Origin of the sequence: Streptomyces sp. NPDC085460, assembly GCF_044541975.1 — a bacterium.
Lineage (GTDB): Bacteria > Actinomycetota > Actinomycetes > Streptomycetales > Streptomycetaceae > Streptomyces.
In genome coordinates this window covers 225,694-334,986 of record NZ_JBITTO010000003.1, presented here as the reverse complement: position 1 = coordinate 334,986, position 109,293 = coordinate 225,694, and the positions used below count along the sequence as shown (strand labels likewise).

At 72.4% G+C, this 109,293-nt stretch carries 119 protein-coding genes, 1 tRNA gene and 1 riboswitch (2 of these 121 cut by a window edge); of the genes, 73 read left to right on the top strand and 47 right to left on the bottom strand.

Going from position 1 to position 109,293, the window contains the following annotated elements; translation table 11 throughout:
- From ACIGHB_RS09415 to ACIGHB_RS09380, 8 genes are all read right to left on the bottom strand, one after another.
- Positions 1–435 carry the 5' portion of an FUSC family protein gene (locus tag ACIGHB_RS09415; RefSeq protein ID WP_399911045.1) on the bottom strand. It extends 1,518 nt beyond the left edge of the window, so only the first 435 of its 1,953 coding nucleotides appear in the window; its start codon is at positions 433–435; its stop codon lies off the left edge, out of view.
- Between the two features lie 113 nt (positions 436–548).
- Complete coding sequence (locus ACIGHB_RS09410) at positions 549–2,744, bottom strand: ABC transporter permease (protein WP_399911043.1); 2,196 nt, start codon at positions 2,742–2,744, stop codon at positions 549–551.
- An 11-nt stretch (positions 2,745–2,755) separates the two neighbouring features.
- Complete coding sequence (locus ACIGHB_RS09405; RefSeq protein WP_399911636.1) at positions 2,756–3,424, bottom strand: ABC transporter ATP-binding protein; 669 nt, start codon at positions 3,422–3,424, stop codon at positions 2,756–2,758.
- A 139-nt stretch (positions 3,425–3,563) separates the two neighbouring features.
- Positions 3,564–3,914, bottom strand: a complete 351-nt coding sequence (locus tag ACIGHB_RS09400; RefSeq protein WP_399911040.1) for a hypothetical protein — start codon at positions 3,912–3,914, stop codon at positions 3,564–3,566.
- Between the two features lie 365 nt (positions 3,915–4,279).
- Positions 4,280–4,516 carry a DUF2630 family protein gene (locus tag ACIGHB_RS09395; protein ID WP_360318086.1) on the bottom strand — a complete coding sequence of 79 codons (237 nt, stop codon included), beginning with the start codon at positions 4,514–4,516 and terminating at the stop codon, positions 4,280–4,282.
- Between the two features lie 17 nt (positions 4,517–4,533).
- Positions 4,534–5,619 (bottom strand): endonuclease/exonuclease/phosphatase family protein, encoded by a 1,086-nt coding sequence (locus ACIGHB_RS09390; protein WP_399911037.1) that lies wholly within the window; start codon positions 5,617–5,619, stop codon positions 4,534–4,536.
- Positions 5,620–5,623: 4 nt separating this feature from the next.
- Positions 5,624–6,157, bottom strand: a complete 534-nt coding sequence (locus ACIGHB_RS09385; RefSeq protein ID WP_399911034.1) for a hypothetical protein — start codon at positions 6,155–6,157, stop codon at positions 5,624–5,626.
- A gap of 20 nt (positions 6,158–6,177) precedes the next feature.
- Entirely contained in the window at positions 6,178–6,639 is a 462-nt protein-coding gene (locus tag ACIGHB_RS09380) for a hypothetical protein (protein WP_399911031.1), read from the bottom strand.
- A gap of 150 nt (positions 6,640–6,789) precedes the next feature.
- Here ACIGHB_RS09380 and ACIGHB_RS09375 point away from each other — a divergent pair, with 150 nt between their 5' ends.
- The 5 genes from ACIGHB_RS09375 (at position 6,790) to ACIGHB_RS09355 (ending at position 10,441) form a co-directional block, all read left to right on the top strand.
- Positions 6,790–7,266: an Rrf2 family transcriptional regulator gene (locus ACIGHB_RS09375; protein ID WP_360318145.1), complete on the top strand. Its 477-nt coding sequence runs from the start codon at positions 6,790–6,792 to the stop codon at positions 7,264–7,266.
- 118 nt (positions 7,267–7,384) lie between these two features.
- Positions 7,385–7,792 (top strand): RidA family protein, encoded by a 408-nt coding sequence (locus tag ACIGHB_RS09370; RefSeq protein ID WP_360318095.1) that lies wholly within the window; start codon positions 7,385–7,387, stop codon positions 7,790–7,792.
- 112 nt (positions 7,793–7,904) lie between these two features.
- On the top strand, positions 7,905–8,309 hold the full coding sequence (locus ACIGHB_RS09365; RefSeq protein ID WP_360318097.1) for a hypothetical protein: 405 nt from the start codon (positions 7,905–7,907) through the stop codon (positions 8,307–8,309).
- Positions 8,310–8,567: 258 nt separating this feature from the next.
- The gene (locus ACIGHB_RS09360; RefSeq protein WP_360318099.1) at positions 8,568–9,536 is read left to right on the top strand and encodes an ATP-binding cassette domain-containing protein; all 969 of its coding nucleotides are present in this window, start codon (positions 8,568–8,570) and stop codon (positions 9,534–9,536) included.
- Positions 9,533–10,441 carry an ABC transporter permease gene (locus tag ACIGHB_RS09355; protein WP_399911027.1) on the top strand — a complete coding sequence of 303 codons (909 nt, stop codon included), beginning with the start codon at positions 9,533–9,535 and terminating at the stop codon, positions 10,439–10,441. The genes ACIGHB_RS09360 and ACIGHB_RS09355 overlap by 4 nt, the downstream gene beginning before the upstream one ends.
- A gap of 11 nt (positions 10,442–10,452) precedes the next feature.
- Here ACIGHB_RS09355 and ACIGHB_RS09350 read toward each other — a convergent pair whose 3' ends face one another.
- A complete protein-coding gene (locus tag ACIGHB_RS09350; RefSeq protein ID WP_360318148.1) occupies positions 10,453–10,824 on the bottom strand; it encodes a VOC family protein in 372 nt (123 codons plus the stop codon).
- A gap of 172 nt (positions 10,825–10,996) precedes the next feature.
- Here ACIGHB_RS09350 and ACIGHB_RS09345 point away from each other — a divergent pair, with 172 nt between their 5' ends.
- Positions 10,997–12,082: a MerR family transcriptional regulator gene (locus tag ACIGHB_RS09345; RefSeq protein ID WP_399911024.1), complete on the top strand. Its 1,086-nt coding sequence runs from the start codon at positions 10,997–10,999 to the stop codon at positions 12,080–12,082.
- Positions 12,083–12,532: 450 nt separating this feature from the next.
- Here the strand turns inward: ACIGHB_RS09345 and ACIGHB_RS09340 are convergent, their stop codons facing one another.
- Genes ACIGHB_RS09340 through ACIGHB_RS09330 form a run of 3 tightly spaced genes read right to left on the bottom strand, consistent with a single transcriptional unit; the run spans position 12,533 to position 14,757 of the window.
- Positions 12,533–12,967, bottom strand: a complete 435-nt coding sequence (locus tag ACIGHB_RS09340; RefSeq protein WP_399911021.1) for a universal stress protein — start codon at positions 12,965–12,967, stop codon at positions 12,533–12,535.
- Between the two features lie 52 nt (positions 12,968–13,019).
- Entirely contained in the window at positions 13,020–13,661 is a 642-nt protein-coding gene (locus ACIGHB_RS09335) for an FMN reductase (protein ID WP_360318110.1), read from the bottom strand.
- A gap of 4 nt (positions 13,662–13,665) precedes the next feature.
- Entirely contained in the window at positions 13,666–14,757 is a 1,092-nt protein-coding gene (locus ACIGHB_RS09330) for an LLM class flavin-dependent oxidoreductase (RefSeq protein WP_399911017.1), read from the bottom strand.
- Positions 14,758–14,858: 101 nt separating this feature from the next.
- Between ACIGHB_RS09330 and ACIGHB_RS09325 the strand changes: the two genes are divergently transcribed.
- The 3 genes from ACIGHB_RS09325 to cobM all read left to right on the top strand — a co-directional run bounded on the left by ACIGHB_RS09325 (position 14,859) and on the right by cobM (position 17,154).
- Positions 14,859–14,999 (top strand): DUF6126 family protein, encoded by a 141-nt coding sequence (locus tag ACIGHB_RS09325; RefSeq protein ID WP_360318116.1) that lies wholly within the window; start codon positions 14,859–14,861, stop codon positions 14,997–14,999.
- A 152-nt stretch (positions 15,000–15,151) separates the two neighbouring features.
- Positions 15,152–16,408 carry a precorrin-6y C5,15-methyltransferase (decarboxylating) subunit CbiE gene (gene cbiE, locus ACIGHB_RS09320; RefSeq protein ID WP_399911013.1) on the top strand — a complete coding sequence of 419 codons (1,257 nt, stop codon included), beginning with the start codon at positions 15,152–15,154 and terminating at the stop codon, positions 16,406–16,408.
- Entirely contained in the window at positions 16,405–17,154 is a 750-nt protein-coding gene (gene cobM / locus ACIGHB_RS09315) for a precorrin-4 C(11)-methyltransferase (RefSeq protein ID WP_360318123.1), read from the top strand. The genes cbiE and cobM overlap by 4 nt, the downstream gene beginning before the upstream one ends.
- Positions 17,155–17,249: 95 nt before the next feature.
- Here cobM and ACIGHB_RS09310 read toward each other — a convergent pair whose 3' ends face one another.
- Positions 17,250–17,324 (bottom strand): 50S ribosomal protein bL37, encoded by a 75-nt coding sequence (locus tag ACIGHB_RS09310; RefSeq protein ID WP_099895366.1) that lies wholly within the window; start codon positions 17,322–17,324, stop codon positions 17,250–17,252.
- Between the two features lie 91 nt (positions 17,325–17,415).
- Here ACIGHB_RS09310 and ACIGHB_RS09305 point away from each other — a divergent pair, with 91 nt between their 5' ends.
- The 3 genes from ACIGHB_RS09305 to ACIGHB_RS09295 all read left to right on the top strand — a co-directional run bounded on the left by ACIGHB_RS09305 (position 17,416) and on the right by ACIGHB_RS09295 (position 19,198).
- Positions 17,416–18,099 carry a hypothetical protein gene (locus ACIGHB_RS09305; RefSeq protein WP_360318129.1) on the top strand — a complete coding sequence of 228 codons (684 nt, stop codon included), beginning with the start codon at positions 17,416–17,418 and terminating at the stop codon, positions 18,097–18,099.
- Between the two features lie 71 nt (positions 18,100–18,170).
- Positions 18,171–18,530: a transcriptional regulator gene (locus tag ACIGHB_RS09300; RefSeq protein WP_399911008.1), complete on the top strand. Its 360-nt coding sequence runs from the start codon at positions 18,171–18,173 to the stop codon at positions 18,528–18,530.
- Positions 18,527–19,198, top strand: a complete 672-nt coding sequence (locus tag ACIGHB_RS09295; protein ID WP_360318134.1) for a nucleotidyl transferase AbiEii/AbiGii toxin family protein — start codon at positions 18,527–18,529, stop codon at positions 19,196–19,198. The genes ACIGHB_RS09300 and ACIGHB_RS09295 overlap by 4 nt, the downstream gene beginning before the upstream one ends.
- On the opposite strand, the gene ACIGHB_RS09290 is transcribed toward ACIGHB_RS09295, so the two are convergent.
- A complete protein-coding gene (locus tag ACIGHB_RS09290; RefSeq protein WP_399911005.1) occupies positions 19,195–19,746 on the bottom strand; it encodes a GNAT family N-acetyltransferase in 552 nt (183 codons plus the stop codon). The genes ACIGHB_RS09295 and ACIGHB_RS09290 overlap by 4 nt on opposite strands.
- 42 nt (positions 19,747–19,788) lie before the next feature.
- The gene (locus tag ACIGHB_RS09285) at positions 19,789–20,916 is read right to left on the bottom strand and encodes a cobalt-precorrin-5B (C(1))-methyltransferase (protein ID WP_399911002.1); all 1,128 of its coding nucleotides are present in this window, start codon (positions 20,914–20,916) and stop codon (positions 19,789–19,791) included.
- Between the two features lie 12 nt (positions 20,917–20,928).
- Here ACIGHB_RS09285 and ACIGHB_RS09280 point away from each other — a divergent pair, with 12 nt between their 5' ends.
- Positions 20,929–21,660 (top strand): cobalt-precorrin-6A reductase, encoded by a 732-nt coding sequence (locus tag ACIGHB_RS09280; protein ID WP_399911000.1) that lies wholly within the window; start codon positions 20,929–20,931, stop codon positions 21,658–21,660.
- 184 nt (positions 21,661–21,844) lie between these two features.
- Positions 21,845–23,407 carry a serine hydrolase gene (locus tag ACIGHB_RS09275; RefSeq protein WP_399910997.1) on the top strand — a complete coding sequence of 521 codons (1,563 nt, stop codon included), beginning with the start codon at positions 21,845–21,847 and terminating at the stop codon, positions 23,405–23,407.
- 36 nt (positions 23,408–23,443) lie between these two features.
- Here the strand turns inward: ACIGHB_RS09275 and ACIGHB_RS09270 are convergent, their stop codons facing one another.
- Genes ACIGHB_RS09270 through ACIGHB_RS09260 form a run of 3 tightly spaced genes read right to left on the bottom strand, consistent with a single transcriptional unit; the run spans position 23,444 to position 26,897 of the window.
- Entirely contained in the window at positions 23,444–24,928 is a 1,485-nt protein-coding gene (locus ACIGHB_RS09270; RefSeq protein ID WP_360307336.1) for a precorrin-2 C(20)-methyltransferase, read from the bottom strand.
- Positions 24,929–24,933: 5 nt separating this feature from the next.
- Positions 24,934–25,569 (bottom strand): precorrin-8X methylmutase, encoded by a 636-nt coding sequence (locus ACIGHB_RS09265; protein ID WP_399910995.1) that lies wholly within the window; start codon positions 25,567–25,569, stop codon positions 24,934–24,936.
- Between the two features lie 2 nt (positions 25,570–25,571).
- Complete coding sequence (locus ACIGHB_RS09260; protein ID WP_399910992.1) at positions 25,572–26,897, bottom strand: cobalamin biosynthesis protein CobG; 1,326 nt, start codon at positions 26,895–26,897, stop codon at positions 25,572–25,574.
- 79 nt (positions 26,898–26,976) lie between these two features.
- Positions 26,977–27,114: riboswitch (cobalamin riboswitch) on the top strand.
- Positions 27,115–27,150: 36 nt separating this feature from the next.
- On the opposite strand from ACIGHB_RS09260, the gene cobN reads away from it, so the two are divergent.
- A complete protein-coding gene (gene cobN, locus ACIGHB_RS09255; RefSeq protein ID WP_399910989.1) occupies positions 27,151–30,774 on the top strand; it encodes a cobaltochelatase subunit CobN in 3,624 nt (1,207 codons plus the stop codon).
- A 4-nt stretch (positions 30,775–30,778) separates the two neighbouring features.
- Here the strand turns inward: cobN and ACIGHB_RS09250 are convergent, their stop codons facing one another.
- The gene (locus ACIGHB_RS09250; RefSeq protein ID WP_399910986.1) at positions 30,779–32,398 is read right to left on the bottom strand and encodes an ABC-F family ATP-binding cassette domain-containing protein; all 1,620 of its coding nucleotides are present in this window, start codon (positions 32,396–32,398) and stop codon (positions 30,779–30,781) included.
- 142 nt (positions 32,399–32,540) lie between these two features.
- Positions 32,541–32,888 (bottom strand): DoxX family protein, encoded by a 348-nt coding sequence (locus tag ACIGHB_RS09245; protein WP_399910983.1) that lies wholly within the window; start codon positions 32,886–32,888, stop codon positions 32,541–32,543.
- Between the two features lie 92 nt (positions 32,889–32,980).
- Between ACIGHB_RS09245 and ACIGHB_RS09240 the strand changes: the two genes are divergently transcribed.
- Both ACIGHB_RS09240 and ACIGHB_RS09235 read left to right on the top strand, forming a co-directional pair.
- Positions 32,981–33,421 carry a MarR family transcriptional regulator gene (locus tag ACIGHB_RS09240; protein WP_360307293.1) on the top strand — a complete coding sequence of 147 codons (441 nt, stop codon included), beginning with the start codon at positions 32,981–32,983 and terminating at the stop codon, positions 33,419–33,421.
- 149 nt (positions 33,422–33,570) lie between these two features.
- A complete protein-coding gene (locus tag ACIGHB_RS09235) occupies positions 33,571–34,446 on the top strand; it encodes an alpha/beta fold hydrolase (protein ID WP_399910980.1) in 876 nt (291 codons plus the stop codon).
- A 16-nt stretch (positions 34,447–34,462) separates the two neighbouring features.
- On the opposite strand, the gene ACIGHB_RS09230 is transcribed toward ACIGHB_RS09235, so the two are convergent.
- The gene (locus ACIGHB_RS09230; protein WP_360307287.1) at positions 34,463–35,431 is read right to left on the bottom strand and encodes a S8 family peptidase; all 969 of its coding nucleotides are present in this window, start codon (positions 35,429–35,431) and stop codon (positions 34,463–34,465) included.
- 163 nt (positions 35,432–35,594) lie between these two features.
- Between ACIGHB_RS09230 and ACIGHB_RS09225 the strand changes: the two genes are divergently transcribed.
- Both ACIGHB_RS09225 and ACIGHB_RS09220 read left to right on the top strand, forming a co-directional pair.
- Positions 35,595–36,560 (top strand): DUF1648 domain-containing protein, encoded by a 966-nt coding sequence (locus tag ACIGHB_RS09225; protein ID WP_399910977.1) that lies wholly within the window; start codon positions 35,595–35,597, stop codon positions 36,558–36,560.
- Positions 36,561–36,562: 2 nt separating this feature from the next.
- Positions 36,563–36,919: a GntR family transcriptional regulator gene (locus ACIGHB_RS09220; protein WP_388876754.1), complete on the top strand. Its 357-nt coding sequence runs from the start codon at positions 36,563–36,565 to the stop codon at positions 36,917–36,919.
- A gap of 69 nt (positions 36,920–36,988) precedes the next feature.
- On the opposite strand, the gene ACIGHB_RS09215 is transcribed toward ACIGHB_RS09220, so the two are convergent.
- Complete coding sequence (locus ACIGHB_RS09215) at positions 36,989–37,936, bottom strand: D-2-hydroxyacid dehydrogenase family protein (protein ID WP_399911632.1); 948 nt, start codon at positions 37,934–37,936, stop codon at positions 36,989–36,991.
- A gap of 199 nt (positions 37,937–38,135) precedes the next feature.
- On the opposite strand from ACIGHB_RS09215, the gene ACIGHB_RS09210 reads away from it, so the two are divergent.
- The gene (locus ACIGHB_RS09210) at positions 38,136–39,509 is read left to right on the top strand and encodes a hypothetical protein (protein ID WP_399910974.1); all 1,374 of its coding nucleotides are present in this window, start codon (positions 38,136–38,138) and stop codon (positions 39,507–39,509) included.
- Here ACIGHB_RS09210 and ACIGHB_RS09205 read toward each other — a convergent pair.
- The gene (locus ACIGHB_RS09205; RefSeq protein ID WP_399910969.1) at positions 39,506–40,183 is read right to left on the bottom strand and encodes a TetR/AcrR family transcriptional regulator; all 678 of its coding nucleotides are present in this window, start codon (positions 40,181–40,183) and stop codon (positions 39,506–39,508) included. The genes ACIGHB_RS09210 and ACIGHB_RS09205 overlap by 4 nt on opposite strands.
- Positions 40,184–40,379: 196 nt before the next feature.
- Between ACIGHB_RS09205 and ACIGHB_RS09200 the strand changes: the two genes are divergently transcribed.
- The 4 genes from ACIGHB_RS09200 to ACIGHB_RS09185 all read left to right on the top strand — a co-directional run bounded on the left by ACIGHB_RS09200 (position 40,380) and on the right by ACIGHB_RS09185 (position 42,315).
- Entirely contained in the window at positions 40,380–40,907 is a 528-nt protein-coding gene (locus ACIGHB_RS09200; protein WP_360307269.1) for a hypothetical protein, read from the top strand.
- A 105-nt stretch (positions 40,908–41,012) separates the two neighbouring features.
- Positions 41,013–41,423 (top strand): VOC family protein, encoded by a 411-nt coding sequence (locus tag ACIGHB_RS09195; protein WP_360307266.1) that lies wholly within the window; start codon positions 41,013–41,015, stop codon positions 41,421–41,423.
- A gap of 22 nt (positions 41,424–41,445) precedes the next feature.
- On the top strand, positions 41,446–41,715 hold the full coding sequence (locus ACIGHB_RS09190; RefSeq protein WP_399910966.1) for a hypothetical protein: 270 nt from the start codon (positions 41,446–41,448) through the stop codon (positions 41,713–41,715).
- A gap of 90 nt (positions 41,716–41,805) precedes the next feature.
- Complete coding sequence (locus ACIGHB_RS09185; protein WP_399910964.1) at positions 41,806–42,315, top strand: iron chaperone; 510 nt, start codon at positions 41,806–41,808, stop codon at positions 42,313–42,315.
- A gap of 12 nt (positions 42,316–42,327) precedes the next feature.
- Here the strand turns inward: ACIGHB_RS09185 and ACIGHB_RS09180 are convergent, their stop codons facing one another.
- From ACIGHB_RS09180 to ACIGHB_RS09170, 3 genes are all read right to left on the bottom strand, one after another.
- Positions 42,328–43,224: an NAD(P)-dependent oxidoreductase gene (locus ACIGHB_RS09180; protein WP_360307257.1), complete on the bottom strand. Its 897-nt coding sequence runs from the start codon at positions 43,222–43,224 to the stop codon at positions 42,328–42,330.
- A gap of 133 nt (positions 43,225–43,357) precedes the next feature.
- Positions 43,358–43,885: a hypothetical protein gene (locus ACIGHB_RS09175; protein WP_399910960.1), complete on the bottom strand. Its 528-nt coding sequence runs from the start codon at positions 43,883–43,885 to the stop codon at positions 43,358–43,360.
- Positions 43,849–44,613 (bottom strand): hypothetical protein, encoded by a 765-nt coding sequence (locus ACIGHB_RS09170; RefSeq protein WP_399910957.1) that lies wholly within the window; start codon positions 44,611–44,613, stop codon positions 43,849–43,851. The genes ACIGHB_RS09175 and ACIGHB_RS09170 overlap by 37 nt, the downstream gene beginning before the upstream one ends.
- A gap of 235 nt (positions 44,614–44,848) precedes the next feature.
- Between ACIGHB_RS09170 and ACIGHB_RS09165 the strand changes: the two genes are divergently transcribed.
- Entirely contained in the window at positions 44,849–45,964 is a 1,116-nt protein-coding gene (locus tag ACIGHB_RS09165; protein ID WP_399910955.1) for a glutamate--cysteine ligase, read from the top strand.
- A gap of 193 nt (positions 45,965–46,157) precedes the next feature.
- Here the strand turns inward: ACIGHB_RS09165 and ACIGHB_RS09160 are convergent, their stop codons facing one another.
- Positions 46,158–47,192: a LuxR C-terminal-related transcriptional regulator gene (locus tag ACIGHB_RS09160; protein WP_399910952.1), complete on the bottom strand. Its 1,035-nt coding sequence runs from the start codon at positions 47,190–47,192 to the stop codon at positions 46,158–46,160.
- Positions 47,193–47,330: 138 nt separating this feature from the next.
- Between ACIGHB_RS09160 and ACIGHB_RS09155 the strand changes: the two genes are divergently transcribed.
- The 20 genes from ACIGHB_RS09155 to ACIGHB_RS09060 all read left to right on the top strand — a co-directional run bounded on the left by ACIGHB_RS09155 (position 47,331) and on the right by ACIGHB_RS09060 (position 66,566).
- Positions 47,331–47,513, top strand: coding sequence for a hypothetical protein (locus ACIGHB_RS09155; RefSeq protein WP_399910949.1), 183 nt, complete (start codon positions 47,331–47,333; stop codon positions 47,511–47,513).
- Complete coding sequence (locus ACIGHB_RS09150; protein ID WP_399910946.1) at positions 47,485–47,829, top strand: alpha-aminoadipate/glutamate carrier protein LysW; 345 nt, start codon at positions 47,485–47,487, stop codon at positions 47,827–47,829. Before ACIGHB_RS09155 ends, ACIGHB_RS09150 begins: the two co-directional genes overlap by 29 nt.
- On the top strand, positions 47,826–48,710 hold the full coding sequence (locus ACIGHB_RS09145) for a RimK family alpha-L-glutamate ligase (RefSeq protein ID WP_360307239.1): 885 nt from the start codon (positions 47,826–47,828) through the stop codon (positions 48,708–48,710). The genes ACIGHB_RS09150 and ACIGHB_RS09145 overlap by 4 nt, the downstream gene beginning before the upstream one ends.
- A gap of 159 nt (positions 48,711–48,869) precedes the next feature.
- The gene (locus tag ACIGHB_RS09140; RefSeq protein WP_399910943.1) at positions 48,870–49,535 is read left to right on the top strand and encodes a degT/DnrJ/EryC1/StrS aminotransferase; all 666 of its coding nucleotides are present in this window, start codon (positions 48,870–48,872) and stop codon (positions 49,533–49,535) included.
- The gene (locus tag ACIGHB_RS09135; RefSeq protein ID WP_388876784.1) at positions 49,532–50,851 is read left to right on the top strand and encodes an aminotransferase class I/II-fold pyridoxal phosphate-dependent enzyme; all 1,320 of its coding nucleotides are present in this window, start codon (positions 49,532–49,534) and stop codon (positions 50,849–50,851) included. Before ACIGHB_RS09140 ends, ACIGHB_RS09135 begins: the two co-directional genes overlap by 4 nt.
- The gene (gene argC / locus ACIGHB_RS09130) at positions 50,844–51,893 is read left to right on the top strand and encodes an N-acetyl-gamma-glutamyl-phosphate reductase (RefSeq protein WP_399910940.1); all 1,050 of its coding nucleotides are present in this window, start codon (positions 50,844–50,846) and stop codon (positions 51,891–51,893) included. Before ACIGHB_RS09135 ends, argC begins: the two co-directional genes overlap by 8 nt.
- On the top strand, positions 51,890–53,749 hold the full coding sequence (locus ACIGHB_RS09125; RefSeq protein WP_399910937.1) for a M20/M25/M40 family metallo-hydrolase: 1,860 nt from the start codon (positions 51,890–51,892) through the stop codon (positions 53,747–53,749). Before argC ends, ACIGHB_RS09125 begins: the two co-directional genes overlap by 4 nt.
- Positions 53,746–54,663 (top strand): thiamine pyrophosphate-dependent enzyme, encoded by a 918-nt coding sequence (locus tag ACIGHB_RS09120; protein ID WP_399910934.1) that lies wholly within the window; start codon positions 53,746–53,748, stop codon positions 54,661–54,663. Before ACIGHB_RS09125 ends, ACIGHB_RS09120 begins: the two co-directional genes overlap by 4 nt.
- The gene (locus ACIGHB_RS09115; protein WP_399910932.1) at positions 54,660–55,616 is read left to right on the top strand and encodes a transketolase; all 957 of its coding nucleotides are present in this window, start codon (positions 54,660–54,662) and stop codon (positions 55,614–55,616) included. Before ACIGHB_RS09120 ends, ACIGHB_RS09115 begins: the two co-directional genes overlap by 4 nt.
- A gap of 38 nt (positions 55,617–55,654) precedes the next feature.
- Positions 55,655–56,908: an ATP-grasp domain-containing protein gene (locus ACIGHB_RS09110; protein WP_360307218.1), complete on the top strand. Its 1,254-nt coding sequence runs from the start codon at positions 55,655–55,657 to the stop codon at positions 56,906–56,908.
- Positions 56,905–58,230, top strand: coding sequence for a hydrolase (locus ACIGHB_RS09105; protein WP_360307215.1), 1,326 nt, complete (start codon positions 56,905–56,907; stop codon positions 58,228–58,230). The genes ACIGHB_RS09110 and ACIGHB_RS09105 overlap by 4 nt, the downstream gene beginning before the upstream one ends.
- Complete coding sequence (locus ACIGHB_RS09100) at positions 58,227–59,480, top strand: MFS transporter (protein WP_360307213.1); 1,254 nt, start codon at positions 58,227–58,229, stop codon at positions 59,478–59,480. Before ACIGHB_RS09105 ends, ACIGHB_RS09100 begins: the two co-directional genes overlap by 4 nt.
- Before the next feature lie 32 nt (positions 59,481–59,512).
- The gene (locus tag ACIGHB_RS09095) at positions 59,513–60,481 is read left to right on the top strand and encodes an NAD-dependent epimerase/dehydratase family protein (RefSeq protein WP_399910927.1); all 969 of its coding nucleotides are present in this window, start codon (positions 59,513–59,515) and stop codon (positions 60,479–60,481) included.
- Positions 60,481–60,846 (top strand): putative quinol monooxygenase, encoded by a 366-nt coding sequence (locus tag ACIGHB_RS09090; RefSeq protein WP_399910924.1) that lies wholly within the window; start codon positions 60,481–60,483, stop codon positions 60,844–60,846. Before ACIGHB_RS09095 ends, ACIGHB_RS09090 begins: the two co-directional genes overlap by 1 nt.
- Positions 60,843–62,108, top strand: a complete 1,266-nt coding sequence (locus ACIGHB_RS09085; RefSeq protein WP_399910922.1) for an ATP-grasp domain-containing protein — start codon at positions 60,843–60,845, stop codon at positions 62,106–62,108. The genes ACIGHB_RS09090 and ACIGHB_RS09085 overlap by 4 nt, the downstream gene beginning before the upstream one ends.
- 133 nt (positions 62,109–62,241) lie before the next feature.
- Positions 62,242–63,111: an alpha/beta fold hydrolase gene (locus tag ACIGHB_RS09080; RefSeq protein WP_399910919.1), complete on the top strand. Its 870-nt coding sequence runs from the start codon at positions 62,242–62,244 to the stop codon at positions 63,109–63,111.
- Positions 63,112–63,291: 180 nt separating this feature from the next.
- The gene (locus tag ACIGHB_RS09075; protein ID WP_360307199.1) at positions 63,292–63,531 is read left to right on the top strand and encodes an acyl carrier protein; all 240 of its coding nucleotides are present in this window, start codon (positions 63,292–63,294) and stop codon (positions 63,529–63,531) included.
- Positions 63,528–64,550 carry a beta-ketoacyl-ACP synthase III gene (locus ACIGHB_RS09070; RefSeq protein ID WP_399910917.1) on the top strand — a complete coding sequence of 341 codons (1,023 nt, stop codon included), beginning with the start codon at positions 63,528–63,530 and terminating at the stop codon, positions 64,548–64,550. The genes ACIGHB_RS09075 and ACIGHB_RS09070 overlap by 4 nt, the downstream gene beginning before the upstream one ends.
- A 10-nt stretch (positions 64,551–64,560) precedes the next feature.
- Complete coding sequence (locus tag ACIGHB_RS09065; RefSeq protein ID WP_399910914.1) at positions 64,561–65,841, top strand: hypothetical protein; 1,281 nt, start codon at positions 64,561–64,563, stop codon at positions 65,839–65,841.
- Positions 65,838–66,566, top strand: coding sequence for a lysophospholipid acyltransferase family protein (locus ACIGHB_RS09060; protein WP_399910911.1), 729 nt, complete (start codon positions 65,838–65,840; stop codon positions 66,564–66,566). Before ACIGHB_RS09065 ends, ACIGHB_RS09060 begins: the two co-directional genes overlap by 4 nt.
- Here the strand turns inward: ACIGHB_RS09060 and ACIGHB_RS09055 are convergent.
- The 4 genes from ACIGHB_RS09055 to ACIGHB_RS09040 all read right to left on the bottom strand — a co-directional run bounded on the left by ACIGHB_RS09055 (position 66,546) and on the right by ACIGHB_RS09040 (position 69,236).
- Positions 66,546–67,181, bottom strand: coding sequence for a histidine phosphatase family protein (locus ACIGHB_RS09055; RefSeq protein WP_399910908.1), 636 nt, complete (start codon positions 67,179–67,181; stop codon positions 66,546–66,548). The genes ACIGHB_RS09060 and ACIGHB_RS09055 overlap by 21 nt on opposite strands.
- 157 nt (positions 67,182–67,338) lie before the next feature.
- Positions 67,339–68,121 (bottom strand): oxidoreductase, encoded by a 783-nt coding sequence (locus tag ACIGHB_RS09050; protein ID WP_399910905.1) that lies wholly within the window; start codon positions 68,119–68,121, stop codon positions 67,339–67,341.
- 105 nt (positions 68,122–68,226) lie between these two features.
- Entirely contained in the window at positions 68,227–68,805 is a 579-nt protein-coding gene (locus tag ACIGHB_RS09045; RefSeq protein WP_360307182.1) for a TetR/AcrR family transcriptional regulator, read from the bottom strand.
- A 92-nt stretch (positions 68,806–68,897) separates the two neighbouring features.
- On the bottom strand, positions 68,898–69,236 hold the full coding sequence (locus ACIGHB_RS09040) for a MerR family transcriptional regulator (protein WP_399910902.1): 339 nt from the start codon (positions 69,234–69,236) through the stop codon (positions 68,898–68,900).
- A gap of 598 nt (positions 69,237–69,834) precedes the next feature.
- On the opposite strand from ACIGHB_RS09040, the gene ACIGHB_RS09035 reads away from it, so the two are divergent.
- Positions 69,835–70,191 carry a hypothetical protein gene (locus ACIGHB_RS09035; protein ID WP_360307176.1) on the top strand — a complete coding sequence of 119 codons (357 nt, stop codon included), beginning with the start codon at positions 69,835–69,837 and terminating at the stop codon, positions 70,189–70,191.
- A gap of 159 nt (positions 70,192–70,350) precedes the next feature.
- On the opposite strand, the gene ACIGHB_RS09030 is transcribed toward ACIGHB_RS09035, so the two are convergent.
- The 4 genes from ACIGHB_RS09030 to ACIGHB_RS09015 all read right to left on the bottom strand — a co-directional run bounded on the left by ACIGHB_RS09030 (position 70,351) and on the right by ACIGHB_RS09015 (position 72,857).
- Positions 70,351–70,641, bottom strand: a complete 291-nt coding sequence (locus tag ACIGHB_RS09030; RefSeq protein ID WP_399910899.1) for an SCO5918 family protein — start codon at positions 70,639–70,641, stop codon at positions 70,351–70,353.
- A 150-nt stretch (positions 70,642–70,791) separates the two neighbouring features.
- Positions 70,792–71,157 (bottom strand): hypothetical protein, encoded by a 366-nt coding sequence (locus ACIGHB_RS09025; RefSeq protein WP_399910897.1) that lies wholly within the window; start codon positions 71,155–71,157, stop codon positions 70,792–70,794.
- 258 nt (positions 71,158–71,415) lie between these two features.
- Entirely contained in the window at positions 71,416–71,619 is a 204-nt protein-coding gene (locus tag ACIGHB_RS09020) for a cold-shock protein (protein ID WP_030747648.1), read from the bottom strand.
- A gap of 422 nt (positions 71,620–72,041) precedes the next feature.
- The gene (locus tag ACIGHB_RS09015) at positions 72,042–72,857 is read right to left on the bottom strand and encodes an alpha/beta hydrolase (protein WP_360307169.1); all 816 of its coding nucleotides are present in this window, start codon (positions 72,855–72,857) and stop codon (positions 72,042–72,044) included.
- A 151-nt stretch (positions 72,858–73,008) separates the two neighbouring features.
- Here ACIGHB_RS09015 and ACIGHB_RS09010 point away from each other — a divergent pair, with 151 nt between their 5' ends.
- On the top strand, positions 73,009–73,860 hold the full coding sequence (locus ACIGHB_RS09010; RefSeq protein WP_399910892.1) for a helix-turn-helix transcriptional regulator: 852 nt from the start codon (positions 73,009–73,011) through the stop codon (positions 73,858–73,860).
- Positions 73,861–73,863: 3 nt separating this feature from the next.
- Here ACIGHB_RS09010 and ACIGHB_RS09005 read toward each other — a convergent pair whose 3' ends face one another.
- A complete protein-coding gene (locus tag ACIGHB_RS09005; protein ID WP_399910889.1) occupies positions 73,864–74,400 on the bottom strand; it encodes an NADPH-dependent FMN reductase in 537 nt (178 codons plus the stop codon).
- Positions 74,401–74,503: 103 nt separating this feature from the next.
- Here ACIGHB_RS09005 and ACIGHB_RS09000 point away from each other — a divergent pair, with 103 nt between their 5' ends.
- Together ACIGHB_RS09000 and ACIGHB_RS08995 are read left to right on the top strand one after the other, a co-directional pair.
- The gene (locus ACIGHB_RS09000) at positions 74,504–75,385 is read left to right on the top strand and encodes a PhzF family phenazine biosynthesis isomerase (RefSeq protein ID WP_399910886.1); all 882 of its coding nucleotides are present in this window, start codon (positions 74,504–74,506) and stop codon (positions 75,383–75,385) included.
- Between the two features lie 63 nt (positions 75,386–75,448).
- Positions 75,449–75,892: an AsnC family protein gene (locus ACIGHB_RS08995; protein ID WP_399910884.1), complete on the top strand. Its 444-nt coding sequence runs from the start codon at positions 75,449–75,451 to the stop codon at positions 75,890–75,892.
- Positions 75,893–76,433: 541 nt separating this feature from the next.
- On the opposite strand, the gene ACIGHB_RS08990 is transcribed toward ACIGHB_RS08995, so the two are convergent.
- The 4 genes from ACIGHB_RS08990 to ACIGHB_RS08975 form a co-directional block, all read right to left on the bottom strand.
- Complete coding sequence (locus ACIGHB_RS08990; RefSeq protein ID WP_399910881.1) at positions 76,434–79,028, bottom strand: DUF262 domain-containing protein; 2,595 nt, start codon at positions 79,026–79,028, stop codon at positions 76,434–76,436.
- 1,120 nt (positions 79,029–80,148) lie between these two features.
- Positions 80,149–80,511, bottom strand: a complete 363-nt coding sequence (locus ACIGHB_RS08985) for a hypothetical protein (protein WP_399910878.1) — start codon at positions 80,509–80,511, stop codon at positions 80,149–80,151.
- A 449-nt stretch (positions 80,512–80,960) separates the two neighbouring features.
- Entirely contained in the window at positions 80,961–81,767 is an 807-nt protein-coding gene (locus ACIGHB_RS08980) for a hypothetical protein (RefSeq protein WP_399910875.1), read from the bottom strand.
- A 2-nt stretch (positions 81,768–81,769) separates the two neighbouring features.
- Complete coding sequence (locus ACIGHB_RS08975) at positions 81,770–82,615, bottom strand: sigma factor-like helix-turn-helix DNA-binding protein (protein ID WP_399910872.1); 846 nt, start codon at positions 82,613–82,615, stop codon at positions 81,770–81,772.
- Positions 82,616–83,256: 641 nt separating this feature from the next.
- Between ACIGHB_RS08975 and ACIGHB_RS08970 the strand changes: the two genes are divergently transcribed.
- The 15 genes from ACIGHB_RS08970 to ACIGHB_RS08900 all read left to right on the top strand — a co-directional run bounded on the left by ACIGHB_RS08970 (position 83,257) and on the right by ACIGHB_RS08900 (position 94,099).
- Positions 83,257–83,523: a DUF6284 family protein gene (locus tag ACIGHB_RS08970; protein ID WP_399910869.1), complete on the top strand. Its 267-nt coding sequence runs from the start codon at positions 83,257–83,259 to the stop codon at positions 83,521–83,523.
- The gene (locus ACIGHB_RS08965; RefSeq protein ID WP_399910866.1) at positions 83,520–83,684 is read left to right on the top strand and encodes a hypothetical protein; all 165 of its coding nucleotides are present in this window, start codon (positions 83,520–83,522) and stop codon (positions 83,682–83,684) included. Before ACIGHB_RS08970 ends, ACIGHB_RS08965 begins: the two co-directional genes overlap by 4 nt.
- Positions 83,681–83,965: a hypothetical protein gene (locus ACIGHB_RS08960; RefSeq protein WP_399910863.1), complete on the top strand. Its 285-nt coding sequence runs from the start codon at positions 83,681–83,683 to the stop codon at positions 83,963–83,965. Before ACIGHB_RS08965 ends, ACIGHB_RS08960 begins: the two co-directional genes overlap by 4 nt.
- Before the next feature lie 8 nt (positions 83,966–83,973).
- Entirely contained in the window at positions 83,974–84,831 is an 858-nt protein-coding gene (locus tag ACIGHB_RS08955; protein WP_399910860.1) for a protein spdB, read from the top strand.
- Between the two features lie 221 nt (positions 84,832–85,052).
- Positions 85,053–85,445 (top strand): DUF3307 domain-containing protein, encoded by a 393-nt coding sequence (locus ACIGHB_RS08950; RefSeq protein WP_399910857.1) that lies wholly within the window; start codon positions 85,053–85,055, stop codon positions 85,443–85,445.
- Positions 85,446–85,531: 86 nt separating this feature from the next.
- Entirely contained in the window at positions 85,532–85,717 is a 186-nt protein-coding gene (locus ACIGHB_RS08945; RefSeq protein ID WP_399910854.1) for a hypothetical protein, read from the top strand.
- Between the two features lie 45 nt (positions 85,718–85,762).
- Positions 85,763–86,155, top strand: a complete 393-nt coding sequence (locus ACIGHB_RS08940; protein WP_399910851.1) for a DUF6251 family protein — start codon at positions 85,763–85,765, stop codon at positions 86,153–86,155.
- 81 nt (positions 86,156–86,236) lie between these two features.
- Entirely contained in the window at positions 86,237–86,446 is a 210-nt protein-coding gene (locus tag ACIGHB_RS08935) for a DUF6257 family protein (RefSeq protein WP_399910848.1), read from the top strand.
- A gap of 92 nt (positions 86,447–86,538) precedes the next feature.
- Positions 86,539–88,668: an FtsK/SpoIIIE domain-containing protein gene (locus ACIGHB_RS08930; protein WP_399910845.1), complete on the top strand. Its 2,130-nt coding sequence runs from the start codon at positions 86,539–86,541 to the stop codon at positions 88,666–88,668.
- Between the two features lie 267 nt (positions 88,669–88,935).
- Positions 88,936–89,073, top strand: coding sequence for a hypothetical protein (locus tag ACIGHB_RS08925; RefSeq protein ID WP_399910842.1), 138 nt, complete (start codon positions 88,936–88,938; stop codon positions 89,071–89,073).
- An 82-nt stretch (positions 89,074–89,155) separates the two neighbouring features.
- Complete coding sequence (locus ACIGHB_RS08920) at positions 89,156–89,881, top strand: DNA methylase (RefSeq protein ID WP_399910839.1); 726 nt, start codon at positions 89,156–89,158, stop codon at positions 89,879–89,881.
- A 20-nt stretch (positions 89,882–89,901) separates the two neighbouring features.
- Complete coding sequence (locus tag ACIGHB_RS08915; RefSeq protein ID WP_399911629.1) at positions 89,902–90,714, top strand: DNA primase; 813 nt, start codon at positions 89,902–89,904, stop codon at positions 90,712–90,714.
- A gap of 2 nt (positions 90,715–90,716) precedes the next feature.
- Entirely contained in the window at positions 90,717–92,192 is a 1,476-nt protein-coding gene (locus tag ACIGHB_RS08910) for an ATP-binding protein (protein ID WP_399910836.1), read from the top strand.
- Between the two features lie 456 nt (positions 92,193–92,648).
- Positions 92,649–92,924, top strand: a complete 276-nt coding sequence (locus tag ACIGHB_RS08905) for an excisionase family DNA-binding protein (protein ID WP_399910833.1) — start codon at positions 92,649–92,651, stop codon at positions 92,922–92,924.
- Positions 92,924–94,099 (top strand): tyrosine-type recombinase/integrase, encoded by a 1,176-nt coding sequence (locus ACIGHB_RS08900; RefSeq protein WP_399910830.1) that lies wholly within the window; start codon positions 92,924–92,926, stop codon positions 94,097–94,099. Before ACIGHB_RS08905 ends, ACIGHB_RS08900 begins: the two co-directional genes overlap by 1 nt.
- Before the next feature lie 72 nt (positions 94,100–94,171).
- On the opposite strand, the gene ACIGHB_RS08895 is transcribed toward ACIGHB_RS08900, so the two are convergent.
- A tRNA-Gly gene (locus ACIGHB_RS08895) sits at positions 94,172–94,242 on the bottom strand.
- Between the two features lie 410 nt (positions 94,243–94,652).
- Between ACIGHB_RS08895 and dcd the strand changes: the two genes are divergently transcribed.
- Together dcd and ACIGHB_RS08885 are read left to right on the top strand one after the other, a co-directional pair.
- Positions 94,653–95,228, top strand: coding sequence for a dCTP deaminase (gene dcd / locus ACIGHB_RS08890; protein ID WP_046910319.1), 576 nt, complete (start codon positions 94,653–94,655; stop codon positions 95,226–95,228).
- Positions 95,229–95,242: 14 nt separating this feature from the next.
- Positions 95,243–95,740 (top strand): phosphoribosyltransferase, encoded by a 498-nt coding sequence (locus ACIGHB_RS08885; protein ID WP_024755952.1) that lies wholly within the window; start codon positions 95,243–95,245, stop codon positions 95,738–95,740.
- Between the two features lie 93 nt (positions 95,741–95,833).
- On the opposite strand, the gene ACIGHB_RS08880 is transcribed toward ACIGHB_RS08885, so the two are convergent.
- A complete protein-coding gene (locus ACIGHB_RS08880) occupies positions 95,834–96,676 on the bottom strand; it encodes a Yip1 family protein (RefSeq protein WP_360307105.1) in 843 nt (280 codons plus the stop codon).
- Between the two features lie 182 nt (positions 96,677–96,858).
- On the opposite strand from ACIGHB_RS08880, the gene ACIGHB_RS08875 reads away from it, so the two are divergent.
- On the top strand, positions 96,859–97,614 hold the full coding sequence (locus ACIGHB_RS08875) for a hypothetical protein (RefSeq protein ID WP_399910826.1): 756 nt from the start codon (positions 96,859–96,861) through the stop codon (positions 97,612–97,614).
- A gap of 57 nt (positions 97,615–97,671) precedes the next feature.
- On the opposite strand, the gene ACIGHB_RS08870 is transcribed toward ACIGHB_RS08875, so the two are convergent.
- Together ACIGHB_RS08870 and ACIGHB_RS08865 are read right to left on the bottom strand one after the other, a co-directional pair.
- Positions 97,672–99,933, bottom strand: a complete 2,262-nt coding sequence (locus ACIGHB_RS08870; RefSeq protein ID WP_399910823.1) for a (Fe-S)-binding protein — start codon at positions 99,931–99,933, stop codon at positions 97,672–97,674.
- A gap of 162 nt (positions 99,934–100,095) precedes the next feature.
- Positions 100,096–100,677 (bottom strand): sugar transferase, encoded by a 582-nt coding sequence (locus ACIGHB_RS08865; RefSeq protein ID WP_388876860.1) that lies wholly within the window; start codon positions 100,675–100,677, stop codon positions 100,096–100,098.
- A 246-nt stretch (positions 100,678–100,923) separates the two neighbouring features.
- On the opposite strand from ACIGHB_RS08865, the gene dnaK reads away from it, so the two are divergent.
- Genes dnaK through ACIGHB_RS08845 form a run of 4 tightly spaced genes read left to right on the top strand, consistent with a single transcriptional unit; the run spans position 100,924 to position 105,090 of the window.
- Positions 100,924–102,762, top strand: coding sequence for a molecular chaperone DnaK (dnaK, locus tag ACIGHB_RS08860; RefSeq protein ID WP_360307093.1), 1,839 nt, complete (start codon positions 100,924–100,926; stop codon positions 102,760–102,762).
- Positions 102,759–103,421, top strand: coding sequence for a nucleotide exchange factor GrpE (gene grpE, locus ACIGHB_RS08855; protein ID WP_360307090.1), 663 nt, complete (start codon positions 102,759–102,761; stop codon positions 103,419–103,421). The genes dnaK and grpE overlap by 4 nt, the downstream gene beginning before the upstream one ends.
- Positions 103,422–103,454: 33 nt before the next feature.
- Entirely contained in the window at positions 103,455–104,636 is a 1,182-nt protein-coding gene (gene dnaJ, locus ACIGHB_RS08850; protein ID WP_360307087.1) for a molecular chaperone DnaJ, read from the top strand.
- A gap of 4 nt (positions 104,637–104,640) precedes the next feature.
- Positions 104,641–105,090, top strand: coding sequence for a heat shock protein transcriptional repressor HspR (locus ACIGHB_RS08845; RefSeq protein ID WP_360307084.1), 450 nt, complete (start codon positions 104,641–104,643; stop codon positions 105,088–105,090).
- A 95-nt stretch (positions 105,091–105,185) separates the two neighbouring features.
- On the opposite strand, the gene ACIGHB_RS08840 is transcribed toward ACIGHB_RS08845, so the two are convergent.
- Both ACIGHB_RS08840 and ACIGHB_RS08835 read right to left on the bottom strand, forming a co-directional pair.
- Positions 105,186–105,656, bottom strand: a complete 471-nt coding sequence (locus ACIGHB_RS08840) for a hypothetical protein (RefSeq protein ID WP_360307081.1) — start codon at positions 105,654–105,656, stop codon at positions 105,186–105,188.
- A gap of 5 nt (positions 105,657–105,661) precedes the next feature.
- The gene (locus ACIGHB_RS08835) at positions 105,662–106,666 is read right to left on the bottom strand and encodes a helix-turn-helix transcriptional regulator (RefSeq protein ID WP_360307078.1); all 1,005 of its coding nucleotides are present in this window, start codon (positions 106,664–106,666) and stop codon (positions 105,662–105,664) included.
- Positions 106,667–106,986: 320 nt separating this feature from the next.
- Here ACIGHB_RS08835 and ACIGHB_RS08830 point away from each other — a divergent pair, with 320 nt between their 5' ends.
- A complete protein-coding gene (locus tag ACIGHB_RS08830; RefSeq protein WP_360307075.1) occupies positions 106,987–107,307 on the top strand; it encodes a (2Fe-2S)-binding protein in 321 nt (106 codons plus the stop codon).
- A 133-nt stretch (positions 107,308–107,440) separates the two neighbouring features.
- Here ACIGHB_RS08830 and ACIGHB_RS08825 read toward each other — a convergent pair whose 3' ends face one another.
- On the bottom strand, positions 107,441–107,845 hold the full coding sequence (locus ACIGHB_RS08825; RefSeq protein ID WP_399910815.1) for a pyridoxamine 5'-phosphate oxidase family protein: 405 nt from the start codon (positions 107,843–107,845) through the stop codon (positions 107,441–107,443).
- A 129-nt stretch (positions 107,846–107,974) separates the two neighbouring features.
- On the opposite strand from ACIGHB_RS08825, the gene clpB reads away from it, so the two are divergent.
- Positions 107,975–109,293 carry the 5' portion of an ATP-dependent chaperone ClpB gene (gene clpB / locus ACIGHB_RS08820; RefSeq protein ID WP_399910812.1) on the top strand. It continues 1,267 nt past the right edge of the window, so only the first 1,319 of its 2,586 coding nucleotides appear in the window; the start codon lies at positions 107,975–107,977; its stop codon lies beyond the right edge, outside the window.

Sequence of the window (109,293 nt, the reverse complement as noted above, 5' to 3'; positions counted from 1 at the left end):
CGGCAGGCCGACGCCGACCACGGCGTTCAGGAGCAGCAGGAGACCGGCGGCGGAGGCCACCGCGCCGATCGAGGAGATCATCCCCGAGACGAGCGCGACGAGCGTCAGCGTGGCCACCGCGAGCCATCCCTGCCCGAAGACGAGCGTCCCGAGCGTCACCCCGAGCGCGCCGAACAGCTGCGGGACGGCGATGTTGAAGACCCGCATCCGGTAGGCGTCGGCGGTGTCCCCGATGACCCCGGACAGCGCCCCCATCGACACGAGCGCCCCGTACGCCGGCTTCCCCACGGCCAGCCCCACCGCGAGCGGCGCCGACAGCGCGAGCGAGGCCCGCGCGACGGCGGCCCAGGGGATGGGCGCCGGAGCGGGCCGGAGACCTGCGGTCAGCCACGCGGGCGGAGCGAGGCGTACGGATCCTGCTGCGGGGCGTGCCATGCGTCCAAGTTACGTCGCCGTCAGTGTCGGGAGCCTCCGTCTCGCGTGCGTCGCGGTCGCGGCGGTGGGCCCCGCCGCGCGTCGCCACGCGCGGCGGGGGATCTGAGGCGCGGTCACTCGCCGCGCGGCCGCCAGTCGGCGGCCTGGCGGGCCGACACCGTCGTGGCCCATCCCCACGCGACGACTCCCAGGGCCGCGACGACGGCGGCGCAGGCGACGAGCAGACCGCCCGAGATGTACGAGGCCCCGTCCGTCGTCTTGGGGAAGGCCAGCCAGGTTCCGACGGTGATGCCCGCGAGCCCCGCGAGCGCCAGAGGCACGAGAAGACTCCAGGCGGCGGTAACCCCGTACACGCGCCGGTTCCCGGACAGCACGGACAGCGGGGCGAGCGCCCGTCCGTTGCGCAGGAACTCCGCCGTGCCGGTGATCGCCGCGGCGCCGGCGAGCACCATGATGCCGAAGAGCCCGAAGAGGGCGATCCAGCGGCCCTGGTCGGTGTTCACCTGGCTCGAGACGAGCCACTCGCCGCCGATGGGGTGGACCTCGGCCCCACGCGGAAACGCCTCGTAGGCGAGGCGCTTGGCGTCGTTCGCGGGTATGTCCTGCCGGCCGAGCGAGACCAGCACCGTGTGGGAGATGGCGTCGGCTCCCGTGGCGCTGTCGACGGGATCGGCCTGGCGCACGAGCACCGTGGTCTTCCGGCCGACTCCGTACCATCCGACCAGCTCCGCCATGCGCGGGTCCTCAGGGACGCCCCGGAGTCTGGACGGGGCCGTGGAGCAGGGCAGGCTCAGTGCGGTGAGCGACGGGCACGAGCCGAGTACCGTCAGCGAATCCTCCTCCGGAGAGGTGAGGAGGGCAACGGCCTCCACATCCGGCGGCAGTGCCTCCAGGAACCGCGTCATCTGCGGTGCCGTGCTGCCCTTGCCGGGCTGGAGGACGAGCGCGCTGCTCCCGATGCGCTGGACGGTGGCCTGGGCCTCACGGGTGGCTTGCCCGAACTGGCCCTGCCAGGCCACCACCTGGATCAGCAGCCCGAGGGCCACGACGACGCCGGCGGTCATCCGTGCCACCGGGCCGGGGTGGGTGGCCGCCCGTTGCCCGGCGACGAGGAGGCCGGGGCTGCCGAGGCGTCGGCCCGCTCGGGCCATCTGGCGGCCCAGGTGGCCGGTGACGACCGCGACCGCCGCCGGCAGGGTCGCCAGCGTGCCCGCGGCGGCCGCCCAGTTGACCATCAGGTAGGGGGCGGAACCGGGTTCGAAGAGGTCGGGCCCCCGCACCGCCACCAGGAGCAGGACCGGACAGAGCACGGCCCAACGGACCGGCGACCGGCGGGCACCGCTCGGCCGGTTGCCGGTGCCCCGGGCCCGGCCCCACCGGTCCGAGCCGACCGTGCCGAGCAGGACCGCGGCCGCCGCGACGACCACGGAGAGGAGCAGCGCCCACCACCAGGCCCTCATGTCCGCCGCGTTGAGGACATGCCCGGTCCACGGCAGCCGTAGGTCGGTGGTCCAGGAGGCGATGACGGCGACCAGTGCCAGGGCACCACCGACCGCCACCGGCGTCCACGCTTCCCCCAGCACGATCAGCGCCCGGGAGCGGGTGGTGCCGCCGAGCACCTCCACCAGCGCGGTACGCCGGTCCCGGCCGTGCGCGCCGGAGCGCGCGGCCACGACGAGCAGGACGCCGGCGGGGAGCAGGAGCAGGGCTCCGGGCATGGCCTGGAACGTCCATTCGTCCTTCGCGTAACGCGATTGCCCGACGACGCGGGAGACATACCCCTGGTCCGGTCCGTACCCCACGATCGGGGCGGCGTTGGCGGGAGTCAGCCCGGTGCGCGGACGGACGTAGGCCAGCAGCTCGTCAGGGGACTGCAAGCCGTCCCGGGCGACCTCTCCGACCACCCGGCCGTAGCGTTGCCCGATTCCGTCGTCGGCCCCCTTGGCCAGGAGGCCCGGGGAGAGAACCGCTTCGCCGGGACCAGGCCATCGTGAAAGCCCCGGCGGCAGAGGGGCGTCATCGGTCAGGGGCGCGATGAAGATCACCGAGAAGACGCCGCTGCCACGCACGGAGTCGTTGGTGCTTCCCCACAGCGCCCGCGCGGGCCGGTCGGGCCGGTCCTCCTGCAGCACCGGCCCTCGGGCGAGGCCCCGGAGATCCTGGCCCTGGTACGTCGCGTGGGTGGCGACCAAGGATGCGAACCCGATGGCCAGCACGAACGTCGCCGCCACCAGGGCCACGAACCGGATGCGCCCGGCCTCCGCTCGCGAACCGGCCGCCCGCCCGATCCGGATCAGGTGCCGGCTCACCCCGTTCCGGCTCACCGGCTGCCCGTCCCGGCGTCAGTGGCGGACAGGGCGCCGCCGCCCAGCGTCAGCACCCGGTCCGCACGGGCCGCCACCACCGGGTCGTGCGTGACGAGGAGCAGACCGCAGCCGTACCGGCCGGGCATGGCGAAGAGCACGTCCGCGACGCGCTCCCGGGTGGTGGCGTCCAGGGCGCCGGTCGGCTCGTCCGCGAGCAGCAGGGAAGGCGAGTTGATCAGGGCGCGTGCCACGGCCGTCCGTTGGCGCTCCCCGCCTGACAGCTGCTCGCTGGACTCGGCCCGGGGAACGCCGAGTTCGTCCAGGAGGGCGTGGGCCTTGCGGTAGGCGTCCCTCTTCGGCACACCGGCCAGCAGCGCGGCGAGCGCGACGTTGTCGACCGGTGAGAGTTCCGGCAGCAGCTCGCCGAACTGGAACACCATGCCGATGCTGCCGCTGCGGTGTCGGGCGAGAGCCGCCCCGCGCAGCCCCACCACGTCTGTACCCGCCACGACGACCTGCCCGCGCGCCGGCCGCACCAGCCCGAGCACACAGGAGAGCAGCGTGCTCTTGCCGGATCCGCTGGGCCCCATGACGGCGACCGATTCACCGACGTGCACGCCCAGGTCGAGCCCGGACAACAGCTCCCGCCCCCCGATCTCGTACCCCAGCCCTGTCACCCTCAGTACCGCTTCGCGTCCGTCTCCGTGCCTCGGAGTCACCGCCACACACCTTCCCGTTCCAACCCGGCACCGACCTGCCACGCGCGACACGGGGACGGTGCCTGCAGCACCGTCCCCGTCACCCTTCAGAGAGGGTCAGCCGTCAGTGATCGCCAGCCCAGCTCGTGCAGTCGTCAGGGGCGAAGTTGATCGCCACACAGGCCTGCAGGGCCTTGACGTAGTTGGCAGTGTCCATGCCGCTGTACACGGTCGTACCGTTGCCGCTGCTGTTCCTGAGCTCAAGGCCGTCGTTGTAGCGGCGGTCGTAGTTCGCGTACACCTCACGGCTGTCAGCGTCGGTGTCTTTCACGGCGATTGCGCCGTTTGTCCCCTTGCTCCATGCGTGAACACCAGTGCGCGATCGTTCCAGGGTCACGCCGAACGCCGGCGAGATGGCGCCCAGTAGAGCGGCGCCTGTTACGGCGAGAACCGCTACCCTCTTCGCCCTGTTCATGTGCATAGCTCGTCCCTCCCCTTGCCCCGAACACGGGGCTTCGGTAACCGCCCGGTACGAATGCCGGGCTTTGGTGCGTGCAGCTCTCATCCTTCACTTCCAGATCGGCGAGGGACCGGTTACCCGGCTTTGATGGCCGAAAGGTAGGGGAAGCGACGGACCGACGAGCCCTCGGCGACGCGGTGGATGGCTGCAGCAAGTGGATCCCACAACGGCAGAGGCCGTCCCAGCACGCTTCTTGTCTGGCGCCGGGCAAACGGAATGAGGATCGCAGAAGCGAAGAGCGAGCGCGTTCGACGCCTCGCTCGTGGGGGGAACTGTCTGGTTCGCCGTGGCAGTCCGTCAGGTTCTCGCCGGGGTGCGCGTCAGTTGCGGTAGGACTCGACCTCGGTCGCGGGGCGGAGGGCGGCGGTGTCGGGGTCCTCGCCGAACTCGGCCTTGGCGCGGCGCTGGCGGAGCAGGTCCCAGCACTGGTCGAGGCGGACCTCCAGGGCGGCGAGGCGTTCGAGTTCCTCGGGGAGGAGGCCGCCGGTGCGGCCGCGGAGGGCGCGTTCCTCCTCCACGAGCGCTCCGATGTCGTCGAGGATCTGCTCGTTGTCCATGCTCCCAGCGTCGCCGATCAGCGTCCTTCCTGCAGGTCGAGGTCGGCGACGACGGCGCGGTGGTCGCTGCCGGGGAGGGACGGGAAGCGGGTGGCCTCGGCGGCGAGGTCGGGGGTGGTGAGGACGTGGTCGATCTGGACGTAGGGCGGCAGGGGGCCCTCGGCGGGCCAGGTGGGGGTACGGGAGGCGTCGGTGGCGCGGGCGGCGTCGAGGAGGAGGCCGGCGGCGGCGACGGAGCGGAAGGCGGCGTGGTCCTGGGAGGCGTTGAAGTCGCCGGCGACGATCAGCGACTCGTCGTGGGGGCGGGCCGCCACCTCGTCGCGCAGCCGGGCCAGTTCGGTCTTCCAGAGGCCGACCTGGCCGGGGACGGGCGGCATCGGGTGGGCGAGCTGGAGCCGTACCGTCCGCCCGGCGACGGTCGTGGTGGCGCCCGGCATGCCCATGGTGGAGGGCAGGACGGACCGGTCCCGGAGCGGGTAGGCGCTGAGCAGGACGGAGCCGGCGGAGCCCTCCGCGTCGACGGAGACCCGGTGCGGGAGCAGGCCGGGAAGGGCGGAGGCGAGGGCGCGCCCGCAGGCGGGGTCGCACTCGGAGACGTACAGGAGCTGGGGGTGCTCCCTGCGCGCGAGGGCGATGAGGGAGCCGGTGGCCTGTCCGAACTCGACGTTCGCGGCGATGACGCGGATCCGGGCGAGCGAGGGGCCGTAGGGGACGGCGAGCAGCGGTGTGTACGGCAGCGACGCCCAGGCGGTGCCGGTGAGGACGAGTACCGCGGCGAAGGCGAGCACCCGGCGGCGGGCGGTGGCCGCGAGCAGCAGCCCGAGCCCGGCGGGGAGGGTCAGCCAGGGGAGGAAGGAGAGCAGCTGGGGGAAGGGTGTGATGCCGTCCTTGTCCAGGGCCCGGCAGGCGGCGACGGCCGCCGGGACGGACAGGAGCAGCCCGGCGGCCCAGGCGAGCGCGCGATCGCGGTGCCTGGGCCGGAGGGGCGGCGCGGGTGGTGCGGGTGGTGCCGGTGGTGAGGGCGGCGCCGGTGGTGAGGGCGGTGCGGCGGGTGTCGGCGGCGGGGTCGTGCCGGGCGACGCGGTCGGGGCTGCTCGGTCCACGTCCTCAGTGTCGCAGGGCCCGCGTGATCTCCGCGGTCGTCGCCCCGCCGAGCGCCCGATTGCTGCGCGCCGTACCGGACTTGGAGGCTCCGGCTCCGACGCCGTCGATGGTGAGGACGACCGTGTCGAGGAAGCTCCCGCCGTCGTCCCGGAAGGTGACCATGACCGTGTAGTCGGCGGTCTCGTCCTTGGGGTTGGTGGCGGTGACGGTGGCGACCGTGCGGTCGCCGTCGACCGAGGTGGGCCCGGCGCTCACGTCGCCGGAGGCGTTCACGCCGTCCTTGATCTCGTCCATCTTCCGCTGCGCGGCCGAGGCGACGGCGGCGGTCGCCGAGGAGACGAGGTCCCCGGCGGTCTCCTTGGCCGCGTCGCAGCCGGCCGACGCGCCGGTGACGGCGACCGTGAGGGCGAGGGCGAGGACTGCCGCGGCGGTCGGCCGCCGGGGCTGCCGGGGCTGCCGGTGCCGTCGGGGCTGCCGGGGCCGCCGGGGCTGCCGGGGCCGTCCCGGTGTCCGTCGCTCCTCGGGTGGCGGAGTCATCGGCGGTGCCTGCCGGCCGGTCAGTACCGCTCGGTGCGGCCGTAGGCGTCGTCCGTGGCGAGGGCCCAGATCACGAAGATCGAGATCGCCATGGAGAGCAGCGCCCACCACGGCTGGTAGGGCAGGAACAGGAACTGCGAGAGGAGGTTGAGGGAGGCCAGGCAGATACCGGCGACCCGGCCCCACTCGGCGCCCTTGAGGATCCCGTAGCCGGCGATCGCGACGACGATGCCGATGATCAGGTGGATCCAGCCCCAGGTGGTGAGGTTGAACTTGAAGACGTAGTCGCCGACGCGGGTGTAGATGTCGTCCTCGGCGATCCCGGCGATGCCCTGGAAGATGTCCATGATGCCGGTGACCAGCATGAGGACACCGGCGAAGAGCGTGCCGCCGGAGGCCCACGCCTCGGAGGAGCTCGACGTGCCCGACGGGTGCGGGCGGGGGGCGGAGTCCGGGCGCGGAGGGGTGCTGTTCTGGCTCATGGCCCCATTGTGGGAGGAATCGTGTGATTTCGGCCCTCTGGCTGGGCCGGACGGGTGAGACCCCTTCCCGGGGCCCGCCCCCTTGCCTCCCTTATTCTGGATGTGTAGGGTCCAGAATAGAGTCCAGGGCAGGAGGGTGAACGGATGAGGATGAACGAAGGCGTGGAGTGGGCGCTCCACAGCTGCCTCAACCTGGCCTGGATCGGACCCGGCCGGGCGGTCACCGCGGCGCGGCTCGCCGCGTACCACGAGCTGCCCGCCGCCTACCTGAACAAGCAGCTCCAGGCCCTCGTCCGGGCCGGCATCCTCAGCTCCGTCTCCGGCCCCAAGGGCGGCTTCCGGCTCGCGCGCGGGCTCGACCGGATCACCCTCATGGACGTCGTCACCGCCGTCGAGGGCGCCGAGGAGGCTTTTCGCTGCTCGGAGATCCGGCAGCAGGGCCCCGGGGCGAGCCCCCCGGGCGCGTACGCCGCCGAGTGCGCCATCGCCGGCGCGATGGGCCGCGCCGAACTGGCCTGGCGCCGCGAACTCGCCGCCCAGACCCTGGACGCCGTCCGGGAACGCGCCGAGCTCCAGGCACCGGACGCGCCGGAGCGGATCCGGCGGTGGATCGCGAACGTGGGGTAGGGGGCGAGGTCCCGGGGCCCGGGCGTCGCCGCGTACCGCTGCCTCTTCATTCTGGACATTGAACATCGAGGAAGATCGAGAAACAGTCGTCGCTCGTCCACGGAAGGAACGATCCGTCATGACCGATCAGCGCACCCTCACCAACCCGCCCACCCTCCACGACCCCACCCCCTTCGGCTACAGCCACGCCGCCTCCGCCCCCGGCGAGCTCGTCTTCATCGGCGGGCAGTACGCCTCCGACGCCACCGGCGCGCCCGTGCCCGGCGACTTCGCCGACCAGGTCGCGCGCTCCCTCGCCAACCTGCGGCACGCCCTCGAAGGCGTCGGACTCGGCTTCGCGCACGTCGTGCGGCTCGGTTCGTACGTCGTCGACCACGACCTCGGCAAGCTGGAGGTCCTCGGGAAGGCGCTGCACGAGGCGTTCGGTGAGCGGCTGCCGGCGCAGACGCTCAGCGGCGTCGCCTCGCTGGCGCTGCCGGGCATGCTGTTCGAGATCGACGCGGTGGCGGTCCGGCCCGCGTCCTGATCCACGTGCGGCGTCCTGATCCACTCGCGGCGTCCTGATCCACTTGCGGCGGGCGGGCGGCGGGTGTGCCCTGGAGGGTGCAGCGGGGGGACGACACGAAGGAGCGTCCGCCATGGCCGCACACGCAGCGGTACCCGCACGGCGCCACGTGAACCTGCACGGCGCCGTCCTGCCCGCCGTCCTCGGCATCGCCTACGGCCTCTACACCTCGACCGTCTCGCGCCACGGCGGAGCGCTGACCTGGGGCCAGCTGTGGCTCGGGATCGTCTCCGCGGTCCTCCTCGGCGGGGGCGTGTACGCGCTCCGCACCTACGGCCGCGCGCTGCCGCGCGAGGTGCGGGCGCCGGCGTGGGGAGCGCTCGCCGGGGGCGCGATCGGGTTCCTCTTCAGCCTGTCGGGAGCCAGTGTGCTGTCGGCGAGCGTGCTGGGGCTGATCGTCGCGGCGGGCGTGGCGGCGGCGATGTTCTACCTCTACTACACGCACGAGGACGCGTCCGGACGCCCGGCGCCGTACTGACAGACCCCCGGCGCCGTACGGACAGACCCCCGGCGCGCGCACTGACAGACCCCCGGCGCGCGTACTGGCAGACCGCCCGGCGCCGTGCCGGCAGACGCCCGGCGCTGTACGGACAGCCCCCCGGCGCGCGTACTGGCAGACGCCCGGCGCGCGTACTGGCAGACGCCCCGCGCCGTACCGGCGGACGCCCCGCGCCGCACTGACGGTGGCGGTGGGCGCGGTCGCGGGGGAGACTGGGGGAGGGTTTGAGGAGGCGGCATGAGTGGGCCGGCCATCGAGACCGAAGGACTCGTCAAGACGTTCGGACGGAACAGAGCCGTCGACGGCGTCGATCTGCGCGTGCCGGCCGGCACCGTCTACGGGCTGCTCGGACCGAACGGCGCCGGCAAGACCACCGCCGTGAAGATGCTCGCCACGCTGCTGCGCCCCGACGCCGGCCACGCCCGCGTCTTCGGCCACGACGTCGTCGCGGACGCCGACACGGTCCGCGGGCGGGTCAGCCTCACCGGCCAGTACGCCTCGGTCGACGAGGACCTGACCGGCACCGAGAACCTGGTGCTCCTCGCCCGGCTCCTCGGGCACTCCAGGGCCGCCGCCCGCGACCGGTCGGAGCAGCTGCTCGCCGCGTTCGGTCTCGCGGAGGCCGCCGACCGGCAGGTCAAGAACTACTCGGGCGGCATGCGGCGGCGCATCGACATCGCCGCGTCCATCCTCAACACCCCCGACCTGCTCTTCCTCGACGAGCCGACCACCGGCCTCGACCCGCGCAGCCGCAACCAGGTGTGGGACATCGTGCGGGCCGTCGTCGCCCAGGGCACGACCGTCCTCCTCACCACGCAGTACCTCGACGAGGCCGACCAGCTCGCCTCCCGGATCGCCGTCATCGACCACGGCAAGGTCATCGCGGAGGGCACGAAGGGCGAGCTGAAGGCATCGGTGGGCTCCGGCTCCGTCCACGTACGGCTCCGGGACGCGGAGCAGCGGCCGGAAGCCGAACGCGTCCTCACCACCGCCCTGAAGGCCGCCGTCCAGCTCGATCCCGACCCGGTCGCCCTCACCGCCACCGTCAACGGCCACGGCACCGACCTCGGCGCCGCCGAACAGGCCGCCCGCGCCCTCGCCGAACTGGCCCGCGCGGGGATCACCGTCGACAACTTCGCCCTCGGCCAGCCGAGCCTGGACGAGGTCTTCCTCGCCCTCACCGACCGGAAGGGGTCGGCCGCATGAGTACCGGCACCACCTCGACCGACACCCCCTCGACCGGCACCACGCCGACCGGCACCGCCGCGACCGGCACCGGCGCCGGCGAGGCCGACTTCGCCGCGCCGCGCGCCGACGAACTCGCCGCCCTGCTCGTCGGGAAGAGCAGACCGCCCCGGCCCAGCGCGCTCTCCGCGTCGCTGACCTTCGGCTGGCGCGCCATGCTGAAGATCAAGCACGTGCCGGAGCAGCTGTTCGACGTCACCGCGTTCCCGATCATGATGGTGCTGATGTACACGTACCTCTTCGGGGGCGCGCTGGCCGGCTCGGCCTCGGCGTACATCCAGTTCCTGCTGCCCGGCATCCTCGTGATGTCCGTCGTCATGATCACGATGTACACGGGCGTCTCGGTCAACACCGACATCGAGAAGGGTGTCTTCGACCGCTTCCGCACGTTGCCGATCTGGCGTCCCGCGCCGATGGTCGGCTATCTCCTCGGCGACGTCGTGCGCTATCTGATCGCCTCCGCCGTGATGCTGAGCGTCGGCATGATCATCGGCTACCGGCCGGACGGCGGGGTCGTCGGCGTGCTGCTCGGGGTCGCCCTGCTGCTGGTCTTCTCCTTCGCGTTCTCGTGGATCTGGACCATGTTCGGGCTGCTGCTGCGCAGCGAGAAGTCCGTCATGGGCGTCAGCATGATGGTGATCTTCCCGCTGACCTTCCTCTCCAACGTCTTCGTCGACCCGAAGACCATGCCGGGCTGGCTCCAGGCGTTCGTGAACAACAGCCCGGTGACCCATCTGGCGACGGCCGTACGGGAGTTGATGGCCGGCAACTGGCCCGCGGCGGACATCGCCTGGTCGCTGGGGTGGTCGGCGGTCTTCGTGGCCGTGTTCGGCGCGGTGACGATGCGGCTCTACAACCGCAAGTAGCCGGCCGGTCGTCAGTTCGCGCGAGGCGTCTTCTGCTGGACCGCCCAGCGGTTGCCGTCCGGGTCCGTGAAGTACACGAACGAGCCCCACGGCTGGTCGTCGATCGCGCCGACGTCGATGCCCCGCGCGGTCAGTTCGGCGTGGGCGCGCTCGATGTCGTCGACGCAGACCTGCATGTTGTCGAGGGAACCGGGGGCCATCTGCGTGATCCCCTTGCCGAAGGCGATCGAACAGGCCGACCCGGGCGGGGTCATCTGCACGAAGCGGATGTCCTCGCTGACGGTCACGTCGTGGTCCGCGTGGAAGCCGACCCGCTCGTAGAAGGACTTGGCGCGGTCGACGTCGGTGACGGGCACGCCGATCAGTTCGAGGGTGATGTTCATGGTGTTGTCGTCCATGGTGTCGTCCATGAGGGCATCCTCCGCCGGGGCGGTGCCCTTCGCACGGTGGAGCGCGAAACAGGTCACCCTGTTGACCTTCCCCCGCGGGGAAGGACCAGCATCGGCGGTGCCGGGCGAGCACGCCCGGTCCAGGGAGGGAAAGGGGGGCAGGGGCTTGTCCGACACGACGTCCGGTACGGCCTCCGGTACGGCACCGCTCACCATCGGGGACTTCGCCCGCGCCACCGGGCTCTCCGCGAAGGCGCTGCGCCGCTACGACGAACTCGGCCTGCTGCGGCCCGACCGCGTCGACCCGTACACCGGCTACCGGTACTACGCCGAGGCGCAGACCGACGAGGCCCGGCTGATCGCCTGGCTGCGGCGGATCGGGATGCCGCTCGCCGAGGTCGGACGGGTGTGCGCGCTGCACGCCCGGGATCCGGCGGGCGCGGCGCGGGCGATCCGCGCGTACTGGGCCTCCGTCGAGGCGGAGACCGCGGCGCGGCGGGGCCTGGCGGCCTCCCTGGTGGAACGCGTGAAGGGAACCGGCACCGCCATGAACGCACCTTCTTACGTACTGACCGGCACGGCCCTGCTCGACCAGGGCCTCGTCCGCACGGCACAGCAGGACGCGGCGCACGCGTCGCCGCGGCTCGTCGCCGTCGCCGACGGGTACGGCCCCGAGGGCGGGCCCGCGGCGCGGGCGGCCGTCGCGGAGCTCGCGGCCGTGCGGGCGCCCGAGCGGGCCGGGGACGGCCTCAACGTCCTGGAGGACGCCTTCCGTGCCGCCGGCGACGCCGTCGCGGGCCTCGCAGGCTCCGGTACGACGCTCACCGCCGCGCTGCTCGCCGGCACCCGGCTCGTCGTCGCGCACCTCGGGGACTCGCGGGCCTACCTGCTGCGGGACGGGCGGCTGCGGCGGCTCACCCGGGACGACACGGTCGTCCAGGCGCTCGTCGACGCGGGGGAGCTGGCGCCGGAGGAGGCGGCGGGGCGGCCGGACCGGGTCCTGCTGCTCAAGGCGCTGGACGGTGGGGGTGCGGGACCGGCACCGGCGCTCACCGTGCACGACGTGCGGGCGGGGGACCGGGTGCTGCTGTGCACGGACGGGCTCTCGGGCGTGGTGGAGGAGGACGAGCTGGCCCGCGCGGCGGGGGAGGCGGCGGTGGGGGAGGCGGGGCGCGCATTGCTGGCGCTCGCGCGGGCGGAGGGGGCGCCGGACAATGTCGGCCTCGCCCTCGCGACGGTCACGGCGCCGTAGCACTCGGGCGCGGGCTGCGGGGCGGGGCGCTGTGCTGCACCCCCGTGCGGGTCCCCCCGCTGGGCGGCGCTGTGTTGCACTCCCGTGTGGGGCCCGCCGGCTGGGCGGCGCGCTGTGTTGCACCCCCGTGCGGGGCCCCGCCCGCTGGACGGGGCACTGTGTTGCACCCCCGTGTGGGCAGGCGTCCCGCAGGGCGGGACGGGTGGGCACACGGGACGGCGCGCTCAGCCGCGCCCAGGCTTCCGCGCCTGAACCCGCACCGGATGCACGACGCCGTACGGGTGCGGGTCCAGGCTCGGAAGCGGAGGCACCCGCAGAAGGTGCCGTTCCGTTGTGCCCACCCGTTCCGCCCTAGCGGAACGTATGCCCACAACGAAACGGCGGGCGCGGCGGCGCGGAAGGGCGGGCGCCGCCCTACGGAACGGCGGCGCGCGCGCAGGGCAAGGTGGGCTACGGGGTCGTGGTGCGGACCACGACGACCGGGCAGGGGGCGTGTTGGGTGACGTTCGTGGAGACCGAGCCCAGCACCGCCGCCTTGAAGCCGCTGTACCCCCGGTCCCCCACCACCAGCAGCTCCGCCCCCGCCGCCTGGTCCACCAGCGCCTGCGCCGCGTTGCCGCCGACGACCGTGCGGGTGGTCGCGGCCGCCTGTTCGGGGGTGAGCGCCTGTTCCAGGGACTGGTCGAGGATCTGCTTGGCGAGCCGTTCCGGGTCGAACTCCGGCGGTACGCCCGGCATCAGCGTCGCCCAGGACGCCGGGTACTCCCAGCTGATCACCGCGTGGAGCGTGCCCCCGGTGAGGGCGGCTTGGGCGGCCGCCCACTTCAGTGCCCTCAGGGACGGCTCCGATCCGTCCACGCCCACCACGATCCTGCCGTCGGCCATCGCCGACCTCCGTTCGTCGTCGGGAACTACCTCTCACAACCTAACAAATCGGTCAGTCGAGCCGAAGGTCGGCCAGTTGCTTCTCGAACGGGACGAACTCGTCCGCGTCGGCGGCCCCACTCCGCCGGTCGGCCGCCTCGGCCGCCGCCGCGACCAGTTCCGCGAACTCCTCGCCAGCCCGGGTGATCCGGTGCGGCAGCCCCTCGGTGTACGCGTCGCCGCCGCTGCCCCAGTCCTCGGAGGCGGCGTAGACGGCGGTCGGGGCGACCCGGGCCCGCAGGTAGGCGAAGAGGGGGCGCAGCGCGTGGTCGAGGACGAGCGAGTGGCGGGCGGTGCCGCCGGTCGCGCCGAGGAGGACCGGCGTACCGGTGAGGGCGGCCGGGTCGACGAGGTCGAAGAAGGACTTGAACAGGCCGCTGTAGGAGGCGGTGAAGACGGGGGTGACCGTGATGACGCCGTCCGCGCCGGTCACCTTGTCGAGGGCTTCCCGGAGCGCCTCCGACGGGAAGCCCGTCACGAGGTTCTTCGCGATGTCCAGTGCCAGGTCGCGGAGTTCGATCACCTCGGCCTCGACGGCGTACTCCTGCTCGGCGAGCCGGTAGCGGGCGGCCTGGACGAGGCGGTCGGCGAGGAGCCGGGTGGAGGAGGGGCTGCTCAGGCCGGCGGAGACGGCGACGAGCTTCAGGGTCCGCATGGCGTCAGACCTCCTTGGTGGCGAGGGCGGCGGGGTTGACGGCGGGGTGGAGCGGGGCGGTGGCGGGGACGCCGGCCGGGCGGAGGTTCGCGAACTCCTTGCGGAGGACGGGGACGACCTCCTCGCCGAGGATGTCGAGCTGTTCCAGGACGGTCTTCAGGGGCAGTCCGGCGTGGTCGACCAGGAACAGCTGGCGCTGGTAGTCGCCGGCGTACTCGCGGAAGGAGAGGGTGCGCTCGATGACCTCCTGCGGGGAGCCGACGGTCAGCGGGGTCTGGCTGGTGAACTCCTCCAGGGAGGGGCCGTGGCCGTAGACCGGCGCGTTGTCGAAGTACGGGCGGAACTCCCGTACCGCGTCCTGGGAGTTCTTCCGGACGAAGACCTGGCCGCCGAGGCCGACGATCGCCTGCTCCGGCGTGCCGTGGCCGTAGTGGGCGTACCGCTGCCGGTAGAGCCGGACCATCTTCTCGGTGTGCTGCTTGGGCCAGAAGATGTGGTTCGCGAAGAAGCCGTCGCCGTAGTACGCGGCCTGCTCGGCGATCTCGGGGGAGCGGATGGAGCCGTGCCAGACGAACGGCGGGACGCCGTCGAGCGGGCGCGGGGTGGACGTGAAGCCCTGGAGGGCGGTGCGGAACTTCCCCTCCCAGTCGACGACGTCCTCCCTCCACAGCTTGTGGAGGAGCGCGTAGTTCTCGATGGCGAGCGGGATGCCCTGGCGGATGTCCTGCCCGAACCACGGGTAGACCGGGCCGGTGTTGCCGCGGCCCATCATCAGGTCCACGCGTCCGTCGGCGAGGTGCTGGAGGGTGGCGTAGTCCTCGGCGATCTTCACCGGGTCGTTGGTGGTGATCAGGGTGGTGGACGTGGAGAGGACCAGGTTCTCCGTGCGGGCCGCGATGTGGCCGAGGAGGGTGGTCGGGGAGGACGGGACGAACGGCGGGTTGTGGTGCTCGCCGGTCGCGAAGACGTCGAGCCCGACCTCCTCGGCCTTGAGCGCGATGGCGACCGTGTTCTTGATGCGCTCGTGCTCGGTGGGGGTGCGGCCGGTGGTGGGGTCCGTCGTCACGTCGCCGACGGTGAAGATCCCGAACTGCATCGTGGTCACCTCTCGCGTTCCGGATGAGTAGTTGAAGCTTAAATCATCTCGTCCAACGGTGCCACCCTCCCCGCTATTCCGCGGCCCGTACCCTGGACGGCATGACCGGGAAGACGCACGACAGCGAGAGCTGGAAGGAGCGGGGCGTGGCGCTCCGCGTCTTCGTCTACGTCTTCGCCACCCACGCCTTCGCCGGCTTCGTCTGGATCCTCTTCCACGTCGGACAGAACGCCGCCAGGTGAGCGTCTTCCACGGGGGCCAGGACGCCGCCGGGTGAGCGTCTTCCACGGGGCCGGAACGCCGCCGGGTGCGCCTCCTCCACGGGGGCCGGAACGCCGCCGGGTGAGCGTCGCCACACCCCGCCGGCCTGCGGCCCTCACGTAGAGTCCCGGACGTGAACGCCGCCAACGCCCCGATCGACGCCGCGACCGCCCCGATATCGGTCGTCGGCATCGGCGCGGACGGCTGGGACGGGCTCCCCGAGGGCTCCCGCCGCCCCCTGCGCGCCGCCGAGGTGCTGCTCGGCGGCCCCCGCCAGCTCGACCTCCTCCCCGCCGCCGACTGCCCCGGCGAGCGGATCGCCTGGCCTTCCCCGCTCCGCCCCGCCGTCCCCGGCCTGCTCGCCGCCCACGCGGGCCGCGGGATCGCCGTCCTCGCCAGCGGCGACCCGTCCTTCTACGGCATCGCCCGCACCCTCGCCGAGACCGTCGGACCGGACCGCCTCGACGTCCGCCCGCACCCCTCCTCCGTCTCGTACGCCTGCGCGCGCCTCGGCTGGCCCCTCGACGCCGTCGAGACGCTGTCGCTCGTCGCCCGGCCGCTCGACGCGCTCCGCGCCGCCCTCCACCCCGGGCGCCGGCTCCTCCTCCTCGGCGAGGGCCCCGAGACCCCCGCCCGGGTCGCGGAACTGCTCCGCGAGGCCGGGTGGGGCGGCACCCGGATCCGGGTCCTCGAACAGCTCGGCGGCCCCGCCGAGCGGCTCCTCGACGCCACCGCCGCCGACTGGCCGCACCCGCGCACCGACGCCCTCCACGTCCTCGCCCTCGACTGCCTCCGCGACCCCGGCACCCTCCGCCTCGGCGCCACGCCCGGCCTGCCCGACGAGGCGTACGAGCACGACGGGCAGCTCACCAAGCGGTACGTCCGCGCCGCCACCCTCGCCGCGCTCGCCCCCGCCCCCGGAGAACTCCTCTGGGACGTCGGCGGCGGCTCCGGCTCCATCGGCGTCGAATGGATGCGGGCCCACCGCGACTGCCGGGCGATCGCCGTCGAGAAGTCCCCCGAGCGGGCCGCGCGGATCACCCGCAACGCCGCCGCCCTCGGCGTACCCGCCCTCCGCGTGGTCACCGGCCCCGCCCCCGCCGCGCTCGCCGGGCTCCCGGCGCCCGACGCCGTCTTCATCGGCGGCGGCCTCACCGTCCCCGGCCTCCTCGACGCCTGCTGGGACGCGCTGCCCGCCGGCGGCCGGCTCGTCGCCAACACCGTGACGCTCGAATCCGAGGCGCTGCTCGCCGGCCGCCACCGCCGCCACGGCGGCGAACTGGTCCGGCTCGCCGTCTCCGCCGCCGTGCCCGTCGGCGGCTTCACCGGCTGGCGTCCGGCGATGCCCGTGACCCAGTGGTCCGTAACGAAAGGTTCTGCAGAGGGATGACCGTCTACTTCATCGGAGCGGGCCCCGGTGCCGCCGACCTCATCACCGTGCGCGGCGCCCGCACCCTCGCGGCCTGCGGGGTCTGCCTCTACGCCGGCTCCCTCGTCCCGACCGAGCTGCTCGCCGAGTGCCCGCCGGACGCCAGGCTCGTCGACACGGCGAAGCTGGACCTGGACGAGATCGTCGCCGAGATCACCGCCGCCCACGAGGCCGGGCAGGACGTCGCCCGCCTCCACTCCGGCGACCCGTCCGTCTTCAGCGCCATGGCCGAGCAGATGCGCCGCCTCGACGCGGCCGGCATCCCGTACGAGGTCGTCCCCGGCGTCCCGGCCTTCGCCGCCGCCGCGGCCGCCCTCAAGCGGGAACTCACCGTCCCCACGGTCGGCCAGACGGTCATCCTCACCCGCGTCGCCCAGCAGGCCACTCCCATGCCGGAGGGCGAGGACCTCGCCACCCTCGGCCGCAGCGGCGCCCTGCTCGTCCTCCACCTCGGCGCCCGCTACACCGACCGGATCGTCTCCGAGCTCGTCCCCCACTACGGCGCAGACTGCCCCGCCGCCGTCGTCGCCATGGCCAGCCGCCCCGACGAGCTCGTCCTGCGCGGCACCCTCGCGGACATCGCCGGCCAGGTGAAGGAGGCCGGGATCACCAAGACCGCCGTGATCATCGTCGGCCGCACCCTCGCCGCCTCCGCGTTCCGCGACAGCCACCTGTACGACCCGGCCCGCGACCGCCACACCTGCTGACGCACGGCTGACGCACGGCTGACGCACGGCTGACGCGCCCTCCGGCGCGCCGGAGGCCGGGCCCGTACCGGCCCGGCCTCCGTCAGCGCCACGGCTCAGGCGTTGGGCCGCTTGCCGTGGTTCGCCTTCTTCTTCTTGCGGGCCCGCTTCTTGTTGCCGCGCTTCGCCATCGGACTCCCTCTCTCGCGGGGTTGCGTCGTCGCCAGCGTAGGTTCGGGGGCGGTGCCGCGCATGTCGGCGCGACCCCCTTCAATGGGACCCATGACCGTCTACGACACCGCCCGGGCACTGCCGGGCATCGAGGAACTGCGCGACCGGTCCCGGGGCCTCGCGATGCTGGACGCCGTGCTGAGCCCCGCCTGGGAGCGCCGGTTCTACTCCTTCGACGCGCACTGGTCCGACACCGAGCAGCTGGCGTCGATGAAGGACGGCCAGGGCGGCGAGTACACCATCGTCCTCTCCCCGGCGGGGGCCTTCGCCCGCGTCTTCGACCACGAGTCGCCGCTGAGCCCGTACGGACCCCTCGCGGACGGCGCGACCTGGCCCGGCGTCCTCGACGGCGTCCCGGACGCCTTCCGGGAGTACCTGACGGAGCCCGCCTTCCTCGACGAGGACGACGTCCACGTCACCACCGCCTGCCTGTGGCGCGAGCCCGCCGACAGTGCCTGGCACACCGGCCCGGTCGCCTTCCCCGACCTGGACGGCCACCCGGACCCGGACGGCTCCCACGGCCTCCTCCGCCTGCTCCTGGACCGCACCCCCGAGGCGTACGCCGCCTGGGCCTCCGAGTACTACGAGACCGAGGTCCCCCTCGAAGCCGTCCGCCACGTGCTGGCGCTCCGCCCGCTCACCCCGGACGTCGTGGCGGCCCTCAACCCCTCGGTGACCCTCACGGACCTCGCCGAGGACATCGCGGAGATCGGCTTCCCGTCGCCCCGCCCCTGACGGGATCCCGCCCGTGACGGAAGTGCCGCGTGTTCCCCCCGGGACGGCCGGGCGCGGGGATAATCGGGGGCATGGCACATGAGACGGCGACCGTCTCCGAGGTACGGCGCGAACGGTACGCACGAAGGCTCCCCACCGACCTGTCCGCCCTCCGGGGCCCCGACCGGGGGCGGGTCCGGCTCCCCCTGCACCTGGCGTGGTCCGGCCTTACCGAGTACGACCTCGACCGGCCCCGGCTGCGGATGAGCTGCTACCGCGTCGTCCTCGCCGAGGGCGGCCGCGACGACCTCGTCCGCCACCTCAACCGGGACCTGCTCGTCGAGCTGTGGCCGGTGCTCCGCACCCTCGTCAGCAAGGACCTGCGCGTCGTCTGGGAGGACGCCTTCCACGAACTGGCGCCGATGGCCACGGCGGCCGGGCGCCCGGGGTGAAGCTCACCGGCCTCCACCGCCGCCTCCTCGACGACGTCCTCGCGGCGGGCACCGAGTACCCGCTCGTCCTCACCGGCGGCTACGCCGTCCAGGCACACGGCCTGGTCGACCGCCTCAGCCAGGACCTCGACGTCGCCACCGAGAGCCCCCGGCCCATGCCCGAGATCGCCGCCCGCCTGCGGGCCGCGCTGGAGGCGGGCGGCTGGCGGGTGCGGACGCTGGAGACCGACCCGCTCTTCGCCCGCCTGATCGTCACCGACCCGGACAGCGGCGAGGCGTGCGAGGTGGACGTCCTCAAGGAAGTCCTGTGCGGCCCTCCCGAACGCCGCGAGTTCGGCCTCCTCCTCTCCCTCCGCGACGTGGTCGGCACCAAGGTGCGCGCCCTGGCCGACCGGGGCATGGCCCGCGACCTGATCGACGTCCACGCCGCCGCGGACCGCGGCTGGAGCCCCGAGGAACTGGAGGAGCTGGGCCGCCGGCACGCCCGGGACGGCTTCGACCTGGAGGAGCTCCGGACCAAGCTCGCCGGGGCGGAGTGGATCGACGACGACGAGTTCACCGCGCACGGCCTCGACGAGGACCGGATCCGCGACCTGCGCGCCTGGGCCCAGCGCTGGGCCGACGACATCGGCGAACGGCTCCTGGAGGGCACGGACCCCACGGACTAGGGCCGGGGCGCCCACTCCGGCGCCAGGACCGACATCACCGTCGCGTCCACCCGCTGCCCCTCCCACAGCAGCGCCCCGCGCAGCACGCCCTCCGCCGTGAAGCCCGCCTTCTCGTAGGCGCGGCGGGCGCGCGGGTTGAAGGCGTAGACCTCCAGCCAGACGCGGTACAGGCCGAGCGCCTCGAAGGCGTGGCCGACGATCAGACGGGTCGCCTCGGTGCCGAGGCCCCGGCCGACGGCGTCCGGGACGAAGGCGATCCGGAAGGCGCAGCTCTCGTTGCCGGGATCCCACTCGTTGAGCACGGCCTCCCCGACGACCCGCCCCGTCGCCCGCTCCACCACGGCGAGGTCCAGCCGGTCGTCCGTGCCGCCCCGCGACCCGTACCAGTCACGCAACTCGGCCTCGGTGAAAATGCGGTGACTGCCCGTCAGCCGTGCCACCTCCGCGTCCTCGAAGAACGGCAGCAGCGCGGGCACGTCGTCCTCGGTGACGGGGCGGAGGACGACCAGGTCGCCGGTGAGGGTGGGTTTGGACGAGAAAACGGTCATGCCCCGGATTCTCGGGGCCGGTACGGCTGCCTGTCGCCGGGTTTACGGCCCCGCAGGCCCCGCCGGCGCCGACCTGCCCACCACGACCCCCGCGCGGTCGATGGCGACGACGTCGACCGTCACCGGGGCGCCGCGCAGCACGGCGAGGGCCTCGTCGCGGGCCCGGGCGGCGACCAGGTCGCCGAGGGGGACGCCGGCGGCCTCGCAGAGGCGGAGGGCCGCCAGGCCCGTGTTGGCGGCGGCGATCTCCTCCGCCAGGGCGGCGGGCGCGCCGCCGGTGCGGGCCAGGTCGGCGAGGAAGCCCTTGTCGACCTGGGAGCGGGCCGAATGGAGGTCCAGGTGGCCGGCGGCGAGCTTGGAGAGCTTGGCGAAGCCGCCGCAGATCGTCAGCCGGTCGACCGGGTGGCGGCGGACGTACTTGAGCACCGCGCCCGCGAAGTCGCCCATGTCGAGGAGGGCGATGTCCGGCAGGTCGTAGAGCCGGGTGACCGTGCGTTCGGAGGTGGAGCCCGTACAGCCGGCGACGTGGGTGAGGCCGCCGGCGCGGGCCACGTCCACGCCCCGGCGGATGGAGTCGATCCAGGCCGAGCAGGAGTACGGGACGACGACACCGGTCGTGCCGAGGATCGACAGGCCGCCGAGGATGCCGATGCGGGGGTTCCAGGTGGAGCGGGCGATCTCGGCGCCGTGGTCGACGGAGATCGTGACCTCCACGTCGCCGGTGCCGCCGTGCGCCGCCGCCGCCTCCGCCACGTGCTCGCGCATCAGCCGGCGCGGCACCGGGTTGATCGCCGGTTCGCCGACCTCCAGGGGCAGGCCGGGGAGGGTGACCGTGCCGACGCCCTCGCCCGCGCGGAAGACGACGCCGGAGCCGGGCGGCAGGAGCCGTACCGTCGAGCGGATCACCGCGCCGTGGGTGACGTCCGGGTCGTCGCCGGCGTCCTTCACCACGGCGGCCATGGCCGAGTCCCCGGTCAGCGACTCCGCCGTCAGGGCGAACGACGGCGTCTGGCCCTTGGGCAGGGTGATCGTCACCGGGTCGGGGAAATCGCCGGTGAGCAGGGCGGTGTACGCGGCGGTCGTCGCGGCCGTCGCACAGGCACCGGTCGTCCAGCCGGGCCGCAGACCGGTGTGCTTGAGTTGGGCCTCGCGCCCGCCGCCGGTACTCACGAAGGGGCTCCCATGCACGTACTCATTCTCGGAGGGACGACCGAGGCCCGCGCCCTGGCGGGGCTGCTGCACCCCGGCACGCGGGTGACCAGCTCCCTCGCCGGGCGGGTGGCGGAGCCCCGGCTGCCGGCCGGCGAGGTCCGGATCGGCGGGTTCGGCGGGCCGGACGGGCTCGCGGCGTGGGTGCGGGAGCACGCCGTGGACGCGGTCATCGACGCCACCCATCCCTTCGCCGAGCGGATCAGTTTCAACGCGGCCCGGGCGGCCGCCACCGCCCATGTTCCCCTGCTGGCGCTGCGCCGCCCCGGCTGGGTCCCCGGGGTGGGCGACGACTGGCGTGACGTGGGCTCCCTCGGGGAGGCGGCGCGCTCGCTGGACGGCTTCGGGAGGGTGTTCCTGACCACCGGCCGGCTGGGGCTCGCGGCCTTCGCGGACCGCCCGGAGTGGTTCCTGGTGCGGTCGGTGGACGCACCGGACGCGCCGATGCCCGCGCGGACCGAAGTCCTGCTGGACCGGGGGCCGTTCACGCTCGACGGGGAGCGCGAACTGATCGCCCGCCACCGGATCGACGTGCTCGTGACGAAGGACTCCGGCGGAGCCGCCACCGCGCCCAAGCTCACCGCCGCCCGCGAGGCGGGCGTCCCCGTGGTCGTCGTCCGCCGCCCGCCGGTCCCGGAGGGCGTCCCCACGGTGGCGACGGCGGAGGAGGCCGCCAACTGGGCCCACTCCCGGCCCGACGCCTAGCTCCCGCGCGCCCGCCCCCGGGCCCTTGCCCGCGCGTACGCCCCGGGCCCTGCCCGAGCGCCCGCCCCGCGCGCTTCCCGAGCGCCCGCCCCGCGCGTACGCCCCAGCCCCCGCCCCCGCCCCCCCCGTCCGCCCCCCGTCCGCCCCGCGCGACAGCCCCTGCCATCCGGCGTTCAATGGAGGCATGGCTACCGCTCGCTGGCTTGTCGCGACGGGGCTCGCGGCGCTGCTCGGCGCCACCGCGCTCGGGCCGAGCCCCAGCCCCACGCCAGCCCCCACGCCCCCGCCGAACCAGCCCCCGCCCGAGCTCGACGCCGCCGAGGTGCGGCGGGCCGTCGACCGGCTGGACGGGGTGGTCGAGGCGGCCATGAAGCGCACCGGCGTGCCGGGCGTGGCCGTCGCCGTCGTCCACGACGGGAAGGTGCTGCACCTGAAGGGGTACGGCGTGCGGAAGGCGGGCGAGAGCGCCGCCGTCGACGCCGACACCGTCTTCCAACTGGCCTCCGTCTCCAAGCCGATCGCCTCGACCGTCGTCGCCGGAGCCGTGGGCGTCGAGGGCTGGTCGCGGCCGGTCGCGCCGCACGTGCCGGACTTCCGCCTCAAGGACCCGTGGGTCACCGACCACGTCACCGTCGCGGACCTCTTCTCGCACCGCAGCGGGCTGCCGGACCACGCCGGCGACCTGCTCGAAGACCTCGGCTACGACCGCGAGTACATCCTGTCCCACCTGCGGTACGAGCCCCTGGCGCCGTTCCGCGCGAGCTACGCCTACACCAACTTCGGCCTGACGGCGGCCGCGCAGGCCGTCGCCGACGAGAAGGGGGTGCCCTGGGAGAAGCTGTCCGAGGACGTCCTCTACGAACCGGCGGGCATGGACGCGACCAGCTCCCGCTTCGAGGACTTCGAGAAGGCAGACGACCGGGCCTGGGGCCATGTGAAGGCCGGCGGCGAGTGGAAGCCGGAGTTCGTCCGGGACCCGGACGCGCAGTCCCCGGCCGGCGGCGTCAGCTCCACCGCCCGCGACATGTCCGTCTGGCTCCGGCTCCAGCTCGCGAACGGCGAACTCGACGGCGAGCGGATCATCGACGCGGCGGCCCTGGAGCGCACCCACTGGCCCGAGGCCGTCTCCTCCCCGCCCCGCGCCCCCGCCGCCCGCACCGGCTTCTACGGCCTCGGCTGGAACGTGAGTTACGACGACGCCGGCCGGCTCCGCCTCTCCCACACGGGTGCCTTCGCCGAGGGCGCGCACACCAACGTGACGATGCTGCCCGGCGAGAAGCTCGGCATCGTCGTCCTCACCAACACCTCCCCGGTCGGCGTCGCCGACGCCGTCGCGCTCGACTTCTTCGACATCGCCGAGACCGGGAAGGTCAGCCGCGACTGGATCCCGCTGGTCGACGCGGTGTACCAGCAGCAGGAGGAGGCGGGCCGGTCGGAGACCGACTACGCCCGCCCGCCGGCCGGCGCCGCGCCCGCGAAGGACGCGGACGCCTACACGGGCACGTACACGAACGACTACTACGGCCGCGCGCAGGTGGCGGAGGAGGACGGCGGGCTGGTCCTCCGTCTGGGGCCGGAGCCCCAGACGTACCGCCTCACCCCTTACGACGGCGACGTGTTCAGCTTCGAGACGCGCGGCGAGAACGCCGTCGGACGCACCGGCGTCACCTTCGCCGAGGACGGGGAGTCCTTCACCGTCGAGTACCTGGACGGCGAAGGACTCGGGACCTTCACCCGGGCGGGTTAGGGGCCCTCAGCCGTACCGCGGCGGGAGCGGAGCCCCTCAGCCGTACCGCCTCGGCGTCCAGGCGATCGTCCGCCCGTCGCCCCGCTCGACCGCCCTCGTCTGCGAGGAGCCGACGAGCAGCAGGGTCCGCATGTCGACCTCGGAGGGTTCCAGGGTCTTCAGGGTGACCACCCGCACCGACTGCTCGGGGCCGCCGACGTCACGGGCGACGACGACGGGCGTGTCGGGCGAGCGGACCTCCAGGAGGAGGTCGCGGGCCGCGGCGACCTGGTGGGTGCGGGACCTGGAGCCGGGGTTGTAGAGGGCGAGGACGAGGTCGGCCTCGGCGGCGGCGCGCAGGCGGGCCGCGATGACCTCCCAGGGCTTGAGCCGGTCGGACAGCGAGATCGTCGCGTAGTCGTGGCCGAGGGGCGCGCCGGCCGCGGCGGCGGCGGCGTTGGCGGCGGTCACGCCCGGGAGGACCCGTACGGGGACGTCCGCGTACGCCGGCTCGCAGGCGACCTCCAGGACGGCGGTGGCCATGGCGAAGACGCCGGGGTCGCCGCCGGAGACGACCGCGACCTTGTGGCCGCGGCGGGCCAGGTCGAGGGCGAACTCGGCGCGCTCGGACTCGACCTTGTTGTCGGATCCGTGCCGGATCTGGCCGGGGCGCAGGACCGGGACCCGGTCGAGGTAGGTGGTGTAGCCGACGAGCACGTCGGCGTTGACGAGCGCGCCGCGCGACTCGGGGGTCAGCCAGGGCGCGCCGGCCGGGCCGGTGCCGACGACGGTGACCTCGCCCCGTTCCCGTACGGGGGGCGCCTGGTCGATGCGGGAGGGCAGGACGGCGACCGAGAAGTACGGGACCGACCCGGGGTCCACGTCGGCGAGCCGTTCGGTCCGCTCGCCCGCCATGAACGCCCGCTCCACATAGCGGGCGTCGTCCAGGCGGCCCGCCCGCTCCAGGGCGCGCCGGACGGCGGGGAAGGTGCGGCCGAGCTTCATGACGACCGCCGAGTCGGTGCCGGCGAGGCGGGCCGTCAGCTCGTCCTCGGGCAGGGTGCCGGGGACGATCGTGAGGACCTCCTCGGCCTCGCACAGCGGCTCGCCGAGCCGGGCGGCGGCGGCGCTGACGGAGGTGACGCCGGGGATGACGGTGGTGTCGTAGCGGTGGGCGAGCCGCTTGTGCATGTGCTGGTAGGAGCCGTAGAAGAGCGGGTCGCCCTCGGCGAGGACGGCGACCGTGCGGCCCGCGTCGAGGTGGGCGGCGAGCCGGGCCGCGGCCTCCTCGTAGAAGTCGTCGAGGGCGCCCCGGTAGCCGCCGGGGTGGTCGGTGGTCTCGACGGTGAGCGGGTACATGAGCCGCTCCTCGACGTGGTCCTCGCGCAGGTGGGGCGCGGCGATGGAGCGCGCGATCGACCGGCCGTGGCGGGCCGAGTGGTAGGCGATCACGTCGGCCTCGGCGATGGCCTTCACGGCGGCGAGGGTGAGGAGGTCCGGGTCGCCGGGGCCGAGGCCGACCCCGTACAGCTTGCCCTTCATGACGGTCACTGCTGGATCTCCGGTTCGTGCGCGAGGGCGTTGAGGGCGGCGGCGGTGATGGCGCTGCCGCCGCGCCGGCCGCGGACCACCAGGTAGTCCAGGCCGAGGTCGTTGGCGGCGAGGGCGTCCTTGGACTCGGCGGCGCCGATGAAGCCGACGGGGATGCCGAGGACGGCGGCGGGCCTCGGCGCGCCCTTCGCGATCATCTCCAGGAGGTGGAAGAGGGCGGTGGGGGCGTTGCCGATGGCGACGACGGAGCCTTCGAGGCGGTCCCGCCAGAGTTCGAGGGCGGCGGCGGAGCGGGTGGTGCCCAGCTCGGCGGCGAGGGCGGGGACGGCCGGGTCGGAGAGCGCGCAGAGCACCTCGTTGTCCGCGGGCAGCCGCTTGCGGGTGACGCCGGAGGCGACCATCTGGGCGTCGCAGAGGATGGGGGCGCCGGCCTGGAGGGCGGCGCGGGCGCGGGAGACGACCGCGGGGGAGTACGCGATGTCCCGGACGAGGTCGGTCATGCCGCAGGCGTGGATCATGCGGACGGCGACCGTCGCGACGTCGGCGGGCAGGGCGCCCAGGTCCGCCTCGGCGCGGATCGTGGCGAAGGAGCGGCGGTAGATCTCGGCGCCGTCTTTCTCGTACTCGTACATCCTCAGCTCTCATTCGATCTCGTACGGGCCGCCGCGACGGCTTCGGCCAGGGCGGTACGGGGGACGGGGGCGCCGTCCAGGAGGTAGGTGCCGGAGTCCCGGGCGGTGACCTCGATCCGGACGCCGTGCGGGTGTCCGCAGCGGCGCTCGCAGCCGGAGTAGTGCACGGGCAGCGGCCCGCCGGGCGCGCGCGCCGCGTCCGCCCGCACGTCGGCGAGGGACTTGGCGCAGCCGGGGGTGCCGGTGCAGGCGGTGACGCCGGTGCGGGGGTCGGCGGGGCCGGTGATCAGGCCGAGGGCGGCGAGCGCGGGGAGCCGGTCCGCCGTCGCTCCCACGACGACCGCCCCGCGCCACGGGGTGAGCCGCACCTCGTCCCCGCCCTCGCCGAGCGCCCGCAGCCCGCCGGCGGTCAGCCGGCCGAGCGGGGCGAGGACGTGCAGGGCGCGGTCGCCGAGCGTCCCGGGCGCGGGCGGCGGCCCCGAAGGAGAGGAAGACAGGGGTACGGGCTCCGCGGTGATCCCCGCGCGGGCGAGGGCGCCGGCCCACTCCGGGACGTGCCCGGGCGGGAGCTCGCGCGGGCGCCAGGCGCCGGTGCCGGCGGCGTCGGCGGCGTCGAGGAAGGCGAGGGCGCAGGCGAGCGCGGCGGTGGCGGCGCGGGAGGCGGAGGCGGAGGAGGCGTGGCTGGCGGCGGGGACGCCGGAGGCGGCGGGGTCCGTGGTGGGGTTCTGCGCGGCGGGGGCGTCGGCGGGGGTCAGCCGGAAGGCCGTGGAGCCCGCCGTCAGGAGCGTGGCGCCGTGCGGTGCTGCGACCAAGCTCACATCGCCGCCGAGGCCGGTGACGTCGCCGCGCCCGTCGTCGAGGACGAAGAGGAAACGGCCGGAGAGGGCCGCCGCGCGGGGTTCCGCGCAGAGCGCCGCGTCCAGGGCCCGGGCCCACAACTGCGCGTCGGCGTGGCCGAGTCCGTCGAGCCCCGAGGCGGGGGAGGCGACGATGTTCCGGACCCGCTCGTGGGTGCGGGAGGGCAGCAGAACCGCGTCGTCGAGGAGCGCGGCGAGCCGGCCGCCGCAGCCCTCGGCCAGACCGCGCAGCTCGGCGTTGCCGCGCGAGGTGATCGAGAGGCCGCCGTCGCCGAGTTCCTCGGCCGCGTCGGCCAGAGCCATGAGCTGACGTGGCGTCAACCGTCCGGCGGGGAGGCGGAGTCGGGCGAGGAAACCGTCGGCTGCGGCGTGCAGCCGGAGCGCCCCCGGGCACGCGTCGCCTCGGTCCCGTATGCGAGGTTCGCCCGCTTCGGGCGGGCTGGGTGGGGTCGGCGGCATGGCGGCGAGCATACCCACGGGAAACCGGACGGCCACCGAGTGTGATCCGGCCGACTCTCCGGCTCTCTTAGGCCCGCCGACGTCACGATCTACTATGCAGATCGGCATGGGGTCCCAGGACCCCGGGGAGGAAGCCCGGTGAGAATCCGGCGCGGTCCCGCCACTGTGAGCCCGAGCCGGCGACGGCCCCGGGTGAGTCAGGAACTCCCGCCATCCACCATGACCCGGGGCGCGGACAACCCCGAGGAAGGGCCTGAGCCTCGCCATGCTCCTGCTGCTGTCGCACTCCGACACCGACCTGCTCAGTGCCCGCGCGGCGAACGCCGCCGCGCCCGAGGGCCCGGTCCCGTACCGCTTCGCCAACCCCTCCCGGCTCCCGCTCGACGACCTCCCCGGCCTGCTCGACGGCGCCGAACTCGTCGTCGTCCGCCTCCTCGGCGGCGTCCGCTCCTGGCAGGAAGGGCTCGACGCGGTCCTCGCCGCCGGAAAGCCGGTCGTCGTGCTCAGCGGCGAACAGGCGCCCGACGCCCAGCTGATGGCCGCCTCCACCGTGCCCGTCGGCGTCGCCACCGAGGCCCACGCCTACCTCGCCCACGGCGGCCCCGCCAACCTGGCGCAGCTGGCCCGCTTCCTCTCCGACACCGTGCTGCTCACCGGCCACGGCTTCGAGGCCCCGGCCGCCGCCCCCACCTGGGGCCCGCTGGAGCGCCCCGCCCGCTCCGCCGAGGGCCCGACGGTCGCCGTGCTCTACTACCGCGCCCACCACATGAGCGGGAACACCGCCTTCGTCGGCGCCCTCTGCGACGCGATCGAGGACGCGGGCGGCCGCGCCCTCCCGCTGTACGTGGCCTCGCTGCGCGCCCCCGAGGAGGAGCTGCTCGCCGTGCTGCGCGGCGCCGACGCGATCGTCACCACCGTCCTCGCCGCCGGCGGCACCAAGCCCGCCGCCGCGCAGGCCGGCGGAGACGAGGAGGCGTGGGACGCGGGCGCGCTCGCCGCGCTCGACGTGCCGGTGCTCCAGGCCCTGTGCCTGACCGGCTCGCGGGCGAACTGGGAGGAGAACGACGAGGGCCTGTCGCCGCTGGACGCGGCCAGCCAGGTCGCCGTCCCCGAGTTCGACGGCCGGCTCATCACCGTGCCGTTCTCCTTCAAGGAGATCGACGCCGACGGCCTGCCCGCCTACGTCGCCGACGCCGAGCGCGCCGCCCGCGTGGCCGGCATCGCCGTCCGCCACGCCCGCCTGCGGCACATCCCGAACGCCGAGAAGAAGCTGGCGCTCGTCCTCTCCGCGTACCCGACCAAGCACTCCCGCATCGGCAACGCCGTCGGCCTCGACACCCCCGCCTCCGCGATCGCCCTGCTGCGCCGGCTGATCGCCGAGGGGTACGACTTCGGGCCCGAGGCGGAGCTGCCCGGCCTCGTCTCCGGCGACGGCGACGAGCTGATCTACGCCCTGATCGAGGCCGGCGGCCACGACCAGGAGTGGCTCACCGAGGAGCAGCTGGCGAAGAACCCGGTCCGCATCCCGGCCGCCGACTACCAGCGCTGGTACGCCGGACTCCCGGCCGAGCTGCGCGAGCGGGTCGAGGAGCACTGGGGTCCGGCGCCCGGCGAGATGTTCCTCGACCGGTCCCGGAACCCGGAGGGCGACATCGTCCTCGCCGCGCTGCGGCGCGGGAACCTCCTCGTCCTCATCCAGCCGCCGCGCGGCTTCGGCGAGAACCCGATCGCGATCTACCACGATCCGGATCTCCCGCCGTCCCACCACTACCTCGCCGCCTACCGCTGGATCGCGGCCCGCGCCGAGGACGGCGGCTTCGGCGCCGACGCCATGGTCCATCTGGGCAAGCACGGCAACCTGGAGTGGCTGCCCGGCAAGAACGCCGGCCTCTCCGCCGCCTGCGGCCCCGACGCGGCCCTCGGCGACCTGCCGCTGGTCTACCCGTTCCTCGTCAACGACCCCGGCGAGGGCACCCAGGCCAAGCGGCGCGTCCACGCCACCCTCGTCGACCACCTCGTGCCGCCGATGGCCCGCGCCGACTCGTACGGCGACATCGCGCGCCTGGAGCAGCTGCTCGACGAGTACGCGCAGATCTCCTCCATGGACCCGGCGAAGCTGCCCGCGATCCGCGCCCAGATCTGGACCCTGATCCAGGCCGCCAAGCTCGACCACGACCTCGGCATGGAGGAGCGCCCGGAGGACGACGGCTTCGACGACTTCCTGCTGCACGTCGACGGCTGGCTGTGCGAGGTCAAGGACGCCCAGATCCGGGACGGCCTGCACGTCCTCGGCGGCGCCCCGGAGGGCGAGGCCCGGGTCAACCTGGTCCTCTCCATCCTCCGCGCCCGCCAGATCTGGGGCGGTACGCAGGCGCTGCCCGGTCTGCGCGAGGCCCTGGGCCTGGACGAGTCGGCCGCGACCCGCACGACCGCCGACGAGGCGGAGGCGAAGGCCCGCGCGCTGGTCGAGGCGATGGAGGCGGCCGGCTGGTCCGCCGACGCGGTCCCGGCGGTCGCCGGCGACCACGGCCCCGAGGTCCAGGCGGTGCTCCGCTTCGCCTGCGAGCAGGTCGTGCCGCGCCTCGCCGCCACCACCGACGAGCTGGGCCACGCCGTCCACGCCCTGAACGGCGGCTTCGTGCCGGCCGGGCCGTCAGGCTCGCCGCTGCGCGGCCTGGTCAACGTGCTGCCGACCGGCCGGAACTTCTACTCCGTCGACCCGAAGGCCGTGCCGTCCCGGCTCGCCTGGGAGACCGGCCAGGCGCTCGCCGACTCCCTCCTGGAGCGGTACCGCGCCGACAACGGCGAGTGGCCCACCTCGGTCGGTCTCTCCCTGTGGGGCACCAGCGCCATGCGCACCGCGGGCGACGACGTCGCCGAGGCGCTGGCCCTGCTCGGCGTCCGCCCGCTGTGGGACGAGGCGTCCCGCCGCGTCAACGGCCTGGAGCCGATCCCGGTGGCGGAGCTGGGCCGCCCGCGCGTCGACGTCACCCTGCGCATCTCGGGCTTCTTCCGGGACGCGTTCCCGCACGTCATCGGCCTTCTCGACGACGCCGTCCGGCTCGTCGCGGGGCTCGACGAGCCGGCCTCGGACAACTATGTGCGGGCCCACGCCCAGGCCGACCTCGCCGAGCACGGCGACGAACGCCGGGCCACCACCCGCATCTTCGGCTCCCGGCCCGGCACCTACGGCGCCGGCATCCTCCAGCTGATCGACTCGCGGGACTGGCGCACCGACGCCGACCTCGCCGAGGTGTACACGGTGTGGGGCGGGTACGCGTACGGGCGCGGGCTCGAAGGGCGCCCGGCGCGCGCCGAGATGGAGACCGCGTACAAGCGGATCGCGGTGGCGGCGAAGAACACCGACACCCGCGAGCACGACATCGCCGACTCGGACGACTACTTCCAGTACCACGGCGGCATGGTGGCGACCGTCCGCGCGCTGCGCGGCACCGCCCCCGAGGCGTACATCGGTGACTCGACCCGGCCGGAGACCGTCCGCACCCGGACCCTGGTGGAGGAGACCTCCCGGGTCTTCCGCGCCCGGGTGGTCAACCCGCGCTGGATCGAGGCGATGCGCCGCCACGGCTACAAGGGCGCCTTCGAGCTGGCGGCGACCGTCGACTACCTCTTCGGCTACGACGCCACGACCGGTGTCGTCGCCGACTGGATGTACGACAAGCTCACCCAGGAGTACGTCCTCGACGAGACGAACCAGGCGTTCCTCAAGGAGGCCAACCCCTGGGCCCTGCACGGCATCGCGGAGCGCCTCCTGGAGGCCGAGTCGCGCGGCATGTGGGAGAAGCCGGACCCGGAGACCCTGGCCGCCCTGCGCCAGGTGTTCCTGGAGACGGAGGGCGACCTGGAGGGCACCGAGGGCGACGACTAGCCCGTCAGCTCGTCAGGGACGACCGGCTCGTCACGAGGGTGCGGGCCGGGGCCAGTTCGAGGCGCCGGCCCGGGAAGCCCTGCCGGAGCCGGCGGTCGTGGCTGACGATCACCAGGGTGCCCCGGTAGGCGGCGAGCGCGGCCTCGATCTCCTCCACGAGGCCCGGGGCCAGGTGGTTGGTCGGCTCGTCGAGGAGGAGCAGGTCGGCCGGGGCCGTCACCAGCCGGGCCAGTTCCAGCTTGCGGCGCTGGCCCACCGACAGCAGGCGTACCGGGGTGCTCAGGTCCCGGGCGGCGAAGAGCCCGAGGGAGAGCAGTTCGTCCTCGCGGCCCTCGCCGAAGGCTTCGCCGACCGTACGGGGGTCGGTGGGCGAGGCCGTGTCCTGGCGGAGCAGCCCGGTCCGGCGCGGCGCCCTCACGGTGCCCGCGTCCGGGGCGAGCTCGCCCGCCAGGACCCTGAGGAGCGTGGTCTTCCCGGCGCCGTTGGGCCCGGTGACGAGCAGCCGCTCGCCCGGCTCCAGGCGCAGGGTGACGGGCGCGAGGCGCCCGTGGACCCCGGCCCCGGTCAGTTCGACGGCCGCGCCCTCGCCCGCTTCCGCCAGGTCCGCGCGGAAGCGCAGCGGCTCGGGCGGCGGCGGCACCGGGTGCTCGGTGAGCCGGGCGAGCCGCTCGCGGGCGGCGCGGATCCTGCTCATCGCCCCGTGCGCCCGTGAGCGGGCCCGAAAGGCGCCCGCCCCGCTGAAGGCGGCGGGGGCCTTGCGCGGGATGGCCGAGAAGCGGTCGATGTTGCTGTCCGCGAGGGTCCGGTGGCGGGCCAGCTCGTCCTTCCACTCCTCGTGTTCGCGGACCCGGCGGGCCCGTTCGGCGGCGCGCCCGGCGAGGTAGCCGGCGTAGCCGTCGCCGTAGCGGCGCAGCGTGTGCCGGTCCTCGTCGACCTCCAGGACGGAGGTGGCGACCCGGTCGAGGAAGGCGCGGTCGTGGGAGACGGCCACGACGGTGCCCCGGTGGGTGCGCAGCCGCTCCTCCAGCCAGGCCACGGCCTCGTCGTCGAGGTCGTTGGTCGGCTCGTCGAGCAGCAGCAGCTCGGGGTCGGCGGCGAGGACGCCGGCCAGCGCGAGCCGGGCCCGCTGCCCGCCGGAGAGCGTGCCCAGCGGCCGGCGGCGGTCGAGCGGCGCGGTCTCGCCGAGCCTGCGGAGGACGGTCGCCACGCGGCGCTCGGCCCCGGCGCCGCCGCGTGCCTCGTGGGCGGCGAGCAGTGCGGCGTACCGGTCGAGTCCGGCGGGGGTGAGGGCGGCCTCCGCCTCGCGGATCTCGCGCTCCAGCTCCCGGATCTCGGCGAGCGCGTGGTCGACGGCGTCGCCGACGGTCGCGGTCGCGGGGAGGTCGAGGGTCTGGGCGAGATGGCCGAGGCCGCCGGGGGCGTCGACGGCCACGGTGCCGTTGTCGGCGCTTTCGAGGCCGGCGAGGAGCCGGAGCAGGGTGGACTTCCCGGAGCCGTTGTCTCCGACGACGCCGAGGCGCTCGCCGGGTCGGACGGTGAGGGAGACGCGGTCGAGGACGGTCCGGTGGTGGACGTACCGGTCGTCGTAGCGCTTGGTGACCTCGGTGAGTTGGGCACGGAACAAGGGCGGTCTCCTGACCGTAGGGGACGTCGGCACGAGTCGCGAGACGCACCGTCTCGCTTTCGCGATGTGCCCGACGGTACGGCATGCGGAGCGCGATGGCAAGACGGATCGTCTCGTCTCGCTGTGTGGGGTGTCGGAGGGGTCAGACGCTGGCTATGCGCAAGCCCAGCGCGATCGCCGGCAGGACCGTCAGGACCAGCGCCGGCGCCAACTCGTAGTCCTTCGCCCGCAGGTGGGTGACGACCGCGCCGGCGAAGTAGAGGACGAGACCCACGGCCGCGGCCACGCCGAGCGCCGGGACCACGAGCCCGGCGAGCAGGCCGAGCGCGCCCGCCCCCTTCGCCGCGGCGAGCCATGGCAGCCGACTGTCGGGCACCCCGAGCTTCGTCATGCTCCCCGTCACCGCCGGGTTGCGCGTGAAGGTCAGGACGGCGGAGGCCGTCGTGACGAGGGCGAGCAGGACGGCGAGGACGGCGTAACCGATGAACATGGTCGTACTCCAATGGTCGAATCATGAAAACCATTGAAGAGTAACAACGATTGACCTCGCTCCACAATAGACTTGTTGCTACGGTGGACGGCATGGCAGCGCACCCGACCGACCGGCTCGGTTTCCTCCTCTCCTTCCGGGGCGAGCTGACGAGCGCGCGCATCCGCTCCGCCCTCGGTGTCGCCGGGCTGCACCCGCGCAACGCGATGACCCTCATGCGGCTCGCCCCCGCGCCGATGAGCCAGCGCGAGCTCGCCGCCGCGATGGAGGTCGACCCCAGCCAACTGGTCGCGATCCTCAACGAGCTGGAGTCCGAGGGGCTGGCCGAGCGCCGCCGCGACCCGGCCGACCGGCGCCGGCACATCGTCGAGATCACCCCGGCCGGCGCCGCCGCGCTCGACCGCATCGACCAGGCCGTCGGCGAGGCCGAGCGCGAGCTCTTCGCCGATCTGACCGAGACCGAGAAGACCCTGCTCCGCGGCCTCCTGGACCGCGTCGTGGTCGACCCCGCCGCCCACGAGTGCGGCGAGTAGCGAAGAGACGCGAGAACGCCGCCCACGAGTGCGGCGAGCAGCGAAGAGACGCGAGTAGCGAAGAGACACGAGAACGCCGCCCCGCCGGCGATGAGTTCTCCCCCCGGACGCCGTCTACCCCCGTGAGAGCACCCACGGAGGAGAGAACGATGACCGAGCCCACCACCCGCACCCTGGAGACCACCGGCGCGACCCTGCGCTACGACGTCCGCCCCGGCACCGGCGCGGACCCGCGCCCGCTGCTGCTCATCGGCTCCCCCATGGACGCGACCGGATTCACCTCGCTCGCCTCCCGCTTCACCGACCGCACCGTCGTCACCTACGACCCGCGCGGCGTCGGCCGCAGCGAGACCGCCGCGGACACCCCGCTGGAGATCCGGCCGGAGGACCACGCCGACGACCTGGCCCGGCTGATCGAGGACCTGGCCGCGGGCCCGGTCGACGTCTTCGCCAGCAGCGGCGGCGCCGTCAACGCGCTGGCCCTGGTGGCCCGTCGCCCCGAGCTCGTGCACACGCTCGTCGCCCACGAGCCGCCCGTCGCCGGACTCGTCCCCGACGGCGCCGAGGCCCTGGCCGCCTGCGCGGACGTCCACGCCACCTACCAGCGGGACGGCTGGGGCGCCGGCATGGCCAAGTTCATCGCGCTCACCGGCCACCAGGGCCCCGTCCCGGCGGACTGGGCCGGCCTGCCGGTCCCGCCGCCGGAGACCTTCGGCCTGCCCGCCGAGGACGACGGCCGTCGCGACGACCCGCTCCTCGGCCGGAACATGCGCGGCTGCACCTCCTACGTCCCCGACACCGAGGCCCTCAAGGCCGCGGCCGGCACCACCCGGATCGTCGTCGCCGCGGGCGAGGAGTCCCGGCAGGAGCTCGCTGCCCGCGCCGCCGCCGCGCTCGCCGACCGCCTCGGCACCCCGATCGCCGTCTTCCCCAGCCACCACGGAGGCTTCCTGGGCGGCGAGTTCGGACAGCACGGGGCGCCGGAGGAGTTCGCGAAGGCCCTGCGGACGGTCCTGGAGGGCTGACCCCGGCGGGGCGCGGTCACGTGCCGCCGGCCGCCGCCTTCACGGCGGCGGCCGCGTCCACGTTGCCGAGCCCCAGCTTCAGGTTGTTCGCCGGGTTCACCGCCGTGTCCCGGATCGTCCGCATGATCTCGGTCGGGCTCAGGCCCTGCTGGTGCAGGAGGGCGGCCACGGCGGAGACGTACGGCGAGGCCATCGAGGTGCCGGAGAGCTTCCCGTACCCGGTGGTGTTCTTCAGGGTCTCCTTCGCCGTGTAGGTCGGCAGGGTGGAGAGGATGTCCACGCCGGGCGCCGCCACCGCGTTCTGCGCGCCGAAGTTGGTGAACGTCGCCGGCTGCCCGTTCGCGTCGGCGGCGTTGACCACGAGGACCGGGGTGTCCACCTCGTAGGGCTGGAGCACGGTCGCGTCGTTGCCGGCCGCGGCGACCACGACCGCCCCCTTGCTGTTGGCCACCGAGATCGCGTCGTTGAGCACGCCGCCCTTGAGCAGCCGGGCCATCAGGCCGGACTCGCCGAGGGAGAGGTTGATGACGTCGGCGCCGTGCTGGGCGGCCCAGACGATCCCCTTGGTGATGTTCGCGTCGCTGCCGCTGCCGTCGGCGCCCAGCACCCGTACCGGCATGATCTTGGCCCCGCGCGCGCCGCCCGCGATCCCCAGGCCGTTGTCGGTGTGGGCGGCGGCGATCCCGGAGACATGGGTGCCGTGCCCGTTGAGGTCCTTCGGGTCGTCGTCGCCGTCCACGAAGTCGTAGCCGTCCACGAGCCGCCCCTTGAGGTCCGGGTGGCCGGGGTCCACACCGGTGTCGACGACGGCGATGACCGTGTCGTCGCCCTTGGTCGTGTTCCAGGCGTCGGGCAGCTTCAGCGCGTCGAGGGCCCACTGCTGGCTCCGCAGCGGGTCGGGCTCGTCGTCGCTGCCGCAGCCGGTGGCGAGGGCGGCGGTGAGGGCGGCGAGGGCGGTGAAGGCGGCGGCGGACCGACGGCGCATGAAGACTCCCCAATCGACGGCATACGTCAGCATGTGTCGCATGTGTCACTAATATGCCCGATTCAACAACCGGCCGTTCGGGTCCGCATCCGGAGCGGGACCGGGCCCGAGGGCTGTCCGTGAATCGCATTGTTCTAGTAGAGTGCGAACAAGGGAGGTTTTCATGACCACTGCTCCGCTCTCCGCCGCACTCCGCGCCCCGGCCCGGCTCCGCGCCCTCGCCGCGCTCCCGTTCCTGCTCGCCGTCGCTGTCTACCTGCCGCTGCTCGCCGTCTGGTCCGACCGGCTGCCCGACCCGCTCGCCACCCACTTCTCCACCGGAGGCCAGGCCGACGGCTACACCGGCCGGACCGCCTTCGCCCTCGCCGGCACGGCGCTGCTGCTCGCCCTCGGCGCCGGCTGGGCCGCCTTCGTCCACCGGAACGCGCTGTGGGGCGCCTGGCTGACCGCCGGCCTGCTCGGCACGCTGCTCTGCCTCGTCGTCGGCGACAACCTCGACGCGACCGACCCCGCCCGGGTCGTCTCGCCGCTCTCCCGCCTGGCCGTCGCGGCCGGCGCCGGAGCCGTCCTCGCCCTCGCCGGACACGCCCTCTCCCGGCTCGTGCCGGAGGAGCGCCCCGACGGCTCGGGCCGCCCCGACCCGGACGCGCCCCGGCTCGACCTCGGCGCCGGCGAGGTCGCCGGCTGGTCCCGCGCCACCGCCTCCGCCCCGCTCACCGCGCTCGGCCTGCTCCTCCTCGCCGCCGGCGCCGTCGCCGCGCTCCTCGGACCCTGGCCGCTGCTCCCGCTCGGCGTCCTCATCGGCCTCCCCGGCCTGGCCCTCGCCCGCGTCCGCGTCAACGTCGACCGGCACGGCCTCACCGTCCGCTCGACGCTCACCCCCCGCCCCCGCGTCCACCTGCCGCTCGCCGACATCACCGGCGCCGAGTCCCGGGACGTCGCCGCGCTCCGCGAGTTCGGCGGCTGGGGCTACCGGGTCCGCGCGGGCCGCAGCGGGGTGATCCTCCGCTCCGGCGAGGCCCTGGTGGTCCGGCGCGGGAACGGACGCGAGTTCGCCGTCACCGTGCCCGACGCCCGGACCGCCGCCGCCCTCCTCAACACCCTCGTCGAACGCCGTGGAAGGCTCTGACCGTGCTCTTCCGTGTCGACCCCGCCTCCTCCGCCCCGCTCGGCGACCAGATCGCCGCCTGCGTCCGGGGCGCCCTCGCCGACGGCACCGCCGTGCCCGGCGAGCGGCTCCCGGCCGCCCGGGAACTCGCCGACTCCCTCGGCGTCAACGTCCACACCGTCCTCCGCGGCTACCAGCGGCTCCGCGAGGAGGGCCTCATCGAACTCCGGCGCGGCCGCGGCGCCCTCATCGTCCCCGGCGCCACCGCCCCCGACCGCGCCCGCCTCGTCACCCGGCTCCGCGAGGCCGCCGCCGAGGCCCGCGAACTGGGCCTCACCGACGAGGAGTTCCTCGACCTGGCCCGCGCGGGCCTCCAGTAGCCGCAGGAGGGGCCGCGCCGTCAGCGGCCGCTCCTGGGGCCGCTTCAGGAGCCGCCGCTCTGTCGGCCGCTACCCCAACACGCGGACCGGCGCACCCGCCAGGTACGCCTCCACGTCCTCCACCGCCTGCCCGAAGTAGCGGCCGTAGTTCGCCTCGGAGACGTACCCGAGGTGGGGGAGCGCGAGGACGTTCGGGAGGGTACGCAGCGGGTCGCCGGCCGGCAGCGGCTCGGTCTCGTACACGTCGAGCCCGGCCCCCGCGAACCAGCGCTCGCGCAGCGCCCGCAGCAGCGCCGTACCGTCCACGAGCCCGGCCCGCGAGGTGTTCACCAGGTACGCGGAAGGCCGCATCGCCCGCAGCTCCGGCTCGCCGACGATGGCCCGGGTGCGGTCGGAGAGCACCAGGTGCAGCGAGACCACGTCGCTCGCGGCGAACAGCTCGGCCTTGTCCTTCGCCAGCCGGACGCCCCCGCCGTGCGCGGCGACCCGCTCCTCCGTCAGGTTCGGGCTCCAGGCGAGGACGTCCATGCCGAAGGCGCGGCCCACGGCCGCGACCCGGGCGCCGATCTTCCCCAGGCCCAGCAGGCCCAGGGTGCGGCCGGCCAGGTCGCCGCCGACCGTGGACTGCCAGGGGCCGCCCTCGCGCACCGCCCGCGCCTCGGTCGTGACGTGCCGGACGAGCCCCAGGATCAGCGCCCAGGTGAGCTCGGCGGGAGGCTCGGAACCGCTGGCCGTGCCGCAGACGGTGATCCCGCGCTCCCGGCAGGCCGCCAGGTCGATCGAGGCGTTCCGCATCCCCGAGGTGACGACCAGCCGCAGCCGGGGGAGCCGTGCGAGCAGGGCGGCGTCCAGCGGGGTCCGCTCCCGCATGACGACCAGGATCTCGCAGTCGCCGACGGCGGCGACCAGGGCGTCCCGGTCCGTCAGGTGCTCGCGCAGCACCCGTACCTCCACCCGCCCGCGGAGCGGACTCCAGTCGGCGGAGGACAGGGCGGCGCCCTGGTAGTCGTCGAGCACGGCACAGCGCGGCAGAGCGGCCGGGGAAGTCGCCGTGGAAGACGCCGTGGAAGGGGCGGGGGTCTGCGGAGAGGGCGGAACGGACGCGGTCATACGGGCATGATCGCCGATCGTGAGCGCGTACGGCGAGCCCCGGCGCACTCACCCGTCCGGCCCCGCCCGGCGCGCCGACCTCCGGCCCCGCGGCCACATTGGCCCCATGGGAGCACCAGGAGGCGGGACCGACGACGAACTCACCACGCTGCGGGCGCGGGTCGCGGCCCTGGAGGCGTCGTCCGCGGGGGCCGCGCCACGGCGGGAACACCACCGCCTCCGGTCCTTCTTCTCCGGGCTCCTCGTCGTCATCGGCTGCGTCCTCGTGCCGCTGGGCCTGGTCGCCGCCTGGACCGCGGACCTCCTCGGCGACACCGACCGGTACGTGCAGACCGTGACCCCGCTCGCCTCCGACCCGGACGTGCAGGCGGCGGTCGCGAACCGGGTGACCGGCGCCGTGATGGAGCACGTCGACCTCCCGGCGCTCCTCGAAGGAGTGGCCCCCGACCAGCGGCCGCTGGTCGAGAAGGCGCTGGGGAAGCTCGGCGGCTCGCTGGAGAGCGCGCTCTCCAGCTTCGTCCACGACCGGGCGCAGGACGTCGTCGCCTCCCCCGCCTTCGAGACGATCTGGACCGACGCCAACCGCGCCATCCACACCTCCCTCGACCGGGCCCTGACCGGCGACGAGGACGGGGCGGTGAAGATCGAGACGGACAGCGTGACGATCGACCTGGCGCCCGTCATCGAGCGGGTGAAGGAACGTCTCGTCGACGGCGGCCTCACGGTCGCCTCCAACATCCCCGAGATCCACACGGACTTCACGGTGCTGCGCTCCGACGACATCGGGAAGGCCAAGACCGGTTTCGCGCTGCTCCAGTCGCTGGGCCTGTGGCTGCCCGTGATCGCGGTGCTGTGCGTGGCCGGCGGTGTGCTGCTCGCCGTGCGCAGGCGCCGGGCGCTGGTCGCCGCGGCCCTGGGCTTCGCGGTGGCGGCCCTGGTCCTCGGGATCGCCCTGACCGTCTTCCGTACGGTCTACCTCAACGCGTTGCCCGCCTCGGTCTCCCCGGCGGCGGCCGGCACGGTCTACGACACCCTGATCCGCTTCCTCCGCACCTCGGTCCGGGTCTGCGCGGTCCTCGGCGTGCTCGTCGCGCTGGCCGCGTGGCTGTCCGGGCCGAGCCGCCCGGCCGTCCTGGTCCGGGGGCTGTGGCGCTCGGGCATCGCCGCCACCCGCTCGACGGCGGACCGGGCGGGGATGCGGCTGGGCCCCGTCGGCGGCTTCGTCCACCGCTTCCGGCTCTGGATCGTGTGGATCCTGGTGGCGGGCGCCGCGCTCGCCTTCGTCCTGTGGCCGCACCCGACCGGCTGGGTCGTGATCGGCCTGGCCCTGGCCCTCCTCTTCGCCCTGGCGGTGACGGACTTCCTGGCGGCGACGGACGTCGCGGCGGAGGGAGGGGACGGAGAGGGGGGCGGGGGCGGGGACGGAGTCGAGGCCGGGGAGAAGCGGGGCCCGGCCCCGGGCCGGGCCGGGGACGCCTAGGGGAGCCGGGCGGCGAGGCCGTCGAGGAGCGCGGAGAGCCCGAACGCGAAGGTGTCGTCGGGCGCCTCGGCGTACGCGGCGGCGGCCGTGTCCATGGCCTCGATACGGCTCATGAGGCGGGGGAACCCGGCGGCGGCCTCGGCGGCCTCCTTCATGGTCGCGGCGAAGACCTCCTCGGGGTCGCGGCCCTCCCGCTGGATCTTGCGGGTGAGGGCGGCGGTGGCGGAGGCGCCGGCCGCGTTGCCGAGGACGTACGTGAACACGGCGCCTGCCGCCCGGTCGGCCGCGCCGCCGGTGAAGCCCGCCGCCTCGTAGACGGCGAGGGTGTGGTCGTCGTGCCGGGCCTTGGCCTCGCCGTGGAAGAGGTGGGTGGCGAGGGCCTGCACGAGCCACGGGTGGCGGGTGAACACGGCGTACAGGTCGTCGGCCATGGCGGTGGCGGCGGTGCGCCAGTCGACGGCGGCGAGGTCGGGCAGCCGGATCTCCGCCCAGACGCGGTCGCCGGCGAGGGCGACCAGGTCGTCCTTGTTCTTGACGTGCCAGTAGACGGCGGTGGCGGCGGAGTTCAGGCGCTGCCCGAGGGCGCGCATGTTGAGTCCTTCCAGGCCGTCCTCGTCGAGGAGTTCGACGGCGGTGGTGACGATCTGGTCGCGGGTGAGGGCGGGGCGGGGCATGGCTTCACGATAGGTCACCGGGGCGGGGATTGCACTTAGTTCAAGGGGGCGGGACGCAAGCACCCGGCATGTGGTGCCCGTCGCCCTGTACTTAGTTCAAGAACACTCTTGCACTTAGTTCAACTCCGCCCCTATGGTTCTGGTGTCGCCACTTGAACAAAGTGCAAGTGGCCCTGGAGCAGAGACCGAGGACCCCATGAACACGCCCGCCGTCATCGCCGCCGTCGCCCAGATCGCCGTCGCCCTCGCCTTCCTGAGCATCCCCCTCCTGCGTCACCGCTTCGGCCCCGCCGCCAAGGCCGCCGCCGTCACCGAACTGCGGCGGCAGGGCGTCCGCCCCGAGGTCCTGGAGGAGAACGGGCTCCGCTTCGACGCGAGCGGCCACGAGTGGTGGGCCCCCGGCTCCTTCGCCGCCGTCAACCTCGCCGTCGCCGCGCTCAACCTGGCGGGCAACTCCTGGGGCACCACGCTGACCTGGGTCTTCTCCTCGATCGCCTTCCTCGCGAACATCGCGATCCTGCACAGCCAGCTCGGCGCCGCGAAGTCCGTCACCGCCGCCTTCCGCCGCAAGGGCGACCCCGAGCTGGTCCGGATCGACGTCCCCGCCTTCCTCAAGGCCGCCGAGGGCGCCTTCCCGGCCTGGACCCGCACGCTGCAGAACGTGCGGCACGCGTTCGTCTTCGCCGGCTCCGCGCTCGCCGTCACGGCGGTCACCCTCATCTGACCCCGGCCCGCCCGACTCGGCTCGGACTCAGGCCCCCCGGTTCGCGCCCGACTCCGGTCAGGATTCGAGAAGCGGACCCGCACCCCGCCAACTAGCGTGATCCACATGGACATCACCATCCACACCACCGTCCTCCCGCACGAGGACCCCGACGCCTCCCTCGCCTTCTTCCGCGACGTCCTCGGCTTCGAGGTCCGCAGCGACGTCGGCCAGGGGAAGATGCGCTGGATCGCCGTCGGACCCGCGGGACAGCCCGGCACCTCGATCCTCCTCGCCCCGCCGGCCGTCGACCCGGGCATCACCGAGGACGAGCGCCGCACCATCACCGAGATGATGGCCAAGGGCACGTACGGCTGGATCCTCCTCGCCACGCCGGACCTCGACGCCGTCTTCGCGAAGGTCTCCGCCGGAGACACCGAGGTCGTCCAGGAGCCGACCCGCCAGCCGTACGGCGTCCGCGACTGCGCCTTCCGCGACCCGGCCGGCAACCTGATCCGCATCCAGGAACTCGGCTGAACACCAGGACGGGGGGACCGACATGTGCCAGCCCGCATGGGCCGCGGCCCGGACCGAGGCGATACGCCTCCGGGCGCTGAAGGACCTGCGCAGGATCCGTGACCGCATCGGCCGCGAGTACACCCGCCCGCTCGACGTACCGGCCCTGGCCCGGTCGGCGGGCCTCACCGCGGAGACCCTGCACCGCACGTTCACCCGGGCGTACGGCGCCACTCCGCACGCCTACGTCACCGCGCTCCGCGCCGGCCGGGGGATCAGTTTCGGAGAAGCGTCCGGAAACGCCGGAACCTAGCCTGGAAAACACCGCGGGAAGCCACGGCGAGCCGCGAAGAAGCCACGAAGCAGCCGCGAAGAAGCCACGACGAGGGGACGAGTGACGACCATGGCCACCACCAAGACCACCAAGACCACCAAGACCGCCGGAACCACCAAGACCACCAAGCCCGCCACGACCGCCAAGTCCTACGACGGATTCACGGAGGACGAGCGGGAGGCGATGAAGGAGCGCGCGAAGGAGCTGAAGGCCGGCAAGGGCCGCTCACCCCGCGCCAAGGCCGACGGCGAGGCCGACCTCCTCGCCAAGATCGCCGAGATGCCCGACGAGGACCGCGTCCTGGCCGAGGGCGTGCACGCCCTGGTCAAGAAGGTCGCCCCCGGGCTCACCGCCAAGACCTGGTACGGCATGCCCGCCTACGCCAGGGACGGCAAGGTCGTCGTCTTCTTCCAGAGCGCCGCCAAGTTCAAGGCCCGCTACGCCACCCTCGGCTTCAACGACGCCGCCACCCTCGACGACGGCGACATGTGGCCCACCTCCTTCGCGCTCACCACCCTCACCCCCGCCGTCGAGGCCCGCATCGCGGCCCTCGTCGAGAAGGCCGCGGGCGACGCCTGAGCGGCAGGGGCCTCACGCGGCCCGCATCCCGGCGCGGTGGTCCGCGTACCGGGGGGTCCAGGAGAGCTCGCGGGTGGCCTTCGCGTGCGAGACGCGGAGGTGGGTGTCGAGCATGAGGGAGCCGAGGTAGGGGACGGCGAGCCGGAGCAGCCCGCCCGGCAGACGGAGCCGGGAGCCGCGGGCGGCGGCCAGCTCGCCCCAGGTCGACGGCCGGTCGTCGACGATGTTGTACGCCTCGCCCGCCCGGCCCCGCGCGAGGGCCGCGACCGTCGCCTCGGCCGCGTCCTCGACGTGGACCCAGGACATCGTGCCGCCGCCGCCCATCGGGACGGGGAACGGGCGGCTGCCGGGCGTCGGGTCGAACCAGGTGCCGGGACCGTAGAAGACGCCGTACCGCAGCGCCGTACCCGCCACGTGGTCCGCGGCGAACACCCGGCCCTCCGCCTCGACCAGACCCGTGATCACATGGTCCGCGACCGTCCCGGTCCGGACGCCGAACGGGTCCTCCTCGGTGACCGGCCGCGTGCCGTGGTCGCGGTAGCCGTACCCCAGGACCAGCGACTGGGTGACGAACCGGGCCGCCCCGAGCACGCCCGCCGCCTCCAGCAGGTGCGCCGTGCCGCGCTCCCGCAGCACATTGCTCGGATCGTCCGCGGTGAGCCGCAGCTTCGGCGCCTTGAGCGCGGTCAGCTGGTGGACCACCGCGTCGGCGGACAGCCCGTCCAGCGCCCGCAGCAGCCCCTCCCGGTCGAGCGCGTCCGCCCGCACGGGCGCCGCCCCCAGCCCCCGCACCACGCCCGCCGCCCCCTCCGAACGCGCCAGCGCCAGCACCTCGTGCCCGTCCCGCACCAGCGCCCGGGTCAACGGCCGCCCGATGGCACCGGTCGCACCGGCAAGCAGGATCCTCATGATCGACACCCTCCTGATGGCTTTACAGAAAAGGTTGCCGAGCCCCCCGATCCGTGACACCCCACCCCACCCCCACACGGTGACGCCCGTCACACCGTCCTTGTGAGCGTGTGACCGGCCCCTCCGAGAGCCGTCACCTCCTCCGCGGCCGGGTGATCAGCCACGTCCCGCCGATCACAAGGAGCGCGAAGCCCATATGGGCGAGTCCCCACGCCCCGATGAGCAGCAGCCGGTCGCGCAGCGGGAAGTCCCCGGTCAGCGTCACCTGGAGTGAGCCGACGGCGAAGGCGATCACGGAGGCGAAGAGCGCGACGAGCTCCACCGACCGCACGTGGTTGGCCCGGGCGCTCTCCTGGCTCTCCCGCAGCGCCTGCCCCAGCTCCTCCTTGTGGCGCCGCGCCTCCTCCTCCGCACGCGCCCACCGCTCCTGGTACCGCTCCTCCTGCTCCGCCAGCCGTCGTCGGTGGTCGGCGTCGAGCGCGGCACGGAGCCTGCCCTCCGCGATGACCTCGCGCTTGGTGAGGTACTGCTCCTGGAGCAGCCTGTGGCTCCCGCGGCTGCCGATGGCGGGCAGCAGCCGCAGTGCCGTGTCGACCTCTGCGAGCGCCGCGTCGTGGTCGCCGGTCATGTGCAGGCCGGTCGCGAGCCGGAAGTGGAACATGTGGTCGCCGGGGTGGTCGCGTACGGCTTCGGTGGCACGGTCCCGCAGCAGCTCGCCGTGACCGTCGAAGGGGGGCCGTTCAGGCAGATATCGACCACGTGCCGGGTCCGGTCGGCGGAGCGCCATGCCTGGTCGAGCAGGCCGGTGGCGTGCTCGGCAGTGATGGCCGGGCTGCCGAAGGCCGCGAAGGACCGCAGGGCGATGAAGAGCGCCGACTGCCGGTGGGCGCCGGCGGCGAGCGCCAGCAGGGAGGCGTCGAGGAACTGGTGGAGCTCGTCGAAGTGGAAGTCCGAGCGCAGTTTGCCCGCGTGGTAGAGCGTGGCGAAGTAGGCGACGTCGCCCGCGGGTGCGTCCCGGGAGACGATCTCCTCGGTGGCGCGGGAGAGTTCGAGGGGGGACTCGACGTTGTCCTTGGTGATGAACGCGTACCCGAGCGCCCATTTCTCCAGCACCTCGGTCCGCGCCTCGCGTGCCACTCGCGTGCCCAGCCAGGCCGCGCAGGCCGCGGCGGTGAGGATGGTGGGTCGCTCCAGGAAGCGGAGCCGCCAGTAGCGGTCGGCGCAGATCAGATACGGATCGGTGGCGAAGTCCGCGGAGTTGACGTCGAAGGGCGGCTCCACGTCGTCCCGCCGGAGCGTCTCGGCGACCTCCTCGCACACCCGGTCCAGCTCCCGGGAGTCCGACGACACCACCGCGTCCAGCCTCGCCGCGTACGCCCCCGAGTCCATCCCTCTCCCCGCTCCCGTTCGACAGCCGCCCCGCTCGACAGGGGCCCCGACGTGCCTACCACGGCCTGCCGGACCATGGGGTCCATATGAGCGGATCACGTCGGGAGTGGCGGGGGGTGCCTTCTGGTCGGGGGTCACCATGCGTGACAGCATCGTCACCATGACGCGTGAAGGGTACGGGCCGGGTGGTGGGCGCGGGGGTGTCGCGCCGCGGGGGCGGGGTGTCGGGGCGGGGGTGGGGCCGTTGGTCGTCGGGGTCGAGGAGGAGTTCCTCCTGGTCGACCCCGTCAGCCGGGAGCTGAGCCCCGGCGCCGAGAAGGTCGTGGCCGAAGCCGCGCGGGAACTCGGCGACCGGGTGGGGCCGGAGCTCACGCGCTACCAGGTCGAGACCCGTACCGACCCCCACACCCGCCTGACCGACCTCGCCGACCAGCTCCGCTCCACCCGCGAGGCCCTCGCCCGGGCGGCGGTGCGGCAGGGGCTGCGCGCCGTCTCCACCGGGAGCCCCGTCCTCGCCCCGCCGGGCCCGCCGCCCCTGAGCGAGGGGGCACGGTACGCCCGCAGCGCCGCCATGTTCCGGGCGCTGGACGACGAGCAGCTCGTCTGTGCCTGTCACGTCCACATCGGCGTCCCCGACCTGGACACCGCCCTGCGGGTCAGCAACCACCTCCGCCCCTGGATCCCCCTCGTCATCGCCCTCACCGCCAACTCCCCCTACTGGGCCGGGAGGGACACCGGTTTCGCCAGCTGGCGCACCACCACCTGGGGGCGCTGGCCGGTCGCGGGCCCCCCGCCCTACTTCGAGTCGGCCGCCCACTTCGAGGACCTCGTCGCGGGTTTCCTCGCCACCGGCACCGTCATGGACCGCGGCGGTCTGTACTGGGACATCAGGCCCTCCCACCACGTTCCCACCCTGGAGATCCGCGCCGCCGACGCCACCGCCACCACGGACGACACCGTGCTCCTCGCGGGCCTCGTCAGGGCCCTCGCCGCCACCGCCCTCGCCGCCGTCCACGCCGGGGAACCGGCGCCCCGCCCCCAGCCGGAGGCGCTCAGGGCCGCGTGCTGGCACGCGGCCCGCAACGGCCTCGCCGGCGACGCCGTCGACCTGGCCACCGGCCGCCCGGCCCCCGCCCTCGCCCAGGTCGACCGGCTCCTCGCCCACCTCGGGCCCGCGCTCCGCCGGCACGGCGACGCCGAACTCGTCCACACCCTCTGGACGCGCCTGCGCGCCCACGGCAGCCGGTCCGAGGCCCAGCGCGCCGCCCACCGCCGCCGCGGCAGCCTCGGCGACGTCGTCGACCACCTCGTCTCCACCACCACCTCCACCGGAGGGGGAGGACGTCAGTAGCGGTCGGCCGCGACCAGAGGGCCGTAGTAGTGGCCCGGGATCGGGCGGAGCCCCCGCCGTGGACGCCGGACGGGAGGGGGCGCCGCCTACCGGCCGTACCGGCCGTACCGGCCGTACCGGCCGTACCGTCCAGGCCGGGCGGTGACGTCCGTGCGCGGCTGAGGCGCGGTCGAAGGGCCGGGCGTCGGAGCCGTCAGGCGCCCTCCACCGCGCGGCTGCCCGCGGACGACGGGTCCAGGAGGCCCGCACGGGCCGTGAGGTACGCCAGCTGGGCGCGGCTGTTGCTGCCGAGGAGGTCCGACGCCTTCTTGATGTGCGCGGCGACCGTCCGCGAGCTCATGCCCAGCCGGGTCGCGATGGCGGCGTCCGTGTAGCCGTCGACCATCAGCCGCAGCACGTTGAGCCGCGTCGCCTCCGTGAGGAGTTCCGGGCGCTGGTGGTCCGAGCGGTACGTGACCGGCTCGGCGCGCTCCCACGCGTGGTCTAAAACGGACGCCAGGTAGCGCACGACCGCGGTGTCCCGGATCATGACGGCGGACGTGTGGCGGGCGCCCTGGCTGTCGGGGATGAACGCCAGCGAGCGGTCGTAGATGATCAGCCGCTCGAAGACCTCGTCGATGGTGCGCACCTCGACCCCCGCCTGCGTGACGCGCTTGATGTAGTCGAGCGTCGGGCCGTGGGCCCGCACCGTGTGCTGGTACAGCGTGCGCTGGTCCACCCCGCGGTCGCGGGCCTCCAGGGCGCGCGGCAGCGCCTCCTCCAGGATCTCGGCGGGGCGCCCGCCGCCCGGCTGGGCGGTCAGCACCTCCCGCTTGCAGGACTGCGCGGCCTCCTCCAGCGCGGCGCTGATGACGGCGGGGCCGTTCAGCCGCTGGAGGGCGACGGACGTGTCCCGGCGGGTGCTCCGGTAGACGCTCTCCACCTGCGCCATCACGGTCCGCATGGAGCTCAGCGCCTGCTGCTGCTCGATGATGGCCCGCTCCACCGGGTGGGCCAGGGCCGCCGTCGCGACCTCGGGGGGGACGGGTACGAGGGTGTCGGCGGCGTCCGGCGCGGGCATCATCAGCCCCAGCGCCGTCAGACACGCGGGCGCCTCCCCCTGGGCCGAGCCGGCCGTGAGCGCCGCTTCGTAGAACGCCAGACCCTCCGGGCACACGCCGGTGTGGAGCGGCGCGGTCGACGCCTCCCCCTGGCGCGGTTTGCCCGAGTTATCAGGTATGGAGCACATTGCTTCTCCCCCCTTCATGTTTCTGCAATGCCTGATCCTGATGCCTGCGATCCCTTCACGCAACCTCCACCCCGGGGCATGCTCTTCCCAGGGAAACCAGCAAGCAGCTGGGGATTCGGAACACCAGGGGGATCAGAAGTGAAGACGATTGTTATTCCGAACGTCATGAGGGCCCTCGCCGTCGTCGCCCTCACCGCGTTCGCGATGGCCGGGATCTCCGCCGCCGAGGGGGGCGCGGACACCCGTGCCGCGGCCGGCGAGCAGATCACGACCACGGTGCTCACCGGCGCCGATGTCCAGGAGGACCAGGGCTGGGGCTGACCACCCGCCCACCGCGGCACGCCTCCTGCCGCATGTCGCCCCGCCGGGACCCCGGCGGGCGCTCTCTCACCGATCGGCAATTCACCCGGCGGCTCCGCCATGCCGATTTTCACAAGGAGATTCCATAATGACCACCGCAATTGCGGCGCCCAAGTGCCTCGTATGTGACACAGAATTCGAGGTGCAGGCCGACTGGGAAAAGGGCGAGATCACCGAATGCACCGCCTGCGGGCAGGAGCACGAGGTCCTGGAGAAGTCCGGTGACCTGGTCCGCCTGGACCTCGCGCCGGAGGTCGAGGAGGACTGGGGCGAGTGAGCCAGGACGCAGAGGTCCTCGTCTCGGCGACGATGCTGCGGCCGGACGAGAAGCTCCTTCTCCAGGCCCTGCGGGCCGAGGGACTGAAGGCGGCTCCGCTGCTCCGGGAAGACCTCGCGGGGGTGGTGGCGGGCGACACGCGCCCGCCCGGCCTCGCCCTCATCAGGAACCTTTCCCACCAGGACGCCATCGGCGTCTCCCGCCGGCTCGAACACCGCGGCGTCGCCACCCTCAACCGCGCCGCCACCATCGAGACCTGCAACGACAAGGGCCTCCAGGCCCTCACGTTCGCCCGGCACGGCATCCCGCACCCGTTCACCCTCCACGCCTTCAGCTACGACCAGGTGCGCGAGACCGTGGCCCGGATGGGGCTGCCGACCGTCGTCAAGCCCGTCAGCGGCTCCTGGGGCCGGGGCGTCACCCGGATGATCAACCCCGAGTGCGTCGACGCCTGGGTCGGCGGCCGTGAGTCCACCGACGCGGCCGGCAAGCTCTTCCCGGTCGTCGTGCAGCAGTACATCGACAAGCCGGGCCACGATCTGCGCGTGGTCGTCGTCGGCCGCACCCCGGTCGTCGCGATCCAGCGGGTCTCGCCCGACTTCCGCACCAACACCCACCTCGGCGCGGAGGTCCGCCGCACCGAGCTCACCCCGGAGATCGAGAAGCTCTGCGCCCAGGTCGTCGACGCCCTCGGCGACGGCTTCTACGGGGTCGACCTCGTCGAGGACCGCACCACCGGCGAACTGCTGGTGCTCGAAGTCAACGCCAATCCCGAATTCGCCCGCTCCTCCGCCCAGCACGGCGTCGACGTGGCCGGTCATCTCGCCGCGTACGTCATGGAGTTGCTCGGGCGCCGCGCCGTCACGCCGACCGCCGCGTAGGCCGCCGCACCGCCGTGTAGGCCGTACCGCCGCGCAGGCCGTACCGCCTCCGCCGGCTTCGCACGTCAGCCACCAGCGCCGCACCGCCGCACCGCCGCGGGCGTGACGCACCGTCATGCCCGCGGCCCGTCACGCGAGACGGAGACACCGGAGAAGACCATGGAACTGTTCGACACCGCGACCGTGCTCACCCGCGTCCTCACCTCGGGCGTCGTCATGAGCATCGAGAAGAGCGACCGGGAGCTGCCCGGCCTGGAGCGGCTGCTCACCAAGCGCACCGGCCGCGCCAGGGCGGCCCTCTTCAACAGCCGGACCGGCGCCCTCCACGGCGCCCTCGCCGGCCAGGGCCTCGGCCACGGCGACACCGTGTCCGTGCCCCACACCGACCGCGAGTCCCTCGCGTTCCTCGCCTGGCTCGGCCTGACCGCCGAGACCACCGAGACCACCGAGACCGGCGGGACCACCGAACCCGGCGGGACCCCCGCGTACGACTACGTGGAGCTCACCCAGGAGAACGCCGACCGGCTGCCCGAGCTCGCCGCCCGCGCCACCGCCCCCGTCCTGGTGGTGGACCTCACCGGCCTCGGCTTCGGCCCCGCCGCCGCCGTCCTCACCGACTCCGCCGACGTCTGGGCGCGCGCCGAGCGCCTGAAGATCTTCGGCGCCTACGACCTGCGGACCATGTGGACCCAGGAGGAGGCCGACGCGGACCTCGTGCCCGGCGTCCAGTTCAACTACCGCCTCAGCCCGCTGGTGGCCGCCTGCGCCCGCATGGCCCTCACCCACGCGGTCCGGCCGGCCGCCACTTCCGGAGCACACTCGTGATCACTGACTTCCCGGCAGCGCCGCTGCCCCTCCCGTCCGAGGCCGAACTCGACACCGAGCTCGCCGCGCTGGGCGGCGACGCCCTGATCCCCAAGGCCCTGCGCCGCACCCTCTTCCCGGTCATCACCAAGGAAGACGTGTTCAACCTGATGCTGGCCCAGCGTCAGGCCCCCCGGAAGGTCGTCGACGACTTCGCCGAGGCGTACCGCGACTACGTCGGCGCCCGGTACGCGCTGCCGACCGCGAGCGGCACCTCCAGCCTGCACATGGCGCTCGTCGGCGCCGGCGTGCGGCCCGGCGACGAGGTCATCGTCCCCGCGTTCACCTTCATCGCCACCGCCCAGGCGGTCGTCGCCGCGCACGCCGTCCCCGTCTTCGTGGACATCGACCCGGTCACGTACTGCATGGACCCGGAGGCCGCCGCCGCGGCGATCACCGACCGCACCCGCGCCCTGATGCCGGTCCACGTTCACGGCCTCCCGGCCGACGTGCCCGCCCTGCGGGCGCTCGCCGACCGGCACGGCATCGCCCTCGTCGAGGACGCCTCGCACGCCCACTCGGCGAAGATCGGCGACCAGGTCGCCGGCTCCTTCGGCGACGCCGCCGGCCAGAGCCTCATGGCCGACAAGAACTTCCCGCTCGGCGGCGAGGGCGGCATCGCCTTCTTCGCCACCGAGGAGGCATACGACCGCGCCGCCGCCTACCTGGAGCGGCACGGCATCGACTACGGCATGTCCTGGGTCGCCGCCGCGTTCGGCAGCAGCCAGCTCAAGCGGCTCCCGTACTACGACGAGATCCGCGCCCGCAACGCCGCCCTCCTCGGCGAAGCCCTGGACGGCACCGGCCTGTTCACCCCGCCGCACGTCCCGGACGGCCACACCCACGCGTACAACATGTACCGCGTCACCCTGCACCCCGAGGCCGTCGGCCTCGGCGACCTGCCCGTGCACGCCGTCAAGGAGGCCGTGCACGAACTGCTCGTCGCCGAGGGCGTGCCCGCCCGCGAGTGGCAGAACACCCCCATCCCCTGCCACCTGCCGTTCCTGCACCGCGACGGCTTCGGCAACGGCTACCCGTTCACCCTCAACCCGGGCGCCGTGCGCGACCACCGCCCCGAGGACTTCCCGGTGACGCTCGGCATGCTCGACAGCACCCTGGTCCTCTGCCGCGAACTGCGCTCCCCCGTCGAGTACGAGCGCGCCCTGCGGTACGCCGACGCCTTCCGCAAGGTGGCCCGGCGCCCCGACGCCGTCCGCAAGCTCGTCGAGGCCGGCGACTACCGCCGACCGTACGAGAAGGCGGCCCGCCTTGGCTGACAACGACCAGAAGGTACGCGTCGCCGTCATCGGCGCCAGCGGCTACACCGGCGGCGAGGTCATCCGGCTGCTCCTGGAGCACCCCGGCGTCGAACTCGCCTTCCTCTCCGCCGAGCGGAACGCGGGCGCCACCCTCGGCTCCGTCCACCCCTGGCTGCGCAACCACCCGGCCGCGGCCGGCCTCAAGTTCCGGCCGCTGGCCGAACTGGAGGAGGTGGACATCGCGTTCGGCTGCCTCCCCACCGGAGCGCTGCCCGAACGCCTCCCGCTCATCGCCGAGCGCGCCAAGCGGATCCTCAACCTCGGCGGCGACTTCCGGCTGCGCGACCAGGCCGAGGTCGAGTCGTACTACCCGAAGACCGCGAAGAACCCGCCGTTCGAGGACTTCGCCTACTACGTACCGGAGTTGAGCGGCGCCGTCCCGGAGAGCCGGTTCATCAGCCTGCCCGGCTGCATGGCCGTCACCACCATCTACGCGCTCTACCCGCTCTTCGCCGCCGGCCTGATCGACCACCGGGTCGTCGTCGACGCCAAGACCGGCTCCACCGGCGGCGGCCGCGGCAGCGGCGAACCGCCGGCCGAGCGCAGCGGCAACTTCCGGGTGCACAAGCTGTACGGCCACCGGCACGCGCCGGAGATCAGCCAGGCCATCGCCGAGTTCACCGGCGCCACCATGGACCTGCGGTTCTCCACCCACAGCCTCGACGTGGCGCGCGGCATCATGGTCACCGCCTACACCGACCTGCTCCCCGGGGTCTCGCCGCTCGACGTCAAGCGGGCCTACGCCAAGGCGTACGTCGGCAAGCCGTTCGTACGGGTCAGGACCGCGCCGAAGGCGCCGCAGGACTTCCCGATGCTGAAGGCCGTCGTCGGCTCCAACGTCGCCGAGGTCGCCATCGCCGTCCGCGACGGGCAGTGCGTCGCCGTCGCCGCGCTCGACAACCTCGTCAAGGGCGCCGCCGGCCAGGCCATCCAGGCCATGAACCTGATCTGCGGCTTCGCCGAGACCGCGGGCCTGCCCACCACGGCGGTGTCGCCGTGACCAGGCCCCTGTACGTGATCAAGGCCGGCAGCGCCACCCTCGACCTCGGCACCGTCCACCAGGAGCTCGCGCTCCTGGTGGCCCGCGGCGCCCGGGTGCTCCTGGTGGCCGGCGGGGCGACCGGCATCGAGCGGCACTACCGCGCGACCGGCCGCCCGATGCCCCGGCTGCGCCTCGCCAACGGCGACGAGGTCCGCTACTGCCCGCCGGAGGAGATGCGGCACCTGGTCGACGCGTACGAGCAGGTCACCCTGCCCGCCGTCGAGCAGGCCCTGGCCGCCCTCGGCCTGCGGGTCTTCACCTCCGTCGCGGCCCGCAACCGGCTCGTCAGCGGCCGCGCCAACCGGCCCCTGAAGGCCGTCAGCGCCGAGGGCCGGCCGGTGATCGTCCGCGACCACCGGGCCGGCGTCCCCTCGGACGTCGACACCGCCCGGCTGACCACGCTCCTCGACGCCTACGACGTCGTCTGCGTCTCCCCGCCGGTGCACGACGAGGCCGGCGGCGCCCCGCTGAACGTGGACGCCGACGTGCTCGCCGCCGCCCTCAGCAACGCCCTCGACGCCGACCACCTGCGCCTGGTCACCGGCAGCGCCGGACTCCTCACCGACCCCGAGGACCCCGCCTCCACCCTGCCCAACGCCTACCCCGGCGACGGCGCCCGGTACGCCGGCGGCAGGATGCGGCAGAAGGTGCGGGCCGCCGAGATGGCCCTCGCCGGCAGCGCCGACGTCGCCATCACCGGCCCGCACACCATGGCCGCACCGGACAAGTGGACCCGCTTCTGGCGCACCCGCGAGCCGGGCGCCGACCTCGGGCTGCTCACCAAGGTCGTCTCGGTGCCCTCGGTCTCCGGCGACGAGGCCGAACTCGCCGTCTACCTGGCCGACTGGTGCCGGGAGCGGGGCATCGACGCGGAGGTCGACGCCGCCGGCAACCTCGTCGCGACCCGCGGCGACGGCCCCCGCCGGATGCTGCTCCTCGGCCACCTCGACACGGTGCCGCACCGCTGGCCCGCCGAGTGGCGCGGCGAGGAGCTGTGGGGCCGGGGCAGCGTGGACGCCAAGGGCAGCCTCGCCAACTTCCTGGAGGTCCTCGCCCACGCGGACATCCCCGAGGACGGGCAGCTGCGCGTCGTCGGCGCCGTCGAGGAGGAGGTGTCCTCCTCCAAGGGCGCCTTCCACGCCCGCGACCACTACCCCGCCGACGCCGTCGTCATCGGCGAGCCCAGTGGCGCGGAGACCCTGACGCTCGGCTACTTCGGCCTGTTCAAGCTGCGCGTCACCGCCTCGGTGACCAGCGGCCACTCGGCCGGCATGGACGCCGTCTCCGCGCCCGACCTCCTGACGGACGTCCTCGACGACATCCGTACGGCGGTCCTCAAGGAGGCGTCCGACGCGCTCAGCGCCGTCATCGACATCCGCTGCGAGACCGGACGCGCCCGCCACCGGGCCGTCGGGATCCTCAACTTCCGGATCCCGCCCTCGGCCGACCTGGAGGCGCTGCGCGCCGCCGCCCTCGGCGCCGCCGCCGGCCGCGACGGCGTGGAGGCGGAGATCCTGCGGGCCACCCCCGGTCACGCGGGCGGCCGGTCCGGCGCGCTCGTCAAGGTCTTCACCCGCGCCTTCGCGCAGGCCGGCATCCGGCCGCGGTTCGTGGTGAAGAAGGGCACCTCCGACATGAACACCCTGGCCACGACCTGGAAGGACGTCCCCATGGTGGCGTACGGCCCGGGCGACTCGGCCCTCGACCACACCGACGAGGAGCGGATCGGCAGCATGGAGTACCGCACCGCCCGCTCGGTCCTCGCGGACGCCGTGAACCGCTGGTTCGCCCTCGGCGAGGGGAGCGCCCGATGACCACCGTGCACGACGCCCCGACGCACGCGGCCACCGCCACCGGCGCCCCGACGCACGCCGTCGCCCCGGCGCACGCGGCCACCGCCACCGGCGCCCCGGCCACTGCTACCGCCACCCCGGCCGTCGACGACGCCACGCTCGCCCTGCTCGCCGAGCGGGCCAGGGAGGCGCGGCGGCTCGTCGTCGACATGGCCGCGAGCCCGCGCGGCTGCCACCTCGGCGGCAGCCTGTCCGTCCTGGACATCCTGATCGCCGTCCTGCACCGGGCCGCCCGCGGCGACGGCACCGAGGTGGTGCTCAGCAAGGGCCACGCCGCCGCAGGACTGTACGCCGCGCTGCACGTCAGCGGCGTCCTGCCGGAGAACCCGGCCCCGCTGTACGGCCTCGCCGGGCACCCGTACACCGGGCACCCCGGGCCGAAGGTCCCCGGCGTCCGCTTCCCCACCGGCAGCCTCGGCCACGGCGTGCCGTACGCGGCCGGCTGGGCCCTGGCCCGCCGGCTCGACCACCAGGGCGGCCTCGGGATCGCGGTCGCCGGCGACGGCGAACTCCAGGAGGGCCTGGTCTGGGAGACCGTCCAGGTCGCCGCCGCCCAGCGGCTCGGCAACTTCGTCCTCGTCGTGGACCGCAACGGCGGCCAGAACGACGGGCTCGTCGCGGACATCTCCCCGCTGCCCCGGCTGGCCGAGCGCTTCGACGCCTTCGGCTTCGACACGGTCACCGTCGACGGGCACGACCTCGCCGCCCTGACCGAGGTGTTCGCCGGCGACCGCGCGGGCACCGACCGGCCGCTCGCCGTGCTCGCCGACACCGTCAAGGGCAAGGGCGTCCGCGCCGTCGAGGGCAAGGCCGCCTCGCACTACGTGACGATCGACGCGGCCCGCGCCGCGCAGTGGAAGCGAGCCATCCGATGACCCCGACGACGACCCTCGCGCCTCCGCCCGCCGCCCTGAGCGGACGGGACGCCTACCGCGCCGAGCTCACCGAACTCGCCGCCCTCGACCCCCGCATCGTCTGCCTCGAAGCGGACCTCGGCGGCAAGAACCACCCCTTCCAGCTCGCCCACCCTGACCGCTTCTTCAACCTCGGCATCGCCGAGGGCGCCATGATCGACATGGCGACCGGGCTCGCCGCCGCCGGCTACCGCCCCTTCGTCTCCACCTTCGCGCCCTTCGCCGCGCTGCGCGCCGCCGAGAGCCTCAAGCTGACGCTGGGCTACCTGAACGCCGGCGTCACCGTCGTCGCCCCGTACGCGGGAGTGTCCGGCGCCTGGTTCGGCACCACCCACCACTGCCTGGAGGACCTCGCGGTCCTGCGCAGCATCCCCGGCGTCGCCGTCGCCGCCCCGTACGGCGAGGCCGAGACCCGCGCCGTGGTCCGCGAGGCGGCCCTCACCGGCACGCCCACCTACATCCGTACCGGCCGCAACGCCGCCTACACCTCCCTCCCGGGGGCCGGTGAGGACGGCGGCCTCCCGCCCGTCGTGTGGGAGGCCCGGGGCGACGCCGACACGCCCTGCCTGGTCTCCGTCGGCGAGGAGGGCACCCGCCTCGCCCTGGCCGCGCGGCAGCGGCGCCCCGAGCTCGCCCACGCCCACCTGGTCCACCTCGACCACCCGCGGCTCGCCCGCTCCGCCGCCGAACTGGCCGGCCTGCACCGCCGGTTCGTGGTCGTCGAGGAGCACCGCGCCGAGGGCGGCGCCGCCGAGGCGCTGGCGCTGCTGCTGCCCGGCAGCGAGGTCGTCGGCGTCAACGCCGGCCACGACTGGCCCTACGAGGGCGGCGACCACCACGAGGTCCTCGCCCGGCTCGGCCTCGACGCCGACGCCGTCCTCGCGGCGGCCGCACCGCACCGCCCCACCCCCTGAAACGCGCCCACCACCCCACGTAACCCAGGAGTTCCGCCATGCACATCCTGATGATCGAGTGCAACCCGAACGGCGTCCAGGGCATCGCCAACGCCCTGGAGCTGGGCCACGACGTCACCCTCGTCTCCGCCGACCCCGACTTCTACCTGGCCGCCTCGCCGCTCGCGAAGGACGCCTTCGAGCACCCCCGCTGCCAGGTCGTGAAGAGCGCGCAGGCGTTCTCCATCGACGAGCTGGAGCGGCTCGCCAAGGAGATCCACGCGGCCAACCCGGTGCACGGCGTCACCACCTACAGCGAGTACCACACGGTGCACACGGCGACCGTCGCCCGCTCCCTCGGCCTTCCCGGCATGAGCGTCGAAGGCGCCCTCAACGCCCGCCACAAGCACCGCACCCGCCTCACCCTGGACGGCACCGGCGTCCGCCAGCCGCGCTTCGCGCACGTCGACGACCCGGCGAAGGTCGAGGCCGCCGTCCGCGAGGTCGGCTTCCCCTGCGTGGTCAAGCCGTCCGACGGCACCGCCAGCCTCCACGTCCTCCACCTCAAGGACGAGCAGGACCTGCGGGACTACCTCGCCGAGCTGGCGCGGGTCACCGACTACGGGCGCGGCGTCGTCCGGATCCCCGACATCCTCATCGAGGAGTTCGTCGAGGGCGAGCTGATCTCCGTGGAGTCCTGCGTCCTTGCCGGCGGCGAGGTCGTCAACCTGGGCCTCACCGACCGCCCGTTGAGCGGCTTCCCGCACTTCATCGAGATGGGCGCCACCTACTTCCAGGGCCACCCGCTCCAGGACGAGCTGTTCGCCATGACGACGAAGGTCCTCGACGAGCTGGGCGTGGACTTCGGCTTCATCCACACCGAGTTCCTCCTCGGCGCGGACGGCCCGGTGCTCTGCGAGGTCAACGGGCGGCTCATCGGCGGCATCGTCCCGACCCTGATGAAGATCTCCTCCGGCGTCGACGCCTACCTGGAGGTCATCCGGCAGGCCCTCGGCGAGCGCCCCGAGCTCCCCTTCCCCGGCGCCACCACGGCCGGCGGCCACTGGTTCGGCGCCCCCGTCGCCGGCACCGTCGAGTCGATCGGCTTCGACGGCCTCACCGGCCTCCCCGGCTTCCACAGCGCCCAGGCGTACAAGAAGCCCGGCACCGCCGTCGACCGGCTCGCCAAGAGCAACTTCGACTGGATCGGCCACCTGATCTTCACCGGTCAGGACCGCGAGCAGGTCAACGAGCGCTGCGAGGAGGCCCTGGGCCGGATCGAGCTGCGCATGGGCGTCGAGGTCGCCCGGTGAGCCCGGCTCCGATCCGGCGTGAGGCGGGGACCCTCACCGTCCAGGGGGTCGCGGTCCCCCTCCTCGACGACGAGGCGCTGTACGACGTGACGGCCGAGGACGGCGTGTTCACCGCCTTCGTCCCGGCCGGCCGCCGCACCGGCTCGGAGCCCGAGCTGTGGCCCGGCTACACCGAGACCCACGCCCACGTCTCGCTCCCCGCCAACTGGGACGACTCGGTCGACGACCCCCGGATCGTCGCCCTCCAGTACCTCTACCACGGGGTCACCCACGTCGTGGACATGTTCGGCTTCCCGCTGGTGGACGACGCCTGGCGGGCCGGCCGGGAGGCGTCCCCGTGGCCGTACCCGGAGCTCGTCCACTGCGGGTACGCGGTGACGGCGATGACCGACGCGGCCGGGCGCAACGGCCACGGCGTGGAGTTCCCCGCGCCGGTCCACATGCTCGCCGTGGAGGCCGACCTGGAGCACGCGCTCCGCTCCAACGCCGAGCGCGGCGGCACCTTCCTCAAGGTCATGTTCACCGACGGCACCGAGCAGCCGGGCAGCCCGGTCCGCTTCTCCCGCTTCTCCGAGCGGGTGCTGCGGTTCACCGCCCGGATCGCCGCCGAGCGCGGGGTGACCGCCGTCGTCGACTGCAACACCCTGGAGGAGACCCGCTTCGCCTACGAGTGCGGCTTCCGGCTCTTCGCCCACACCGTGCGCGACCGCACCCTCGACGACGCCGACTGGAAGGAACTGGACAGCGCCCGCTTCGTCTCCACGCTCGCCGGACTCCGGTCGATGATCATGACGCGGGAGGAGTTCCTCGCCGAGTACGGCCGGGAGGGCTTCCTCGACACCCAGGACCCCCACAACCTGGAGTTCGTCCACACCGTCGAGCAGCCCTTCGGCATCGAGTACGGCTGCCAGGAGACCCGTACGGCCGCCCTCGCCGACATGCGCCGCAACGCCCTCGCGGCGCTGCGCCGGGGCGAGCTCCTCATCGGCACCGACTCCGGCAACCTCGGCGCCTACCACGGCTACTCGTTCCTCAGCGAGCTCGCCCTGCTCGCCGGGGACGACGAGGGGCTCACCGAGGAGCTGCGCCGGCAGGCCACCGTCACCGGCCGCCGCCACTTCGACGAGCTGAGCGGCGTCGCCCACCGGCCGCCGCTGCGGGCCGGCGCCCCCGCCACCTTCAACCTCCACACCCCCGGCGGCGCGCTGTCGGACCTGCCCCTGGCCACCGTCGTGCACGGCGTGCCGATCGACCGGGCCGCCCTCGCCCGCACCATCTCCGAGCTCCGCTCGGCCCCTTCGAACGGAAAGGCAAGCCTGTGACCAGCGAGCGCAGAAGCGCCCTCTTCGGGCTCAACGCGGGAATCTTCCTCGCCCACATCGGGAACTTCATCTGGTTCCCCATCCTGGTGGCCTCGCTCGGCGACAGCGACAGCGGCTTCTGGGCCGGCGTCGTCATGTGTATGACGTACGTCGGACGACTGGCCGCGACCTTCTCCTACGAGGGCTTCTCCGACCGGCTCGGCATCCGCGGCGCGGTCTTCGTCGGGACCGGTCTCGAGGCGGTCTCGCTGGGCCTGATGGGCTTCACCAGCGGCGTCGCCGTCTACAGCCTGCTGGCGCTGTTCATCGGCTTCGGCTCGGGCACGGCCTTCCCCGGCCTGAAGAACATCCTCGTGTCCTACCCGGAGGACGAGCGCGCCAAGGCGTTCTCCACCTTCCAGATGTCGGCGCAGGTCGGCCTGTTCGGCGGCGCGCTCGCCGGCGGACTGCTCCTCGGCATGGACCTGCGGGTCGTGTTCACCGCCGTCTTCGTGCTCTTCCTCGGCTTCTGCCTGTCGGCCTCCCTCTTCATCCCCCGCGACGGCTTCCAGGCCGACGGCACCGCCGCCCCGCGCAAGGACGCCGGCGCCGAGCGGGCGCCGCTGTTCAGCCTGGCCGGGATCAAGTCCGTCGAGGTCGGCGGCGCCACCCGCTACTTCCTGCTGTCGGCGGCGTTCTGGTTCCTCTCCCTGTGCTTCGTCGTCGGCATCCCGCTCCACATGGGGAAGTTCGTGCCGCAGTGGGCGCCGTCCGCCCCGTTCTGGATCACCGGTCTCAGCCTGCTCGTCCTCCAGTACCCGGTCTTCAAGCTGGCGATCAAGCACCTGCGCCCCGGCGTCGTCATGGGCATCGGCCTGACCGCCATGGCGGCCGCCTTCGTCCTCTTCGGCTCCGCCCCCGCCGCGCTGTGGGCCGTCGCCGCCGGCTGCTTCGTGGTCGTCTTCGGCGAGATCCTCTTCGTGCCGTCCTTCGACATGTGGGTCTCCCGCAAGGTGCCCGAGCAGCAGCTCGCCCGCGCCATGGGCGCCATGCACTTCTTCCGGAGCGCCGGGAACATGGCCGGCGCGCTCCTCGCGGGCGTCATGTTCGACGTGTCGGTCTCCGCCGACCTGCCGGGCGCGAACTGGTACGTCGCCGCCGCGGTGGCCGCGCTCTGCGCCGTGATCTGCTTCGCCGGCCGCGACCAGGACCGCTCCGGCGCGGACGCCGGCGAGGACGCGGAGTCGCCGGCCGAGCCGGTCACGGCCTGACCCCCTCCGGACGGAAGAGAGAGGCGAGACAGATGGCTGAGATCTGCGTCATCGGAGGCACCCGTTTCTTCGGGAAGCTCCTGGTGCGGCGGCTGCTCGACGAGGGCCACCGGGTCACCCTGGTCACCCGGGGCCGGACCGCCGACCCGTTCGGCCCGGCCGTGCGGCGCCTGACCGCCGACGTCGGCCGGCCGGGCGAGCTGGCCGCCGCGGTGGCCGGCGAGCGGTTCGACGCCGTGGTCCACCAGGCGTGCTACACCCCGGCCGCCGCGCTGGACGCCTGTACGGCCTTCGGCGAGCGCGCCGGCCGGTTCGTGCTCACCAGCAGCATGGAGGTGTACAACACCGACACCTTCCGGCACCGGACCCCGGCGCCGCCCCTGAGCGCCTTCGCCCGCGAGGACGAACTCCGGCCGGAGGAGTACGCCTACGACACGGACCTCCCGTGGCACGACCTCGACTTCGTGGGCCGCAACTACGGCGAGGGCAAGCGGCAGGCCGAAGCAGCCCTGGTGCGAAACGCGGAGGTGCCCGTCACCGTCGCCCGGGTCGCCCATGTCCTCGCCGCCACCGACGACTTCACCGGGCGGCTGCGGTTCCACCTCGACCGCGCCCGCGCCGGGGAGCCGGTCACGGCGCACGCCCGGCCGGGCCGTACGTCCCTGGTGCACGCCCCGGACGTCGCCGGGTTCCTCGCCCGCGCCGCCACCACCGGCCTCCCCGGCGTGGTCAACGTGGCCTCCCCGGACACGGCGGACGTCTACGACGTGTGCGCCGCCGTGGAGCGGGCCACCGGGAAGGCGACCACCGTCGTGGAGAAGGACGACCCGGCCGGCGACCCGGCGCTCTCGCCGTACTCCTGCCCGGCCGACTTCGGCATGGACGCGGGACGGGCGCTCGCGCTCGGCGTCGACCTCGCGCCGATCGCCCGCTGGCTCCCGGAGATCGCCAGGATCGCCGCCGAGACGGAGAAGACGGAGAAGACGGAGGAGTCGGCCTGATGCCCACCCCGACCGATCCCCCGACTCCCGCGGAGGAGGCCCCCCGCGTGTTCGACCTGATCGTCATCGTCCGTGTCCCCGACCCGGCCGACGCCGAGCCCGTGGCCGACGCGCTCCGGCGCATGCGCCCGCTGTGCCTCGCCGAGGACGGCTGCGCCGGCTGGGAGGCGTACCGGTCCGACGCCGACCCGCTCCGCTTCGTGCTCGTCGAGCGCTGGGCGAGCCGCGCCCACTGGGAGGCGCACGGCGAGGGAGCGGCCATCCAGGAGATCTACCTCCCCGAGATCCTGCCGCGCGTCGAGCGCGAGGTGCACCCGAGCACCCCCCTGACCACCATCCCCACCACAGGAAAGAGCACACGATGAACGCACGGCCCCGCATCGCCGTCGTCGGAGGCCGTCCCGCCCCCGTCCACGGAGCCAGGGAACTCGGCATCGACGTCACGCTGGTCCACACCGAGGGACAGTTCGACCGCGCCGAGGCGGAAGCGCACTGCGTCTCCATCCTGACCTGCGACATCACCGACACGGCCGCGCTCTTGGAGCTGCTCGGGCCGCTCCACGAGGCCGAGCCGTTCGACCGGATCCTCACCACCACCGAGCTGTCCGCGGTGCCGGTCGGCGAGGTCAACGAGAAGCTCGGCCTGCCCGGCACACCGCCGGAGGTGTCCCGGATCATCCAGGACAAGGCCCTCACCCGGCAGGCGCTGGACCGGCACGGGCTGAGCCCGGTGCGGCACCGGCGCGTCCACAGCGCCGCCGAGGCGGTCGCGTTCCTGGAGGAGGTCGGCGACCGGGTCGTGCTGAAGCCCGGCCAGGGCGCGGGCAGCCTGCACATCAACGTGGTCGGCGACGCGGAGGGTGCCACCCGCGCCTTCCGGGAGATCGAGGAGTTCGGGTACGGCGGCGTCCTGGCCGAGGAGTACCTCCAGGGCCCGGTGGTCAGCGTCGAGGCGTTCTCCCACCAGGGCCGCCATGTGGTGCTGGGCGTCAGCGAGTACCGGGTGAACGAGCACTTCGTCGAGTGGGAGTGCAGCGTCCCCAGCGACGCGGCGCGGCCGGACCTGGCGGAGCTCCACGAGCTCACCGCCGGCGTGCTGGACGCCGTCGGCCTCACCGACGGCCCCTCGCACAGCGAGTTCGTCCTCACCCCGGCGGGCCCGCGTCTCCTGGAGACCCACAACCGCCTGTCGGGCGCCGGCATCCCGGAGATGGTGCACCGGGCCACCGGCTGGGACCCGGCCCGGCTGTTCATGACGGTCCCGCTGGGCATCGACCGGCTGCCCGAGACGGCGCCGGAGCCGCTGCGGGGCGCGGCGATCCGCTTCCTGGACGCGGCCCCCGGCCGGATCACGGCGATCAGCGGCATCGACGACCTGCCCGTCCCCGTCCGCCGGGTCCCGGCCGGCGAACGCGCCCCCCACATGATCCCGTACCTCAAGGACTTCGCCGACGTGGACGCCGGAGCGGTGATCGGCAAGCACGTGGGTGACGAGGTGTCGGCGATGGACTCCCTGCTCTCCTCCGACCGGGGCTATGTCTTCGCCACCGCCCCCACCCGCGAGGCGGCCGTCCAGCGCTGCGCGTCCCTGGCGGACGCCCTCGTGTTTCACGTGAAACCGTCCTGACCGCCGATCAGTCACCCGCCCTTCCCACTGGATAGATCGATCGTTCTAGCTTGCGACGGACGCGAACAGGGTGTTAGCTTCCCGCTTGCTAGAACGTTCTTTTTAGCGACTCCCGTTGGGCAAGGAGCGGACAATGGAACACAAGCGGATCACCGTCAACGGCCTGGACCTGGCCTACGTCGAAGCGGGAGAGGGCCCGCTCGCGCTGATGCTGCACGGCTTCGACACGCCCCACCTGTACCGGTACCTCATGCCCGCGCTGGCCGAGGCGGGCTACCACGCCGTGGTCCCCACCATGCGCGGATTCGCCCCCTCCCAGGTGCCTCCGGACGGCAGCATGCGCCTCCCCGACCTGATCGCCGACGCCAACGCCCTGCACGAGGCGCTCGGCGGCGGCTCCGACGCCATCCTGATCGGACACGACTGGGGCGGCTTCACCACCTGGGGCGCCGCGGCCGCCGCACCCGAGCGCTGGGCCAAGGTCGTCGTCAACGACGTCCCGCCGCTGCGCTTCTACGACCGCGACAGCGCGGACCCCGCCAGGATCGAGCGGTACGTCCACTTCTACTTCTTCCAGATGGCGGTGGCCGACCGGCTCGTCGCGGCCGACGACCTCGCCTACCTCGACTGGCTCTGGGAGCACTGGACCGGCACCGTCCCCGGCTACGACTCCACCGAGGACCGCAAGGCGATGAAGGCGGGCCTCGACACACCCGAGAGGCTCCACCTGGGCCTGGAGCTCTACCGTCAGAACTTCCCGGCCGCCACCTTCGGCACCCCGGACTGGGACATGGCCCGCGTACTGGACGAGCTGCCCACCCAGCCCACCCTCTACCTCCACGGAACCGAGGACCCCGTGGTCGACGCGTCGACCCTCGCCGAGATTATCGCCCTGCTCCCGCCGGGCTCCGACGGAGCGATGATCGAAGGCGCCGGCCACTTCCTCCTCTCCGAAAAGCCGGAGGAGGTGAACCGCCACATCCTCACCTTCCTGTCCCGCTGACCCGTGACCCGGCCGGGAGGAGCGGTCTCCGGGTGCCGTACCCCCTCCCGGGGGAATCATCGGCAGCCGTTCACCCGTGAGAGTGGTCGCCGCGCCCGACCAAGATCGCCGTCTGGAACGTTGGTCGCCGAGGCCGCGCCACCCCGGCGGCGGCACGGGATGCGAGCGACAGGGAGAGCCGTGTACGAGTGGCTGCGGGACACGCTGGTGGAGAAGCTCAGGCTGCCGGAGGACGTCGTGACCCCCGAGGCGACGGTGGACGCCGCGGGTCTCGACTCCCTGGCCGTGACCGAACTCAGCATGATCGTCCAGGAGGAGTTCGGCGTCGCGGTCGACGAGGACGAACTCGCCGCGTGCGCCACGGTCGGCGAGGTGGCGGCCCTGCTCGACCGGCGCTGTCCGCAGTCCGCCGCCCGGTGACCGCCGCGCGGAACGCCGGGGCACCGGCGGCGGTGCTGTGCGGCCTGGGCACCTGGCTGCCCTCCACGGTGGTGCCCAACGACGCCATCGCGGAGCGGCTGGGCGTCACGGACGACTGGATCCACCGGCGCACGGGCGTGCGCGGCAGGCACCGGGTGGACCCCGGGGAGGCGACCGTCGCCATGGCCGTGGAGGCCGGGACGCGGGCCCTGAAGTCACAGGGGCACGGCCAGGCCGACGCCGTATTGCTGGCGACGGCCACGCCCGACCGGCTGATCCCCTCGTGCGCGCCCGAGATCGCCTCCCGCCTCGGCCTGACGGGCGTGGCCGCGCTCGACCTCAACGCGGCGTGCTCCGGGTTCGTGTACGCCCTGTCGGTGGCCGCGGGCCAGATCGCCACCGGAACCGCGGAACGGGTCCTGGTGATCGGGGCGGACACGATGTCCTCCGTCGTCGACCCGGAGGACCGGACCACCGCCGCGATCTTCGGCGACGGCGCGGGAGCGGTCGTGCTCCGGGCGGGGCACGCCGACGAGCCGGGAGCCCTCGGGCCGTTCGTGCTGGGCAGCGACGGAACCGGCGCGGACCTGCTGGCCACCGAGGGAGGAGGCTCGCGGACACGGCACGGCCGTACGGACGAGGAACCGCGCCCGTACCTGCAGATGGAAGGACGGCAGGTGTTCCGGCACGCGGTCGACCGCATGGGAGGGGCGATCCGCGAGGCCGCCGACCGGCGCGGCTGGGGCCTGCCCGCCGTCGACCGCGTGGCGATCCACCAGGCGAACGCCCGCATCGCGCAGGCCCTGTCGACCAGCCTCGCCGTGCCCGGGGACCGGTGGCTGTCGAACATCGAGCACGTCGCCAACACGTCCTCGGCGTCCGTCCCGCTGCTCCTCGACCACTCGGTCCGGAACGGTTCCCTGGCACCGGGCCGGAGCCTGGTGATCGCGGCGTTCGGCGCCGGCCTGACCTGGGGGGCCACCACCGTCGTATGGCCCGAACTGACCCCGGGTGAATGAGAGGGCGGACATGACGCGTACGACCGCCGCCTCCTCCGCCTCTGACTCCGCCCCTGTCTCTTCCTCCTTCTATCCGGCGCTCGACCGGACGATCCGGGCGATGGACGAGTCCGTCCACTACCTCCACATCGGCGCGGTCATGGAGATGGGGGGCGTGCCCCCGCGTGCCGACGCGGTCCTCGACCACGTACGGCGGCGCCTTCCCCTGCTGCCGCCGCTGGCGGACTGCCACGACCACCTCGCCTCCCACGTGCGTGAACTCCCCGTGCCGGGCTGCCGGTCCGGTGACTGGACACGGGCCTACGACGCCCTGGTCAACAGTCCGGCGCCCGCGTGCGCGCAACGGCCGTGGGCGGTATGGCTGGTCCCCGCCGGGGACGGGGACGGGTATCTGCTGTGCTACCGCTCCCATCACGCGCTCCACGACGGGGTCAGCCTGATGCGGCTGATCCGCCTGCTGTTCGCGCGCACAGAGCCCGCCGTACCCTCAGTGCCCGTCCCGCCCGCGCCGGAACGGCACAAGGCGCCCCCCGCGCTCGGCGTGCGCGTCGGCGGGCGGCTGCGTACCGCGGCGGACTCCACCCGTCTGCTGGTGCGCGCGCCACGGCGTCCGCTGCTGCCCGGCGGGCCCGACGGCCGGCGGGTGCTCACGTCGGCCGTCGTGCCCGTCGCACGGCTGCGCGCGGCGGCGCGGGCGCTGGAGTGCTCGGTCCTGGACGTCCACGTCGCCGCCCTGACCCGGGTCGCCGAAGAGGCCGACCCCACGGGCTGGACGGCGGAGGGCCGGCGGACCCGCGGCATCGTGCTCCCCGTCTCCCTGGACGCGGGCGGGGTGACCCCGTACGCCGGAAACCGTTTCGCCCCGGCCCTGGTCGACCTCCCGTGGGACCGGCGCGACCTCGGCGAACGCGCCGGAATCCTCGCCGGCCGCACCAGGCGGCTTCGGGATCCGGGGATCCGCTGGGCCATGGGACAGGCGATGGGGCGGCTCGGCGTCGCCGGTGTCGGGACGTTGTCCGGGCGGGTGTTCGCCCGCGCCGGCATGCAGACCACCGTCCTGGGCTGCACCGCGGACCTCGGCTTCGCGGGCCGGCGGGCCGAGCGTCTCACCAACCTGAACTGCCTTCCGGCGCCGTTCCCGTACCAGCCGGCGCTCACCCTGTGGCGTGACGAGGCGGTCTGCTCGTTCACGGCGGACACCGCGCTGCCCGCCGCCGAGAAACTGGCCGACCTGTGGCTCCGGGCGATCGACGTCCTGGCCCCGCCCGCCCCCTCCGCGAGCCCCGCGTGACGCGCCGGCCACCGCACCTCGTCTACGGCACCGTGCGCGCCGCCATGCGGGTGATCGCCCGCACCCACTGCCGTACGACGGTCACGGGCGCCGAGCACATCCCGGCCACCGGCCCCGTGCTCCTGGCCGGGAACCATCTGGCCGTCTGCGACACGCTCTTCCTCTTCGCCGCCGTCCCCCGCCGCGTCGTCATCCTCGGCAAGGAGGAGTACTTCACGCGGCCCGGCGCCAGGGGCAGGCTGCTGGCGCAGTATTACCGCCGCCTCGGCGTCCTGCCGGTCGACCGGTACGGCGGGCCTGCGGCCGCGCGCGACGTGCTGGACACCGGCCGGCGGGTCCTGGACGGCGGCGGCCTCCTCGCGCTGTACCCCGAGGGCACCCGCTCACCGGACGGCAGGCTCTACCGGGGCCGCCCGGGCGCCGCCGCCCTCGCCCTCGTCAGCGGTGTCCCCCTCGTCCCCTTCGGCATCAGCGGCACGGATCGCGTGCAGCCCGTCGGCACCAGGCGGCTGCGGTCCCACCCCGTCCGGATCCGCTTCGGACCGCCCCTGGCGCCCCCGGCGCCCGAGCGCCGTGCCGACGGCTTCCCGACGACGGCGGCGCTGCGGGAGACCACGCTCCGCCTCATGCGGCGGATCGCCGAGCTGTCCGGGCAGGAGTTCGTGGACCTGCCGGCCCCGCGCAAGGCGCCCCCGGTGTGGAGCTCATCCCACGAGCAGGGCTGACTCCGTCCGTTCCCCGACCTCGGTCCCCGCCCACGACACCACGCGCCAGCCGGCCGCCGGGGTGCCCTCCACCACGACGACACCGGTGTTGGGCACCTCGTTCTCCAGGGCGTATCCGACGCAGACGTTGTCGGTGCGGGCCGCGGCCCAGATCCGGATCGCCGTCCCGTGGGTCACCAGCGCGGCGACGTGGGCCCCGCAGGCCGCCGCCTCGGCCGTCACCGCGTCGAAGCGGCCGAGGAAGTCCCGCCCGTCGGACGCCCCCGGCATGGGTACGTCGGGGCGCCCGCAGGCCCACGCCGAGACGACCGCCGCGTACCTGCTGACGTCGTCGCCGGCCGTGCTCAGCTCCCAGACGCCCGCCTCCAGTTCCCGCAGCCCGGCACGCACGGCCGGTCGCAGGCCGAGGGCCGAGGACAGCGGCCCCGCCGTCTGCCGGGCCCGCGTGAGCGGCGAGACGAACACCGCCCCGATCGGCTCCTCCCGCAGTACGTCCACCAGCGCGTCGGCCTGCCGGTGCCCGAGCTCCGTCAAGGGCGCCCCGGGGGCCGCCGTATCGAGGGCACCCGCCAGGTTCGCGGCCGTCTGGCCATGACGGATCAGCAAGAGACGCATGCGTCCTCCCAGCACCATCGACCCCCATCAGGCCGCTCACCCCACCAACGCCACCCACGACACCCCACGTGGCGCCCCCTCCGGCGAATTCACCCGGAAGGCCCCGACGAACGCCCCGGAGCCGCTGCGGGGGCCACGTACCGGTCGCACCGTCCTGTCACACCGTCTTGATGCCGCCCCCGTCGACGACGTAGTCGGCGCCGGTCACGCTGGCCGCGCGGTCCGAGGCGAGGAACGCGACGACGGCGGCGACTTCGGCGGGCTCGACCATGCGCCCGGTGCTCATGCCCATCGCGGCGGGCACCCCGGCCAGGAAGTCGCGGTGGCCGACACCGCCGGCCTCCGCCAGACGGGCGCCGAAGCCGTCGGCGTCCTCCCACATGCCGGTGCGCGTCGGTCCGGGGGAGACGGTGTTCACGCGGACGCCCTGAGGCCCGAACTCCTCGGAGAGCGCCTTGCCGAACGCGTTGAGAGCCGCCTTCGCGGCGCCGTACTCGATGGGGCCCGTGCCGGGCAGACGCGCGCTCATCGACGAGACGTTCACCACCGAGCCGCGGCGTTCCAGAAGGCTCGGCAGCAGCCTGCGGGTGACCCGGACCGTGCCGAACAGGTTGACCTCGAAGCTGTGCGCCCACTGGGCGTCGCTGGTGGCGAGGAACCCGTTCAGGGTGAAATCGTCGCCGCCGCCGAGGTTGTTGACCAGCAGGTCCACACCGCCCAGCGCGGCGAGCGCCTGTGCCCCCAACTCCTCGGCGCCTTCCGGCGTGCTCAGGTCGGCCGCGACCGGGTGGGCGCCGATCTCCTTCAGCTCCGGCGTGATCGTCCGGGCCGCACCGACCACGCGCACGCCCTCGGCGACGAGCTGCCGGGCGATCGCGAGACCGACACCCCGGCTGGCCCCGGTGACGACCGCGGTCTTGCCGACGAGATCGAGTTCCATGTCCGACTCCCCACATGTTCTTGAATCAGAGGTACAAAACGAGTCCGCAAAAAGGCCCGCAGAAGAATCCGCGGAAAGGAAACAAAAAAAGAAGGCGGGCGCCGCCTACAGCGCCCCCATCGCCGCCTCCACGACCCGCCTCAGCTGCGCGTCGTCCTCGGCGGTCTTCGCCAGCACCCGCATGCCGATCACCGTCGCGAGCAACCAGGCGGCCACGGCCGCCGCGTCGCGGTCGGCGGCGATCTCGCCGGCCCGCTGGCCTTCCTCGACGGTGGCCCGGAACGCGCCCTCGGTCCGCGCGAACATCCCGCGCACCGTGTCGGCGGTCCCGGCGTCCGCCGTGGCCAGCTCGGCGGCGGTGTTCACCGCCATGCAGCCGCGCCGGTCCGGGTCGCCCAGGTCGAGGTGGACGAGAGCCTCCAGGGCTCCCCGCAGCCGGTCCCTCGCAGAACCGGGATGATCGAGCAGCGCCTCCAGCCACGCGGCCTGCGAGTCGCGGTAACGGGCCAACGCCCGCTCGAACAAGGCGTGCTTGCTGCCGAAGGCGTTGTACAGGCTGCCCTTGCCGATGCCGATCTCGTCCACGAGGTCCTGAGGCGTCGTCGCCGCGTACCCCTTCCGCCAGAACACGCCCATCGCGCGCTCCACCGCGACGTCCGGATCGAACTGCTTCGGCCTGCCCATGGCGTCACCGTAGCAGGGTTATTGACCTTGAGGTACAAAAACTCCGAGGGAGCACAGGGTCCGACCACGACCGCCCGCCCGGGCGGAGGGTCTCAAGCCGTGTCGGGGGGCGTGTCGGACTCGGCGGCGCGGCGGTACTCCGCGTTGATGCGGCGGGCTTCTTCGAGCTGGTCCTCGAGGATGATGATGCGGCAGGCGGCCTCGATCGGGGTGCCCTGGTCGACGAGTTCGCGGGCGCGGGCGGCGATGCGCAGCTGGTAGCGGGAGTAGCGGCGGTGGCCGCCCTCGGAGCGCAGGGGTGTGATCAGGCGGGCTTCGCCGATGGCGCGGAGGAAGCCCTGGGTGGCGCCGATCATCTCGGCGGCCCTGCCCATGGTGTAGGCGGGGTAGTCGTCGTCGTCGAAACGGTCGTACGAGTTGTCTGCTGTCATTCGCACCTCTCCCTGAAACGCAGAGAGGGCCCTGGTGCCAGTACTGGCACCAGGGCCCTGAAGGAACTACTACACCACCTGCCGGCCCTGATGAAACGCCGGCCTTCTGTGTCCGCCCGCCCGGCCCGAGTGCTGCCGGGTGTGCGGGGATCGCGGTTGCTCGACCGGAGACCACCTCGCTATCGATGTCCTGCGGATACTGCGGGGGTACCGCTCGTGGAGGCCCCTGATCACCGCGGGCCGCCCAGTCCGGCCGTCAGTTCCGTCACCGTCCTGCGAAAGCCCTGGCTTCGGAACTCCACCGCCGCACTGTCCTGCTCACTGCGACTACCTGTACTGCTTGCCGGCAGTTCGTCTCTGCCAGGCCCTTCTGTCTCTCCGGGTTACGAGAGAAAACATAGCTCGACCGCACATCGATGTCTACTGTGGCCGCAGTAGATTTTCCTGCTCGCGGGGAGGAGACAAGAGGAGACGAGAGGAAGCGGGGGAAGTCGCGCCGGACCGGCGACGGATCTCCGGGCCGCGCCGGCCGCGCGGGCCGCCCTCTCTCGGCAGGACGACCGGCGGGCGGCGTGGAGGGACTCGTAGGATCGCCCTCATGTCGAAGATTGACGAGCTGCTTGTCTACGTCGCCCGGCTGGTGGAGTCCGGCCGGAGCAACCAGATGTCCCTGACCGTCGTCATCGGGGGCGCTGTCATCACGGGTCGGCTGGCACCCGAGGCGGTGTGGCGACAGCGGGTCTCGGAGGTCCTGGCGGACTCCGACCGGCTGGCCGAGTTCTCCGTCGCCTTCGCCGCCGGGGGCGGGGACGAACAGCCCACGCACCTGCACTTCCACATGGCCCGGATCCTCCAGGGCACGACGGCGATCCCGGAGACGGGAGGCATGTACCGCGTCTCGATCGCGGACGTCAGCGCCTGGACGATCGGCGACGTCACGTACTCCGATCACTGACCTCGCGCGGTAGGACCCGCGGGGGCGGGCCCACGCGGATACGGGAGAGGGCCCGACCGGCGGGGCCGGCGCCGCCTCTGCGGCGTCGGCCGGGTGCCGGTCGGGCCCTCTCGGTGCCCGGTCGTCGGTTCGTGTCCGCCCGTGGGTCGCGGACCGGGGTCAGGCCGCCGGGGCGCCGAGCGCCGCGGAGGCGCCCCGGAAGGGGTCGGTGCTCCGGGGGAGCTCGCGGCAGGTGAAGCCGAGTTTGGTCATGGCGAGGACGACCTCGCGGGCGGTGAAGTCGCGCCGGTCCTGACCGGTGATGACCTGGCCGACCTGCTTGACGGGGTAGGCGCGGCGCCCGATGATCACGGACTCGCCGGTGATCTCCTCGGGTTTGACGCCGCTCATGGCGTCCAGGACGCCGGTCTTGGTGAGCTCGAAGGGGAAGCGGGCGATGACGCAGCGCATGGTGCCTCACAGGGAGAGGAAGGAAGGTGGTCCCGGCGTCGCGGGGAGGTCCACGTGACGGCCGGGGTCGGCGCGGGGGTGCGGGGTCTCGTCCCGCCCGCCCGTGACAGCCGGTGCGGGGCTCGGCGGGGAGCCGGGCCCGTCAGGGCGTCACAGGGGCCGCCGGGCGTCGGGAAGGTCGCGCAGCCGGAGCCGGTCCGTGTAGGCGGCGCTGTCGCGGACGGTCGTGAGCTGGGCGCGGGTGACGAGGCCGGTGCGCTGATCGTCGTTGTCGCAGACGAGCAGGTGCCCGGTGCGGGCGCCGGCCATGACGGCCAGGGCCACCTCCACGGTCATGTCGTCCCACACCTGCGGTCCGGCGGTGTCCACGGCGTCGGTGCCCGTCGGACGTGCCGTTCGGATCGCGCCGGAGGAAGCGGGACGACCGCCCCTTCCCGTTTCGGCGGGGGAGTCGTGCGCGGGGCCGCCGTTGCGGCGGTTGCGGGAGGAGCGGCCGTCCGTGCGTGTGGGGTTCATTCAGAACCTTCCTTGATGCGGCGCCCGGCGACGATTCCGGCAGCGAACGAAAGCGCTCGAAATCGCCGGAACGGTCGAAGCGAATAAGGAATCAGGCGATGTGGATCCAGGGGAGGAATGGTCGATGCTGATCGATGCGGTGGATCGGGTGAGGGCGCCGGTCGCGGTGCAGGGGCGCGGGAAAACCCCGGGAAACGCGTGCGGCTGAGGCCCGCACCCCGAAGGATGCGGGCCCCAGCCGCGTACGGCGCGTCAGCGTCAGGCGGGAACGATGTTCTCCGCCGTCGGGCCCTTCTGGCCCTGCGCGATGTCGAAGGAGACCTTCTGCCCCTCCTGGAGCTCGCGGAAGCCCTGGGCGGCGATGTTCGAGTAGTGGGCGAACACGTCGGGTCCGCCGCCCTCCTGCTCGATGAAGCCGAATCCCTTTTCCGCGTTGAACCACTTCACGGTGCCGGCAGCCATGTCATATCTCCTTCGGGCAGTGCAGCGGAATCCGCGCTTTACGGACGCCGTGTCGCCGCGATGATTCCCTGCCCGGAAGAAGACCGGAATGCGAAACGCTTCCGCGCGGCCTGCGACCGCCGAAGCGTGCGAAATTTCGGGTACCAAAACTGCAACTGATTCGACAGTAGCACGCCGAAGCCGTCCGGGTGCGTTCCGAATTTTCTCGCGCGGGGCGTCGGAAGAATTTCTCTCCGCAGTATCGATGAGAATCTCCACTGGCGGTGACAGGTAATTGTCCAGACAGCGACGAAGGCCCTGGTAGCTGACCAGGGCCTTCGTTCAAGAGCGGATGACGAGAATCGAACCCGCGCCACAAGCTGGGGAATCACCCGGCACTTGGGCGTGGAAACACGCGTGGGGCCGTTTGGGACCCGAGTCCTTCATCGGCTGACCACTGCGGTGACCGTCGCGGGGGCTTCGGTGAACTCGGTCACGAGCTTGACGAAGGTGTCCTCCTGCTCGAAGAACATGACGTGGCCCGCGTCGATCTCGGCGTACGAACTGCCCGGGATCGCGGCGTGCAGCGCGCGGCTGTGCTCGACCGGGACCGTGATGTCCTGGGTGCCCCCGATCACCAGGGTGGGGGCCTCGATGCGGGGCAGCAGCGGCCGGATGTCCACCTGGAGGTCGTACGCGATGTGGCGCAGGGTGCCGGGCGTGGGCGGCATGTTGGGGATGAGGGCCTCGAACGCCTCGCGGCCGATGGAGTTCAGGAATCCGCGGCTGAAGCCGGTCATCGCCACGGCGCGACCGAAGGAGGCGGGGTCGGAGGTGCCGAGGCTCTGCCAGAGGGTGAAGAGGCTGCGCAGGTAGGCGTCGCTGTCGGTGTGGGCCCAGCCGGCAACCAGGATCAGCCGGCGCACCAGGTCGGGGCGGAGGGCCGCGACGGTGGCGGCGACGGTGGAGCCCATGGAGAAGCCCAGCAGGTCGACCGGCCCGTCCGCCGCGTCCTCGATGACGGCGATGACCTGCGCGGCCAGTCCTTCGGCGGTCAGCGGGGCGCCGTCGTCGACGGTGGCCTCCGTACCGGACAGGTCGGGGGTGATCACCGTGCGGTGCGGGGTGAACCGGGGAGTGGTCCGGCCCCAGTTGACGGCGGAGCCGGCCGATCCGGTGCCGTGGACCAGGACCAGGGCGGGGCCTGAGCCGGCCTTCTCGTAGTGGACCTGCGCGCCTTTGACATTGACGATGGCCATGGGGTGCTCCCGATCTCCCGTGTGTCGGCCGAGGCGTTCCTGCTCCGGCCCGACCAACAGTGCCGCCGCTTGGCGAGGGCCGGGAGAGACCTCCCTACCCTGGGATCGGCGGTCCCTGTCTGAGCCGCGGACCGTCCGGCAGGATGACTGTATGAAAATCGACCGTGAGGCCCTCTCCGATTTCCTGCGCCGCTCCCGCGACCGGGTACGGCCCCAGGACGCCGGCCTGCCGGTCGGCCCCCGGCGGCGTACGCCGGGCCTGCGCCGCGAGGAGGTCGCGCAGCTCGCGGGCATGTCTGCCGACTACTACATCCGCCTCGAACAGGCCCGCGGCCCGCAGCCCTCGCCGGAGATGCTTGCCGCCCTGGCCCGCGCCCTGCGCCTCTCCGACGACGAACGCGACCACCTCCATCTCCTCGCCGGACGCCGCCCGCCGGCCGCCCGGACCGCGGGCGACCACGTCGGCCCGGGTCTGCTCCACCTGCTGGACCACCTCCCGGCCACGCCGGTCCAGGTGATCAGCGACCTCGGTGACGTCCTGGCCCAGAACGCGATGGCCGAGGCCCTGCTGGGCGGGGTGTGCTCGGTGTCCGAGCACGGCCGCAACGTGGTCTGGCGTTGGTTCGCCGACCCGGCCCAGCGGGCCGCGTACCCGGCCGAGGAGCACGAGTACTACAGCCGGCTGCACGTGGCCGACTTGCGGGCGGCCGTGGGCCGACGCGCCGGCGACCCGGCCGCGACGCGCCTGGTGGAGCGGCTCCTCGGGCTCGGGGAGGAGTTCGCTTCCCTCTGGGAGCTGCACGAGGTCTCCGTACGCCGGGCCTCGCGCATGCGCGTCCTGCACCCGCTGATCGGCCCGGTCGAGCTGGACTGCCAGGTGCTGCTCGCCCCGGAGGGCGACCAGCGCGTGGTCCTGTACACCCCGCCCGTCGGCAGCGACACCGCCGAGCGCCTCGCCCTCCTCACGGTGGTAGGCACGGGCCAGTTCAGCGAGTCCCGCTGACGGTCAGCATGCCTCTGCCAGCAGGGCGAGCACCTCGCCTATCTGCTCGCGCACCTTCGGATCCGTGAGGAGTCCGTCCGGGCCGACCGTATGGGAGGCCACCGGGATCCTGGCGCAGGCCGGTTCGACGATGGCGGCGCCGGTGTAGCCGAGTACGAGGCGCAGCGTGGCCTCGGCGCCCTGGCCGCGCCCGGGTGCGGCGGCGTTCACCCACGCCACGGGCTTGTCGCAGATCTCGGTACCGCCGACCGTCCAGTCCAGCAGGTTCTTGAACGAGCCGGGCAGCGTGCCCGCGTACTCCGGAGTGCAGATCAACACCGCAGCCGCCTCGTCGATCGCAGCCCTCAGCTCGACCACAGGAGCGGGCAGCGGATCGGTGTCATCGTCGGGGTTGAAATGCGGAAGCGCCGGCAGTCCCTCGTAAACGACGGTGCGCACCTGAGAGGGGGCCACCGCTCGCGCAGTGCTCAACACGGCCTCGTGGGAGGAACCGGCCCGCAGGCTTCCGGACAGCAAGAGGATCAGAAGCGGCGTGGACACCTCGTCACCGTACCGACGCCGCTGCACGGCAGTGTCGACCGCCTCTACCGGCACGTTGTGGCTCGGCGATCAAGAGCGAGTCCCCGTAGGGAATCATGACACCATGACGACCTCTGCCGAACTCCCGGCCTCTGTCCTCGCCGGCGTCCTGCGCTATACCGCCTTCTCCGCCGACCCCGAGGGCGGCAACCCCGCCGGCATCGTGCTCGACGCCGCTCACCTGGACGAAGCCTTGATGCTCGCGACAGCCGCCGCCGTCGGCTACTCCGAGACCGCCTTCGTCACCTCGCGCGACGACCACGAACGTCGTTTCACGCTCCGCTACTTCAGCCCGCTCGCCGAGGTCGACTTCTGCGGACACGCCACCATCGCCACCGCCGTCGCCCTCGCCGAACGCCTCGGCGCCGGCCCGCTCACCTTCGACACCCCGGCCGGGGAGATCCCTGTCGCCACCACGGCCGACGCGAACGGCCTGGTCCGCGCCACCCTCACCAGCGTCCCCACCCACTCCCGCCCCACCCCGGACGCCGACGTCGACGCCGCCCTCGCCACCCTGCGCTGGCGCCGCTCCGACCTCGACCCGGCCCTGCCTCCGCACATCGCCTTCGGTGGCGAGAACCACCTCGTTCTCGCGGCCGTCACCCGCGCCCGACTCGCCGACCTGGACTACGACTTCGACGCCCTCGCCGCCCTGATGCGCGACCGCGACTGGACCACGGTCCACCTGGTCTGGCGCGAGGACGACACCACGTACCACGCCCGTGATCCCTTCCCCGTCGGCGGCGTCGTCGAGGACGCCGCCACCGGCGCTGCGGCCGCGGCCTTCGGCGGCTACCTCCGCACCCTGGATCTGCTCCCCGCCACTGGCACCCTCACTCTCCATCAGGGCGAGGACATGGGCCGCCCCAGCCACCTCACCGTCACCGCCACCCCGGCCGACCCCCGCGTCCAGGTCTCCGGAACCGCCGTCCCGATCTCCGCTTGAGGCAGGCTCGCCCTGCAGATCGCGCCGAGCGGTAGGGCATGCCCTCGATCCGGACGAGCTGCCTTGGTTCGTGGACATCACCACCAGACCGTCGACATCCTCGCCACGGTGGTCGCCGTCGCCGTCCCCGCCGAGCACGTCCTCGACGGCCTGGTGGGCACCCCGCGCGGGACCGCGGTGCGTACCCGCCCGGCCCCTAACGTCCACGCGCAGAGCCATCTCGCAGGTGCGGGAGCGCCGGCCCCCGCCGCCGCGCGGCGGCTCCCCGACCCGGACCGCGGCCCTCTCGCCGGGCCGTCCGCGGAGGCCGTCGACGAGCTGGACCGGGAGATCCGCCTCGCGCACAGCGCGGACGGCCGCCTCCCCCTTCAGCGCGCCGGCACAGACGCTGGCACCAGCGAGGCCACGGCGCGGCGCCGCCTGGACAAGCTCACCCGGCTCGGCACCTACCGCCCCATGGTCGAGGTGGCCGCCGCCGAATCGGGAGCTCCCCTCACCGTCTGGTAAGGCGCGCGCGTACCCCGAGGCTTCCGCGACCTGGGGCACGTCCATGCCTTCGGCATCGATCTCGACGAGCGCTTCCCCGAGGCCGAGGTCACCCACCACAACTCTGATGTCACGTCAGGGTGTGTACGGCACGCAGGCGCCAACAGGTCTAGACAACGACGAAGTTCCAGGTCGCTGACCTGGAGCTTCGTAGAAGAGCGGATGACGGGAATCGAACCCGCGCTATAAGCTTGGGAATCACCGCCGCCTACGCTGGCGATCTGGTGCCTGACCTGCGGAAATGCGCCCTGCAGTGATACCTCTTGCTGCTCCGGGAACGCCGGTGTTGACCGCTGTTCACCGCCCTGAAGGGCACGGATGGGGCACGTGCCCCACGGCCTTTGGGGCACAAGAGGCTGCAGGTACGGACCGCTGTGCGTAGTGGGGCCACCCAGCACTGGTGGCGGCGTAGAGAGCTGCGTCGCACCGAAGACCGTGGAAACGCCCGCCACCGCTGGCAGACCACTCGCCGTAGCTGTTCGTGATCACTAGCCATGTGCGCTCACAGGGCGATTTGCCCGTGCCCGTCCGGTGGTTCGTACGCCGTGACCTGCTGGACGAACCAGGCCATGATGCTGACGATGTCCTCGGACCGTGTCGCCAGCACCTCAAGGGGGAACGACGGGCGCAGTTCGAGCTTCGCCTCGGCAAGTTCGATGCCCGGAACGCCATTCAGACGGGCCATGAAGTCCTGGCGCAGCCCGCTGTCATCGAAAGGCGGCCTGGAGCGCATGTACTGGAAGACGACCTCGACCGTGCCGAACACGGGGTAGAGGGTGAACGGCCATATGGCAGCGGCGCGGGACGCGGACTCCTTGCTCAGCATCAGGAAGCAACTGGTCTCGGTCGCCTTGCCGTAGTCCAGATGGCAACCGGGGGCGAGCTCTTCCCACGACCGAAGGAAGGCCAGGATGGCGTCGGCTGCGTCCGGCTGGTTCGCCCGGAGCAGTTCGGTGAAGCGCGCAGCACGAGCCTCGACCGTTCTGCTTGCGGACGCGGACTCGGAGGTGCTGCTCGACGTTCCGACCTCGGGCACCTCCTTGCCCAGGAGTGAAGCGAGATCCTCCGCGGTCAGGCGGTGCGAACTGCGCGCCTTTCCGCTGGCGTCGAACGGCACTCCTTCCGCGTGCAGGAGCGTGAGGGGATTGCCGCCGTATTCATCGTTCGGCCAGCGGAAAGCCCCTGAGACCCGTCCGGCAGCGGTGAGGACCCGGTACGCCCCGTGCACACCGGCTTTCGTGGCGAGGAAGTTGCCGACGGGGACAGGATGGCTGCCGATCAATTCGGCGATGTCCCCGTAGGTGGTCCAGGTACCGGTGGGCATGGCGATCAACGCGGCACGCAAATCGGCCCAGCCCGCCCACTCCTCACTGCCTGCACGTTGCTCTCCCTCTGGGCCGGCCCAGAGGGCGACGGCACGCGAGGCCAGGTTGTCGGCACGTTCCAGGATCTCGTTCCGGCCCCATCGGGGCGTTGCAGCGATCTCCTGGTTCATCCGGAGCGCACTCGCCTCCAGGATCTGCTGTTTCCGCTGGAAGGGGTGGTTGGAGAGCTTCGAGTTCTCAGCCGAGAGTGTCAGGTTCCCCAAGGTGTGCACCAGCAGGTCGTGCAGTTCCTGAGGCGTCTGGCCGTCATCCGAATCCTCAGCGAGGACGTCGAGCCACGCCTGAGCCGGCCGCTGTGGCAGTACGTGTTCCACCGTGAGCTTGGCTCGGTTGAAGTCCACGGGCTCCGCCGAGCCGTAGCTCTCCTCCAGCCGCTGTAGGACGTATGCGCGCTGTTGTGCCTGCCCGTTCCAATAGAACGGCTTGCTACGGATCCCTTCGGTGACCTCGGCATCGGTGGGCCAGCCGCGGCGTCGGCTTGAGAGGTAGCGTCGCACTGCTTCGGCTGCCGGCCGGTCGGACTCCATGTCACCCGGCATCGACATGAAGAGCCGGTTCAGGCTCTGGGTGCTGGCCTGGCACAGCATGCGGCGGACGAGGAAGCCTTCCACGTACCCGAGGGCCTCTGTCGCCTCGTCTGCCTCTGCGCGCCCGGAGTCCACTAGATCGAGTAGATGGAGTGCGATCGGATAGTGGATGCGGCCGCCCCAGCTGGCGAGGTGACGAAGCTGTCGACGCAGCTCGTCATGCGGCTCCAGTGCGGGATCGAGGATCCGCCGCAGCAGCTCGGCGCGCCGGGCGAGTTCCCCGATCTCCTTCTCCAGCGCCTCCTCGTTCCCAGCCAGCGGTTCGAGCCGCTGCTGCTGGACACGGTAGATGTCGGTCTGCTTCGTCTTGCTCTCACCGCGCACGACGAGGTCGAGCCAGACGAGGAGCTCCAGGTTCTTGGGCCCCAGCTGCTGCTGCATGGGCAGCCAGAGCTGCTCATACACACGCTCACCCCGGCCGGGCAGGAGCATGAACACATAGTTTCTGAGCAGGTCGCTCTGGCTCAGGCCGACGCCGGTGTTGTTGATCGACTCGAAGATCCGGTACACGTTGTCGCCGCGCTCGGCAGTGATCTCCACGATGGAGAGCAGGTCCCGTAGGGCTAGCTCCACCGCGGTCGTCCATCCCTCGCCGTACTGGTCCTGTCCGTCTGCCAGCACGCCGCGGAAGAAGCGGTATGCGGCCCCGATGTTGTCAGCGCCGCCCGACCGGGGGCTGTTGTGGATGCAGGCTCCAAAGGACGCACGGTCGGCCTGTGTGGGAAGCAGCCGGAAGTGTTCGTCGCCCTCCAGGAACTCGTTGACGAGGTACTGGCGGTGGATTCGGTCGGCTGTTCGCGCGGAGCCCTCCGCAGTCGAATCCCTGATGTGGTCGCGCAGCGCGGTCAACGCCAGCATGATCGTCGTGAGCCTTTGCTGCCCGTCCACGACGAGCCAGCGCTGCATTCCTCCGGCCTGCAGCTGCCCGGGAGCGAGCACGACGGAGCCGAGGAAGTGTGAGGCGGGGCTGGCCCCGTCGAGTTGCTGCTCGACCAGATCGATCAGGTCGTCCCACAGCCGTTCCAACTGCTTCCTCGTCCAGCTGTAGGTCCGCTGGTAGAGAGGCACCTGAAATTGCTTTTCTCCCTGAACAAGCTTCAAAAAGGTGATCTCTTGCGCGCGCAAGGAGCGGCCCCCTCCGATGTGAACGTTCTGCCTGTCGGCCTCGCGACCTCTGGCGTCTCCCCATCAAGAGCGTAGTGGGCGGCTGCGGCGCCCATGGCCCGGTCGGGAAGGACATCCATCGCAGCCGAATCTGCTCACCCAAACGTGACTCACCGCTACCGGCGCTCGGACTCCGTAGACGGTTCGGGACGCCTAGGCGGCTCCCGGTCGGCGGCAGAGGCCGTGGCCAAGGCGATGCGGCGAAAGCCCCGAGGAGGTCGGTTCGACGGCAGGGACGGTGACACTTGAAGAGGTCTAGACGTGGGAATCACCGATGCCTACGGCGCACATCTGCCGCCTGGCCTGCGAAAACGCCCCCTGGCTCGCCGTCTCTCGCTGCCCCAGGAATACCCGTGTTGACTGCTCTTCACCGCGCGGAAGGACACGGTGAGGCATGTGGCCCGCAGCCGATGGGTGACCAGCGGATTTGTGGCGGTCATCGTGGGGTCGGATCATCGAGCGGGGCACGGGACAGACCACAGCGACATGGCTGTCAGAGCCATCAGGAAGACTGCTCATCGTGAAGTCGCTTCTCGTGCTGATAGTTGGATTGGCTGTGGTCTTCGCGTTAGCCACACTGTTCTCCTACGTGCCTCTGCGCACATGGTGGCGCTTGCGCTTTGTCGAGCCCTTCGACCGGCGGGTGGTCCAGGAGATCAAGCGCCGAAGGGCTGTTCTGGCGGACCGGCACGCCGAGGTGTTGCTGGCTGAGGCCCGGGACGTGCTTCCGGATGTCGCGGTGGGCCAGGTCCCGCCGGGCCACGGGCTGCCTCCCGTATGGGTGGTGCGATGGTGGTACGCGGCACAAATCGCTCTCCCGGTCTACCTGGCGAGCCTGGCCGGCTTCGCACTCGTCGTGTGGAATGCCGGGGCCATCTTCTTCGGGAAGCCTCGTGTGGACCGTCCGGTCAGCAACGGACCCAACCCTTGGCGTGACATGGTCGACAGGGTCCTGGCAATCCCTGGAGCCGTTCGTGACTGGGAAGGGCCCGCCGAAGCGTTCCAAGCAGTGCGCGGAATTTTGGTGTTCCTGGTCCTTCTGCTGGCCCTGCCTCTCGTCCTTCGGGTGAGCGCAGCGCTCTCACACAGCCCGGAGCGGCGTCGGCAACGCGTCGGCGTCGCGCGCGTCCAGCGACACGTAGATGTTCCCGACTCGCCCCAGGTCGACCGTGAGGCCGGACATGGTGAGGATCGTCAGCTCCTGGTCCTCGCCCCGGGACGACTGGGCCAGCGACATGCCAGGAGCCAGGAGCCGCGCGTTGTCGGCCTCGGCCTGTTCGTCGTCCGGCTCCCACACGGGCAGGACGGCGCGGCAGCTCCATTCCAGTGTTGCGGGATCGTCGTGGGCATCGGAGGCGACCAAGGAAGCGGACGAGTCGAAACGTAACTCCAGACGGTTCAGATACGTCAGGAGGTCCGCCCCGGAGGATGCGGCGTCGGTCATGAGGCCACACGCTAGCCACGCGGTCGGCCTCGTATGAGGAGATTCCGGAGACCGGCGGCGATCCCCTCGGCAGGACTCTGACGCAGGTGGTGCGAGGTAGTGCGCCACGTGCCCTCTGAACAGGGAGTTCGGGCGAGATGGGCACGCGGAGGGCATGACCACCCCCGAGAGGTCTAGACAACGAAGAAGGCCCTGGTCGCTGACCAGGGCCTTCGTTCAAGAGCGGATGACGGGAATCGAACCCGCGCTATAAGCTTGGGAATCTTGACTCAACGGGCTCCGACGGCACCCTGACCTGCTGCGACGCTCCCAAGGTGAGCCCATCGCCGCATGCGGGCGGATCCGCGATTGCCCCTGGTTGACCGCCCTAGGTGGTGCGCTGGTGGTGCGGCCGGAGAGCCTGGTGCAGGTCCGTCTACACAGGTGCGGGTGAGCCTCTGATGCTCCCGCTACGGGAGCACGAAGGCCACCGTCGCGTCGTCGCCCGACTTGTAGCGTGGCCATCTGCGGCCCGTCGGATCCGTGGCTTCGACCTTCCGGACGGTGTCGATCAGCGCGCGGGGCCCACCGGTCCGAAGCGTCGTGAACACCTCAGACCAAGTCGCCATGCGGTACTCCGTGACGAGACGCGAGGAGCCGTCGGATAGCACCGCTGCCGCGCGGACGTCGTCTGCCGCCGTGCTGCCGACGATCGCGTGAGCGGCCGCCGCCGGGCTGCTGGCTGCCACCCAGTAGCCGCCCGGTGTGTTCCGGGTCTGCCGCTGTGCGGTCACAAAGCGCCGCAGAGCCTCCTTGTGCTCCTCCGTGTGTGTCTCGTGCTGCTCGACCTCCGCCCGGAGTTCCGGGAGCACATCATCGACGCGCAGGTCTGTGATCACCGTGAACTCTCGGGGACCTTCAAGAACGATCGGAGAGTCCGCGAGTACAAGGTGATCGAAGAACCCGTCCCGCTGACGGAGGATCGCGACAGTCGCGGACGGGGTTCCGGGGTTGGCCAAGTCGCACTTGGGGTGAAGTGCAGCCACTGCTTCCAGCGCAGCCGCCAGGCCGGCCGAGAGTGAGTCGTTCGGATTGGTCAGCGCAGCAATCAGGTGACTTCCGAGCTGCGAGACGTACCACGGGACGCCATGGCGGCATCCGGTATCGAGACCTGCGGTGCTCACGCCATCCAGCACGATGGCGAGGGAAGGCGTGGCCGCCACCCAGTCCTCGTTGGGGGCGGCTCCGCCGGGGTCGGTGTCAATAGCGATGCGCATGATCAGCCTTCGTGCCGGTACAGCGGGGTGACGCGTCGGCTTTCCAGCACTTCGAGCGTCTTCGGGTCATAGCGGCAGGAGATCAGTGTGGAGAACCGGCGAGTGCGGACCTCTCGGTAGAGCTCTGCCAGGTTGTTCTCCAGGAAGTGGATGACCCCGTTCGCTCCGATGGAGTGGATCCCGGCGACGTAGAGGAACGTGCCCTTGCCGTCGAGACGCGGGAGGCGCCCCAGGTACCCGATGTCACCGGCCGATCCGTCCTCGTCCTGGGGGGACCGGTATTCCTTGCCTGCGGTCTTGTCCAGGAGATGCCACGCGCTGTCCTTGGCGAACCGAAGGTTGTCGTCTCCTTCAAGCACCTGCGCGATGAGAGGGGAGAGCCGCGGGCCACAGATCACGACGTGGTTCTCCCGGTTGAGGTTCACCATCCCTGAGGGCGGGATCACCTCGTACTGAGCCTCCAGCTTCATGCCCCCGAGCAGCTTCCTCAGGTGCTCGAAGTTGCCGAGGTCTTCTCGGGTGATCACTTCGCTGGGGAACTCGTCGGGCGCTTTTCCGGCCTCGTACTTGCCTCCGAGCGAGACCGTGACCAAGTCCGTTCCGAAGAAGGCGCGCTCTGGCGGCGGGCCGGCTGATGCGAGCTGGCCCACCCGCCCGCGACTGACGCCGAGACGCTTCGCGATCTCCGCTTGCGTCATGCCGGATGCCTGCGCCTCCTCGATGGCCTCGCGGCGGACACGGGACAGCTCGTTGACGTGGCTCTGGTAGCGGGCCATCAGGTCGATTGCGGCTTTGGCGCGGTCGACGGGGTCCGTCACACCAGCGACCTTCTCCATCTCGTGCTGCACGATTCTCCTTCGCCTAGGGGGGCTATCAGACTCTATCGCGAGAGGGGGTTGCGCGCAGCCTTCAGTTTGCCTACGGTACCTATCAAGCAAAACGGCAAGCCCCCCTAGGCAACTCTTGAGGGGGGTGTAATCGCCGCTTGAGCTGCATAGATGTCGCCCGGAGGGTCCTCGAAAGGGACTCGATGGAAGCGCCAGTCACGGTTGAGAACTGAACAGTGGACACACAGAACGACAGGCATCTGCGACAAGCCGCAGGCCCTGCCGCACGAGCAGCAAGCACCTTGCTCCCGCCGTCCTCCGGGTCGGCCGAGGAGTCCGAGACGTGCGGTGAGACAAGGGCAGAGATCGCCACCTACGCCACGCACCATGTCCGCCCCTTGGAGGCCGACGTGAAGCGCTTAAGACCCTGGGCGCCACTCCCGCTGGACCGGCGGAGTGGCCATGCCCACCGCGTCATCTGACTGCCGCAGCCGCTCGCTGCGGCCGGTTGCCTCCCTCGCCCGTGCGGGCCCTCACGGGTGCCGTACGGGCGGGGTGGCGGGGAACCGGAGGAAGTCCCCCTGGTTCTAACGGTGAGAGGCCCCGGAGTTGCACCTCCGGGGCCTCGTTCGGGCCGTTCCTGTCTGAGAGGAACACACCCAATGAAGTCCATCGCTGCACTTCAGGCCGTTGTTACGGCCGTCCCGTTCGACGGTGAGCCGTCGGACGCGGAGCTGGACGCGATCGAGCTGGAGATGCCGTTGATCCTGGCGGAACTCGACCTGCTCGACGTGGAGGTCTGGATGCTGGACCGTCCGGCCACGGTGCTGGACGAGCGGCGGATCCGCCGGGCCCGCAACCGGGTCCTGGACGAGCGCCGTACCCTGACGAACCGCGCCGGCGTGGCGCGGGCGGGGGGTGCCGCATGAAGCCGCTCGCTTTCTGGCTGCTGTCCCTGCTGGGCCTGGCCGTGGCGGTTCTGGGCATGGTGGTCGTCCGCCGGGACGTCCACTACGCCGGCCTCATCGCCTGCCTGGGCGTCGTGGCCGTGAACGCCCTCCTGGACCGCCGGAACGGGGGCGCCCGATGACCGAGTGCGTCCCCCTCCCGGCCGACGTCGCGGACCTGCTGACGGCGGTGGTGGAGGCTCTGGACATCCCGATCCCGTCGATCGAGTCCGCCGACGAGCGCAAGCACTACCGGCTGCTCGAAGACCGCACGATGTACGCCCTGGTCGCTCTGCGGTGCCTGCTGCGTCACCGCGACCACCCGGACCTGGCCGACGACGCGGCCTACATCCGCCGCTGCACGGCCGAGACCCCGGTCACCTACACCCCCTTCCGCTCCGACCAAACGGAGGTGGAGGAGTGAGGAAGCCGATGGTGACCGCCGCGCCAGCCGTCGGCATGACGGTGGTGTCGATGGTCCTGACGCTCGCCGTGGTCGTGATGTGGCTCGGCGCCTCGATGCCGTGGCCGATCGCCCTGGTGGTCGGTCTCGGGCTGGACGGCGGCTGGCTGGCCACCCTCGCCTACGAGCGGCGCCTGGCCGCCCAGGGCGACCACTCCACCCCCGTCACCACCGTCGGCTGGGGCTTCGGCCTCGCCGCCACCGCCGTCCTGGTCGCCCACGCGCTCGGCGAGACCTCGCCCGGCCCGTGGCTGGCCGTCTCCTGGCTGCCACTCGCGGCCAAGGGGCTGTGGCTCGTCCACGGCCTGTGGGAGCGCACCGCCCTCACCCCGGTCGCCCTGGACGCGATCCGCGGGATCCAGCAGGAGGCGCGGGACGAAGCGGCGGTGGCGCGGGCCCGGCTGCGGGCGCAGGCGGGCACGGAGGAGACCCGGCTGACGGCCGTGACGGAGGCCGGGGCACGCGTCGCACGCGTGCAGGCCAAGACCGCCGAACGGCTCTCCGGAGCCTGGTCGACGCTGGAATCGGCGCGGCAAGGGGAGGGCACCGCACGTGCTCTGACCTGCGTGACCGACCGCGTCACACCCACGTCACAGCCCCGCTGGGAACTCCCGGTCTGGGGCCCCTTCGAACCCGTCCCCGCCCTCGACGCGGCGCCCTCACTGAGCGATGACGACCTCGACCGGATCGTCGCCGAACTCCACACCAGCGAGGCCCCGCCGCTGTCCTACCGCGAACTCTCGCTCCGCTTCCGGGCCGCCGGCCACAGCGCGAGCGAGACCCGGCTCCGCGCCGCCTGGCGCCGCGTCACCGCCACCGCCTCCTGAACTTCCAGTTCGGGGGAGTCAGGCTCCTGCGGCTTCCCCGAACAGCTCGAAGATCCGGGAGATCCATTTCCGGGTCTGGTGCCACCGGTTGCAGTACCGGCGTGAGCGCCACCACGACCGGTACACGACCGGCTGACGGCACCACTTGCACGGCTTCGTACGACGTCCTTGATCCCCCATGGCCCGTGACTCTAGCGGCCACTCCTGACCTGGGAGAACCCGTGTTCGCGACCGTGTTCGTGCTGCTCTACCTCGGTCACCTGCTGGCCGACTACCCGTTCCAGACCGACCACCAGGCCGCGCACAAGGCCGACTGCGGGGCTGAGGGGTGGCGGGCCAACCTCGCCCACGCCGCGACCCACGTGGTCGCCTGCGGCATCGCCCTCGCGGCCGGCGCCGCCGCCCTCGACGTCACCGTGTCCGTCCCGGCCGCTGTGGTGGCGCTGGTGTGGATCGGCTCGACGCATGCGTTCATCGACCGCCGGTGGCCGGTGCGCTGGTGGATGACCCGCATGCGGCAGACGTCGTGGGCGGAGCACGGCGGTGCCGCGCACGTCGACCAGACCGCGCACGTCCTCGCCCTCGCCCTCGCGGCTCTCGCTCTCGCGGTCTGACGACTGCCTGTCCACCCCCGGCCCATCCGGGGGCGGGCGGGGAGCCGGGACAGCCCCGCCCCGCACCGACCAGGAGGACATCCCCTATGGCGATCTTCAACTTCGGCGGTTTCTCCATCGACACCGCCACCAGCACCGGCGACGACATCGCGCAGGCCCTTCAGGACGCCGGCGTCACCGTGAACGGCTCGATCGTCGGCGGCGACACCTTCGGCGTCAGCGGCGGCACCCACCACGGCACCGTCCACGGCGACGAGCGCAAGACCGACTGACCACCCCACCCGCTCTTCCACCCACCCGCCCGACTGGGAGAACCGATGTCGCACCTTCCCGAGCCCGCCCCGGTCGTCCGGCTCCCGGACGGCACCTACGCCTACGCCGACCACCTCCCCGCCCCGATCCAGCCCGCCCCGGGCCCGGTGCCGCAGGTGGTGCACCAGCACATCCACCAGGCCCCGCCGGACCGCACGGTCCAGCGGATCGCGCTCGGCTCCGGGATCGGCGCCGGCACGGTCGCCGCCGGCGTCTACTTCGGCCCCCTGCTGGTCGGCGTGCTGACCGCGATTGCCGCGAACCTGGCCCTGCTCGCGTTCCTCGCCGTCGCCATGACCTGGGGCGTCGTCTCCGTCGTGAAGTCCATCGGCGGCACCGACGGCGCGAACGCGGCGAAGAACGTCGGCAAGGCCGCGAAGGTGCTGCGCCGCCGCTGACGGCTGCCCGCCCACCCCCGACCGGACCGGTCGGGGGTGGAAGGGGAGTCGGGACAGCCCCGGCCCCGGAAGGGACCGATCGTGGCCGGCAAGAAGAACAACGAGTACGACCCGAACCACCCGCCGCTGACCGTCGGCGAGGGCGTCAAGTTCGGCTGGTACATCGCCCGCATGGCCAAGCGCGGCATCGCCGGAGAGAACGTCTACCAGGGCGACCTGGAGAAGAAGGTCGACCGCCTCCTCGACCGCGCCCGCGACCGCGCCGAGAAGAACCAGCCCAAGCGCAAGTAGCTGTGCCCCCGGGGCGGCCGACAGCCGCCAAGCATCCCGACCGCCCCGGGCCCACTTCCTTCCACTCTTTCGAGCAGCAGGAGAACCCCAGCATGACCGACAACGGCACCGTGGTCCCCCTGTTCAAGGACCAGACCGACACCACCCCTGCCCCTCCCACCCTGGCCGTCGTCCCGGACACCCCGGCCGCGCCCCGCCGGGCCCTGCCGGTCCGCGTGTTCGTCCGCACCCGCCACACGCTCACCGGCGCGGTCAAGCACGAGCGGACCCGCACCGTCGCCCGCGTCACCGTCCGGCACGGCGCCTACCTCCTCGGCGGCACCCGGATCACCGCCCGCCGCGCCTGGGACGGCCGCACCGGTGCCCGCTACCAGCGGATGATGCGGGCGGCGGAAGCCGCGGGGAACTACGAGGCGGCCGGCGAGTGGGAGGAGCGGCTGCACCGCTTCCGCGCCGAGCGGCACAAGCGCCGCATGGACCTGCTCACCGCGCCCCAGGACATGGCCAAGAGCGCCGCCTACGGCGCCGCCACCGGGATAGGCGCCCTGATCGCCGTCGGTATCGCTTTCGCGATCGCCACGAAGGACCCCGCCGACGTGTTCACCCCGCTGATGGCCCTGGTCGAACTCGTCCGGCTGCTCGTGGTCATCGTGCAGATGGTGTGGGGCCCGCTCCTCGCCGTCGGCCCCTGGCTCGCGCTCGCCGGTCTGTGGGCCGTCGGCCGTCACCAGGCCGCCGCCCCGCAGTGGTCTCTTCCCGCGACCTCCCGCATCAGCGACGCCGGCGCCCCGATCACCCCGTCCATCGTCGTCACCGCGATGCGGGACCTCGGCATCCCCGCCCTGCGTAAGGCCATCAAGGAGATGGGCGACGCCGGGGCGGCGATGCTCGGCCCGATCCGGATCGCCGGATGCGGCGTGGAGGTCGACGTCACGCTGCCGTCGGGTGTCGAGACGGCGGAGGTCCAGGCACGGCGCAAGAAGCTGGCGGAGAACCTGAACCGGCACGGGCACGAGGTCTTCGTCACGATCCCCGAGGCCGCCCGCACGGTCCGGCTGTGGATCGCCGACTCCGGCGCCCTGGACGAGCCGATCGGCCCCTCCCCACTGACCGTGGACGAGACCATCAGCGCCGACTACACCAAGGGCACCGCCCCATGGGGGCAGGACCTGCGCGGGGACGCCGCCGAGCTGAGCCTCTACCAGCGGCACCTGCTGATCACGGGCAAGTCCAACCAGGGCAAGACCGCCGCCGTCCGCTCCCTCGCGCTGTGGCTGGCCCTGGACCGCCGGGTCGAGTTCCGCATCGCCGACCTCAAGGGCGTGGGCGACTGGGGCATGTTCGACGGCATCGCCACCGTCCTCATCCAGGGCCCCACCGACGACCACGTCATCGACGCCACCGAGATGGTCGAGGCCGTCGTCGCGGAGATGGAGCACCGGATCCAGGCCCCGCCGGGGACGAAGTTCACCCCGCTGATCTGCCTGGTGGACGAAGCGCAGGTGGCGTTCATGTCCCCGGCCCTCGGTGACGACAAGCGGCCCTACGGCGGCACCAAGGCCACCAGCCGCTACTTCCAGGCCGTCCGCAAGATCCACAACCAGGGTCGGGCCGTGGACGTGCTGATGTGGCAGGGCACCCAGGACCCCACCAACGAGAACCTGCCCAAACTCGTCCGCGAGGGCGCACACACCCGCATCTCCCTCGTCCTGGGCACCGAGTCGCAGGCGCGCATGGCCCTGGGCGACAACGCCGTCGAGGGCGGCGCCGCCCCGCACATGCTGCGCCAGGGTCTGGACAAGGGCACCGTCGTCATCGCCTCCGACGGCATCAAGATCCCCGCAGGACAGGCGTCCATCACCGTCCGCACCCACTACATCGACACCGACACCGCCCACACCATCGCCGACCGGGCCAAGGCACTGCGCGACGGCATCACCACCCTCACCGCCACGGCCGACGACGAGGAGGAGCGCGACGCGCTCGCCGACATCCTCGCCGTCGTCGGCGACGACCCCCGGGTCCTCACGGCCGACGTCCTCAAGCGGCTGACCACCCTCAGCCCCGCCACCTACGGCGCCTGGACCCCCGGCGACCTCAAGGCCGTCCTGGACGCGGCCGGCGCCGGCCCCTACAAGTCCGACGGCCGCATGGTCGTCGGCCGCGAACGCCTCACCCTCGCACTCACCAACCGCGACACCGACGGTTCCGCTTCCGCCTGAGAACGACAGGGAGCGACCCAGGGAAGCGCCAGGGAGACAGGGAGAACTCCCTGAACCCCTCCCTACCCCGCCTCCCTGGCCCTGAACTGCGGAAACAGTGATCTAGGGAGGCAGGGAGTCAGCACGTCTCGGCCTGCGAAAACCCCCCGTGCGAGCCGTCCGGGAGGGGGTGCCCGCCCCTCCCTGGGCGAACACATTCAGGGCTTCCGCTTAGCGTCATCAGGCATCCATGAACCCGCAACTCCCGACGTACCGAGGAGCCCGCCGATGCCCCGCAAGCCCCCCAATCCCAAGCCCGTCCAGCGCTCCGGGGACGGCCCCGGCCGCTGGAACTACGACAGCGGCAGCAGCCCCAACACCCGGGCCGTCCCGATCACCCGCCGCCTCCGCCCCACCGCCTCCTGACACGCCAAAGGCGGCCCCCTCTCGCCAAAGACCGGGGCCGCCCTCGTTCCAGACCGCCAACAACGAACTGGAGACATCCAGCATGACGCATCTCTTCCCGATCCGGCGACGCGGCGACAGGCCGTGGCTGCTGGATCTGTTCTGCTGCGCCGGCGGCGCAAGCCGCGGCTACAACTGGGCCGGTTTCAAGGTCGTCGGCGTCGACATCGCCCCGCGCCCGAACTACCCGTTCACCTTCCACCAGGCCGACGCCCTCACCTTCCTCGCCGACCTCATCTCGTCGGGGGAGATCGGACGGTTCTCGTTCATCCACTCCTCCCCGCCGTGCCAGGCCAAGTGCAACCTGTCCGTCGGCACCAACGCCTCCCGAGGTTGGGGCCGCTCGCACGTCGACCTGGTCGCCCCCACGCGGGAGCTGCTGGAGGCGTCCGGGCTGCCGTACGTGATCGAGCAGCCCAACGGGCGCGCGGACATCCGCCGGGACGTGTGGCTGTGCGGGGAGATGTTCTCGCTCGGTGTCCTGCGGCACCGCAACTTCGAACTCGGCGGCTGGAGCGCCCCGCAGCTCGAACACCCCAAACACCTCGGTCGCGTGCGCGGGTGGCGGCACGGCGAGTACCACGACGGCCCCTACGTCGCCCCGTACGGCAACGGCGGCGGCAAACCGTCGATCCCCGAGTTGCAGAAGGCCATGAACATCACGTGGACCGACGTCCGCGAGGAACTGACCGAGGCCATCCCGCCCGCCTACTCCCGCTACCTCGGCGCCTGCTTCCTCAACCAGGCCCGCGCGAGGAGGGCAGCGTGAACAGCCTCGCCATCAACGCCATGGCCCTCGCCGACGGCCACCTGCCCGTCCTGCCCCTGGGCGCCGACAAGCGCCCCCTCGGCAACTGCCCGGACTGCGCCGACCTCGCCTGCGGCGGCCGGCCGAACATGAAGACCCCAGGGCCGTGCGTCTGCCCGTGGCCGTGCCACGGATGGGCCGCCGCCACCACCACCCCCACCGTCCTCGCCTCCCGCCAGTGGGGCCTGGCCTGGCGACGGGCACGGGCCATCGGCTACCACCCCGGCGGCGCCGGCGTCACCGTCGTCGACCTCGACAACGTCGACGCCATCGCCTGGGCCCGCACCACGCTCCCACCCACGACGACCGTGGCCACGACGCGCGGGGAGCACTGGATCTACTCCGGCACCGTCCGGTCCGTGAACAAGGTCCGGCCCGGCGTCGACATCAAGTCGCTCATGTCCTACGCCCGCTGGCTCGGCCCCGGCAGCGGCGCTATGGCCGACGTCCCCGCCGCCGTGCACGCGCTGGTCGAGGTGAAGCCCGCCGCCCGCCCGGCGACCCGTGCCGTCACCGTGTCCGCTCCGGCCGGCGGCGGGCGGTGCCCGCACCGCTCGCCCGCGTACCTGGAGCGCGGGATCGCCATGGCGGAGCAACGGATCACCGGCGCTGAGAGCGGCGTCCACAACACGGTGTACCGGACGTTCCTGGCGGTGCTGTCCGCGCACGGCCGGTGCGGCTGCCTCACCGAGACCCACATCAGCCGCCTCTTCGCCGCCGCCCAGGCCAAGGGCGAATCGGCCCGGCACTGCACCACCGCCTGGACCAACGCGTCGACCGCTCTGGGGATGTAGCGATGTCCGAGGACGAGAAGAACCCGGCCCGCGAAGTCATCAGCGACTACGCGCGGGCCAATTTCCGCTACTTCCGCACGGTCGATGGCCTCGTCTATGCCCAGCGCAACGGCCACCCCGTGGCCCGCCCGATCCGCTCACAGGGCACGACCGGGAGCCACCGGCAGGAACTCATGGTCGGCCTGTACCGCGACGGGCACGGCGTCTTCAACGGAACCGCCTTGAAGGAGGCACTCGACTTGATCGAAGCACTCGCGCTCACCGAGGACGTCCAACCCGTCCACATCCGCGTCGCCCCCGGATTCGACGGCGCCACCTGGCTCGACCTCGGCCGAGACGACGGCCGCTCCGTCCGCATCCACCCCACCGGCTGGGACATCACCGTCCCCGACCCGCGCGAGGTCTGCTGGCGCCGCACCCAGCTCACCGGGGAACTGCCGCTCCCCGTGAAGGACACGAACGGAAAGGGCGTCGACCTGCTGATGCGGCTGTGCAACTTCAGCGACGCCCGCGCCGAGTCCCTGGCCCTCGGGTGGCTGGTGGGCTGCCTGGGCCCCGACGTCCCCGTCCCGGCCCCGTTCCTCACCGGCCCCCAGGGGGCGGGGAAATCGACGGCCGGGAAGATGCTGGTGCGGATCATCGAGGGCATGAGCGGCGACCTACGGCGGGCGCCGAAGGACGAGGAGAACCTGATCACCGCCGTCGCCGCCGGATGGGTCACCGGCCTCGACAACCTCTCCCACCTCGGCCCCGACCTCTCCGACCTCATGTGCTGCATCGTCACCGGCGCCGAGAACATCAAGCGCGCCCTGTTCACCGACGGCGACGTCGTCCGCTCCCGCTACCGCCGGCCGATGCTGCTGACCGGCATCGACGTCGGCGTCATCCGCCCCGACCTCGCCGAACGCCTCCTCCCCCTCCGCCTCGAACGCCCCCGCGTACGGCGCACCGAAGCGGAACTGTGGGCCGAGTTCGCGCAGTCCCTGCCCGTGATCCTCGGGTCCGTCCTCGACCTCGCCGTCGAGGTCCGCGCCGCCCGCGCCGACATCCCGACCGACCTGCGAATGGCCGACTTCGCCCACCTGTGCGCGCAGCTCGACACCGCCCGCAACTTCGGCGCCCTGGACGCCTACCGGGCCAGCCTGGACGACCTCAACGACGACGTCATCGAGGGCGACCTCCTCGCCCAGACCGTCCTCAAGCACGCCGCCGGCATCGAACCCGGCACCGACGTCCGGATGACGTCGTCCGAGTGGCTGCACGCGCTCACGCAGATCTACACCGGGGAGGGGGAGTTTAGGCCCGTGCCCAAGGGGTGGCCCACAACCGGCAAGGTCCTCTCCGATCGCCTCAAGCGTCTCCAGCCCGTCCTCGCTGCCCGTGGTGTCCTCGTCGACTGGGGCCGCACCCGCGCCGCCCGCTACATCGAGATGACTCGCCCCAAGCCCCCGGCCGACGAGCAGCAGCAGGCGTTCTAGACCGCGCCGCGCGGGCCTGGCCGCACAGGCAAGAGGAGCACCCCCGGCCCAGCGCGGGCGGTGCTCCTCTTGCTCTTCGGCGGCTTGCCGCCGCCCAAGGGGCGTGCCGCTTCGCGGCTCCCCATTCACGCCTGAAGGCGCGCGCAACAACAGAACACAGGCCCCACTTTTCCTAAGTAGGAAGACCCTGCGTCACCTGCGTCACCACACCCCGGAAAACCCGGCCTGACCTGTGCGAATGAGGGTGACGCAGAGCCCAAATCTCTGTGTCACCGTTCGTCACCTGCGTCACGAAGCGACGGACGGCCCCGTCACCCGTGACACAGCACCCTCCACCTCGCGTCACGCAAAGTCGCAGGTCAGCAGCCTTAATGACGCTTATGACGCCGTGACGCAGAAATCACCACCTCGGACACACATGGGCACCCTCGCCCAGACCCCAAGGAGTCATGTCTGATGAGCAACCTCGCTCACATCGGGCGGAGGCTCGCCGCCGCGCCCGCGCCGGTCGACCCCGCACCGCTTGAGGAGAGGTACCTGTCCGTCCCCGAGTTCGCCGCGATGCTCGGGACCACGGAGCGCTTCCCGCGCCGTCTGGTGGCCGAACGACGCATCCGCTACGTGAAGCTCGGGACGCACGTCCGCTTCCCGCTCAGCGTGGTGCGGGAGTTCATCGCCGCCCACACCGTCGAGCCGATCCAGCCCCGCCGCCGCGCGAGGAGGGCCGCCTGATGGCCCCTAAGCGGAAGAAGTCGATGACCATGCGCCGGTTCGGCGCCGTGAGGCAGTACCGCTCCGGGCGCTGGACGGCCTCCTATCTCGACCCGACCGGGGAGCGTCGACGCGCGCCCGACACGTTCGAGACCAAGACCGACGCGGAGATCTGGCTCTCGCAGATCGAAGCGGACATCACCCGGAACGCGTGGCGCGACCCGGACGCCGGCGCGGTGAACTTCGAGGAGTACGCGACGAAGTGGGTGGTGGAGCGGGGAGTTGCCCCGCTTACCGAGGAGCTGTACACCCGCCTCCTCCGGCTCCACATCGTCCCGACGTTCGGCGGGCTCGACCTGGACGAGATCACCCCGCCGCGCGTCCGGGAGTGGCGGGCCGAGCGGCTCGCCGCCACCGGAGCGGCGACCACCGTCGCCAAGTCCTACCGGCTGCTGAAAGCGATCCTGGAGACCGCCGCCGACGACGAGTTGATCCGCCGGAACCCCTGCCGCATTCGCGGCGCGGGCAAGGAGGTCTCCAAGTCGGGTCAGGTGGCGACCGTCGAACAGGTCGACGCGCTCGCTGAGGCCGTGGGCATCCGGTGGCGCCTGATGGTCTACCTCGGCGCGTACGGGCCGATGCGGCCGGAGGAGCAGGCAGAGCTGCGCCGGAAGGACGTCGACGTGGACAACGTCACGATCGTCATCCGGAAGGCGGCCCCTGAGCTGGCCACCGGCAAGCGCGCCGAGGGGCCGACCAAGTCGGAGGCAGGGAAGCGGGTCGTCGTCCTGCCGGAGTTCCTGCGGACGGACCTCAAGCGCCACATGGATTGGTACGCGGAGAAGGGGCCCGAGGGGTTGCTGTTCGTGGGGGAGAAGGGGGCGCCCTTCCGCCGGTCCACGTTCGGGCGGAGGTGGCGGAAGGCGCGAGTGAAGGTCGGCATGCCGGCGTCCTTCCGGTTCTACGACCTCCGCCACACCGGGCACACGCTCTCCACCCGATCGGGCGCCACGCTGAAGGACACGATGGTGCGGGCCGGACAGTCGACCGAGAAGGCCGCGCTGATCTACCAGCACTCCGACCACGACCGGCAGAAGGAGGTGGCGGGCGGGCTGGACCGGATGGTGCGGACGGCGCGCGAGAAGGCCCAGGAGAAGGTGCGGAAGGAGCGGGAGAAGAGGGCAGGTGGTGCGTAGGTGGTGCGGGGCACCTGAGGAGGTCTAGACAACGACGAAGCCCCAGGTCTCTGACCTGGGGCTTCGTTCAAGAGCGGATGACGGGAATCGAACCCGCGCTATAAGCTTGGGAAGCTCATGTTCTACCATTAAACTACATCCGCATTGCGGCCGGATGAGCCGGTCGCATCGTTGCACACTGTACCCCATGCGCCACTGGTGGCGTAGTTCGCCTCTCGCGCGCGGGTCGGAGTGCCGCGTGGAGGGTGTCCCGTTGATCCCCTAATGTGGCTGTCTCGTCCAGCGTGTGTGGAGGGGAAGCGACTTGATGGGTTCCGTGGAGCGCACCGTCGTCCGCTGTGCCGAAGGGCACGTGTTCAGTACCGCCTCGTTTCCGCTTCAGCAGCTCGGTGCCGGGCGGATCGGGCCCGGGCGGCTCATCCGGTGTCCGCGGTGCGCGCGGTTGAGGCATGCGGTGCCGGTGGAGGTTCAGCAGCGCTGAGCTGGGTGAACCGAGGGGGCGCGGAGCCGGTCCCGATTGGGGAGGTCCGCGCCCCCTGCGTATCGTGGGGGCGTGCTTCTCTCAGACAAGGACATCCGGGCCGAGATCGACGCCGGGCGGGTGCGCATCGACCCGTACGACGAATCCATGGTGCAGCCGTCCAGCATCGACGTGCGTCTCGACCGCTTCTTCCGGGTGTTCGAGAACCACCGCCACCCGCACATCGACCCCGCCATCGAGCAGCTCGATCTGACGCGTGAGGTGGAGCCGGAGGGCGACGAGGCGTTCATCCTGCACCCGGGCGAGTTCGTGCTCGCCTCGACGTACGAGGTCATCACCCTGCCGGACGACATCGCGTCGCGCCTGGAGGGGAAGAGTTCTCTCGGGCGGCTCGGGCTCGTGACGCACTCCACCGCCGGGTTCATCGATCCCGGGTTCTCGGGGCACGTGACCCTGGAGCTGTCGAACCTCGCGACCCTGCCCATCAAGCTCTGGCCGGGGATGAAGATCGGGCAGCTGTGCATGTTCCGGCTGAGCTCGCCCGCCGAGTTCCCCTACGGCAGCGAGCGGTACGGCTCCCGTTACCAGGGGCAGCGGGGGCCGACGGCGTCCCGCTCGTACATGAACTTCCATCGGACCCAGGTGTGAGGCGGTAGCCGGACATGAGTGAAGTACGCGAGAACCTGACGTACGAGGGCTTCGGGACGGCCGTGCGCGAGCTGGCGCAGACCATCGCCGACGACGGCTACGAGCCCGACATCGTCCTCTCCATCGCGCGCGGCGGCGTCTTCGTCGCCGGCGGTCTGGCCTACGCCCTCGACTGCAAGAACATCCACCTCGTGAACGTGGAGTTCTACACGGGTGTGGGGACCACGCTGGAGATGCCGGTCATGCTGGCGCCCGTCCCGGACGCGATCGACTTCTCCGACAAGAAGGTCCTGATCACGGACGACGTGGCCGACACCGGCAAGACGCTCAAGCTCGTCCACGACTTCTGTGTCGACCACGTCGCCGAGGTCCGCTCCGCCGTCATCTACGAGAAGTCCCACTCCCTCGTGAAGTGCGAGTACGTCTGGAAGAAGACGGACGAGTGGATCAACTTCCCCTGGTCGGTCGAGCCGCCCGTCGTGAAGCGCGAGGGACAGGTCCTCGACGCCTGAGCCGCCTGAGCCGCCTGCGCCGACCCGCCTGATACGCGAAGGAGCCCCCTGAGGTCAGGGGGCTCCTTCGCGTATCGGGCAGGGTGGCGGGCCTTACAGCGTGCCCAGCTTGATCAGGCTCAGGAGGACCGCCAGCTGGATCGCCGAGGCGCCGAGCGCCTTGGGCCAGGGGAGGTCGTGGGAGCGGCTGACCATCAGGGTGAAGAGGACGCCGGCGGCGAGCCAGGTGGCCCAGCCGATGACCTGGACCAGGCCGTTCCCCCCGCCGAGGAAGACGGCGAAGAGCAGGCGCGGGGCGTCCGTGAGGGTCATGATCAGCATGGACAGGCCGACCGTCGGCTGCCATGCTCCGTCGCCGCCGAGCTGGCGGGCGAGCGTGTGGGTGACCGCGCCGAAGATCAGGCCGCCGACGACGAAGCCGACGCCCGTCATCAGGACGTACGAGAGCGTGGTCCCCAGCGTCGCGGTCTCCTCGCGCGCCTGGTCGAAGCCGAAGAGCGCCAGCAGCCCGTAGAGGAAGGTGACGGTCAGGGCCGGGCCCCAGACCGCGTGGTCGCGCATCCGGAGGAAGGTGTCCGCCGGGCGCAGCACGATGCCGCTCAGCAGGGCCTTCCAGCCGAGGCGGGGGCCGACGGGCGCCGGGGGAGCCTGGTAGCCGCCCTGCGGGCCGTAGGGGTCGTCGACGCTGAACATCTGGGTGTGGCCCGGGTTGTTCGCCGTCGCCGCGTGGGGGTGCTGCGCGTGCGGGTCGCCGAAGTACTCGGGCTCCCCGTACGGCTGCTGCTGCGGCGGCTGTTGCTGCCACTGCTGCTGCGGGTACGCCTGCGGGGGCGCCGCGTCGTACCCGTACGGCGCCTGCTGCGGGCGATGCTGCTGCGGTCGATGCTGTTGCGGGGGGCGGTTGTCCCGGCCGCGTCCGTTCCTGAATCCAGCCACGTCATTGAACGTACCCGTTCGTGCGGCACGCCCGCTCCTTCGGTGCTGAGCTGTGACATCCCCTAGGGGGTCACAGGGTCGCCGGACGGTCGCGCGGTCACTGTTACAAAACGGACGTATCGCCTCAATGTGTGGTCCGTAGCTTCGGTCGGGTCAGCAGCGAAACCCCTCTGGAGTTCTCCATGCTTCTCAACCGCCGTAGCCGAGTCCTGCGCACCGCCGCCGTCGCCACCGGCACCTCCGTCGCGCTCCTCCTCTCGGCCGCCGCCGCCTTCGCCGACGACGCCTCGGGCTCGGGCGACCCGGGGGCCGCCGTGCGGGAGCAGGTCTCCGGCTGGCCGCTGCCCGACGGGTCCACCGCCCAGGTGCGGCAGACCGGGGAGGGTTCGTACAGCGCCGACATCGTGGGCCGGGACGGCGTGCTGATCGGCAGCCTGTCGAGTACGGGCGGCCGGCCGGCGTACGCGGAGAACAACGGGCTCCACATCGTCCTCCAGCCCGACGGGACCGTGAGCTCCTGGATGGACCAGGTCCCCGCGCCCGTACCCCCCAAGCCCGAGCCGAAGCCCGAGCCGAAGCCGGCGCCCCAGCCGAAGCCCGCCCCCAAGCCCGCCCCGAAGCCCAAGCCCGCCCCCAAGCCCGCTCCCCGGGCTCTCCCCAAGGCAAAGCTCGCGGACGGCACCGTCGCCACCTTCGCCAAGCACGGCAAGAACGGGCCCCGCGTCCAGGTGTCCCTCGTCAACGGCAAGCGCGTGGCCACCGTCGACCCGAAGCACCTCACCGTCCAGCACCGCGGCTGGACGTACAAGCTCGCCGTGCAGCCCGGAAAGCAGCAGTACCGCTTCGTCGTCGTGGACACCCCGAAGCGGGGCGGCAACAGCTGGGTCTACGACCTGAACGGCAAGCTCGTCGCCACGTACCACGCCCAGAAGCGGTGAGAACGTGAAGAAGGGCCGCCCCACCAGGTGGGGCGGCCCTTCTTCACGCGCGCGTGGCTACGCGGCCGGCTCGGGCTCCGGCTCGTCCGCGGGCTCCGGCTCCGGGTCGACCGGCGTCTTCACCGAGTCGAGCAGCAGCTGGGCCACGTCCACGACCTGGAGGCTCTCCTTCGCCTTGCCGTCGTTCTTCTTGCCGTTCACGGAGTCCGTGAGCATGACGAGGCAGAACGGGCAGGCGGTGGAGACGATGTCCGGGTTGAGGGAGAGGGCCTCGTCGACGCGCTCGGTGTTGATGCGCTTGCCGATGCGCTCCTCCATCCACATCCGCGCGCCGCCGGCGCCGCAGCAGAAGCCGCGCTCCTTGTGGCGGTGCATCTCCTGCTGGCGCAGGCCCGGGACGGCGGACATGATCTCGCGCGGGGGCGTGTAGACCTTGTTGTGGCGGCCCAGGTAGCACGGGTCGTGGTAGGTGATCAGGCCGTCGACCGGGGTCACCGGGATCAGCTTGCCCTCGTCGATGAGGTGCTGGAGCAGCTGGGTGTGGTGGATGACCTCGTACTCGCCGCCGAGCTGCGGGTACTCGTTGGCGATGGTGTTGAAGCAGTGCGGGCAGGTCGAGACGATCTTCTTCGCCGACTTCGGCTTCTTCGTCTCCGGGTCGTCGTCGTCCTCGCCGAACGCCATGTTCAGCATGGCGACGTTCTCCTGGCCGAGCTGCTGGAACAGCGGCTCGTTGCCCAGACGGCGGGGGGAGTCACCGGTGCACTTCTCGTCGCCGCCCATGATCGCGAACGTGACGCCCGCGATGTGGAGCAGTTCGGCGAACGCCTTGGTGGTCTTCTTGGCGCGGTCCTCCAGGGCGCCGGCGCAGCCGACCCAGTAGAGGTAGTCGACCTCGGACAGGTCCTCGATGTCCTTGCCGACGATCGGGACCTCGAAGTCGACCTCCTTGGTCCACTCGACGCGCTGCTTCTTGGCGAGACCCCAGGGGTTGCCCTTCTTCTCCAGGTTCTTCAGCATCGTGCCGGCCTCCGACGGGAAGGCGGACTCGATCATGACCTGGTAGCGGCGCATGTCGACGATGTGGTCGATGTGCTCGATGTCGACCGGGCACTGCTCGACGCAGGCGCCGCAGGTGGTGCAGGACCACAGGACGTCGGGGTCGATGACGCCGTTCTCTTCCACGGTGCCGATCAGCGGGCGCTCGGCCTCGGCCAGGGCCGCGGCGGGGACGTCCTTCAGCTGCTCCTCGGACGCCTTCTCCTCGCCCTCCATGGTCTTGCCGCCGCCGGCGAGCAGGTACGGCGCCTTGGCGTGCGCGTGGTCGCGCAGCGACATGATGAGGAGCTTGGGGGAGAGGGGCTTGCCGGTGTTCCAGGCGGGGCACTGCGACTGGCAGCGGCCGCACTCGGTGCAGGTGGAGAAGTCGAGGAGGCCCTTCCAGGAGAACTGCTCGACCTGGGAGACGCCGTAGACGTCGTCCTCGCCCGGGTCCTCGAAGTCGATCGGCTTGCCGCCGGTCGTCATCGGCTGGAGCGCGCCCAGCGCGGTCTCGCCGGTGGCGTTGCGCTTGAACCAGATGTTCGGGAAGCCGAGGAAGCGGTGCCAGGCCACGCCCATGTTGGTGTTCAGCGAGACCACGATCATCCAGATGAACGAGGTGCTGATCTTCACCATGGCGGTGAAGTAGATGAGCGTCTGGAGCGTGGAGAGGGACAGGCCCTTGAAGAGCAGGACGAGCGGGTACGAGGCGAAGTACGCGGCCTCGTAGTGCTCGACGTGGTGGATCGCGCCCTCCAGGCCGCGCAGCACGTAGATCGCGAGGCCGATGGTGAGGATCACGTACTCGACGAAGTACGCCTGTCCGGCCTTGGAGCCGGCGAAGCGGGACTTGCGGCCCGCCCGGGAGGGCAGCGACAGCAGCCGGATGACGATCAGGGCGGCGATGCCCAGGATCGTCATGACGCCGATGAACTCGATGTAGAGCTCGAAGGGCAGGAAGCCGCCGATGACCGGCAGGGTCCAGTCGGCCTGGAAGAGCTGGCCGAACGCCTGGGCGAGGGTCGGCGGGAGGGTCAGGAAGCCGACCGCGACGAACCAGTGCGCGAAGCCGACGATGCCCCAGCGGTTCATCCGGGTGTGGCCCAGGAACTCCCGGACGAGGGTGACGCTGCGCTGGTAGGGGTTGTCCGTGCGGGTCCCGGCCGGGACCGGCTGGCCCAGCTTGAAGTACGCGACGAACTGGCCGATGGCGCGAGCGAGCAGGGCAACGCCGACCACGGTCAGCGTCAGCGACACGATGATCGCGGCGAGTTGCATGACGGGCTCCTCGGGCGGGCCTGGGGCGCTGCGGGGGCGGCCTGTGCTCGCCGTGCCCTCACCTTCGCCCTGAGCCTACTAAGCGGTAACTTAATTAGTCCGTGCTGAGATTACCGGTCGGGGCGCCGCACTTGTAGCGGCCCTCGCGGTGATCTGTGTCGCTCAGGCAAGCCTTGCCGGACGGGCCGAGGCGCGCCGGAGACGACGTCGGCGGACTGCTGGAAGCGTACGCGCCAGAACGGCCAGGTCCATGCCGAGCCAGTGGTGGTCCACATAGTGGAGGTCGAGCAGCTCGCGCTCCTCCCAGGGCAGGTCGGAGCGGTCGCTGATCTGCCACGGTCCGGTCAGCCCCGGGCGCACGGAGAGCCGGCGGCGGGTCTCGCCCGCGCACTCCCGGTGGGTGGGGGAGAGCGGGCACGGGCCGACGAGCGACATCTCGCCCCGGACGACGTGCAGCAGCAGCGGCAGCGCGGCCAGCGGGCTGCGGGTGCGGAAGGTCAGCATCGTGAAGGGCCGGCCGTCCAGGCCGGCCACCGTGCGGCGGCGCAGCAGCGGGGCGCCGCCGGAGGGCGGGGCGGCCAGGGTGAGCGTGAGGGCGACGGCGCCGAGGAGCGGGGAGAGCGCGAGCAGCAGGGCCGTACCCCCCAGCAGGTCGAAGGCGCGCTTGAGGTCCGTGCCGCGCCGTGGCCGGCGGGTGACGTGTGGGCGGGTGTGGTGGGTGTGCTGCGTACGGTTCGCCGTCATGCCCCGGACCCCTCCGGCTGAGATCATGGGATGTTCGTGGAATATGCCCGCTTTGCCCGACACGGGGCACCAGGACTCTCCCATTTCCCGCCTCCGCAGTCAGGGAACGACGCGCTCCTCGCGTCTCTTTGAGCGATCGGGCCGACGAAGAGTTGAGTCACCTCGACTCAGGTCTGTTGACGTCGGCCATCCCGTCGTGCATCCTTGAGTCAGTTCCACTCAAGTCAGTCAGCTGGAGGAATCGAAATGGCACGTGCGGTCGGCATCGACCTGGGTACGACTAACTCCGTCGTCAGCGTTCTGGAAGGCGGCGAGCCCACCGTCATCACCAACGCCGAGGGCGCCAGGACCACGCCGTCCGTCGTCGCCTTCGCCAAGAACGGCGAGGTGCTCGTCGGCGAGGTCGCCAAGCGCCAGGCGGTCACCAACGTCGACCGGACCATCCGGTCCGTGAAGCGCCACATGGGCACCGACTGGAAGATCGAGCTGGACGGGAAGAACTTCAACCCGCAGCAGATGTCCGCCTTCATCCTCCAGAAGCTGAAGCGCGACGCCGAGGCGTACCTGGGCGAGAAGGTCACCGACGCGGTCATCACCGTCCCGGCGTACTTCAACGACTCCGAGCGCCAGGCCACCAAGGAGGCCGGTGAGATCGCGGGCCTCAACGTCCTGCGCATCGTCAACGAGCCGACCGCGGCCGCCCTGGCCTACGGCCTCGACAAGGACGACCAGACGATCCTCGTCTTCGACCTCGGTGGCGGCACCTTCGACGTGTCCCTCCTGGAGATCGGCGACGGCGTCGTCGAGGTGAAGGCCACCAACGGTGACAACCACCTCGGTGGCGACGACTGGGACCAGCGCGTCGTCGACTACCTGGTGACCCAGTTCAAGAACGGTCACGGCGTCGACCTGGCGCAGGACAAGATGGCCCTCCAGCGCCTCCGCGAGGCCGCCGAGAAGGCGAAGATCGAGCTCTCCTCCTCGACCGAGACCTCCATCAACCTGCCCTACATCACGGCCTCCGCCGAGGGCCCGCTGCACCTGGACGAGAAGCTCACCCGCGCCCAGTTCCAGCAGCTCACCTCGGACCTGCTGGAGCGCTGCAAGGTCCCGTTCCACAACGTCATCAAGGACGCGGGCATCGCCCTCTCCGAGATCGACCACGTGGTCCTGGTCGGCGGCTCGACCCGTATGCCGGCCGTCGCCGAGCTCGTCAAGGAGCTGACCGGTGGCAACGAGGCCAACAAGGGCGTGAACCCGGACGAGGTCGTCGCCATCGGCGCCGTCCTCCAGGCCGGTGTCCTCAAGGGCGAGGTCAAGGACGTCCTGCTCCTCGACGTCACCCCGCTGTCCCTCGGCATCGAGACCAAGGGCGGCATCATGACCAAGCTCATCGAGCGCAACACCACGATCCCGACCAAGCGGTCCGAGATCTTCACGACGGCCGAGGACAACCAGCCGTCCGTGCAGATCCAGGTCTACCAGGGCGAGCGCGAGATCGCGGCGTACAACAAGAAGCTCGGCATGTTCGAGCTGACCGGCCTCCCGCCGGCCCCGCGCGGCGTCCCGCAGATCGAGGTCGCCTTCGACATCGACGCCAACGGCATCATGCACGTGACCGCGAAGGACCTGGGCACGGGCAAGGAGCAGAAGATGACCGTCACCGGCGGCTCCTCGCTGCCGAAGGACGAGGTCGACCGGATGCGCCAGGAGGCCGAGCAGTACGCGGAGGAGGACCACCGCCGCCGCGAGGCCGCCGAGTCCCGCAACCAGGGCGAGCAGCTCGTCTACCAGACGGAGAAGTTCCTCAAGGACAACGAGGACAAGGTCCCCGGTGACGTGAAGACCGAGGTCGAGGCCGCCGTCGCCGAGCTGAAGGAGAAGCTCAAGGGCGAGGACAGCGCCGAGATCCGCACCGCCACCGAGAAGGTCGCGGCCGTCTCCCAGAAGCTCGGCCAGGCCCTCTACGCCGACGCGCAGGGCGCGCAGGCGGCCGGCGCCCCCGCCGGTGAGGCCAAGGCGGACGACGACGTGGTCGACGCCGAGATCGTCGACGACGAGCCCAAGAAGGACGGCCAGGCGTGAGCGAGGAGACCCCGGGCTTCGAGGAGAAGCCCGACGTCCCCTCCGGCGACAGCGCCGACACCGCTGAGGCCGCCGAGGCCGCCGAGTCCACCGAGGACAAGGCGGCCCCGGCCGGGGACGCGAACAGCACGCCGGCGGCCGACGCCGGCCTCACCGCCCAGCTGGACCAGGTCCGCTCCGCGCTCTCCGAGCGCACCGCCGACCTCCAGCGGCTCCAGGCCGAGTACCAGAACTACCGGCGCCGGGTCGAGCGGGACCGGGTCACGGTCAAGGAGATCGCCGTCGCGAGCCTCCTGTCCGACCTGCTCCCGGTCCTCGACGACATCGGCCGCGCCCGCGACCACGGCGAGCTGCTCGGCGGCTTCAAGTCGGTCGCCGAGTCGCTGGAGACCGTCGTCGCCAAGATGGGGCTCCAGCAGTTCGGCAAGGAGGGCGAGCCCTTCGACCCGACGATCCACGAGGCCCTGATGCACTCGTACGCACCGGACGTCACCGAGACGACGTGCGTCGCGATCCTGCAGCCTGGGTACCGGATCGGCGAGCGGACCATCCGGCCCGCCCGTGTGGCCGTCGCCGAGCCCCAGCCCGGGGCGCAGGGCAAGGCCGAGGAGCCGGAGGACGCCGGCACGTCCGGCGCGTCCGAGCAGGACAGCGAGTAACAGCCGTACCCGCGTGCGGGAGGAGGGACGTCGATGAGCACGAAGGACTTCGTCGAGAAGGACTACTACAAGGTCCTCGGCGTCCCCAAGGACGCCACCGAGGCCGAGATCAAGAAGGCGTACCGGAAGCTCGCCCGCGAGAACCATCCGGACGCCAACAAGGGCGACACCAAGGCGGAGGAGCGCTTCAAGGAGATCTCCGAGGCGAACGACGTCCTCGGTGACCCCAAGAAGCGCAAGGAGTACGACGAGGCGCGCGCCCTCTTCGGGAACGGTGGCTTCAGGGCCGGCGGTCCCGCGGGCGGCGGCTCGTTCAACTTCGACCTGGGGGACCTCTTCGGCGGCGGTGCCCAGGGCGGAGCCGGCGGCTTCGGCGGAGGCGGGGGCGGAATCGGGGACGTCTTCGGCGGACTGTTCAACCGAGGCGGCGGTACGGGTGCCCGCACCCAGCCCCGCCGCGGCCAGGACATCGAGTCCGAGGTGACGCTCAGCTTCACCGAGGCCATCGAGGGCGCCACGGTGCCGCTGCGCATGTCCAGCCAGCAGCCGTGCACGGCCTGTTCGGGCACCGGCGACAAGAACGGCACCCCCCGGGTGTGCCCGACCTGCGTCGGCACCGGCCAGGTCTCGCGCGGCAGCGGCGGCGGCTTCTCGCTGACCGACCCGTGCGTGGACTGCAAGGGCCGCGGCCTGATCGCCGAGAACCCCTGCGAGATCTGCAAGGGCTCCGGCCGGGCCAAGTCCTCGCGGACCATGCAGGTCAGGATCCCGGCGGGCGTCTCCGACGGGCAGAAGATCAGACTGCGCGGCAAGGGCGCCCCGGGCGAGCGCGGCGGGCCGCACGGCGACCTGTTCGTCGTCGTGCACGTCGACGCCCACCCGGTCTTCGGCCGCAAGGACGACAACCTCACCATCACCGTGCCGGTCTCCTACACGGAGGCCGCGCTCGGCGGCGACATCAAGGTGCCGACCCTCGGCGGCCCGCCGGTCACCCTCAAGCTGCCCGCCGGCACGCCGAACGGCCGGACCATGCGCGCCCGCGGCAAGGGCGCGGTCCGCAAGGACGGCACCCGCGGCGACCTGCTGGTGACGGTGGAGGTCGCGGTGCCCAGGGAGCTGGACGACAAGGCCCGCGAGGCCCTGGAGCAGTACCGGACGGCGACCGCCGACGCGGACCCCAGGGCGGAGCTGTTCCAGGCGGCGAAGGGAGCGTGACGCGGTGGACGGACGCAGACGCAATCCGTACGAACTGACCGACGAGACCCCGGTGTACGTCATCTCGGTGGCGGCCCAGCTGTCGGGGCTGCATCCGCAGACCCTGCGCCAGTACGACCGCCTCGGCCTGGTCTCGCCGGACCGCACGGCCGGCCGGGGCCGCCGCTACTCGGCCCGCGACATCGAACTGCTCCGCCAGGTGCAGCAGCTGTCGCAGGACGAGGGCATCAACCTGGCCGGAATCAAGCGCATCATCGAGCTGGAGAACCAGGTCGCGGCGCTCCAGGCCCGCGTCGCCGAGCTCTCGTCCGCCGTCGAGGGCGCGGCCCTCGCGATGCGGCAGCGCGAGGCCCAGGTGCACGCCTCGTACCGGCGCGACCTGGTCCCGTACACCGACGTGCAGCAGGCGAGCGCGCTGGTGGTCTGGCGGCCGGCGCCGAAGCGCGGCGAATAGCCACCCACACGTGAGGGCCCCTCCCCGGCCGGGGAGGGGCCCTCACGTGCGTTCTCAGATCAGCTCCCGTCCTGGGAGGGGCCCTCACGCGCGTCTCAGATCAGCTCGCCGATGATGTCGCCGAGCGTCTCCCACCAGGGCGAGGCGCCGGTGCCGAAGGCGGCGGCCAGCGCGGTGCCGACGGCGAGGTCGAGCGGGGTGGGCTCGACGCCCTCGTCCCACTCGTCGATCACCCGCCCGTCGCCGCTGGAGCTCAGCAGGCCGAGCGCCCGCCCGTCCCGGCTGAGCCGGCTCTCCCCGTACGAGCAGGGCACGAGCCGGTAGCGGACGCCGCCGGCGCGGACGTCCACCCGGTACGAGCGCCGCAGCAGCCGGCCCCGGGCCGGGCGGATCGAGGCGGGCGCGCCGTCGACGGTGAGCGTCAGCAGCCCGCCCTTCCGGGTGCCGATGGGCGTGTGGGCGTCGGCCGGGGTCCCGGCCGTCCGGACGAGCTCCACGGAGGGCAGTCCCTCCCCGGAGACGAGGAGGGTGCCGGCGGGGCCGTCGAGCGTGATGTGTGCGTGCACGGTGGTCAGTCGTCCCGTTCGAGAAGGCCGGACCGGGCGATCAGGTAGCCGAGCTGCGCCCGGCTCCCGCTGCCCAGGGTGGCCGCGAGCTTGGCGATGTGGGCCCGGCAGGTCCGCACGTTCATCCCGAGGCGGCGGGCGATGGCCTCGTCGACGTGTCCTTCGACGAGGAGCCGGGCGATGGAGCGCTGGACCCCGCCGATGCCGTCCACGGCGGGGCTGTAGGGGACTTCCTCGTCCCACGGGACCGCGTGCAGCCAGAACTGCTCGAAGACGCCGACGAGATACTGGACGAGGCCCTCGTGGCGCAGTTCGAGCGCGACCTGGCGGTCGCTGCGGGCGGGCACGAAGGCCACCTTGCGGTCGACGATGATCAGCCGGTCGACGATCTCCTCGAGGGTGCGCAGGGTGAGGCCGTAGGGCGCCGCCCGCTCGACGTAGGCGAGGGTGGCGGGGTGGTGGCGGGCGGTGTGCTGGTAGAGGGTGCGCATGGTGACGCCGCGGTCGAGCAGCGGCTCCATGCGGCGCAGGGCCTTCTCCAGGGTCTCCGGGCGCCGTCCGCTGCCCGGCTGGATGGTGAGCAGTTCGACGGCGCACTCGCCGGTGGCCCGGTCGAGAGCGGCGTTGATGACGCTGAGTCCTTCCAGGACCGTGATCGCCTGGGTGGCGGAGGGGTCCTGGGTGTGGATGGCCATGAACGGTTCGAAGGCGTCGGCCAGGGCGACGGCGTGCTGCCGGCGGGCCTGGATCTCCTGCTCGATGGGGCGGATGAGCTGGCTGAGCGCGATCGAGGCGGGCACCGGGTGCAGCCACTGGCTGTCGTCCGGGTCGGGGTGGAGCAGCTCCATGTCGGTCAGGCAGGGGGCGGCCGCGGCCTCGGAGCGGGGGATGCGGCCCCTGCGGAGAGCGTTCGCGTACAGCTCCTTCCCCACGTCGCACAGCTCACCGTGACTGTGGTTATGGGCTGATATTTCGCCTTCTCGCCCCATGTGCACCCCCCTCAGGGTCATGAATTACAGGAACATGATGCCCGGCGTGGGTGGTGGAAGGGGATGCGCGTGAGCCATCGTTCTAGGCGCGGGGGAGGTAGTGATCAAAAGAGGTGGAGATCGGCCATGACCAGGATGGTTCGTGCACTTAGCGCCATAGCCGTTGCGGCGGCTGCTCTTGGCGTCCTCGCCGGGATCGGTGAGCCCTCATGGGAGAGCACGCCGGCGCACTCCGTGCTGGCGCAGCCGGGTGAGCCCTCGTGGGAGAGCGCTCCCGCGGAAGCCCTGCTCGCGTCTCCCTCCGAGCCTTCTTGGGAGATCGCCCCCAAGGGCGCGAGCGCATGACGGTGCCTCCGGACGACCGGGTCTTCCGCAGGGAGATGGCTTCGGCCTACCGGTCCGGGTGGCACTTCATCGATCTCGTCACGGCCATCCCCCACCGTGGCGACTCGCTGAAGGTCACCCTGTTCGGAGAACCTGTGGTCGTCGCACGGGAGCAGGACGAGGACGTCAGGGCCTACCGGTGCCTCAGACGCCCGCGCGGCGCGCCGCAGCCCATTCGCTGTGCCGTCCGGTACGGCATGATCTTCGTCAACCTCGACCAGCGGGACCACCAGCTGATCGAGCCCGAGACCCTCACCGCCACCCCCCGCAGTGCCTGAGCGATGCCCCCGTCGTTCTAGATCGCTCAGGTGCTTCCCCCACACAACGGCGCCATCGCGGACCTGAAACGCGATGGCGCCGTTGTGCTGTCCCGGTGCGGGTGCTCGTGCGTGTGTGTGCCTCTGGGTGCGGTCAGGCGCGGCCCATCGCCCGGGTGAGGGCGATCTCGATGACGACCCGGTCCGGGTTGGGCGTCGGCGTGCGGCCGTAGCGGTCCGCGTAGCGGGCCACCGCGTCGGCGACGGTCTCCGCCTCGGTGCGGACGCGCGCGACGCCCTCCAGGGTGGCCCAGCGCCCCTTGTCGACCTGGCAGACCGCGACCCTGGCCCCGTCCGCGCCGGCCGCCAGCACGTTCGCGACCTTCCGGCTGTGCTTGTTGGTGATGATCCGCGCCAGCCCGTGCTCGGGGTCGTACGTGACGCCGACGGGCACGACGTGCGGGGTGCCGTCCGGGCGGGGGGTGGTCAGCGTGCACATGTGGTACTCGGACCAGAAGCTGCGGTACGAGTCCGTGGGGTTCCTCGGGTCAGTCGCCATGCCCGGAAACTACCGCCGTCCCGCCGCCCTCCGATACCTTGAGCGGAATAGACTCAACTTTATGTACGCTGTATGAGTCAGTACAGACGAGGACCCAGAGGACCACCGCCCCAGGAGGAGAACCCGCACGTGGACGCCGAACTGACCAACAGGAGCCGGGACGCGCTGAACGCGGCGAGCAAGCGCGCCGTGTCCCAGGGGCACGCCGATCTGACCCCGGCCCATCTTCTGCTCGCGCTGCTGACGGGTCAGGACAACGAGAACATCACCGACCTGCTGGCCGCCGTCGAGGCCGACCAGGCCGCCGTCCGCACCGGCGCGGAGCGGCTGCTCGCCGCCCTGCCCAGCGTGACCGGCGCGACCGTCGCGCCCCCGCAGCCCAACCGCGAGCTGCTCGCCGTCATCGCCGACGCCGCCGACCGCGCGAAGAAGCTCGGTGACGAGTTCATCTCCACGGAGCACCTGCTCATCGGCCTCGCCGCCAAGGGCGGGCAGGCCGGCCAGGTCCTGGACCAGCAGGGCGCGACCGCCCGCCGGCTCCAGGACGCCTTCGAGAAGGCCAGGGGAGGCCGCCGCGTGACCACCGCCGACCCGGAGGGCTCGTACAAGGCCCTGGAGAAGTTCGGCACCGACTTCACCGCCGCCGCCCGCGAGGGCAAGCTCGACCCGGTGATCGGCCGCGACCACGAGATCCGGCGGGTCGTCCAGGTCCTCTCCCGGCGCACCAAGAACAACCCCGTCCTCATCGGCGAGCCCGGCGTCGGCAAGACCGCCGTCGTCGAGGGGCTCGCCCAGCGGATCGTGAAGGGCGACGTCCCCGAGTCGCTGCGGAACAAGCGGCTGGTCTCCCTGGACCTGGGCGCGATGGTCGCCGGCGCCAAGTACCGCGGCGAGTTCGAGGAGCGGCTGAAGACCGTCCTCTCCGAGATCAAGGAGAGCGACGGCCAGATCATCACCTTCATCGACGAGCTGCACACCGTCGTCGGCGCGGGCGCCGGCGGCGACTCCGCCATGGACGCCGGCAACATGCTGAAGCCGATGCTGGCCCGCGGCGAGCTCCGCATGGTCGGCGCCACCACCCTCGACGAGTACCGCGAGCGGATCGAGAAGGACCCCGCCCTGGAGCGCCGCTTCCAGCAGGTCCTGGTCGCCGAGCCGTCCGTCGAGGACACCGTCGCCATCCTCCGCGGCCTCAAGGGCCGGTACGAGGCCCACCACAAGGTGCAGATCAACGACTCCGCCCTGGTGGCCGCCGCGACCCTCTCCGACCGGTACATCACCTCCCGCTTCCTCCCCGACAAGGCCATCGACCTCGTCGACGAGGCCGCCTCCCGGCTCCGCATGGAGATCGACTCCTCCCCGGTCGAGATCGACGAGCTCCAGCGCTCCGTCGACCGGCTCCGCATGGAGGAGCTGGCCCTCGCCAAGGAGACCGACCCGGCCAGCGT

Coding starts and splice junctions, on each gene's coding strand:
- ACIGHB_RS08985 (WP_399910878.1), bottom strand. CDS start 80,511: ATGACCGACGCCGCATCCTCCGGGGCGGACCTCCTGACGTATCTGAAC.
- ACIGHB_RS09090 (WP_399910924.1), top strand. CDS start 60,481: ATGCCCACCCCGACCGATCCCCCGACTCCCGCGGAGGAGGCCCCCCGC.
- ACIGHB_RS09235 (WP_399910980.1), top strand. CDS start 33,571: ATGACCGAGCCCACCACCCGCACCCTGGAGACCACCGGCGCGACCCTG.
- ACIGHB_RS09170 (WP_399910957.1), bottom strand. CDS start 44,613: ATGGACTCGGGGGCGTACGCGGCGAGGCTGGACGCGGTGGTGTCGTCG.
- ACIGHB_RS08865 (WP_388876860.1), bottom strand. CDS start 100,677: ATGACGGCGAACCGTACGCAGCACACCCACCACACCCGCCCACACGTC.
- ACIGHB_RS09340 (WP_399911021.1), bottom strand. CDS start 12,967: ATGGCCGACGGCAGGATCGTGGTGGGCGTGGACGGATCGGAGCCGTCC.
- ACIGHB_RS09385 (WP_399911034.1), bottom strand. CDS start 6,157: ATGACTCCGCCACCCGAGGAGCGACGGACACCGGGACGGCCCCGGCAG.
- ACIGHB_RS09305 (WP_360318129.1), top strand. CDS start 17,416: ATGACCGTCTACGACACCGCCCGGGCACTGCCGGGCATCGAGGAACTG.
- ACIGHB_RS09020 (WP_030747648.1), bottom strand. CDS start 71,619: ATGGCTGCCGGCACCGTGAAGTGGTTCAACGCGGAAAAGGGATTCGGC.
- ACIGHB_RS08900 (WP_399910830.1), top strand. CDS start 92,924: ATGGCCCCTAAGCGGAAGAAGTCGATGACCATGCGCCGGTTCGGCGCC.
- cobM (WP_360318123.1), top strand. CDS start 16,405: ATGACCGTCTACTTCATCGGAGCGGGCCCCGGTGCCGCCGACCTCATC.
- ACIGHB_RS09275 (WP_399910997.1), top strand. CDS start 21,845: ATGGCTACCGCTCGCTGGCTTGTCGCGACGGGGCTCGCGGCGCTGCTC.
- ACIGHB_RS09095 (WP_399910927.1), top strand. CDS start 59,513: ATGGCTGAGATCTGCGTCATCGGAGGCACCCGTTTCTTCGGGAAGCTC.
- ACIGHB_RS08920 (WP_399910839.1), top strand. CDS start 89,156: ATGACGCATCTCTTCCCGATCCGGCGACGCGGCGACAGGCCGTGGCTG.
- ACIGHB_RS08875 (WP_399910826.1), top strand. CDS start 96,859: ATGCTTCTCAACCGCCGTAGCCGAGTCCTGCGCACCGCCGCCGTCGCC.
- ACIGHB_RS09300 (WP_399911008.1), top strand. CDS start 18,171: ATGGCACATGAGACGGCGACCGTCTCCGAGGTACGGCGCGAACGGTAC.
- ACIGHB_RS09150 (WP_399910946.1), top strand. CDS start 47,485: ATGTCCAGGAGGACCAGGGCTGGGGCTGACCACCCGCCCACCGCGGCA.
- ACIGHB_RS08925 (WP_399910842.1), top strand. CDS start 88,936: ATGCCCCGCAAGCCCCCCAATCCCAAGCCCGTCCAGCGCTCCGGGGAC.
- ACIGHB_RS09380 (WP_399911031.1), bottom strand. CDS start 6,639: ATGAGCCAGAACAGCACCCCTCCGCGCCCGGACTCCGCCCCCCGCCCG.
- ACIGHB_RS09335 (WP_360318110.1), bottom strand. CDS start 13,661: ATGCGGACCCTGAAGCTCGTCGCCGTCTCCGCCGGCCTGAGCAGCCCC.
- ACIGHB_RS08945 (WP_399910854.1), top strand. CDS start 85,532: ATGGCGATCTTCAACTTCGGCGGTTTCTCCATCGACACCGCCACCAGC.
- ACIGHB_RS09085 (WP_399910922.1), top strand. CDS start 60,843: ATGAACGCACGGCCCCGCATCGCCGTCGTCGGAGGCCGTCCCGCCCCC.
- ACIGHB_RS09180 (WP_360307257.1), bottom strand. CDS start 43,224: ATGAGGATCCTGCTTGCCGGTGCGACCGGTGCCATCGGGCGGCCGTTG.
- ACIGHB_RS09195 (WP_360307266.1), top strand. CDS start 41,013: ATGGACATCACCATCCACACCACCGTCCTCCCGCACGAGGACCCCGAC.
- ACIGHB_RS09395 (WP_360318086.1), bottom strand. CDS start 4,516: ATGGACAACGAGCAGATCCTCGACGACATCGGAGCGCTCGTGGAGGAG.
- ACIGHB_RS09350 (WP_360318148.1), bottom strand. CDS start 10,824: ATGAACATCACCCTCGAACTGATCGGCGTGCCCGTCACCGACGTCGAC.
- ACIGHB_RS09400 (WP_399911040.1), bottom strand. CDS start 3,914: ATGAACAGGGCGAAGAGGGTAGCGGTTCTCGCCGTAACAGGCGCCGCT.
- ACIGHB_RS08835 (WP_360307078.1), bottom strand. CDS start 106,666: ATGACCCTGAGGGGGGTGCACATGGGGCGAGAAGGCGAAATATCAGCC.
- dnaJ (WP_360307087.1), top strand. CDS start 103,455: ATGAGCACGAAGGACTTCGTCGAGAAGGACTACTACAAGGTCCTCGGC.
- ACIGHB_RS08955 (WP_399910860.1), top strand. CDS start 83,974: ATGGTGACCGCCGCGCCAGCCGTCGGCATGACGGTGGTGTCGATGGTC.
- ACIGHB_RS09325 (WP_360318116.1), top strand. CDS start 14,859: ATGACCGGGAAGACGCACGACAGCGAGAGCTGGAAGGAGCGGGGCGTG.
- ACIGHB_RS09330 (WP_399911017.1), bottom strand. CDS start 14,757: ATGCAGTTCGGGATCTTCACCGTCGGCGACGTGACGACGGACCCCACC.
- ACIGHB_RS09365 (WP_360318097.1), top strand. CDS start 7,905: ATGGCCGCACACGCAGCGGTACCCGCACGGCGCCACGTGAACCTGCAC.
- ACIGHB_RS08825 (WP_399910815.1), bottom strand. CDS start 107,845: ATGGCGACTGACCCGAGGAACCCCACGGACTCGTACCGCAGCTTCTGG.
- cobN (WP_399910989.1), top strand. CDS start 27,151: ATGCTCCTGCTGCTGTCGCACTCCGACACCGACCTGCTCAGTGCCCGC.
- ACIGHB_RS08940 (WP_399910851.1), top strand. CDS start 85,763: ATGTCGCACCTTCCCGAGCCCGCCCCGGTCGTCCGGCTCCCGGACGGC.
- ACIGHB_RS08965 (WP_399910866.1), top strand. CDS start 83,520: ATGAAGCCGCTCGCTTTCTGGCTGCTGTCCCTGCTGGGCCTGGCCGTG.
- ACIGHB_RS09000 (WP_399910886.1), top strand. CDS start 74,504: ATGACGACCTCTGCCGAACTCCCGGCCTCTGTCCTCGCCGGCGTCCTG.
- ACIGHB_RS08910 (WP_399910836.1), top strand. CDS start 90,717: ATGTCCGAGGACGAGAAGAACCCGGCCCGCGAAGTCATCAGCGACTAC.
- ACIGHB_RS08930 (WP_399910845.1), top strand. CDS start 86,539: ATGACCGACAACGGCACCGTGGTCCCCCTGTTCAAGGACCAGACCGAC.
- ACIGHB_RS09080 (WP_399910919.1), top strand. CDS start 62,242: ATGGAACACAAGCGGATCACCGTCAACGGCCTGGACCTGGCCTACGTC.
- ACIGHB_RS09225 (WP_399910977.1), top strand. CDS start 35,595: ATGACCACTGCTCCGCTCTCCGCCGCACTCCGCGCCCCGGCCCGGCTC.
- ACIGHB_RS09175 (WP_399910960.1), bottom strand. CDS start 43,885: ATGTTCCACTTCCGGCTCGCGACCGGCCTGCACATGACCGGCGACCAC.
- ACIGHB_RS09280 (WP_399911000.1), top strand. CDS start 20,929: ATGCACGTACTCATTCTCGGAGGGACGACCGAGGCCCGCGCCCTGGCG.
- ACIGHB_RS09115 (WP_399910932.1), top strand. CDS start 54,660: ATGACCCCGACGACGACCCTCGCGCCTCCGCCCGCCGCCCTGAGCGGA.
- ACIGHB_RS09030 (WP_399910899.1), bottom strand. CDS start 70,641: ATGCGCTGCGTCATCGCCCGCTTCCCCTTCGAGCTCACCAAGACCGGC.
- ACIGHB_RS09110 (WP_360307218.1), top strand. CDS start 55,655: ATGCACATCCTGATGATCGAGTGCAACCCGAACGGCGTCCAGGGCATC.
- ACIGHB_RS09245 (WP_399910983.1), bottom strand. CDS start 32,888: ATGTTCATCGGTTACGCCGTCCTCGCCGTCCTGCTCGCCCTCGTCACG.
- ACIGHB_RS09025 (WP_399910897.1), bottom strand. CDS start 71,157: ATGAACCCCACACGCACGGACGGCCGCTCCTCCCGCAACCGCCGCAAC.
- ACIGHB_RS08870 (WP_399910823.1), bottom strand. CDS start 99,933: ATGCAACTCGCCGCGATCATCGTGTCGCTGACGCTGACCGTGGTCGGC.
- ACIGHB_RS09230 (WP_360307287.1), bottom strand. CDS start 35,431: ATGCGCCGTCGGTCCGCCGCCGCCTTCACCGCCCTCGCCGCCCTCACC.
- dnaK (WP_360307093.1), top strand. CDS start 100,924: ATGGCACGTGCGGTCGGCATCGACCTGGGTACGACTAACTCCGTCGTC.
- ACIGHB_RS09160 (WP_399910952.1), bottom strand. CDS start 47,192: ATGTGCTCCATACCTGATAACTCGGGCAAACCGCGCCAGGGGGAGGCG.
- ACIGHB_RS09360 (WP_360318099.1), top strand. CDS start 8,568: ATGAGTGGGCCGGCCATCGAGACCGAAGGACTCGTCAAGACGTTCGGA.
- ACIGHB_RS08980 (WP_399910875.1), bottom strand. CDS start 81,767: ATGCGCATCGCTATTGACACCGACCCCGGCGGAGCCGCCCCCAACGAG.
- ACIGHB_RS08960 (WP_399910863.1), top strand. CDS start 83,681: ATGACCGAGTGCGTCCCCCTCCCGGCCGACGTCGCGGACCTGCTGACG.
- ACIGHB_RS09045 (WP_360307182.1), bottom strand. CDS start 68,805: ATGGGCAGGCCGAAGCAGTTCGATCCGGACGTCGCGGTGGAGCGCGCG.
- ACIGHB_RS09370 (WP_360318095.1), top strand. CDS start 7,385: ATGACCGATCAGCGCACCCTCACCAACCCGCCCACCCTCCACGACCCC.
- ACIGHB_RS08970 (WP_399910869.1), top strand. CDS start 83,257: ATGAAGTCCATCGCTGCACTTCAGGCCGTTGTTACGGCCGTCCCGTTC.
- ACIGHB_RS09185 (WP_399910964.1), top strand. CDS start 41,806: ATGGCCACCACCAAGACCACCAAGACCACCAAGACCGCCGGAACCACC.
- ACIGHB_RS09240 (WP_360307293.1), top strand. CDS start 32,981: ATGGCAGCGCACCCGACCGACCGGCTCGGTTTCCTCCTCTCCTTCCGG.
- ACIGHB_RS09065 (WP_399910914.1), top strand. CDS start 64,561: ATGACGCGTACGACCGCCGCCTCCTCCGCCTCTGACTCCGCCCCTGTC.
- ACIGHB_RS09290 (WP_399911005.1), bottom strand. CDS start 19,746: ATGACCGTTTTCTCGTCCAAACCCACCCTCACCGGCGACCTGGTCGTC.
- ACIGHB_RS09260 (WP_399910992.1), bottom strand. CDS start 26,897: ATGCTCGCCGCCATGCCGCCGACCCCACCCAGCCCGCCCGAAGCGGGC.
- ACIGHB_RS09035 (WP_360307176.1), top strand. CDS start 69,835: ATGTCGAAGATTGACGAGCTGCTTGTCTACGTCGCCCGGCTGGTGGAG.
- ACIGHB_RS09190 (WP_399910966.1), top strand. CDS start 41,446: ATGTGCCAGCCCGCATGGGCCGCGGCCCGGACCGAGGCGATACGCCTC.
- ACIGHB_RS09270 (WP_360307336.1), bottom strand. CDS start 24,928: ATGAAGGGCAAGCTGTACGGGGTCGGCCTCGGCCCCGGCGACCCGGAC.
- ACIGHB_RS09055 (WP_399910908.1), bottom strand. CDS start 67,181: ATGCGTCTCTTGCTGATCCGTCATGGCCAGACGGCCGCGAACCTGGCG.
- ACIGHB_RS09050 (WP_399910905.1), bottom strand. CDS start 68,121: ATGGAACTCGATCTCGTCGGCAAGACCGCGGTCGTCACCGGGGCCAGC.
- ACIGHB_RS09205 (WP_399910969.1), bottom strand. CDS start 40,183: ATGCCCCGCCCCGCCCTCACCCGCGACCAGATCGTCACCACCGCCGTC.
- ACIGHB_RS09375 (WP_360318145.1), top strand. CDS start 6,790: ATGAACGAAGGCGTGGAGTGGGCGCTCCACAGCTGCCTCAACCTGGCC.
- ACIGHB_RS08915 (WP_399911629.1), top strand. CDS start 89,902: ATGGCCCTCGCCGACGGCCACCTGCCCGTCCTGCCCCTGGGCGCCGAC.
- ACIGHB_RS09265 (WP_399910995.1), bottom strand. CDS start 25,569: ATGTACGAGTACGAGAAAGACGGCGCCGAGATCTACCGCCGCTCCTTC.
- ACIGHB_RS09015 (WP_360307169.1), bottom strand. CDS start 72,857: ATGGCCATCGTCAATGTCAAAGGCGCGCAGGTCCACTACGAGAAGGCC.
- ACIGHB_RS09140 (WP_399910943.1), top strand. CDS start 48,870: ATGGAACTGTTCGACACCGCGACCGTGCTCACCCGCGTCCTCACCTCG.
- ACIGHB_RS09040 (WP_399910902.1), bottom strand. CDS start 69,236: ATGACAGCAGACAACTCGTACGACCGTTTCGACGACGACGACTACCCC.
- ACIGHB_RS09200 (WP_360307269.1), top strand. CDS start 40,380: ATGAACACGCCCGCCGTCATCGCCGCCGTCGCCCAGATCGCCGTCGCC.
- ACIGHB_RS09120 (WP_399910934.1), top strand. CDS start 53,746: ATGACCACCGTGCACGACGCCCCGACGCACGCGGCCACCGCCACCGGC.
- ACIGHB_RS08905 (WP_399910833.1), top strand. CDS start 92,649: ATGAGCAACCTCGCTCACATCGGGCGGAGGCTCGCCGCCGCGCCCGCG.
- ACIGHB_RS09010 (WP_399910892.1), top strand. CDS start 73,009: ATGAAAATCGACCGTGAGGCCCTCTCCGATTTCCTGCGCCGCTCCCGC.
- ACIGHB_RS09355 (WP_399911027.1), top strand. CDS start 9,533: ATGAGTACCGGCACCACCTCGACCGACACCCCCTCGACCGGCACCACG.
- ACIGHB_RS08885 (WP_024755952.1), top strand. CDS start 95,243: ATGAGTGAAGTACGCGAGAACCTGACGTACGAGGGCTTCGGGACGGCC.
- ACIGHB_RS09210 (WP_399910974.1), top strand. CDS start 38,136: ATGGGAGCACCAGGAGGCGGGACCGACGACGAACTCACCACGCTGCGG.
- ACIGHB_RS08830 (WP_360307075.1), top strand. CDS start 106,987: ATGACGGTGCCTCCGGACGACCGGGTCTTCCGCAGGGAGATGGCTTCG.